The sequence below is a fragment of the Pedobacter sp. CFBP9032 genome (genome assembly GCF_034045265.1).
Taxonomy (GTDB): domain Bacteria; phylum Bacteroidota; class Bacteroidia; order Sphingobacteriales; family Sphingobacteriaceae; genus Pedobacter.
The window spans coordinates 173,015-288,357 of record NZ_JAXCWE010000006.1 but is presented as its reverse complement, the minus strand read 5'-3'; the positions used below and the strand labels follow the sequence as shown (position 1 = coordinate 288,357).

100 protein-coding genes, 4 tRNA genes, 3 pseudogenes and 1 riboswitch (2 of these 108 running past the window's edge) are annotated in these 115,343 nt (G+C 36.5%); of the genes and pseudogenes, 55 read left to right on the top strand and 52 right to left on the bottom strand.

Going from position 1 to position 115,343, the window contains the following annotated elements; all coding sequences use genetic code 11:
* Nucleotides 1–811 carry the 3' portion of an acyl-CoA dehydrogenase gene (locus tag SOM16_RS13790; RefSeq protein ID WP_320464580.1) on the top strand. The gene continues 329 nt to the left of window position 1, outside the view, so 811 of the gene's 1,140 nt are visible here — the last part of the coding sequence; the start codon falls outside the window, past its left edge; the stop codon is at nucleotides 809–811.
* A 130-nt stretch (nucleotides 812–941) separates the two neighbouring features.
* On the opposite strand, the gene SOM16_RS13785 is transcribed toward SOM16_RS13790, so the two are convergent.
* Nucleotides 942–1,286: a phage holin family protein gene (locus SOM16_RS13785; protein WP_320464579.1), complete on the bottom strand. Its 345-nt coding sequence runs from the start codon at nucleotides 1,284–1,286 to the stop codon at nucleotides 942–944.
* A gap of 17 nt (nucleotides 1,287–1,303) precedes the next feature.
* On the opposite strand from SOM16_RS13785, the gene SOM16_RS13780 reads away from it, so the two are divergent.
* The 4 genes from SOM16_RS13780 to infB all read left to right on the top strand — a co-directional run bounded on the left by SOM16_RS13780 (nucleotide 1,304) and on the right by infB (nucleotide 6,718).
* A complete protein-coding gene (locus tag SOM16_RS13780; protein ID WP_320464578.1) occupies nucleotides 1,304–1,732 on the top strand; it encodes a hypothetical protein in 429 nt (142 codons plus the stop codon).
* Between the two features lie 120 nt (nucleotides 1,733–1,852).
* Nucleotides 1,853–2,317, top strand: a complete 465-nt coding sequence (gene rimP, locus SOM16_RS13775) for a ribosome assembly cofactor RimP (RefSeq protein WP_320464577.1) — start codon at nucleotides 1,853–1,855, stop codon at nucleotides 2,315–2,317.
* A 3-nt stretch (nucleotides 2,318–2,320) separates the two neighbouring features.
* On the top strand, nucleotides 2,321–3,565 hold the full coding sequence (gene nusA / locus SOM16_RS13770; protein ID WP_320464576.1) for a transcription termination factor NusA: 1,245 nt from the start codon (nucleotides 2,321–2,323) through the stop codon (nucleotides 3,563–3,565).
* A 60-nt stretch (nucleotides 3,566–3,625) separates the two neighbouring features.
* Nucleotides 3,626–6,718, top strand: coding sequence for a translation initiation factor IF-2 (gene infB, locus SOM16_RS13765; protein ID WP_320464575.1), 3,093 nt, complete (start codon nucleotides 3,626–3,628; stop codon nucleotides 6,716–6,718).
* Between the two features lie 197 nt (nucleotides 6,719–6,915).
* On the opposite strand, the gene SOM16_RS13760 is transcribed toward infB, so the two are convergent.
* Nucleotides 6,916–7,116: a helix-turn-helix transcriptional regulator gene (locus tag SOM16_RS13760; RefSeq protein ID WP_320464574.1), complete on the bottom strand. Its 201-nt coding sequence runs from the start codon at nucleotides 7,114–7,116 to the stop codon at nucleotides 6,916–6,918.
* Between the two features lie 125 nt (nucleotides 7,117–7,241).
* Here SOM16_RS13760 and SOM16_RS13755 point away from each other — a divergent pair, with 125 nt between their 5' ends.
* The 4 genes from SOM16_RS13755 (at nucleotide 7,242) to SOM16_RS13745 (ending at nucleotide 11,227) form a co-directional block, all read left to right on the top strand.
* Nucleotides 7,242–7,523, top strand: coding sequence for a hypothetical protein (locus SOM16_RS13755; protein ID WP_320464573.1), 282 nt, complete (start codon nucleotides 7,242–7,244; stop codon nucleotides 7,521–7,523).
* A gap of 1 nt (nucleotide 7,524) precedes the next feature.
* Entirely contained in the window at nucleotides 7,525–8,820 is a 1,296-nt protein-coding gene (locus SOM16_RS13750) for a hypothetical protein (RefSeq protein WP_320464572.1), read from the top strand.
* Between the two features lie 53 nt (nucleotides 8,821–8,873).
* A complete protein-coding gene (locus SOM16_RS23245; RefSeq protein WP_414692260.1) occupies nucleotides 8,874–10,007 on the top strand; it encodes an acyltransferase family protein in 1,134 nt (377 codons plus the stop codon).
* A 275-nt stretch (nucleotides 10,008–10,282) separates the two neighbouring features.
* On the top strand, nucleotides 10,283–11,227 hold the full coding sequence (locus SOM16_RS13745; protein WP_320464571.1) for a nucleotide-diphospho-sugar transferase: 945 nt from the start codon (nucleotides 10,283–10,285) through the stop codon (nucleotides 11,225–11,227).
* A 10-nt stretch (nucleotides 11,228–11,237) separates the two neighbouring features.
* Here SOM16_RS13745 and SOM16_RS13740 read toward each other — a convergent pair whose 3' ends face one another.
* From SOM16_RS13740 to SOM16_RS13705, 8 genes are all read right to left on the bottom strand, one after another.
* Nucleotides 11,238–12,332 carry a glycosyltransferase family 1 protein gene (locus tag SOM16_RS13740; RefSeq protein WP_320464570.1) on the bottom strand — a complete coding sequence of 365 codons (1,095 nt, stop codon included), beginning with the start codon at nucleotides 12,330–12,332 and terminating at the stop codon, nucleotides 11,238–11,240.
* A gap of 1 nt (nucleotide 12,333) precedes the next feature.
* Nucleotides 12,334–13,155, bottom strand: a complete 822-nt coding sequence (locus SOM16_RS13735) for a glycosyltransferase family 2 protein (RefSeq protein ID WP_320464569.1) — start codon at nucleotides 13,153–13,155, stop codon at nucleotides 12,334–12,336.
* Nucleotides 13,156–13,176: 21 nt separating this feature from the next.
* On the bottom strand, nucleotides 13,177–15,333 hold the full coding sequence (locus tag SOM16_RS13730; RefSeq protein ID WP_320464568.1) for a glycosyltransferase: 2,157 nt from the start codon (nucleotides 15,331–15,333) through the stop codon (nucleotides 13,177–13,179).
* Nucleotides 15,334–15,398: 65 nt separating this feature from the next.
* Nucleotides 15,399–16,328, bottom strand: coding sequence for a hypothetical protein (locus SOM16_RS13725; protein ID WP_320464567.1), 930 nt, complete (start codon nucleotides 16,326–16,328; stop codon nucleotides 15,399–15,401).
* Nucleotides 16,329–16,376: 48 nt separating this feature from the next.
* Nucleotides 16,377–17,126 carry a glycosyltransferase family 2 protein gene (locus tag SOM16_RS13720; protein ID WP_320464566.1) on the bottom strand — a complete coding sequence of 250 codons (750 nt, stop codon included), beginning with the start codon at nucleotides 17,124–17,126 and terminating at the stop codon, nucleotides 16,377–16,379.
* A gap of 2 nt (nucleotides 17,127–17,128) precedes the next feature.
* Entirely contained in the window at nucleotides 17,129–18,946 is a 1,818-nt protein-coding gene (locus SOM16_RS13715) for an ABC transporter ATP-binding protein (protein WP_320464565.1), read from the bottom strand.
* Nucleotides 18,947–19,075: 129 nt separating this feature from the next.
* Nucleotides 19,076–20,062 carry a glycosyltransferase family 2 protein gene (locus SOM16_RS13710; RefSeq protein WP_320464564.1) on the bottom strand — a complete coding sequence of 329 codons (987 nt, stop codon included), beginning with the start codon at nucleotides 20,060–20,062 and terminating at the stop codon, nucleotides 19,076–19,078.
* Nucleotides 20,063–20,941, bottom strand: coding sequence for a glycosyltransferase family 2 protein (locus tag SOM16_RS13705; RefSeq protein ID WP_320464563.1), 879 nt, complete (start codon nucleotides 20,939–20,941; stop codon nucleotides 20,063–20,065). It abuts the gene before it with no gap.
* Nucleotides 20,942–21,008: 67 nt separating this feature from the next.
* On the opposite strand from SOM16_RS13705, the gene meaB reads away from it, so the two are divergent.
* Entirely contained in the window at nucleotides 21,009–21,908 is a 900-nt protein-coding gene (meaB, locus tag SOM16_RS13700; protein WP_320464562.1) for a methylmalonyl Co-A mutase-associated GTPase MeaB, read from the top strand.
* Nucleotides 21,909–22,203: 295 nt separating this feature from the next.
* The gene (locus tag SOM16_RS13695) at nucleotides 22,204–22,395 is read left to right on the top strand and encodes a cold-shock protein (protein WP_010599638.1); all 192 of its coding nucleotides are present in this window, start codon (nucleotides 22,204–22,206) and stop codon (nucleotides 22,393–22,395) included.
* A 79-nt stretch (nucleotides 22,396–22,474) separates the two neighbouring features.
* On the opposite strand, the gene SOM16_RS13690 is transcribed toward SOM16_RS13695, so the two are convergent.
* Nucleotides 22,475–22,879: a GxxExxY protein gene (locus SOM16_RS13690; RefSeq protein ID WP_320464561.1), complete on the bottom strand. Its 405-nt coding sequence runs from the start codon at nucleotides 22,877–22,879 to the stop codon at nucleotides 22,475–22,477.
* A gap of 1,127 nt (nucleotides 22,880–24,006) precedes the next feature.
* On the opposite strand from SOM16_RS13690, the gene SOM16_RS13685 reads away from it, so the two are divergent.
* From SOM16_RS13685 to SOM16_RS13675, 3 genes are all read left to right on the top strand, one after another.
* On the top strand, nucleotides 24,007–24,687 hold the full coding sequence (locus SOM16_RS13685) for a succinate dehydrogenase cytochrome b subunit (protein WP_320464560.1): 681 nt from the start codon (nucleotides 24,007–24,009) through the stop codon (nucleotides 24,685–24,687).
* Nucleotides 24,688–24,706: 19 nt separating this feature from the next.
* Nucleotides 24,707–26,686, top strand: a complete 1,980-nt coding sequence (locus SOM16_RS13680; RefSeq protein WP_320464559.1) for a fumarate reductase/succinate dehydrogenase flavoprotein subunit — start codon at nucleotides 24,707–24,709, stop codon at nucleotides 26,684–26,686.
* 85 nt (nucleotides 26,687–26,771) lie between these two features.
* Nucleotides 26,772–27,542, top strand: a complete 771-nt coding sequence (locus tag SOM16_RS13675; RefSeq protein WP_320464558.1) for a succinate dehydrogenase/fumarate reductase iron-sulfur subunit — start codon at nucleotides 26,772–26,774, stop codon at nucleotides 27,540–27,542.
* A 577-nt stretch (nucleotides 27,543–28,119) separates the two neighbouring features.
* Here the strand turns inward: SOM16_RS13675 and SOM16_RS13670 are convergent.
* From SOM16_RS13670 to SOM16_RS13635, 8 genes are all read right to left on the bottom strand, one after another.
* Complete coding sequence (locus SOM16_RS13670) at nucleotides 28,120–28,839, bottom strand: energy transducer TonB (protein WP_320464557.1); 720 nt, start codon at nucleotides 28,837–28,839, stop codon at nucleotides 28,120–28,122.
* A 31-nt stretch (nucleotides 28,840–28,870) separates the two neighbouring features.
* The gene (locus tag SOM16_RS13665; RefSeq protein ID WP_320464556.1) at nucleotides 28,871–29,482 is read right to left on the bottom strand and encodes a hypothetical protein; all 612 of its coding nucleotides are present in this window, start codon (nucleotides 29,480–29,482) and stop codon (nucleotides 28,871–28,873) included.
* 15 nt (nucleotides 29,483–29,497) lie between these two features.
* Nucleotides 29,498–31,486, bottom strand: a complete 1,989-nt coding sequence (locus SOM16_RS13660; RefSeq protein WP_320464555.1) for a TonB family protein — start codon at nucleotides 31,484–31,486, stop codon at nucleotides 29,498–29,500.
* A complete protein-coding gene (locus tag SOM16_RS13655) occupies nucleotides 31,483–31,860 on the bottom strand; it encodes a BlaI/MecI/CopY family transcriptional regulator (protein ID WP_320464554.1) in 378 nt (125 codons plus the stop codon). The genes SOM16_RS13660 and SOM16_RS13655 overlap by 4 nt, the downstream gene beginning before the upstream one ends.
* A gap of 111 nt (nucleotides 31,861–31,971) precedes the next feature.
* Nucleotides 31,972–32,613 carry a response regulator transcription factor gene (locus tag SOM16_RS13650; RefSeq protein WP_320464553.1) on the bottom strand — a complete coding sequence of 214 codons (642 nt, stop codon included), beginning with the start codon at nucleotides 32,611–32,613 and terminating at the stop codon, nucleotides 31,972–31,974.
* 3 nt (nucleotides 32,614–32,616) lie between these two features.
* The gene (locus tag SOM16_RS13645) at nucleotides 32,617–33,408 is read right to left on the bottom strand and encodes a sensor histidine kinase (protein ID WP_320464552.1); all 792 of its coding nucleotides are present in this window, start codon (nucleotides 33,406–33,408) and stop codon (nucleotides 32,617–32,619) included.
* The gene (locus tag SOM16_RS13640; protein WP_320464551.1) at nucleotides 33,375–34,034 is read right to left on the bottom strand and encodes a hypothetical protein; all 660 of its coding nucleotides are present in this window, start codon (nucleotides 34,032–34,034) and stop codon (nucleotides 33,375–33,377) included. The genes SOM16_RS13645 and SOM16_RS13640 overlap by 34 nt, the downstream gene beginning before the upstream one ends.
* A gap of 3 nt (nucleotides 34,035–34,037) precedes the next feature.
* Nucleotides 34,038–34,427 carry a hypothetical protein gene (locus SOM16_RS13635; RefSeq protein WP_320464550.1) on the bottom strand — a complete coding sequence of 130 codons (390 nt, stop codon included), beginning with the start codon at nucleotides 34,425–34,427 and terminating at the stop codon, nucleotides 34,038–34,040.
* Nucleotides 34,428–34,608: 181 nt separating this feature from the next.
* Here SOM16_RS13635 and SOM16_RS13630 point away from each other — a divergent pair, with 181 nt between their 5' ends.
* A complete protein-coding gene (locus tag SOM16_RS13630) occupies nucleotides 34,609–34,839 on the top strand; it encodes a response regulator transcription factor (RefSeq protein WP_320464549.1) in 231 nt (76 codons plus the stop codon).
* Between the two features lie 112 nt (nucleotides 34,840–34,951).
* Here the strand turns inward: SOM16_RS13630 and SOM16_RS13625 are convergent, their stop codons facing one another.
* The 4 genes from SOM16_RS13625 to SOM16_RS13610 all read right to left on the bottom strand — a co-directional run bounded on the left by SOM16_RS13625 (nucleotide 34,952) and on the right by SOM16_RS13610 (nucleotide 38,619).
* Complete coding sequence (locus SOM16_RS13625) at nucleotides 34,952–36,523, bottom strand: M28 family metallopeptidase (RefSeq protein ID WP_320464548.1); 1,572 nt, start codon at nucleotides 36,521–36,523, stop codon at nucleotides 34,952–34,954.
* 132 nt (nucleotides 36,524–36,655) lie between these two features.
* On the bottom strand, nucleotides 36,656–37,447 hold the full coding sequence (locus SOM16_RS13620; RefSeq protein ID WP_320464547.1) for an ABC transporter permease: 792 nt from the start codon (nucleotides 37,445–37,447) through the stop codon (nucleotides 36,656–36,658).
* A 1-nt stretch (nucleotide 37,448) separates the two neighbouring features.
* Nucleotides 37,449–38,357, bottom strand: a complete 909-nt coding sequence (locus SOM16_RS13615) for an ABC transporter ATP-binding protein (RefSeq protein WP_320464546.1) — start codon at nucleotides 38,355–38,357, stop codon at nucleotides 37,449–37,451.
* Between the two features lie 4 nt (nucleotides 38,358–38,361).
* A complete protein-coding gene (locus SOM16_RS13610) occupies nucleotides 38,362–38,619 on the bottom strand; it encodes a hypothetical protein (RefSeq protein WP_320464545.1) in 258 nt (85 codons plus the stop codon).
* Between the two features lie 243 nt (nucleotides 38,620–38,862).
* Between SOM16_RS13610 and SOM16_RS13605 the strand changes: the two genes are divergently transcribed.
* On the top strand, nucleotides 38,863–39,894 hold the full coding sequence (locus SOM16_RS13605) for a sensor histidine kinase (RefSeq protein ID WP_320464544.1): 1,032 nt from the start codon (nucleotides 38,863–38,865) through the stop codon (nucleotides 39,892–39,894).
* Nucleotides 39,895–39,954: 60 nt separating this feature from the next.
* On the top strand, nucleotides 39,955–40,704 hold the full coding sequence (locus SOM16_RS13600) for a LytTR family DNA-binding domain-containing protein (RefSeq protein WP_320464543.1): 750 nt from the start codon (nucleotides 39,955–39,957) through the stop codon (nucleotides 40,702–40,704).
* Nucleotides 40,705–40,894: 190 nt separating this feature from the next.
* On the opposite strand, the gene SOM16_RS13595 is transcribed toward SOM16_RS13600, so the two are convergent.
* From SOM16_RS13595 to SOM16_RS13585, 3 genes are all read right to left on the bottom strand, one after another.
* Nucleotides 40,895–41,629: a lysophospholipid acyltransferase family protein gene (locus SOM16_RS13595; protein WP_320464542.1), complete on the bottom strand. Its 735-nt coding sequence runs from the start codon at nucleotides 41,627–41,629 to the stop codon at nucleotides 40,895–40,897.
* 33 nt (nucleotides 41,630–41,662) lie between these two features.
* The gene (locus SOM16_RS13590; RefSeq protein ID WP_320464541.1) at nucleotides 41,663–42,217 is read right to left on the bottom strand and encodes an NUDIX hydrolase; all 555 of its coding nucleotides are present in this window, start codon (nucleotides 42,215–42,217) and stop codon (nucleotides 41,663–41,665) included.
* Between the two features lie 79 nt (nucleotides 42,218–42,296).
* Entirely contained in the window at nucleotides 42,297–44,786 is a 2,490-nt protein-coding gene (locus SOM16_RS13585) for a TonB-dependent receptor domain-containing protein (RefSeq protein WP_320464540.1), read from the bottom strand.
* A gap of 225 nt (nucleotides 44,787–45,011) precedes the next feature.
* Here SOM16_RS13585 and SOM16_RS13580 point away from each other — a divergent pair, with 225 nt between their 5' ends.
* The gene (locus tag SOM16_RS13580) at nucleotides 45,012–45,938 is read left to right on the top strand and encodes an NAD(P)-dependent oxidoreductase (RefSeq protein ID WP_320464539.1); all 927 of its coding nucleotides are present in this window, start codon (nucleotides 45,012–45,014) and stop codon (nucleotides 45,936–45,938) included.
* A 76-nt stretch (nucleotides 45,939–46,014) separates the two neighbouring features.
* On the opposite strand, the gene darG is transcribed toward SOM16_RS13580, so the two are convergent.
* Together darG and darT are read right to left on the bottom strand one after the other, a co-directional pair.
* Nucleotides 46,015–47,052 (bottom strand): type II toxin-antitoxin system antitoxin DNA ADP-ribosyl glycohydrolase DarG, encoded by a 1,038-nt coding sequence (gene darG, locus SOM16_RS13575; RefSeq protein ID WP_320464538.1) that lies wholly within the window; start codon nucleotides 47,050–47,052, stop codon nucleotides 46,015–46,017.
* Between the two features lies 1 nt (nucleotide 47,053).
* Nucleotides 47,054–47,677, bottom strand: coding sequence for a type II toxin-antitoxin system toxin DNA ADP-ribosyl transferase DarT (gene darT / locus SOM16_RS13570; RefSeq protein ID WP_320464537.1), 624 nt, complete (start codon nucleotides 47,675–47,677; stop codon nucleotides 47,054–47,056).
* Between the two features lie 203 nt (nucleotides 47,678–47,880).
* Between darT and SOM16_RS13565 the strand changes: the two genes are divergently transcribed.
* A complete protein-coding gene (locus SOM16_RS13565; RefSeq protein WP_320464536.1) occupies nucleotides 47,881–48,357 on the top strand; it encodes an OsmC family protein in 477 nt (158 codons plus the stop codon).
* Nucleotides 48,358–48,423: 66 nt separating this feature from the next.
* On the opposite strand, the gene SOM16_RS13560 is transcribed toward SOM16_RS13565, so the two are convergent.
* Entirely contained in the window at nucleotides 48,424–50,304 is a 1,881-nt protein-coding gene (locus SOM16_RS13560) for a M1 family metallopeptidase (protein WP_320464535.1), read from the bottom strand.
* Nucleotides 50,305–50,639: 335 nt separating this feature from the next.
* On the opposite strand from SOM16_RS13560, the gene greA reads away from it, so the two are divergent.
* Complete coding sequence (gene greA / locus SOM16_RS13555; RefSeq protein WP_132533900.1) at nucleotides 50,640–51,113, top strand: transcription elongation factor GreA; 474 nt, start codon at nucleotides 50,640–50,642, stop codon at nucleotides 51,111–51,113.
* Nucleotides 51,114–51,187: 74 nt separating this feature from the next.
* Nucleotides 51,188–51,586: an HIT family protein gene (locus SOM16_RS13550; RefSeq protein WP_320464534.1), complete on the top strand. Its 399-nt coding sequence runs from the start codon at nucleotides 51,188–51,190 to the stop codon at nucleotides 51,584–51,586.
* Nucleotides 51,587–51,904: 318 nt separating this feature from the next.
* On the opposite strand, the gene SOM16_RS13545 is transcribed toward SOM16_RS13550, so the two are convergent.
* Together SOM16_RS13545 and SOM16_RS13540 are read right to left on the bottom strand one after the other, a co-directional pair.
* Nucleotides 51,905–53,005 carry an NADH:flavin oxidoreductase gene (locus SOM16_RS13545; protein ID WP_320464533.1) on the bottom strand — a complete coding sequence of 367 codons (1,101 nt, stop codon included), beginning with the start codon at nucleotides 53,003–53,005 and terminating at the stop codon, nucleotides 51,905–51,907.
* A 13-nt stretch (nucleotides 53,006–53,018) separates the two neighbouring features.
* A complete protein-coding gene (locus SOM16_RS13540; RefSeq protein WP_320464532.1) occupies nucleotides 53,019–53,321 on the bottom strand; it encodes a helix-turn-helix transcriptional regulator in 303 nt (100 codons plus the stop codon).
* A gap of 310 nt (nucleotides 53,322–53,631) precedes the next feature.
* Here SOM16_RS13540 and SOM16_RS13535 point away from each other — a divergent pair, with 310 nt between their 5' ends.
* On the top strand, nucleotides 53,632–53,928 hold the full coding sequence (locus SOM16_RS13535; RefSeq protein WP_320464531.1) for a HigA family addiction module antitoxin: 297 nt from the start codon (nucleotides 53,632–53,634) through the stop codon (nucleotides 53,926–53,928).
* Nucleotides 53,929–54,272: 344 nt separating this feature from the next.
* On the opposite strand, the gene SOM16_RS13530 is transcribed toward SOM16_RS13535, so the two are convergent.
* From SOM16_RS13530 to SOM16_RS13505, 6 genes are all read right to left on the bottom strand, one after another.
* Nucleotides 54,273–54,860, bottom strand: a complete 588-nt coding sequence (locus SOM16_RS13530; protein WP_320464530.1) for a hypothetical protein — start codon at nucleotides 54,858–54,860, stop codon at nucleotides 54,273–54,275.
* A 207-nt stretch (nucleotides 54,861–55,067) separates the two neighbouring features.
* Nucleotides 55,068–55,289, bottom strand: coding sequence for a hypothetical protein (locus tag SOM16_RS13525; RefSeq protein WP_320464529.1), 222 nt, complete (start codon nucleotides 55,287–55,289; stop codon nucleotides 55,068–55,070).
* Between the two features lie 267 nt (nucleotides 55,290–55,556).
* On the bottom strand, nucleotides 55,557–56,648 hold the full coding sequence (locus tag SOM16_RS13520) for an alkaline phosphatase family protein (RefSeq protein WP_320464528.1): 1,092 nt from the start codon (nucleotides 56,646–56,648) through the stop codon (nucleotides 55,557–55,559).
* 52 nt (nucleotides 56,649–56,700) lie between these two features.
* The gene (locus SOM16_RS13515; protein ID WP_320464527.1) at nucleotides 56,701–58,299 is read right to left on the bottom strand and encodes a SusD/RagB family nutrient-binding outer membrane lipoprotein; all 1,599 of its coding nucleotides are present in this window, start codon (nucleotides 58,297–58,299) and stop codon (nucleotides 56,701–56,703) included.
* A gap of 20 nt (nucleotides 58,300–58,319) precedes the next feature.
* Nucleotides 58,320–61,601 (bottom strand): SusC/RagA family TonB-linked outer membrane protein, encoded by a 3,282-nt coding sequence (locus tag SOM16_RS13510; RefSeq protein WP_320464526.1) that lies wholly within the window; start codon nucleotides 61,599–61,601, stop codon nucleotides 58,320–58,322.
* 181 nt (nucleotides 61,602–61,782) lie between these two features.
* On the bottom strand, nucleotides 61,783–62,364 hold the full coding sequence (locus tag SOM16_RS13505) for an HDIG domain-containing metalloprotein (protein WP_320464525.1): 582 nt from the start codon (nucleotides 62,362–62,364) through the stop codon (nucleotides 61,783–61,785).
* 147 nt (nucleotides 62,365–62,511) lie between these two features.
* On the opposite strand from SOM16_RS13505, the gene SOM16_RS13500 reads away from it, so the two are divergent.
* The 4 genes from SOM16_RS13500 to SOM16_RS13485 all read left to right on the top strand — a co-directional run bounded on the left by SOM16_RS13500 (nucleotide 62,512) and on the right by SOM16_RS13485 (nucleotide 66,302).
* Nucleotides 62,512–63,090 (top strand): XRE family transcriptional regulator, encoded by a 579-nt coding sequence (locus SOM16_RS13500; RefSeq protein ID WP_320464524.1) that lies wholly within the window; start codon nucleotides 62,512–62,514, stop codon nucleotides 63,088–63,090.
* Nucleotides 63,091–63,168: 78 nt separating this feature from the next.
* A complete protein-coding gene (locus SOM16_RS13495; protein WP_320464523.1) occupies nucleotides 63,169–63,852 on the top strand; it encodes an HAD-IA family hydrolase in 684 nt (227 codons plus the stop codon).
* 9 nt (nucleotides 63,853–63,861) lie between these two features.
* Nucleotides 63,862–65,175 (top strand): DUF5690 family protein, encoded by a 1,314-nt coding sequence (locus SOM16_RS13490; RefSeq protein WP_320464522.1) that lies wholly within the window; start codon nucleotides 63,862–63,864, stop codon nucleotides 65,173–65,175.
* Nucleotides 65,172–66,302 carry a TIGR03364 family FAD-dependent oxidoreductase gene (locus SOM16_RS13485; RefSeq protein WP_320464521.1) on the top strand — a complete coding sequence of 377 codons (1,131 nt, stop codon included), beginning with the start codon at nucleotides 65,172–65,174 and terminating at the stop codon, nucleotides 66,300–66,302. The genes SOM16_RS13490 and SOM16_RS13485 overlap by 4 nt, the downstream gene beginning before the upstream one ends.
* A gap of 146 nt (nucleotides 66,303–66,448) precedes the next feature.
* Here SOM16_RS13485 and SOM16_RS13480 read toward each other — a convergent pair whose 3' ends face one another.
* Both SOM16_RS13480 and SOM16_RS13475 read right to left on the bottom strand, forming a co-directional pair.
* A complete protein-coding gene (locus tag SOM16_RS13480) occupies nucleotides 66,449–66,832 on the bottom strand; it encodes a DUF4260 domain-containing protein (RefSeq protein ID WP_320464520.1) in 384 nt (127 codons plus the stop codon).
* A gap of 57 nt (nucleotides 66,833–66,889) precedes the next feature.
* On the bottom strand, nucleotides 66,890–67,459 hold the full coding sequence (locus tag SOM16_RS13475; protein WP_320464519.1) for a Crp/Fnr family transcriptional regulator: 570 nt from the start codon (nucleotides 67,457–67,459) through the stop codon (nucleotides 66,890–66,892).
* Between the two features lie 183 nt (nucleotides 67,460–67,642).
* Here SOM16_RS13475 and SOM16_RS13470 point away from each other — a divergent pair, with 183 nt between their 5' ends.
* The 6 genes and pseudogenes from SOM16_RS13470 to SOM16_RS23240 all read left to right on the top strand — a co-directional run.
* Nucleotides 67,643–68,719, top strand: coding sequence for a c-type cytochrome (locus SOM16_RS13470; protein ID WP_320464518.1), 1,077 nt, complete (start codon nucleotides 67,643–67,645; stop codon nucleotides 68,717–68,719).
* A gap of 736 nt (nucleotides 68,720–69,455) precedes the next feature.
* On the top strand, nucleotides 69,456–70,283 hold the full coding sequence (locus SOM16_RS13465; RefSeq protein ID WP_320464517.1) for a hypothetical protein: 828 nt from the start codon (nucleotides 69,456–69,458) through the stop codon (nucleotides 70,281–70,283).
* Nucleotides 70,284–70,285: 2 nt separating this feature from the next.
* Nucleotides 70,286–71,527 carry a hypothetical protein gene (locus SOM16_RS13460; RefSeq protein ID WP_320464516.1) on the top strand — a complete coding sequence of 414 codons (1,242 nt, stop codon included), beginning with the start codon at nucleotides 70,286–70,288 and terminating at the stop codon, nucleotides 71,525–71,527.
* Nucleotide 71,528: 1 nt separating this feature from the next.
* Nucleotides 71,529–72,458 carry a glycosyltransferase family 2 protein gene (locus SOM16_RS13455; RefSeq protein ID WP_320464515.1) on the top strand — a complete coding sequence of 310 codons (930 nt, stop codon included), beginning with the start codon at nucleotides 71,529–71,531 and terminating at the stop codon, nucleotides 72,456–72,458.
* Nucleotides 72,455–73,621: a hypothetical protein gene (locus tag SOM16_RS13450; protein WP_320464514.1), complete on the top strand. Its 1,167-nt coding sequence runs from the start codon at nucleotides 72,455–72,457 to the stop codon at nucleotides 73,619–73,621. The genes SOM16_RS13455 and SOM16_RS13450 overlap by 4 nt, the downstream gene beginning before the upstream one ends.
* 57 nt (nucleotides 73,622–73,678) lie before the next feature.
* Nucleotides 73,679–74,246 (top strand): annotated as a pseudogene (locus SOM16_RS23240) (transposase); the annotation flags it as partial.
* A 626-nt stretch (nucleotides 74,247–74,872) separates the two neighbouring features.
* Here the strand turns inward: SOM16_RS23240 and SOM16_RS13445 are convergent.
* The 3 genes from SOM16_RS13445 to SOM16_RS13435 form a co-directional block, all read right to left on the bottom strand.
* The gene (locus SOM16_RS13445) at nucleotides 74,873–75,874 is read right to left on the bottom strand and encodes a hypothetical protein (protein WP_320464513.1); all 1,002 of its coding nucleotides are present in this window, start codon (nucleotides 75,872–75,874) and stop codon (nucleotides 74,873–74,875) included.
* A 340-nt stretch (nucleotides 75,875–76,214) separates the two neighbouring features.
* A tRNA-Glu gene (locus SOM16_RS13440) sits at nucleotides 76,215–76,286 on the bottom strand.
* A gap of 84 nt (nucleotides 76,287–76,370) precedes the next feature.
* Nucleotides 76,371–76,446, bottom strand: a tRNA-Met gene (locus SOM16_RS13435).
* 1,558 nt (nucleotides 76,447–78,004) lie between these two features.
* On the opposite strand from SOM16_RS13435, the gene SOM16_RS13430 reads away from it, so the two are divergent.
* From SOM16_RS13430 to SOM16_RS13400, 8 genes are all read left to right on the top strand, one after another.
* Nucleotides 78,005–78,322 (top strand): helix-turn-helix transcriptional regulator, encoded by a 318-nt coding sequence (locus tag SOM16_RS13430; RefSeq protein WP_320464512.1) that lies wholly within the window; start codon nucleotides 78,005–78,007, stop codon nucleotides 78,320–78,322.
* A gap of 1,079 nt (nucleotides 78,323–79,401) precedes the next feature.
* A complete protein-coding gene (locus SOM16_RS13425; RefSeq protein ID WP_320464511.1) occupies nucleotides 79,402–79,587 on the top strand; it encodes a hypothetical protein in 186 nt (61 codons plus the stop codon).
* 46 nt (nucleotides 79,588–79,633) lie between these two features.
* The gene (locus tag SOM16_RS13420; RefSeq protein ID WP_320464510.1) at nucleotides 79,634–80,671 is read left to right on the top strand and encodes a hypothetical protein; all 1,038 of its coding nucleotides are present in this window, start codon (nucleotides 79,634–79,636) and stop codon (nucleotides 80,669–80,671) included.
* Nucleotides 80,655–81,080, top strand: coding sequence for a MauE/DoxX family redox-associated membrane protein (locus tag SOM16_RS23235; RefSeq protein WP_414692259.1), 426 nt, complete (start codon nucleotides 80,655–80,657; stop codon nucleotides 81,078–81,080). The genes SOM16_RS13420 and SOM16_RS23235 overlap by 17 nt, the downstream gene beginning before the upstream one ends.
* A gap of 546 nt (nucleotides 81,081–81,626) precedes the next feature.
* Nucleotides 81,627–82,874: an O-antigen ligase family protein gene (locus tag SOM16_RS13415; RefSeq protein ID WP_320464509.1), complete on the top strand. Its 1,248-nt coding sequence runs from the start codon at nucleotides 81,627–81,629 to the stop codon at nucleotides 82,872–82,874.
* A gap of 54 nt (nucleotides 82,875–82,928) precedes the next feature.
* Complete coding sequence (locus SOM16_RS13410) at nucleotides 82,929–84,161, top strand: 6-bladed beta-propeller (protein WP_320464508.1); 1,233 nt, start codon at nucleotides 82,929–82,931, stop codon at nucleotides 84,159–84,161.
* Entirely contained in the window at nucleotides 84,162–86,990 is a 2,829-nt protein-coding gene (locus tag SOM16_RS13405) for a hypothetical protein (protein ID WP_320464507.1), read from the top strand.
* Nucleotides 86,991–87,140: 150 nt separating this feature from the next.
* Nucleotides 87,141–88,613, top strand: coding sequence for a hypothetical protein (locus SOM16_RS13400; RefSeq protein WP_320464506.1), 1,473 nt, complete (start codon nucleotides 87,141–87,143; stop codon nucleotides 88,611–88,613).
* A 249-nt stretch (nucleotides 88,614–88,862) separates the two neighbouring features.
* On the opposite strand, the pseudogene SOM16_RS23230 reads toward SOM16_RS13400, so the two are convergent.
* The 3 genes and pseudogenes from SOM16_RS23230 to SOM16_RS13390 form a co-directional block, all read right to left on the bottom strand.
* A pseudogene (locus SOM16_RS23230) lies at nucleotides 88,863–88,943 on the bottom strand (hypothetical protein); the annotation flags it as partial.
* A 299-nt stretch (nucleotides 88,944–89,242) separates the two neighbouring features.
* Nucleotides 89,243–89,314, bottom strand: a tRNA-Glu gene (locus SOM16_RS13395).
* Nucleotides 89,315–89,398: 84 nt separating this feature from the next.
* Nucleotides 89,399–89,474, bottom strand: a tRNA-Met gene (locus SOM16_RS13390).
* A gap of 113 nt (nucleotides 89,475–89,587) precedes the next feature.
* On the opposite strand from SOM16_RS13390, the gene era reads away from it, so the two are divergent.
* The 3 genes from era (at nucleotide 89,588) to SOM16_RS13375 (ending at nucleotide 92,567) form a co-directional block, all read left to right on the top strand.
* On the top strand, nucleotides 89,588–90,484 hold the full coding sequence (gene era / locus SOM16_RS13385) for a GTPase Era (protein ID WP_320464505.1): 897 nt from the start codon (nucleotides 89,588–89,590) through the stop codon (nucleotides 90,482–90,484).
* A 132-nt stretch (nucleotides 90,485–90,616) separates the two neighbouring features.
* Entirely contained in the window at nucleotides 90,617–91,918 is a 1,302-nt protein-coding gene (gene der, locus SOM16_RS13380) for a ribosome biogenesis GTPase Der (protein WP_320464504.1), read from the top strand.
* An 88-nt stretch (nucleotides 91,919–92,006) separates the two neighbouring features.
* Nucleotides 92,007–92,567 carry a GNAT family N-acetyltransferase gene (locus tag SOM16_RS13375; RefSeq protein ID WP_320464503.1) on the top strand — a complete coding sequence of 187 codons (561 nt, stop codon included), beginning with the start codon at nucleotides 92,007–92,009 and terminating at the stop codon, nucleotides 92,565–92,567.
* Nucleotides 92,568–92,633: 66 nt separating this feature from the next.
* Here the strand turns inward: SOM16_RS13375 and SOM16_RS13370 are convergent, their stop codons facing one another.
* Together SOM16_RS13370 and SOM16_RS13365 are read right to left on the bottom strand one after the other, a co-directional pair.
* Entirely contained in the window at nucleotides 92,634–93,176 is a 543-nt protein-coding gene (locus SOM16_RS13370) for a GNAT family N-acetyltransferase (RefSeq protein WP_320464502.1), read from the bottom strand.
* Nucleotides 93,177–93,250: 74 nt separating this feature from the next.
* The gene (locus tag SOM16_RS13365) at nucleotides 93,251–94,858 is read right to left on the bottom strand and encodes a S41 family peptidase (RefSeq protein ID WP_320464501.1); all 1,608 of its coding nucleotides are present in this window, start codon (nucleotides 94,856–94,858) and stop codon (nucleotides 93,251–93,253) included.
* 188 nt (nucleotides 94,859–95,046) lie between these two features.
* Between SOM16_RS13365 and murQ the strand changes: the two genes are divergently transcribed.
* From murQ to SOM16_RS13315, 10 genes and pseudogenes are all read left to right on the top strand, one after another.
* The gene (murQ, locus tag SOM16_RS13360) at nucleotides 95,047–95,850 is read left to right on the top strand and encodes an N-acetylmuramic acid 6-phosphate etherase (RefSeq protein WP_320464500.1); all 804 of its coding nucleotides are present in this window, start codon (nucleotides 95,047–95,049) and stop codon (nucleotides 95,848–95,850) included.
* 116 nt (nucleotides 95,851–95,966) lie between these two features.
* Nucleotides 95,967–96,533, top strand: a complete 567-nt coding sequence (locus tag SOM16_RS13355; protein WP_132533822.1) for a hypothetical protein — start codon at nucleotides 95,967–95,969, stop codon at nucleotides 96,531–96,533.
* 38 nt (nucleotides 96,534–96,571) lie between these two features.
* On the top strand, nucleotides 96,572–97,309 hold the full coding sequence (locus SOM16_RS13350) for a Bax inhibitor-1/YccA family protein (protein ID WP_320464499.1): 738 nt from the start codon (nucleotides 96,572–96,574) through the stop codon (nucleotides 97,307–97,309).
* Nucleotides 97,310–97,464: 155 nt separating this feature from the next.
* A riboswitch (SAM riboswitch) is annotated at nucleotides 97,465–97,568 on the top strand.
* Between the two features lie 168 nt (nucleotides 97,569–97,736).
* The gene (metH, locus tag SOM16_RS13345) at nucleotides 97,737–101,474 is read left to right on the top strand and encodes a methionine synthase (protein ID WP_320464498.1); all 3,738 of its coding nucleotides are present in this window, start codon (nucleotides 97,737–97,739) and stop codon (nucleotides 101,472–101,474) included.
* A 171-nt stretch (nucleotides 101,475–101,645) separates the two neighbouring features.
* Nucleotides 101,646–101,813 (top strand): annotated as a pseudogene (locus SOM16_RS13340) (four helix bundle protein); the annotation flags it as partial.
* 157 nt (nucleotides 101,814–101,970) lie between these two features.
* Nucleotides 101,971–102,924: a methylenetetrahydrofolate reductase gene (locus SOM16_RS13335; RefSeq protein WP_320464497.1), complete on the top strand. Its 954-nt coding sequence runs from the start codon at nucleotides 101,971–101,973 to the stop codon at nucleotides 102,922–102,924.
* Nucleotides 102,925–102,970: 46 nt separating this feature from the next.
* On the top strand, nucleotides 102,971–104,362 hold the full coding sequence (locus tag SOM16_RS13330) for a pyridoxal phosphate-dependent decarboxylase family protein (protein ID WP_320464496.1): 1,392 nt from the start codon (nucleotides 102,971–102,973) through the stop codon (nucleotides 104,360–104,362).
* A gap of 45 nt (nucleotides 104,363–104,407) precedes the next feature.
* Complete coding sequence (locus SOM16_RS13325; RefSeq protein WP_320464495.1) at nucleotides 104,408–104,710, top strand: hypothetical protein; 303 nt, start codon at nucleotides 104,408–104,410, stop codon at nucleotides 104,708–104,710.
* Nucleotides 104,711–104,790: 80 nt separating this feature from the next.
* Nucleotides 104,791–105,210: a tail fiber domain-containing protein gene (locus SOM16_RS13320; protein WP_320464494.1), complete on the top strand. Its 420-nt coding sequence runs from the start codon at nucleotides 104,791–104,793 to the stop codon at nucleotides 105,208–105,210.
* A gap of 331 nt (nucleotides 105,211–105,541) precedes the next feature.
* The gene (locus SOM16_RS13315; RefSeq protein ID WP_320464493.1) at nucleotides 105,542–106,960 is read left to right on the top strand and encodes a sugar MFS transporter; all 1,419 of its coding nucleotides are present in this window, start codon (nucleotides 105,542–105,544) and stop codon (nucleotides 106,958–106,960) included.
* A 50-nt stretch (nucleotides 106,961–107,010) separates the two neighbouring features.
* On the opposite strand, the gene SOM16_RS13310 is transcribed toward SOM16_RS13315, so the two are convergent.
* The 4 genes from SOM16_RS13310 to thrA all read right to left on the bottom strand — a co-directional run bounded on the left by SOM16_RS13310 (nucleotide 107,011) and on the right by thrA (nucleotide 113,147).
* A complete protein-coding gene (locus SOM16_RS13310; RefSeq protein ID WP_320464492.1) occupies nucleotides 107,011–107,556 on the bottom strand; it encodes an REP-associated tyrosine transposase in 546 nt (181 codons plus the stop codon).
* Nucleotides 107,557–107,958: 402 nt separating this feature from the next.
* Nucleotides 107,959–109,266 carry a threonine synthase gene (gene thrC / locus SOM16_RS13305; protein WP_320464491.1) on the bottom strand — a complete coding sequence of 436 codons (1,308 nt, stop codon included), beginning with the start codon at nucleotides 109,264–109,266 and terminating at the stop codon, nucleotides 107,959–107,961.
* A gap of 152 nt (nucleotides 109,267–109,418) precedes the next feature.
* On the bottom strand, nucleotides 109,419–110,423 hold the full coding sequence (locus SOM16_RS13300; protein ID WP_320464490.1) for a homoserine kinase: 1,005 nt from the start codon (nucleotides 110,421–110,423) through the stop codon (nucleotides 109,419–109,421).
* Between the two features lie 270 nt (nucleotides 110,424–110,693).
* Nucleotides 110,694–113,147, bottom strand: a complete 2,454-nt coding sequence (thrA, locus tag SOM16_RS13295; RefSeq protein WP_320464489.1) for a bifunctional aspartate kinase/homoserine dehydrogenase I — start codon at nucleotides 113,145–113,147, stop codon at nucleotides 110,694–110,696.
* Nucleotides 113,148–113,687: 540 nt separating this feature from the next.
* Between thrA and SOM16_RS13290 the strand changes: the two genes are divergently transcribed.
* Nucleotides 113,688–114,023 (top strand): hypothetical protein, encoded by a 336-nt coding sequence (locus SOM16_RS13290; RefSeq protein ID WP_320464488.1) that lies wholly within the window; start codon nucleotides 113,688–113,690, stop codon nucleotides 114,021–114,023.
* 1 nt (nucleotide 114,024) lies between these two features.
* On the opposite strand, the gene SOM16_RS13285 is transcribed toward SOM16_RS13290, so the two are convergent.
* Nucleotides 114,025–114,474 carry a GyrI-like domain-containing protein gene (locus SOM16_RS13285; RefSeq protein WP_320464487.1) on the bottom strand — a complete coding sequence of 150 codons (450 nt, stop codon included), beginning with the start codon at nucleotides 114,472–114,474 and terminating at the stop codon, nucleotides 114,025–114,027.
* A gap of 308 nt (nucleotides 114,475–114,782) precedes the next feature.
* Here SOM16_RS13285 and rsgA point away from each other — a divergent pair, with 308 nt between their 5' ends.
* Nucleotides 114,783–115,343 carry the 5' portion of a ribosome small subunit-dependent GTPase A gene (gene rsgA, locus SOM16_RS13280; protein WP_320464486.1) on the top strand. It continues 360 nt past the right edge of the window, so 561 of the gene's 921 nt are visible here — the first part of the coding sequence; the start codon lies at nucleotides 114,783–114,785; the stop codon falls past the right edge of the window.

Below are 115,343 nucleotides of genomic sequence, written 5' to 3'. Positions count from 1 at the left end.
TCTTAAACCATTGGCATCTGGCGAAAAGATTGGTGCATTTTGTTTATCGGAACCAGAAGCAGGATCAGATGCAACTTCACAACGTACTACTGCAGAGGATAAAGGTGATTACTATCTGTTAAACGGAACGAAAAACTGGATCACCAATGGAAATTCAGCTTCAACATATTTAGTTATTGCACAAACTCATCCGGAATTGAGGCATAAGGGAATTAATGCCTTTATTGTTGAAAAGGGGATGGAAGGTTTTACTATTGGGCCGAAAGAAAATAAGCTTGGCATCCGTGGATCTGATACGCATTCTTTGATGTTTAATGATGTTAAAGTGCCTAAAGAAAATAGAATTGGTGAAGATGGTTTCGGATTTAAGTTTGCGATGAAAACGCTTGAAGGCGGTCGGATCGGAATTGCTGCGCAAGCACTCGGAATAGCTCAGGGTGCCTTTGAACTGGCTACACAATATGCTAAAGAGCGTAAATCTTTTGGAAAACCAATCTCAGAACACCAGGCCATTGCCTTTAAACTGGCAGATATGGCCACACAAATTGAAGCAGCAAGATTATTAGTTTATAAGGCAGCGTGGCTGAAAGATCAAGGTTTACCTTATACACAGGCTGGTTCTATGGCGAAATTATTCGCCTCTAAAGTAGCCATGGATGTAACCATTGAGGCTGTTCAGGTACATGGCGGGTATGGCTTCGTAAAAGAATACCATGTAGAACGCCTGATGCGTGATGCAAAAATCACTCAGATTTATGAAGGAACTTCTGAGATCCAGAAAATGGTTATTTCGAGGGAAGTGATAAGGTAGGATCAAGTCTGAAGTCAACAGTCTGTAGTCTTGAGTCAGTTGGACTTAAGACTACAGACTGTTTTGTTTTATCGAAGAAGTCTCTCGACCAACAACTTTGGACTAATGACTCTCGACTAAAGACTCCAAACTATTCCTTCTCTCCTGCAACAGCACCAAAGATTGCTTTTATTAGCGCAACAATGATAGCTAAAAATGCAGCTGCAAAGAATCCGGTAGTGTTAAAAGATGTCATCATGCTATCTACCAAAAGAATCATCAGAACCGTGATAATGAATGATACCAGTCCTAATGTTAAAAAGTTGATTGGAAAAGTTAACAACCTCAAAATAAAACCAATAGTTGCGTTGGCTAAGGCAATTAACACGGCTGCGCCCAATGCACTCATAAATCCGGTTACTTCTACTCCGGGAACCAGTTTCGCCCCGATAAAAAAGGCAAGTCCCATCAAAAGAACTTCAATAATTAATCTCATAATGTTTAAATTTGTTAATGTTTAAAAGCTTGTGTAAATTTTTAATTGTTACAACAATAGGATTGTCAATTTCTTGTTCAGGTACAAACAAAAAACCAGTCATTAAGTTTTCAGCGGATAGCGCATCAATAGTAGTCAAAAATATTGATGAGGCGAGCCTACTCCAGGTTAAAAACCATTATGAAGGTAATGCTGATTCCGTAGCCTTAATTTCTGTTATTTTAAAGCCAGGAGGTCTGGATAGTTTGCAGGATGATATTGAAGTGCCTGGGAAAGTTAAGGTAGCAGGAGATTCTGTTGTTTTCGTGCCTGAACAACCATTTCAAAAAAATAAAAGTTACCTGGTAGAAAATTATATAGGAATTAAGTTCGCAGGTCTGAGTAACTTACTTAATGGTACTGCCAGGCACAATTTACAGCCGCAAAAGCAGGTACTTAAACGTTAATAATCAGCATAATAATAAGATAAGTATTTGATTTTTCGTGATAAAGTACTATATTTGCATTGTAATCGAAGAAAAGAGAAGGGGACAATGTCCCCTTTTTCTATGAAATCAGGTTAAAATATGCAGGTAGAAAAGAAAGTTGCAAGCCTCGTAGAGGAAAAAATTGCAGATCGGCCAGAGCTTTTTTTGGTTGAAGTGAAAATGTTGCCAAATCATAAATTAATTATTCATGTTGATGGCGACGAGGGTATTAGCATACAGGATTGTGTGGCCATTAGCAGGCATGTAGGTTTTCATCTGGAAGAGGAAAACGTAATTGAGCAGGCTTATAATTTAGAAGTTTCTTCTCCAGGTGTTGGGGAGCCATTAAAATTAAATCGCCAATACGTAAAAAACATTGGTCGTACGCTAAGTGTTAAATTTAAAGATGGACTCAAAAAGGAAGGAAAGCTTTTAACGGTTACAGATGATAATCTAGTTCTGGAAGAATCGGTTAAAGAAAAAGGGAAAAAAGCGGTAAATGTTGAAACAACGGTACTGTTTAATGATATATTAGAAACAAGTGTGTTAATTTCATTTAAGTAAAAAATGAGTACTACAACAATTAATTTAATCGACTCTTTCCAAGAGTTTAAAGATTTCAAAAATATAGATCGCCCTACGGTGATCAGTGTGCTGGAAGAGGTTTTTCGTAGCATGTTGCGTAAAAAATACGGGACAGACGAAAACTGTGACGTAATTGTGAACCCGGATAACGGGGATTTAGAGATCTGGAGAACCAGAAAAGTAATGGAAGACGGCTTCTCTGAAGATGACGATTTAGAAATTGAGCTTGCTGAGGTTTCTAAATTAGACAATACACTAGAGGTTGGAGATGATTATATTGAACAGATTACTTTAGAAAGTTTCGGTCGTAGGGCAATTTTAGCTGCACGTCAGACATTGGTTTCTAAAGTATTGGAATTAGAGAAAGACGAAATTTTCAAAAAATATAAAGATCGCGTAGGTGAAATCATCACTGGCGAGGTTTACCAGGTTTGGAAAAAGGAAACTTTAGTTTTGGATGATGAAGGTAATGAGCTTTTAATGCCTAAAACTGAACAAATTCCTGCAGATTATTTCAAAAAAGGTGATTCTGTGAGAGCAGTAATTTCTAAAGTAGAAATGATCAATGCGAATCCGAAAATTATTATTTCCAGAACAGCGCCTGAGTTTTTACAACGTTTGTTTGAATTAGAGGTTCCGGAAATTTTCGATGGTTTAATTACGGTTAAGAAAATTGTTCGTGAGCCAGGAGAACGTGCTAAAGTTGCGGTAGAATCTTACGATGACCGTATTGATCCGGTTGGCGCTTGTGTGGGCATGAAAGGATCTCGTATCCATGGTATTGTTCGCGAATTGAAAAACGAAAATATTGATGTGATTAATTTCACAAATAATATCTCATTATATATCACCCGTGCTTTGAGCCCGGCAAAAATCACTTCTATTAAATTGGATGATGAGACCAAACATGCATCGGTTTATTTAAAACCAGATCAGGTTTCATTAGCAATTGGACGTGGCGGACATAATATAAAACTAGCCGGTAAGTTAACTGGTTATGAAATTGATGTTTACCGTGAGGCTGGAGAAGAAAGTGACGAAGATGTGGATTTGGAAGAATTCTCAGATGAGATCGATAGCTGGATTATTGATGAATTAAAGGCTATCGGGTGCGATACTGCTAAGAGTGTTTTAGCACTTACAGTAGAAGATTTGGTAAAACGCACAGACTTAGAAGAAGAAACCATTAAAGAAGTGGTTCAGATTTTACAGTCAGAATTTGAATAAGTGGTGTAATTGCCAAATAAACACTACTTTTGTATTATATTAAAAAATAACAGGAGCTAAATGTCAGACGACAAACCAATCATTTTAATTAAAGCTATTAAGGAACTTAATATAGGCATGGGTACGGCCGTTGAGTTTTTAAACAAAAAGGGATTCTCTGCCGAGAAGAGCCCGATGTTTAAACTTACGGGAGACATGTATAGTGCCTTATTGAAAGAGTATCAGGGAGATAAGATCGTAAGAGAAGAAGCCAAGCAAATAGTGATTGGTAAAATACGTCGTGACGAGCCTGAGACTGAAAAGCCAGTAGAAGCGCCGAAGAAAAATACCGATTTCGAGAAAAATGAAGAGGTTCTGATTAAGAATACTCAAACATCTACTCCTCCGGTAGACAAACCGAAGGTTGTTGAAACTCCTAAGGTAGAAACTTCGGCCCCAACTCCTGCGGCAGCAGCGCCAGTTGCAGCAACTAAGACAGAAGATAAAGCGGAAGAAAGCGGATTACCAGGCGTGAAAATTGTTGGAAAGATCGATTTAAATGATCTTAACTCAAAAACACGCCCTGCTAAAAAAGAGGAAACTCCTGCTGCTCCGGCACCTGCGCCTGCGCCAGTTGCAAAAGCACCAGAGCCAGTAAAACCTGTAGAACAACCAAAAGCTGAAGAAAAACCAGTGGAAGTTAAAAAGGAGGAAGCTCCTGCTGCTCCGGCACCTACGCCTTCACCAGTTGCAAAAGCACCAGAGCCAGTGAAACCAGTAGAACAACCTAAGGCGGAAGAAAAACCGGTAGAGGCGAAACCTGCAGAAGTTAAGCCAGCAACTAACGAGCCTGAAGTAATCAAAGCTCGTACTGTTAAATTAACTGGTCCTAATATTATTGGTAAAATTGTTTTACCAACTACGCCAGACAGAAGAAACGGTCCTGTGGCATCATCTAGTGATAGTGAAGCTGCTAAACGTAAACGTAAACGTAAAAAAACTCCAGGAGCTCCGGGCCAGCCAGGTCAACATGGTGGTCAAGGCCAGCAAGGACAAAATCCTCCGGGCCCGGGTCAGCCAGGTGCATCAGGTACGCCTCGTACTCCTTACCAAGGTAACAGACCAGGTGGCGGTACGCCATACCAGGGTAACAGACCTGCCGGACAAGGTGGTACACCATACCAGGGAAATAGAAATAACAATAGACCAGGTGGTTTCCAAAATAGAAATGCTACACCAAGCGGACCTAAAGAAGAACCTACAGAGAAAGAAATTCAAGATCAGATCAAAGCAACACTTGCTCGTTTAAGTGGAGCAGGTAAATCTGGTAAATTCGCGCAACGTGCTAAATTACGTCGTCAGAAACGTGATGATGTAGCATTTAATGCAGAAGAAGCAGCAAATGAACTTGAATCTCAATCCAAAATATTAAAGGTAACTGAATTTGTTACGGCTAATGAACTGGCGAGCATGATGGATGTGCAGGTGACCAAAATTATTGGTACTTGTATGAGTCTTGGAATGTTCGTATCCATTAATCAGCGTTTAGATGCAGAAACTTTAACCATTGTTGCTGATGAATTTGGTTACGAAATTCAATTCGTTAAACCAGATGAAGACGAAGAAAATGTAATCGAAGAAATAGATAACGAAGCAGATCTAATCGAGAGAGCTCCGGTTGTTACGATTATGGGTCACGTCGATCACGGTAAAACCTCATTGCTGGATTATATCCGTAAAGCAAATGTGGTAGCTGGTGAGGCGGGTGGTATTACCCAGCACATTGGTGCTTATATGGTAACTACGCCTTCAGGTAAAAAAGTAACGTTCCTGGATACACCAGGTCACGAAGCCTTTACAGCGATGCGTGCACGTGGTGCTAAGGTTGCCGATATCGCGATTATCGTGGTAGCAGCGGATGATGCAGTGATGCCTCAAACAAAAGAAGCCATTAATCACGCACAGGCGGCAGGTGTACCATTGGTATTTGCTTTTACTAAAGTGGATAAACCAGGTGCAAATGCAGATAAAGTACGTGAGCAGTTATCTGTAATGAATATTTTGGTTGAAGATTGGGGTGGTAAATATCAATCGCAAGAAATTTCAAGTAAAAGCGGCCTAAATGTTGATTTACTTTTAGACAAAGTATTATTGGAAGCTGAGTTATTAGAACTTAAAGCGAATCCAAACAAGAGAGCAACAGGTTCTGTAATTGAATCTGCATTAGATAAAGGTCGTGGTATTGTAACTACGGTATTGGTTCAGGCTGGTACATTAAGAGTGGGAGATCCAATCTTAGCTGGTAGTTACAGCGGACGTGTTAAAGCATTAACCAACGAACGTGGACAAAAGGTTGAATCGGCTGGTCCGTCGCAACCGGTACAGGTTTTGGGTATGCAGGGTGCACCAACTGCGGGTGATCGTTTCAACGCACTTGAAAGCGAAACTGAAGCACGTGATATTGCAAACAAACGGATGCAATTACAACGTGAACAAGGTTTACGTACGCAAAAACACATTACACTTGATGAGATCGGTCGTCGTTTGGCTATCGGTAACTTTAAAGAACTTAACATCATTGTTAAGGGTGACGTGGATGGTTCAATTGAAGCATTAGCCGATTCATTATTGAAACTTTCGACTGAGCAAATTCAAATTAATATCATTAGTAAAGGTGTTGGTCAGATTTCAGAGTCTGATGTATTGTTAGCCTCAGCTTCTGATGCAATTATCATCGGTTTCCAGGTTCGTCCATCAACTGGTGCGCGTAAACTAGCTGAACAAGAGCAAATTGATATTCGTTTATATTCTATCATCTATGATGCAATCAATGAGATTAAATCAGCGATGGAAGGTATGTTGGATCCAGAGTTCGAAGAGAAAATTGTGGCTAACGTTGAAATTCGTGAGACTTTCAAAATTACTAAAGTGGGTACCATCGCAGGTTGTATGGTATTAGATGGTAAGATTACCCGTAACAGCAAGATCAGAATCGTTAGAGATGGTGTAGTTGTTTATACAGGTGAATTAGCATCACTAAAACGCTTTAAAGATGACGTAAAAGAAGTGTTAAAAGGCTACGAGTGTGGTTTAAACATTCAAAACTTTAATAACATCGAAGTTGGTGATATTGTAGAAGCTTACGAACAAGTAGAAGTAGCGAGAAAACTATAAGTTATCAAACCATTATAAAATTTAAGTGACCCCAAAAGGGTCATTTTTTTTGTGTTCATTATTTTTCAAACTTAGAATTATCGGATAATTTTAAGTTTGAATAAAGCTTTAGATTAGTGATGAATTAAATATTAACCTAGTCATTAATAATATTAATGCCCTTTCTATTGTATTGGAAGGATTTGATTTTTGCTGAATTATGAATGAAAGATGATTTGATGAATCGGTATTTCATATAACTCTGCAATTTTTTTGAGTTGAGAAAGTGCGAAATCAACTTCATTGTTTTCCCATTTTCTGTAAGCTACTCTGCTTATTCCTATGATGTTGGCTACATACTGTTGCGTATACTGGCGCTCGTCTCGATACCTTCTTAAGGTAGTTCCTACGTCTAACATTTTTGAGAACTGATAATTATTGTGTTTCTAAGGTTTACAAATGTATATATAATTAGTAAATAATGATAAGTAAAGGTTATCAAAATCAGTAATAATTATTGGCAATTTCGTGTAAAAATATAATCATGTTAAGGAAGTTAAGAGAAGCAAAAAAACTAGTGTTAGCGACAATAATATGTCTAACAATATTGGAAGGCTGTAAAAAAAGTGAAGCTCCAATCGCTACGATTAGGAAAAATGATGATATCAGCTTAAGTCAATTAAAAGCATTTTTAAGTACAACTATTGAAATTAATTTGAAAGAAATTAGATATGATGAAAGTACGGAGCAATTTTCTGTATTTGGTGTAGAACAAATAAATAAAACCGATTTGACAAAACTTTATTTACAATCTCATTCCAAATAATATGAAGAAAACAATTTTATTTATGGTGCTTATTTTTTCTGTATATTTTACCAAAGCTCAAGGAAATATAAGTGGATTTGAAATACTTTCAGAGTATTTATTAGATGGTAAAGTTTTAATTAATCCAAATTCTGCTACAACGGAAGTAAAGTATCAAATAACATATTCTAGGCCTGCTAATGGAGCATCAGTGAACTTCTATTATTCATTAGGAACAACAGGTGGGTCAAATGGTTTGCCAGTTTTTTTTGAAAACTCTCATAATGTGACTAATAGTACTTTTGGAACAAACATTTTTTTAAAATCAGAAACAATAACTGTATCAATTGAAAAAAGTAAATTAATACCCGGAAATAAAATATTTCTTTTTTATCAGTTTGATTCTCAAGAATCCGTAAATGCATTTAATTTTAAAAATTACGATTTCGTTACCACATTAGCACCAACTACGCCAACTACTCCTACGACTCCTCCGTCATATACACCACCTGTTGCTGGAGCTGTTCCGTTTTATGAATACTACAGAGCCTCTAATGGAACGCACTTCTATTCCACCAATTGGGTTGCGGAAAATTATTCTTCAATATTAGGGTATGTTTTTAAAACTCAAGAAGCTGGTACTTCGCCTTTATATGTCTACCATAGTAGTACTTATAATAAATATCAATATAGTTTTCAATTGTCCAATAATTTAGAGGGGGATTATGTATATAGAGGAGTTGCTTGTTATGTTTATACAAATCCTGTGACAAAATCACGACCGATTGTTAAACATTATAATTCTACTAGTAAGGATTATTATTTCTTTGATGGTCCTGGTACTTTTACGGGGTATAGTTTGCAGGGATCAGAATTTTATATTTTACAAAATCAACAAGTCACGACCTACCCACTACCTGAAGAAGATACTATGGAGCTTTATCAATACTACAGCAATGATGGTGATCATTTTTATACTACATCGAAGAAAGATAGATCAGGTTTTACTTACGAAAAAGTATTAGGCTATGTGCACACTATTCAGAAAACCGGAACTATTCCCCTTTACCGATATTATACTTCAGTTTCTATTGCTAAAGATCATTATTATACAACGGTTAAAGACAATTATAATAATTATTTATATGAGGGTATTGTTGGTTATGTATATCCTGGTGGAGGAGTTAATGGAACAACTCCAATATATAGTTACTATGCCTCGGTAAACGGTGATCATTATTATAATAATATTAATGCAAATTATGGAGGCTATGTAAATGAAGGAATTAAGTTTTGGATGCTGCAGTACAATCATTAAATTTGCTTTGTAAAATTTTCTATACAAAAATGTTAAAGAGTCTATAATTAATTATGGACTCTTTTTTTTACTTCATATTTGCTCAGTCGTCTACCCAAACATTTTTAATGGATATTGAATTACAAAAACCAACAGTCCCGGTAAAGAAGAATTTTGATTTTATAGATACCATTAGATGCATTGCAATGATCGGAATCGTAATGGAACATTGTACTTACAATGAAACTTATACTTCTACTAGTTTTACTCTAAAATACATCGTTTACATTGGATTAATCCAATTTTCAAAATTTGGTACGATTTCATTCTTTTTATTAGCTGGTTTTTTGCTTGGTAGTAAATTTACAACTTACTCATCATGGGAATATTTTAAACGAAGATTATCTACCGTATTTCTACCGTGGTTAATTTGGTCACTAATTTTTCTATGTGCCATCCTTATTCAAAAGTTTATTGCTCTAAATCATTCTGGTGATTTTCATTTGAAGAAGCTATTGATAGAGAAAATTGAAATGATTTATTTATTTACTAACTACTGGTTTATCATCAACTTTATGTTTTGCATCGCAATATTGCTATGTTTTAAGAAATATCTTTATAAGTGGTGGTTAGGAGGCTTACTGTTAATGCTAAGCTTAATATATAGTGCAAATGTCTATTTCGAATGGTTTATAACATCGCATACTGTAGCAATATTTGGATTTATATTCTATCTGTGGCTAGGAGCAATGTTAAATAAATACTGGAACAAAATTGAGATTTTGATTGAAAAGATACCAATGCATATTTTTGTTGCATTGTTCCTGATTACTTTCTGTTTAGCAGTTTTTGACATTATCTACCTAATGAAATTAAAAAGCGACGATCCTTATAATACTTTGAGATTAAGTAACATTATTTATTCGATAGCCACGATATTCTTTTTATTTAAAATAAGAGAATTCAACTTTGTTAAATATTTGAAGCCAAGAGAAACTACTTTCGGTGTGTATCTCATTCATTATATATTTGTTTCGCAATTATTGCCAGAGGTATACCGACCATTTCAATTTCCCTCTTTACAAGAGATGTCGTTTTTCTACATGCTTTTATTTATAGCAAGTAGATTTATTATAGTCTATGGCACTACGTTATTAACAATATACTTAATCAATAAAACACGGTTTAGGTGGGTAATTGGCAGGTAATATTTTCCATTTACTCGTGCTTCATTAATGATTTTTTATTTTTACGGATCAGTATCAAATAGTTTTAACAAAAAGTTATCAGAAAGAAGATTTATTATTACCAAATATAAAATAAGAGGGAAATTAAGATTCCAATATATCCTTTGGGATAAGGTTTTTGGATATGGTATTCGCCAAAAGCACAACAGATGGATTTTGAAGCTCTTGATATAGATGTTTCCAAATCTGAGGTTTATCTGGATCTCAAAATAAATACTATAACTTGAAGGCAAAAATTGAACAATAATTTTTCAAATTTAAAAAAGCTGATGTTGCAATACGACAATAATGATCCTATACTATTTTTGATTTTCAATAGATTAGATACGACTTCGAAGGTATTTGAAGAAATTAGAAAAGCAAAACCCAAAAAACTTTATATAGCTGCAGACGGTGCTCGTAATACAGAAGAGCTAATTAAATGTAATAAAGTAAGAAAGGTCGCTACTGATGTTGATTGGGATTGTGAAATAAAAACTTTATTCAGGGAAAAGAATTTAGGCTGCGGGAGAGCAGTAAGTGAGGGTATAAAATGGTTTTTTGAGCAGGAAGAAAAAGGAATTGTATTAGAAGATGATTGTCTTCCAGATATTAGCTTCTTTGGATTTTGCAGTGAACTGCTTAAGTTTTATGAGTATGACGAACGTATAGGACATATTTGCGGATCTAATTTCCAAAACGGGCAGATCAGGGGAGAAGCAAGTTATTATTTTTCAGGCCTTACACATGTATGGGGTTGGGCAAGTTGGCGTAGGGTTTGGAAAGATTATGATTTTAATCTAAAGACACTACCTAATTTTAACCCAAAGTTAGAAGCTTTTCCAGCACATCAGCCATTCGCAGCAACTTGGTTCCGAAATTTTAGTAACGTTGCCTTAGGGCATATTGATACTTGGGATTATCAATATGCTTATCTTAATCTAATAAAAGGTTATAAAGCTATCATGCCAAATATAAATTTAATCAGTAACATAGGTGTAGGTGCAGATGCAACGCATACTTTAGATGAACATCCTTTTGCAGCCTTAGGTTTAGGACACTTAAAGGAGATAAATCATCCTGAATTATTGATTCAAAACGTTGAGGCTGATATGTATACTCAAATCAAAGAATACTATATAGTGCCTCGTAAAAACTTTTTATCTCGACTATGGAAAAGTATAAAAACGAAAATTCGATAGGTCAAACCCCTTAAACTAGATTTTTATATAATTCAATAGTTTTATTTACGCATTTTTTCATTCCGAATTTTAAAAGTTGGGTATTCCCCTTACTAACTAAATTGCTTCTTACCAAGAAACTAGACTTAACAGCTTCTACACTTTTTAAGATATCAGAAGGATCGTTTGGATCAAAATATTGACAGGCATCACCTGCAATTTCTTTAAAACAGCTATTGTTACTTGCAATAATTGGACAGTTTTGACCGAATGCTTCTAATATTGGTAAGCCAAAGCCTTCGTAAAAAGAGGGATATACAAAGGCGATTGCATTTTTGTAAAGCATTGCCAATTGATAGTCGGATACACTTTTCTGAACTACTTGATTAGAAAGTCCCAGCGCGCTCAAAAACTCTATTTCTGCTAACTGAAAGCTACCTCCTCCTGCGCAAATTATTTTAAGGATAGGATCATTTTTCAAAAGGGGAACCAATGCACGTATAAATCCATAGAAGTTTTTATACGCTCGCCTGTCTCCGACATATAATAGATACTGCTCTGGTAGATCTAACAGGTCATTTTTTTCATAAGATGCAATAGGTTGATATCCATGATGAATGACAGAAATTTTTTCTTCCGGAATATTGAGATATTGCTGAATGTCATTTTTTGTTGATTCAGATATTGCAATAATGTGTGAAGCTTTTTCTATACATTGGCGCTTGTAATAGGAGGAGGGGTCTTCTGATGTAAAATATTCAGGATATTTTTCGTGTATCATATCATGAACTGTGATTACAAAAGGTTTTTTCAATTTTTTTAAAAAATAAGGATGATAGTATGTCGGATGAAAAATGTCAAAATCATTATTGCCAATAATTTGTCTGGAATATCTTTTGTTCCATTTATAACATTTATCTGGGTCAGAAAGAAGAAATTTTCCTAATGACTTATTCATGAAATTAGGTATATCTTTTATATAATAATTATTCGAGTAAAGTAAGCTAATAGATGCCTCAATACCTATTTGTTGCTGAATAGCATGATGTACATTAGCAAAATATCTAGAAATACCGCCATATTTTTGCAGAGAAAATGTTTGATGATCATATAGTACTTTAAGCATGCTAGTTTTTTTGTTTTGGTAAAAAAAGAAGAATCAAAGACATCAGACCCTTTAAAATTTCCCAGGCTACTTTGTGTATCTTGATATGCGCAAATTGCTTAAACCGTTTAGAATTCAATTCAATCAATTTTTCATAATCTTCAGCAAAGAGTGGAAAGTACCTGGCAATGGTTGCCGATCTTTCTTCGTGCATTAATTTGTGATTATTCAAATTTGAAGAAAGACCAGTTCCATCATAAATACATATTACAATATTCATATGGTGGTATGAGGCGTTTCTGTTGCAGATGGCATAGATGAAAAACTCCCAATCAGAAACAATTTTGAATTCTTCATTGTAGTAAAAAATATCATCGAATAAACTTCTTTTAATAAAACTTGCCTGATGTGATAAATTATGGAGATAGAAAAAATGAAAATCCAGTTTGTTAGGAAAAGTTCTGATTTCTCTTTTTGTTATTTCATCATAAACAATATCACCATAATAGATATCATAGTCACCATTTATCAATTCGTTGGATTTTTCTAAAGTGTTAGAATCCAATAGAATATCTCCACTATTTAAAAATAAAAGGTAATTGCCATTAGCTGCTTTTATGCCCTTATTCATGGCGTTATAAATGCCAGTATCGGGTTCGCTTAATGCATAAGAGATGGAATGTCGATACTCCTCCATGATATCTTTGCTTCCGTCATTACTATTACCATCTATTATGATAAATTCAAAGTCTTTCCAAGTTTGATTAACAACACTATCAATTGTTTTTTTCAGACCGTCTTTATTGTTATAATTTACGGTTATAATGGATATTTTTTTAATCATAATAGTCTATATAACCTAGCTTTAACTATTTAGGGCATTTAGCAATAATCGAAGCTTTTTAAGAACACTTTTTGGTTTATATTCTTCTATTGCCTGTATGGAGTTGATATGGATTTTATTCCACAACTCGGGAGTTTGGTATAATCTCAGAATATGTTCTGCGAATTCATTCGTGTTTTCAGCAACTAATACGTCTTTTTCATTTTCAAGATCCATTCCCTCAATGCCTATATATGTTGAAACAATAGGCAAGCCAAACTCTAAGCTTTGTCCGATTTTTCCTTTCATTCCCGCTCCAAATCTTAATGGAGCTACAAACACCCTGGCTTGTAAAAAGAAAGGAGATACGTCGTGTATAAAACCGGGCACTTCTATTCTATCAGACTTTAAAGCTATAACTTCCGTACTTGGATTGCTTCCTAACAAAATAAGTTTAATTGTTGGATCTGTCTTCCATACTTCAGGCATAATTTCGTTTGCAAGCCAAAGTGCAGCATCTATATTTGGCTCATGCTTATAGCTTCCAATAAAAATGATATTTTTACGCTGATCGAATTTTAAAGTTTTGCTATCTGAAATCTGATCTTCATGTATATTTGGAATGACTACTACCTTATCAATTCCTTTTTGCATTAAAACCTCCCGTTCTACTTCAGTAACTGTGATGGTATAATCAGCCAATTTAGCAAGTTTTAGTTCCAGCGTTCTTATGGGGTTAATCTTTTCTTCAATTTTAGATAAATCCATTCCTGCCAATTCAAGCTCACGTCGGATTCGAATAAAATGGAGATCAACAGTGTCATTAAGCCATGGAACACTTTTAATCGATTTTATTACAGGACCGTATATAGAGTTGATATCAAGCCTCGAAATCCAAACAAAGTCAATAAATGGTAAAATGATAGGTAGTTTTTTTACCATTTTTTCTTTTATGTGTTTTTGGCATATTACTCTTGCACCTATATTTACTAGGCTTGAATAATAAGGTTCTTCTCGAAGGCCTTTATGTGCCAGGAAATAGGTATTCAAATTCAGTGCTTGAAACAGTTTAACGATTTCAAAAATTCTTCTCGATCCTGAGTCTTGATCTGGTTTTGGAATTACGGCATCAATGATTAGAATAGATTCTTTTCTGTCTTGTACCTTTGGTTTCGCTAATGTATCTCTCCATATATCTACAAAAAAAGTTGGGTCTGCTACCTCTTTGTTTAATCTAAAATCAACATAACTACTTAAAGGTTGATAATATATTTTCTTATCTAGTTGCGATTTTAAGCGGTAACAGAAATCTGCGAATACATAATCTGCATTTTTAATATCAGGGTTGAATTTTCCTGTTCCAATAAAGTCCGCTTTTTTTACCAGTAATCCGGCAGAATTACAATAGTCTATTTCTTTTATAAAATTATATTCAAATTGATCAACCTCTTGAAATTCACCTATATTTGTTTGTTTACCTACCTCATTAATTACACTTCCAGCTGCTTTTAGTAGGCCATAAGGATAGATCAATTTTGGTGCAACAACTCCTGATTCTTGATCGTAATTAAATACTGCCAATAAATTTTCAAGCCATTTTTCATTAGGAATAACCTCACTGTCTAAGAAACACAAAAAATCTCCATTCGCGATTTCTGATGCAAGATTTTGAAGCTTGGTAACATTGTCTTCCTTCAAATCTGTAATTTGTGTCACTGCGTTATCGACAAACTTCTGATAACTAAAATCTGTATTGTTGTGATTCAATACAATTATTTCGTAAGCAACGGCTGTAGTGTTTTTTAATACTGACCGTAAACAATTATAAGTGTATAAGCCATTACCGGAAGTATTTATAACAATAGAGACTAAAGGTTTAGAGGACTTGGAAAAGTTCAGCACACTATACTTGTTGTCCAGTTTTGAGTTAACAGGTTGAGTTTTGTAAAAACCTAGTAAACGCATTAAAAATTCTTTTATTGATTTACTTTGAAAGTATTTTGAGAAGGTTTCTGCATTCGCAAAAGGTAGGTAAATCAATACATAAAATAATCTTTTAAGGTATAGTAAAAGAAAACCTATCGAAATCATACATGATTTTTTTTCGACTTCCGTTTCTGGGTAATACCTCTTAATTATTTTTAGGCCTGTGTTGTAGTTTTGTAGCCTAATCCAGTTGCCGATTTTTTTTAAACTCATAGGTACATTCGTATATCATCTATCTGTTTTGAGAAGCCAAACTAATTCTAAAACAATTGTTCAGATTACTTTTTCTTTTTAAACAATCTTTTTATAAATGTTTCTTTTTTTTGATAGGCCCACTTTATACTTAAATAAAAATCTACCCCAGCTTCAATCATTTTTTTCTGATAGGAATCATACAATAACTTTACATCTGGATTTGTTGCAAAAGTGTAGCGATAATTAGTCGAAATTTCATGGTTAGTATGTTTGTAAGAACTGAAATGATAAAATTTAAGGGTTGAGACATTATTTACCAAAAACTTTCCGCCTTCCTGGCTACTTAATGTCCTTTCATGTAGGTTCCATGGCCCCATATTGTAACCTGGATCAAAAAGTATTTTAGTAGATTCTGACCAAAATAAAGGGACATAGTTAATCCATAACTGGTCTACAAAGAACCCCTGTTTCGTTCTGTAATAACCTCTTGTTAAAGTTCTATCCTCCCACCAGTCCAATAATTTCATGTAATCTCCCTGATTGGTTAAGCCTATATAACCCAAGTTATATAAACCGTGGTTTAAGAAAAGATTTTCATTAGGTGAGCCGTCCTGCCAGGTAATCGGGCTAGTAATATGAGGTGTAAGGAGAATGGGTGCATCTTTAAAATGGGCATCTAAATGTTTAATCTCATCCAACAGTTCAATGTCGGGATCGAAGTAGTGTACCATTTGAGCACCTTTGTTAAATAAATATTTAAAGCATGTTCCCTTAATACACGTATTAAGTTCAATGATGTTATATTTTTCAACTAGGGCAAAAAAATCGATAGGAAGTGTTTTTGCCAGTACAAATTCAACTCCTTCAAATTTGTTGTACTCTATGTGTTCATCTAGTTCATCAACTAAAAAAAGGTAGAATTTGTAATCACCAGCAAATTTAATGAAAGATTGGGATAGTACTTTTGCTTGTGCAAGATAACTATTTGTACATATGGTAAAAGCTGCTTTCATTTAAAAGGAATTTAATCTAAAATACTTGGGTTATTAATTGGAATTATATTATTTACTTTTCTTCCTGAATAATTTTTGTAGCCATAAGAATGCTTTTCTAAGATGAAAAAATATATAAACATCCCATGGAAAGATTTCTTCTATGATTTTTGCTCTGTCTTCTTCAAATGCGAGATCTATTGTATGGATACCGGAAGTGCCCATGTCGTTAAATCTGGAAACAATAACATTCAAATACTTAAATGTATAGCTGCTTTTAAAATACAATTGGATATTTAAAAAGTAATCTGCCCAAATTCTATATTTGGTTTCATAACGGTATTTTTTGAATACACTTAAAGGATAAAATATTGTTTGATGATTAAAGTTATGTTTACTAAGTGAGTATCTTCCCATGTTGCCAAATCGAATTGTTTTTCTATTTAGGTAGTATGCATTTCCAAAAATTACCTCCTCTTTGTTTTGCTGTTCTTTAAATATTGCGGAAAGTACACCGGGGTCATATAGCTCATCATCTGCTCCTAAAAAATAGATCCAGTCTCCAGAGCATTTATCTATCGCCTTGTTCATGGCATCGTAGATACCATTATCTTTTTCTGTAGAAAAAAAAGCAATATCAGCGCGATATTTTTGGATGATTTCAATCGTTCCATCTGTTGAAGCACCGTCAAGTATTATAATTTCGAAATTAGAATAGTCTTGAACTAATACGCTTTTAATGGCTTGTTCTATTTTATCAGCCGCATTTCTAACTACAATTACAATACTAACTTTAGGTAGTTTATTGTTTAATGGCATACTTAATCATTAAAAGTCTGCATATTAATCAATCGCCTGTATAAGCCATTAGTTGCCATTAGCTCTGAATGGCTTCCTGTTTCAAGCACTTGGCCTTTATCTATCACCACAATTTTATCTGCGTGCTGTATGGTGCTTAAACGGTGGGCAATTACAATTGATGTTCGGTTCTTCATTAAATTATTTAACGCATCCTGTACCAGTTTTTCCGATTCAGTATCCAAAGCCGAAGTGGCTTCATCTAATAACATAATTGGAGGGTTTGCTAATACTGCCCTTGCAATGCACACACGCTGTCTTTGCCCGCCAGATAACTTGTTTCCTCTATCTCCCACAGATGATTGATAACCATTCTCTGTATTCAGGATAAATTCATGCGCATTGGCGATTTTTGCTGCGGCAATTACCTCTTCTTCAGTAGCACCTGGTTTTGCAAACGCAATGTTATTAAAAATAGTATCATTAAATAAGAAAGATTCCTGATTAACAATTCCCATTTGTGCACGGAGATCTTCAATTTTTAGGTCTAGATAATTTATGCCATCCATTTTAATCGCACCCGATTTTGGGTCATGGAAACGTGGAATTAAGTCCATTAACGTACTTTTCCCTCCACCAGATGGCCCAACTAAAGCAACGGTTTTTCCTTTTTCAATGTTGATGTTGATACTATTTAGAATTTGTTTTTCTCCATAATAGAAAGAGACGTTTTCTAGTGAAAGCGATTGCTCGAACAAGCTAATCGGTTTTGCATTAGGTTTATCAATTAACTCTGGCTTGGTATCAATTAGGTCTAATACACGTTCCCCTGCTGCAATACCAGAATGAATTCCACTAAATGAATCTGTAAGTGCCTTTACAGGTTGCATTACCTGCGAAAATGTTGCAATATAAACGAGGAATTTGGAAGGTGTTAAATCACCCTGTCCGGTCAAGATCATTGTTCCTCCATATAACACGATGAAAACAACTACGAGTACACCTAAAGTCTGTGATACTGGCGAAGCCAATTGCTGCCTCCTGACCATTTTTCTATTTAAAAAGGAATAAAACCTATTTTCAGCTTCAAACTTATCTTTCACTCTTTCTGTAGAATTAAATGCTTTAATAATCTTGATTCCGCTTAAGGATTCGTCCAGAAAGCCTATCATCCGGGCAAAAGATTCATGCGACTCTTTAGCCTGCTGTTTTAACCGCTTTACGATCTTACTAATAATAAAACCTGAAATCGGGATCACCAGCAGTGAAAATAGTGTTAGTTTTAACGAAATTGAAATCAATACACCTATATAAAAAAGTAACTGAACCGGCTCTTTAAAAACAACCTGAAGTGTATTAGTTACTGTAAACTGAACTACCTGAACATCTGATGCCACCTTAGAAATAATATCGCCTTTGCGTTCATTGTTAAAATAACCAATATGTAAATTCATCACATTATTAAAAACTGTTCTTCTCAAATTTAAGAGGGTATGAACCCGCAAATCTTCCATGTAACGCTGTGACAAGTAGCGGAAAAGGTTGGCTAAAACGACGGTGATAACAATCACTACACAAACAAATTTTAGTGTTTCAGTTTTTCCATATTGATCAATCCAAATATTAATTTGCTGACTAAATTTAGCCATAAAATCAAGTGAGGAACTGGCTTTACTTAATGTAGTTGGGGCATCCTTAACAAAGAGTGTTTCTAGTAAAGGCCCTAACAAAGTAAACAGAAATGTATTAAACGTGATCGCAAAAAGCGTAGCAATCACATAAGGAATAGCGAACTTCTCAATTGGTTTTGCAAAAGATAATAGGCGAAAGTAAATTTTCATTTTATGTAAAATGGAATATGTAAAATTTGATGTGCCTAAAAAGCAGATCAAGAAAAATCAAAATAAAACTTGGCAAATGTACGGTTTTCAAATAGACCATTATATTCTGAGTCTTTTAGACCTGTAAAATTACAATCGCTTTATGCTTTTACCTTTGATAGATTTATTGATAACTTCCATCACGTCAGAAATATTTATAAAAGAATTATATTTCAGTTTTAATCCTGAAAGTTTCTCGCGACTGATTTCAATAGATATAAATGATGCTAAATATTGTTTATAAGCCTCCCAAATCCAAAGTTTACCAGTTAAAAGTTTCGGGATAATCTCTGCAGATAGAAGATAGAATGGAAGCAGTAATAAACGCAATCCATTTAAGTGAATGTGTTGCAGTATGAATCTGTTTCGATAGTATTTTTTCTTGATAAAATCTGATTTAATCTGAGTTTTTGTGCTTCCGCTGACATGATGAAAACAAAAAGACTGGTGTTCATAATAGCATTTCCAGCCCAATTGCCAGGCTCTTAGGCTCAGGTCAAAATCTTCTGAAGAAAAAGGAGAAAAAATTTCATCAAATCCCCCCAATTCTTTCAGTTTTTGAGCATCAACTAGTGCATTGGCGCCAGAAAGATAGGCTGTGTAAATATTTTCATCTTCAACATTCTCGCTATAATAGAATTTATTCGCTTTTATCCGGCAGCCTGAATAGTAAAGTAAGCGGGCAGCATCTTCTATTCTGGCTTCATCAAAACTCATAATTCTGGCCATTACACCGAATGTATCCTTTCTGCTGAAGTATTTCCATTGATGCTTAAAGTAATTTGGATCAAGCTTTACATCTGAGTTTAGTAATAAAATTAATTCATATTTAGATTCTCTAATCCCATGGTTGCAGGTATAAGAAAAGCCTCTGTTTTTATCGTTAATAAGAAGTTTGATGTTTTTATAATTCTGTTTAATGAAAGGAATGCTATCATCCTTTGAGCCATCATCAATCACAATCACTTCAAATTCAGTCTCTGCATTTTCAGCAGCAATAAAAACAGATGGCAGATATTTTTCTAATAAATGTTTACCATTATAATTTGGAATAACGATAGAAACGCTTTTTTGCATTTACTTCACGATTTTATAATTTCTGTATTCAAATAAACGCAAGCCCGTTAAATCTTCAATTTTTTGCAACAGCCTTCTTCTGAAATTCATTTTAGGGGTTTCCCGGGTTAAATCCTTATCAAATTTCCAGTTTGCAGCAGAAATTCTTTCCGCCATAACTTTCGGATGCGTGCCTTTAAAGTGCACTAACCGATCAGCATTGTGCATATCAAACGTTTCCTGAACGGGAAAATTTTCTTCTATCCATTCTTCAGTTTGGTAATACTGATTAAAGTTCCGGACTTTTCCCTGTAAGCCTTTAGGAGGTTTCACCCAGCCGTAGTGATAAATGTAAGCATCAATCAGTTTAACTTTTAATTTTCGGTCATTTATTCTAAATCCCTGCGCATCGCGATAAGAATGAATGCCAGGTAAGTTTTTCAAAATTCTAACTTCCCGGCGATACCATCGACGAGATTCTGCCAGATAATCATATGAAGCATAAAAGTGCTTATATTTTAATAGGAGTGCTTCAATATTATTGTTGCTTGAAGCTAACTCCATTTCTTTTTTAATTAACGGAAGATAGTCTTCATGAATGGCTTCATCTCCCTGAATATAAATCATCCAATCGGTGTCCTTTGAAATGGCTGCTATGGCTTTATTGGTTTCATCAGCAAAAACCCGCCCGCCTTCGCGAATGGATTCATCCCAAATGGTATCAATAATCCTGATTTTTTTTTGGTCAATGCTTTTAACTAACGCTGCGGTAGTATCAGAAGAATTTCCAAGTGCTACCACAAACTCATCGCATAAAGGCAGAACAGATAGTATCGCCTCCTTTGCAGGATAATCGTTTACAATTACATTTCTTAAAAAGGTAAACCCGGTAACTTTCATGGAGTCTGAAACGTTTTGCGCTTAAAGGCGTAATATTTTGTTAATTTGTACAAAGATAGTTTTATTGATGAATACCCCTCTATCCATTTTAGACGAAGTTAAGCAAGGTAATTACAGGGTTTTGGCGAGGACACTAACGCTAGTTGAGAACGATATTTCGCCAGCAGATGCCATTCTGAAAAATTTGGATAGTCGCTCAGGTACGCCTGTCATTGGCATTACGGGGCCGCCTGGTGCCGGAAAAAGTACGTTGGTTAATGCCATCACTAATTTTTTTACACACCGAAATAAACGGATTGCCATTTTAGCAATTGATCCGACTTCGCCTTTTAATTTCGGTTCTTTACTGGGCGACCGCATCAGAATGGCCGGACAATTCAACAATCCTGATGTTTTTATTCGTTCTTTAGCAACAAGAGGCGCTTTAGGTGGTATCTCTGCCAAAACGATAGAAATGGTTGATGTATTGAAAGCATCTCACTTTGATTTAATTTTTATTGAAACGGTCGGCGTAGGGCAGTCTGAAGTGGAAATAGCGGGCCTAGCAGATAAAACAATTGTAGTTTTAGTTCCTGAATCTGGAGATGAAGTTCAAAATATAAAATCCGGATTAATGGAAATTGCGGATTGCTTTGTGGTGAATAAAGCAGATCGGGATGGAGCAGACTCTTTTGCTAATAACTTAAAAAAAATTGTACATCAAGGACTGAAATCAATTCCGATTTTAAAAACGGTAGCGGATAAAGATTTTGGAGTGGATGAACTATGTGCTTGGATTGCGGAACCGATTGTTAATAGCCATCAACGAAAAGAATTTCTTTTTGCTGAAAAGGCATGGAAGATTATTCAGAATCAAAAAATGCAGGCAATTGATAAGAATAAGTTGCGGTCGGGTATTCAGGAAGCCTTGATGCAGAAAGATTTTAATATCTATCGCTTTGCAGAAGAGTTTGTTTCTACTTTATGATGCTTAATCTGCGTGCAGAAATTAATTTTTTGAGGGATTTACAATTTCCGATTGGGTCTCATACATACTTTGGTGATGATTTTAAGCTGAGAAACGGGGCTAAAATGAAGCATTGATTCCCAAATAATGATCATATTTAAAGGAATTTAGAAAATTAATAATTTTATTTTTAATTAAAATGTAGCTTAACAGCCAGTAAAACAGCACGTTTAGCGGATGTTTAATTTATTTTAAATAAAAAATTGATTTATAGGTATTTAACCGTTATCTTTGGTCAAAATTAAAATACAATATAATGCAACAAGGAACAGTAAAATTTTTTAATGAAACTAAAGGTTTCGGATTTATCACTCCATCTAATGGCGATGCCGAAATTTTTGTTCATGCTTCAGGCTTAATTGACAACATTCGCGAGAATGATACCGTAAACTACGATGTAGAAGAAGGTAGAAAAGGCCTTAACGCGGTAAATGTAAAAGTAGCTTAAGAAAACTCGAACACATAAATCGTAAAAAGTCCCGATGCAAATCGGGACTTTTTTTGTGCCAAAATTTGAACACAAGAGATTAGTCTGGTAAAATTTTGTAATATTCATTAACAAAAGGTTTAAGGGATTTGGTAATATTATCCGTAAAGAAGTTTATTAGCAGACCTTGTGGAGCATTTAATAATTTCATATAAGTTAATATCTGCGCTTCATGAATCGGTAGTAACTGTTCTACCGTTTTAAGTTCTACAACTATACAGTCATCTACCAAAAGATCAACTCTAAGGTTGACGTCAATCAACAGATCATCATATTCAACGGGTACCATTACTTGTTTAGTTACCTGATGTCCATTTTTTTCTAATTCATAACTTAAGCATTTCTCATATACGCTTTCCAGTAAGCCAGGGCCTAAATGCTTATGTACGCGAATAGCATAGCCGATTATGTCATAAGACAATTGTTTCACTTCTTTTTTTGTCATCGTTTCTAAGGTTATAAAAATTAGTCATTAATACCATAGGGATGATTATTGTGATAATTTTTGTTCGTATTTTAATTACCACAGAATAAAGATCGCTAATTTTATGTTGCTGGTATAAAAAATCTGAATTTGGTTAACCGATATCTAATAGTATGTTTTTATAGTGGATATAGTCTGCGCCATTTTCTGTGACATTTAAATGGTTTGGATATAACAAATTTTTGGAACCATAAGCCATTAAGAGTTAATAAGGCTATATAAATACAGTAGATATTTGTAGTATGAAACTTAATGCCTAATGGTTTATTTATCGTTGAAATTTGAACAGTCGAAGGCTTTTGAACCATTAAGGCATTAAGAATTATTAAGGTGTATTAAATAAGTAAGTGTTTGTAGATGTGGAGCTTAATGCCTTGATGGATCATTTATCATTCAAATCTGACTTGTCGAAGGCTTTTGAACCATTAAGGCATTAAGAATTATTAAGGTGTATTAAATAAGTAAGTGTTTGTAGATGTGGAGCTTAATGCCTTGATGGATCATTTATCATTCAAATCTAACTTGTCAAAGGTTTTTGGAACCATAAGGCATTAAGAATTATTAAAGTGTATTAAATAAGTCGGTGTTTGTAGGTGTGTAGCTTAATGCCTTGATGGATCATTTATCATTCAAATCTGACTTGTCAAAAGTTTTTGGAACCATAAGCCATTAAATGTTAATAAGGCTGTATAAATACGGGAGGTGTTTGTAGTATGAAACTTAATGCCTTAATGGTTTATTTACCGTTCAAATTTGAACAGTCAATGGCTTTTTGAATCGTTAAGGCATAAGAATTATTATGGCGTATAAGACAGGTATTTAAATATCGAACTAATGCCTTAATATTATAGCAATGCTATATTGTAGTCAGGTCTCTTTAAATATTATAGCAATAAAAAAATCACATATCTGCCGTCTTTATTTTTCAACGGATACTTTTAAAATTCAGTAATTCTTTCAATTTCTTTCGTTTCTGGCTTTAGAATGTTTCTAAATAAATGTTTTATCGCTCATTTGTCATAATCGTTTATAAATTAAACTCATAATTAGATACTTTTGCAAGAAATTTAGATATAAATCTTAATCAAATGAGTGGTTTTGGAAATGCTCTTTCTTCATCAATAGGAAAGAAATTTATTATGGGTGTTACAGGTATATTCCTGATACTCTTTTTAATTGTACACTGCGGTATTAACGCATTAATTTTTATTAACGATGGCGGTTTAACTTTTAATGTTGGAGCTCATTTTATGGCGACCAACTGGATTATCAGAGCAGGTGAAATAGTGCTGTTTATCGGTTTATTGGCACATATTTTCCAGGCGTTAAGACTAACGTTAGAGAATCAAAAAGCCAGACCTCAAAAATATGCAGTTTATGATGGCAAGGCAAATAGTAAGTGGTATAGCCGTTCTATGGGTTTACTGGGTACGCTATTGCTGATCTTCTTAGTGGTTCACTTAAAAGACTTCTGGGTAGTTTCCCGTTTTACTGGAATCCCAACAGTTGATGCAAATGGACATGAAGATTTATACGCGGTGATGAAAGATAAATTTCAAGATCCTGTGCGTGTAGCCGTTTATATTTTAGCGATGTTTTCTCTGTGTTACCACTTATTACATGGTTTTGCTTCTGCTTTCCAAACAATGGGTTGGAATCACTCCAAATATAACGGTATCATTAAAGGCGCAAGTGTTTGGTATTCGATCATCATTTCGATTCTATTTGCCTTAATGCCAATTGCAGTTTATACCGGTTTAATTAATTAGTTTTTAGCACAAAAGAGATATGTCAGATATTAATTCAAATATACCAGAAGGCGAATTAACCAATAAATGGACAAAGTTTAAGTCTTCTGTGCCGTTGGTTAATCCATCGAACAAAAGAACTATTGAAATAATTATTGTGGGTTCAGGTTTAGCTGGTGCTTCGGCAGCAGCTACGTTAGCCGAAATGGGTTACAAAGTTAAATGTTTTTGTTTCCAGGATTCCCCACGTAGAGCGCATTCTATTGCTGCTCAAGGCGGAATCAATGCCGCAAAAAATTATCAGAACGATGGCGATAGTACTTATCGTTTATTTTACGATACGATAAAAGGTGGCGATTACCGTTCCCGCGAAGCCAATGTGCATCGTTTAGCTGAGGTAAGTGTTAACATTATCGATCAATGTGTGGCCCAAGGTGTTCCTTTAGCGCGTGAATATGGTGGCTTGTTAGATAACCGTTCATTCGGTGGTACACAAGTTCAACGTACATTCTATGCTGCAGGTCAAACTGGTCAGCAATTATTATTAGGTGCTTATTCTGCTCTAGAACGCCAGATTGGTATGGGTAAAGTAGAAATGTATACCCGTCATGAAATGCTTGAAGTTGTCAAAATCGATGGTAAAGCCCGTGGTATTATTGCACGTAACTTAATCACCGGTGAAATCGAACGTCATTTCGGTCATGCAGTTGTATTGGGAACAGGTGGTTACGGAAACGTGTTTTATCTTTCTACCAATGCAATGGGAAGTAACGTTACGGCTGCGTGGAAAGCACACAAACAAGGTGCTTACTTTGCAAACCCTTGCTACACACAAATTCACCCAACTTGTATTCCGGTTTCCGGCGATCATCAGTCGAAATTAACGTTGATGTCTGAGTCGTTACGTAACGATGGAAGAATCTGGGTACCTAAAAAGAAAGGTGATGACCGTAAGGCTTCCGAAATTCCGGAAGACGAAAGAGATTATTATTTAGAGCGTCGTTACCCTGCTTTTGGTAACCTGGTTCCGCGTGATGTTGCTTCCCGTGCAGCGAAAGAACGTTGTGATGCTGGTTATGGTGTAGGTAATTCTAAATTGGCTGTTTATCTTGATTTCAAGGCAAATACAGAACGTTATGGTAAAATAGAAGCTTCTAAATCTGGTAATAATAATCCGGATAAGGAAACTTGTATGCGCCTGGGTACTGAAGTTATCAAAGCGAAATATGGAAACCTTTTCGATATGTACGCGCAGATTACTGGAGAAAATCCTTATGAAACACCAATGCGTATCTATCCTGCGGTTCACTATACCATGGGCGGATTATGGGTAGACTATAACTTAATGACCAGCGTTGAAGGTTTGTATTGCACAGGTGAAGCTAACTTCTCCGATCATGGTGCTAACCGTTTAGGCGCATCTGCTTTAATGCAGGGCCTGGCAGATGGTTACTTCGTTTTACCTTATACAATTGGTGCTTATTTATCAAAAGAAATTTCTGTAAAAGCAATTTCTACCGATCACCCAGCGTTTGTTGAGGCTGAAGAAAGAGCAAAAGGCATTTTAAACACTTTGGTTAATATTAAAGGAACGAAGTCTGTAGATCATTTCCATAAACGTTTAGGCCACATTATGTGGGAGAAATGTGGTATGGCTCGTAGCGAGAAAGGCTTAAATGAAGCAATCGCCGAAATCAGAGCATTACGTGCTGAATTCTGGAGCGATGTTCGTGTGCCAGGATCTGCAGATGAGTTGAATACGGAGCTGGAAAAAGCTGGTCGTGTAGCAGATTTTATTGAACTAGGTGAACTGATGTGTATTGATGCATTAGACCGTAATGAAAGTTGTGGTGGTCACTTCCGTGAAGAGTATCAAACTGAAGAAGGAGAAGCTTTACGTGATGATGAAAATTATGCATACGTAGCTGCCTGGGAATTTAAAGAGGGTGTAAACTTTGAGCTTCACAAAGAAGAACTGAAGTTTGAAAATATTAAAGTAGCACAAAGAAGTTATAAATAGTAGCAAGACACTAGTGTCAAGTATCAAGACTTTAATCTAAACTTGATATTCGATTCTCACTACTTGATACTTAAATCTCAATATCATGAGTACAGGAAATATGAACTTAACGCTAAAAGTTTGGCGTCAAAAAAATAACAATACCAAAGGTGCTTTGGTAGATTATAAATTAGCTGGTATTTCTCCAGATATGTCTTTCTTGGAGATGTTCGATGTGTTAAACGAACAATTAATCAATAAAGGTGAAGAGCCGGTAGTATTTGATCACGATTGTCGCGAAGGTATTTGCGGGATGTGTTCAATGTTTATCAATGGTCGTCCACATGGTCCGAAAGACCTGGTTACTACTTGCCAGTTACATATGCGTTCTTTCAAAGATGGCGATACCATTGTTGTTGAGCCATGGAGAGCAGCAGCTTTTCCGGTAGTAAAGGATTTAACGGTAGATCGTTCAGCTTTTGATAGAGTTATTGCTGCAGGTGGTTTCATTTCGGTAAATACCGGTAATGCACAAGATGCAAATGCTTTGCCTATTCCAAAAATGCAGGCAGATGCAGCTTTCGAGGCCGCGGCTTGTATTGGATGTGGTGCTTGTGTGGCAACCTGTAAAAATGCTTCAGCTATGTTATTTGTATCGGCTAAGATTTCACAGCTGGCAAGATTGCCTCAAGGGCAGCCAGAGCGTTACCGCCGCGTACAAAGCATGGTAGCACAAATGGATGCAGAAGGTTTTGGTAACTGTACTAACACCGGAGCTTGTGAAGCAGAATGTCCTAAAGGCATTTCATTAGAAAACATTGCCCTGATGAATCGTGATTTTGCAAGTGCAAAGTTCATTTCAGAAGAAGCACTTTAAAATATACTGTGCATTCAGCTTAACGGCTGAATCTTGAGCCTCAGACCTAGTTTGGGGCTTTTTTTATTTCTTTGAAACCGCACTGCGCAGTTATTTTAGAACCACTCCAATAAGGTTTGTAATAAGGGGGTATTCGGAAGCGTTAATAATGTATACCTCATAATATAATGAAACCTATGCGGTATCAATCGAAACTTCTGAAATTAGAAAGTAAACAAAATATAAGTTGCTAATTTGGTAATATTCTTATGTTAGCATATCATTATTTTCGTAATTGAAAATTATATTCTGTAAAATTTGTATATACATTAAAATTTTTATAAATTTAGTCTTCCGAGACAGGAGAGAAAACACGAAACCCCGGCTATTTTTAGCAGGGGTTTCGTGCATTATAATTTTTCGAGTTTGTTAATTTGCCTAATGTTTTTAACTCAGATATAGTAATAGCCATTTAATATTTCGTTGAACTGGCTGACGGTCGGTTGGGCCTGGGTGCTATCTTGCTGAAGATTTAACTAATTGATTGATGTCTCATCAACAGCCTTATAAATAGGTGTCTTTTAATTTACGCTATATATTAACTCAACGTAAAGTTGATAGCCATTTGGTATTTTGTTTTAACTGGTTTGCCATTGTTTAAACCCGGATTCCATCTGGGGGAGGATTTAACCACACGTAAGGCTTCCTGATCTGTTTCTTTAGAAAGTCCTTCCATGATTTGAACATCCGTTAATGTGCCATCCTTTTGAACATTAAAGGAGAGATAAACTTTTCCTTGTATTCCATCTTTTTTTGCCTGAGCCGGATATTTTAAGTTCTTTGCCAGATAAGCATACATTTTGGTTTGTCCTCCTGGATATTCCGGGTACCTGTGCATTGGCTTGGTAAGACTTGCTTTTTTATCAGTACCTTTATTATTCAGGTTAAAATTTACATTAATGTTGTATCTCACCCGAACTGGTTGACCACTGTATATACCAGGCTCCCAATTTGGAGATTTCTCCAATACACGCTTCGCTTCAGCATCTGTTTCTTTACTTAAACCTCGTGTAATTTGCACATCAGTTAATTTACCATCTTTTTCTACTATAAAAGAAGCAAATACTTTTCCTTCAGTTTTGTTTTTTACCGCGATTTCAGGATATTTTATTTCACTACCTAAGTACTTATAAAAATTAGCAATGCCGCCCGGGTAAATGGGTTGTTTTTCTACTGATACAAAGTCATAAACTTTTTGTGCTTGTGCCGAAATACTAAGCAAGACCATACCCGTTAGGGCTAAAAATAGCTTTCTCATAATGTTGGTTTTAGAATATGTTAAAGATTAATTAATTCTTTTCTGGAGTTAGCGTAGTATCTTTTGTAGTGATAATAATTACGCCGTTTTTGCCTTTTTCTTTATAGATTGAAGTGGCACTGGCATCTTTTAAAATAGTAACGGATTTAATTGTATCAGAATCGATGGCCTTAATGTTTTCCGTTTCTTTTCCATTCAAAATATATAGTGGCCTGGCTTTTGGATCAGAATCTCTTTGGAATAAATCTCTGACGATTACGTTGTTTTCTTTGCTGGGCCGAAAATTGAAATTTTTAATTTCGCCATTAATCTCAAGATTGCCGGTGTCTATTTCTTTATTATATATCCCTGCTAAAGCGGTTTTGGTTTTAATTTCAATTACACCATTAATGCCATACTTTTTGATAGCAGCACTATCTTTCAAAATATTTAACGAAGCAATATCTTCTGGGGTAACTAATTTTGTAACGTCTACGCCTCTTAAATACTGCTTGTTTCCATCAATTACAATTAATGGGTTTGCTGCTTTTTCAGGAGTATTCCGTCCAATTGTTGATTCAGATATTTTAACGGTATCTGTTTTTTGCGCTTTACTTTGTAAGCTAAAGGCCAAAGTAATCGCCATTAATAATATTCTTTTCATAATCTTGAGGTTTAATTAGAACTTTTTTATCAAATGATCATATGTGGATTTTTTATCAATAGTTAATTCAGCATTTTCAGGATTTCTGAACAGGCCACTTTTGACCTTTTTGGTAATAATGAGCATTGCGCCATCTTTCGCCTGTAAACCATAAAGGCTTGTTGCGGCATTATCCTTCAATACACTTACAGATTCAATATCATTCGGATTTATTGTATTTAAAATCTTATGATCAGTTACCTTCACGCCATCGATAATTAAAAGGCCATTAAAACTGCTTAAATCTGTTGAGGATTTAGATGGTTTTAAGGTGATTTTTGTCTGGTGATCAATTTTTGACTTGTCTGCAGTATGCGCTAAAGTAAAGTTCACATTAATGTTATACTTTACCCTTACCGCCTTACCTTCTGAAAGTCCGGGATTCCATTTAGGTGAATCCTTAATTACCCTTATCGCTTCTTCATCTGTACCACTACCTAACCCCCTTGTAATCTGAATATCGGTTAGCTTTCCATCCCGTTCCACAATGAAACTTAGAAAAACCTTTCCGCTCACATTGTTATCAATTGCCATTTTAGGGTATTTGATGTTTTTACCGAGGTATTCATAGAATTTCGTGATTCCTCCTGGGTATTCAGGTTGCTTATCTATGGAAACAAAATCGTATACTTTTTCAGCTTCTTCATTATTTAAATAGGGTTTTGAATAGCCGCTTACCGTAATGTCTGAAAGTTGCTGATAACCTTTTAAAGCTAAAGTTTTGGCGATTTTAGTTCTGGACTCTCTATCTGAAAGTCTAAACCCTACTTTTAAAGTATACTTCCCATTCGGTAAATCTTTAAAACCTTTGTAGGATAATAGTGCTTTCATCACTTCCTCATCGCATCCATCGCCAAGATCTATAACGGAACTTAGGTTTTTTATCTTATTGCTTTGAAGGGTAAATTTTACTTGTGTAGTTCCTTGTACATTATTCTTTTTCGCATCGGAAGGGTATTTTATGGATCGCCCCATAAAGCGATAAAAGGCATTCCAATTGCCTTCAAGTTTATCTATAGAAGGGCTGATGATGCTTTTAGATGATTCTTGGGTAACCAAATCATTATTTGTTACCATTTCCTGCACCATTTCAATTGGTATTTCCAAAGGAATTTGATCGGAAATGGCCATTAATTTTTCGTTTTTCCGGATGGTTGCAGAAGAGAAAACGATTAAAATTGCAAGTAGTGGAATGAATATGCCATATTTAAAAATCGCTGTCTTTTTTGATTTTTCTTTATGCAACATGAAAATTCTTTTTTTGATTAGTGATTTATCAAAAAAGCCGTTTGTTAAACTATTCGGAGCAATTCTAAACGATTGACTCAAAATTAACATTGCATACTCTGCTTTATCGCCTTGATATTCTGCAGCAAGCTGATCTGCCAGAAATTCGTGTATATTTTTTATTGATTTTTTGTACAGATATATAATTGGATTAATCCAGGTCAAGATTCCCAGCACCTCGAAAAATAGGATATCAACAGTATGCCATTGCTTAATATGGGCATCTTCATGCACATCTATTACATTTGCTAATGGCAGGTCTTGATCTATAACCTTCTGACTAAAAAACGAAAATGCTGATCCGGATTTTGCCGAATTGATTAAACCTTTAACAGCAAATAAGTTGAACACCAACCTCCCCAGGAAGAATAAAACACCAGCAAAGTAGATAAAAACAAAAGCATTTACCCAGGTTAAAACAGATTTATCATCTGTAATGATTGTAGCCTGTTCTAAAACAGTGTCCCAATTTACCGAGGTGTAAACTTGTTTGGCAGCCTCCTGGGTGGTAATCCATTCTAGGCGGATAAATGGAATGCCTGCAGAAAGAATTCCGGCAGCAACTAAGTAGATTCGGTTCAGGATGAAATAGGTTTCTTTATCTAATAGTAATTTATAGAAAGTATAAAATACAATCAGATATAAGTTTACCTGGAGGAGGTAGTGGGCAAAACTCATTTTGGATTTCGTTTAATGTTATTGATCATTTTTAAAATCTCATCTACATCACTTAAATCTAATTTCTCCTCTTTAACAAAGAAAGAAAACATACTTTCAACTGAATTTTCAAAGTAATTGCCAAGCAGTTTTTCTGTAGCATGGCGTTTGTACTCTTCTCTGCTAATTAAGGGGTAGTACTTGTGTGCTTTTCCAAACGCTTCATGACCTATAAAGCCTTTGGTTTCGAGAATACGAATGATAGTAGAAACGGTATTGTAAGCAGGTTTCGGTATGGGTAACTCATCTATAACATCTTTAACAAATGCTTTTTCCAATTGCCACAGCACCTGCATAATCTGTTCTTCGGCTTTGGTTAAATCTTTAATATCCATAATGGTTCTAAAATTAATACAGATCAACACGGGTTGATGTAATTAAAGTTAGAACTAATTATTTAGTTATCCAAATGGATTTTGAAAATAAAATATTTATTTGAGGTTGAACTATATGGTAATCAGCTTGTTTTTGATCGCATACACTACTAAGCCAGTGCGAGATTTGATATTTAATTTAGCGAAAAGTGATTCACGATAGTTATCTACCGTACGCGGACTCACATTCATTAAGTCTGCAATTTCTCTGTAAGTGAGTTCACTGCTGCAATGTTGTAGAAATGTTTGCTCCCGTACACTAAAAGCCGGTTTCGTATCTCCATCTTTAAGTGCAACCAGCAAGCGGCCGGAAACTAAATCGTTAACGTAAAACCCTTTATCTACAATGGCTTTAATGGCGGTTAAAAGATCATTAGGTGTAGATTCCTTCAGCATGTATCCACCTGCACCTGCCTTTAACATGCTAATAATTGCTTTTTCATCTTCCAGCATACTTAGGGCCATTATATTAACATTCGGGTAATGTTCTTTTGTCCATTTTGTAGCGGCGAAGCCATCCATCACTGGCATACTGATATCCATTAAGATCAGTTGTACATCGGGTTGTTTTTTAATCTTTTGTTGTAAATCCAGGCCGTTATTTGCTTCAAATACAATTTCAATTTCGTCAAACTCATCTAACAAACTGGCTAAACCTGAACGGAAAAGTGTATGGTCATCAACGATGGCAATAGAGATAGACTGAGCGGGCATGATTTAAGGATAGGGAATTTCGATTAATATAATGGTACCGTTATTTGGTGACGAATTTAATATTAATTTTCCATTGATTATTTCTATTCTTTTATAGATAGAATTTAACCCCATTCCGGCTTTGGAAATGGTTGCCTGTTCGGGATTGAAACCGATGCCGTTCTCTTTAACGTTGAGATGGAGAACGTTTTCCAAATAGAATGCATCGAAGGTTATTGCCGTAGCATTTGCGTGTTTGATGATATTATTGATAATTTCTTGCAACAGGCGCAGAATAATGAGGTCCTTATCCGGGGATCTTTCTGCTACATTTATGAGGCCATTATTGTTCTCTATTTCATAAGCTCCTGTTTTGTTTAGCCAGTTGATTTCCTGATCAAGGGCATATCCAATTCCATTCTCTACCACTTGTTCTCCATGTAAAAGCTTTGCCAGTTCCCGAATCTCTTTAATCGATTTATTAATCAGTGTTAGCGAATTGCCAATTTTCTTTTCTGCTTTTTCGCTATCATTTAAATTAACAGAATTGAGGGTTAGGGTGGTTAAGCTGAGCAATTGGCCAATATTGTCGTGCAGTTCGGTGGCTATTGTTTGCATGGTTTGATCTTGCACTTCTATCCGGGCCTGCAAAATTTCTGATTCAAACCTTTGCTGCATGTGCTCTTTTTCTAAGCTATGATTTTTCTTATGCCTGGCGTACGACCTGATGTAAATGATCAGCGAAAGCGGCATCAATAAAAATATGAGTGTCGTTATTGCAATTAAGATTGCAATTTGCGTTGTTTGGCTCTGCATATATAGCTATAAATCCAATTACTGTAAAGAATTACATTGGTAATGTAATAGATAAACAAGCGAAGTGGAATATGGTCAAATACCTTGATCTTAAAAAGATCGTAAGTAAGATTAGTTGCTGTACTTCCGAAATAATAAAATAATACACCGTTTACCCACCAAAATTCCGGATGATACTTAAGGTCCAGGGTTTCCTCATCATTTAAAAGCTTATAATAATAGTAGAGACAATATAGTACAAATATAACTGACATCACATTTACCGCCTGGTCGTTAAAAATGTCATTATAATAATGGATTCCGTTTCTGAGGGTGAAAATAATAAAAGTAAGATAGCAGAATCCAAGGCCAGTAAAAACGATTGGCCTTGGATTTATATATTTTTTGAGGCAGTAATACATCCCATAAGAAATGAATGTAATTTCAAATAACAAGAAAGTATTATATATCCATAAATTATGTTTAAGCTGATGCGCCAGATAACCTCCTCCTGTTTCTGCCGACAAGGCAATAATTAAATAGATAATGTTAATTTTCCAGAAAGCAATGTTGTCTCTGAGTAGAAGAAATAATGCTACAATCAGACTAATGATTTCTGCTATAATAATAGGTTGAAAAAAATTCATAGGCTATAATTCAACGCCATCACACATTGAAGGACAAAGTGTACCTCTGTTTTCAATGTCACTAAGGTCATCTTCATGAGCTGCTGTTGTGGCGCCAAGGTGATTGGTTTTTCCTGCGACAAAGGTTGGAACCAGCAGAACGGTATTACGGCCTTTATGGCTTTCTGGTATATCAGTTAAACCATCAGCAACATACTTGGCAAAATAAATTCTTAAACCATCATGATTTCCCTCTTTGATCTTTTCGGCCATTTCTAAAATTTGCGCAGCCGGAAACCAAACTGCTTTGGTATAAGATTGTGCGTTTGCATTGGAAGCATCAACACCGTATGCTTCGACCATTTTACGCGCTATATTAGCATCAATAGGCTCGAATTCATTCACATTATTCATAAAAAATTATTAAGATGGTTTATTTCCCTAAAGTCGGGATTTAGATATTAACAGGCAATAGGGATTTGGATTTTCAATACCGTAAAAACACCTTTTTATTTAGGGTAATTTGCGCTACTCATAAATCGGTAGGTCATCATACATTTGAATTATAGAAATTAACCAAACAATAAAAGCCGATATGATCAATAATATTTCAGTTCAGGAAAATACAGGTTTAATAACTGATCGTGAAGTAGAAATTGTGCGTCTTTTATCCAATGGTTACAATAGCAAAGAAATTGGCGATATGCTCTTTATTAGTGAGCATACTGTAAATACACATAGAAGAAATATGGTAAGAAAGCTCGATTTACGCAATTCTTATCAGCTCATTGTATGGGCCTTCGAACAAAGAATTTTGTCCTTTTAATAAGGAATAACGCTCTCCCTTTTAACGCACCTCTCTCTCTAAACAACAAAGCCTGCTTTTGATAATAAGTTATCAAAAAAGCAGGCTTTTGTATTTAGGTATTATTTCTTCATTAAGGTCTTGCCGATTGCAGAACAGGTAATTCTTTTCTAGGGATTTGTGCATCGCGCTGTGAAGTTTGATAAACAAAAGAAGCAATAATAGTTGCCGATTGCTTCAAATCATCTTCTAATAAACGATCATAAGTATCCATATTGCTATGGTGAGTTCTCGTGTTGTAATCTGCCGGATCTTGTATAAACTGGAAACCTGGAATGCCTACGGCATCGAACGCCTGGTGGTCAGTGCCACCAGTGTTACTAACCGTTACAGTTGTAGCACCTAAATCATTAAAAGGCGTTAGCCAACTTTTAAAAATCGGGCCTGCTGCCTCATTTCCCTGCAAATAAATTCCGCGGATTTTACCCGTTCCATTATCCAAATTATAATAAGCAGAAATTTTCTTTTGATCTGGTGTTAATACCATCGTTTTAGGATCTCCATAATGTTTTGCAACATAACCTCTGGATCCGAATAAACCCTGCTCTTCTGAGCTCCAGAGTGCAATTCTAATGGTGCGTTTTGGTTTAAAATCTATCGCTTTTAAAATGCGCATGGCTTCCATCATTACGGCAGAGCCCGCTGCATTATCTGTAGCACCGGTAGCGGCATGCCACGAATCGAAGTGACCGCCAATCATTACCACTTCTTCTTTTAATTTTTTATCGGTTCCGGGAATCTCTGCAATTACATTATAACCCTGAGGATCCTGATCATAGAAAGAAGTTTTAATGTCGGTTTCTACTTCTACTGGTTTGCCTGCACGTAATAAGCGTAAAATATGCAGGTAATCTTCAGCAGCAACTTCCAGTTCAGGCGAAACGGGCTTTGCATCTAATGCGTAAGATGCGCCGTTGCTGGTAAAAAATGTTCCTTGTCCGCCACGGGCATAGGTTAAGATCAAGCCAACTTTTTCTTCTAAAAGTGCTGCACTGATAGCGGCCTGGGCCTGGCGTAATTTCATCATCTGCGCCATCCGATCTGCCATTGGTCCACCAGTCGGGCGTTGTCTTCCGGCGTTTGCAGTTGGAGTTGCCGCTGCCATCTGTGCCAGTGTACTATCTGCATATCTCGAAAAATCTGCTTTTGTTCCACTGGTTAAGGCGGTTCCACGATCCATCATCACAATTTTACCCGCTAATTTTCCTTTGTATTTTGCCAGATCCGTAACGCTATCGGCTTTAATTAAAATTACTTCAGATTTTATTGGGCCATTGGTGCCGGGGGTCCATGCTTTTGGAGAAGCAATAATGGCATGATAGAAAGGAAGAGTTGTGGCTGCATAATATTTATCTATCTGCCATCCTTTTCCGAAAGTGCCCCAGGCTTCCAGGTGTGCGTTTTTCAATCCCCAATCACTTAATTGTTTAATTGCCCAATCCTGTGCTTTTCTCAGACCTGGTGAGTTGGAGAGGCGAGGACCCGCTACATCTGTCAGATTAAACGCAATGTCCATTGCTTTAGAATTTTCCAGGCCTTCTTTTCTTATTTTTTGCACTATTGCTGCATCAGGGGTATCTTGAGCAAATCCCGAAAAGCAAAGCCCAACAGCGATTGCCGTCGTAGTTGTAAATCTTTTGATCATATTTTTAAGTTGGTTTGATTTAGCTTAAAAATACGTTTTATCGCTTTGCTTATTGATTTACCATGATATTTTTACACGTTTTCTTGCAGGTGGCTAGGTATTCAGAAATATTGGTTTAGAATAATATGATTACTATTTGATACTTTTCTTAATCACGATAAAATAGCCTAAGATAAAAAGTACGGCAGCATAAGTTAAACTGGTCGTTATTTCTTGTGTAAAGATGGCAAAAGTAGAAGGATCTGTAGCTGATTTACTGCTGTGTAAAACTAAAGTAGGATGACTATACGGGATGAGGTAGGCATATTTCCATCCCACATTTGAAGTAATGATTCCCATAATGGTGCCTATAAAGCCAATCCCCATTGGTTTTAGAAAATCTCCCCAAAGCAAACTTAATAGAAATTGAATAGATAAAATGCCCAGTGAGGATAGGAAAAGTTTAGTGTAAAATTTAATTAATATTACTGAAGGATCATACTGATTAAAACTGTACTCCGGCACTAAAAAGTGTAATAGATGCCCAAATGCAAAAGTAAGGCTGCCAAATAGTAGTAATGATAGGAAGATGAGCATAACCGCATAAATGTATTTGGCGGCATAAATAGAGAACTTGTTCAGTGGCTGTGCAAAAAGCGATTTCCAGGTGTCATTTTTATGTTCAATATTATTTACCGAAAAAGCCATAAAAATCACGTAAAAAGGCAAAATTAAAATGCCCATTACGTTGAGTGCCGCACTGCTATAGCGGAGCCAGAGAATCATAGGGGATTGATGCAGGTTTAAAATTTTTTCTGAACTGCTGTAAAAACCAAAGGTGATCAACCCACAAATAATAAGTGGTAAGAGGATAGATGCCCAGAACGCGAGTGTTTTTCTTGACTTATAAAATTCTGAATAGATGGAGATCGTTAAAGAGCGCATTTTAGTTTGTTTTGGTAATATCAAGAAAAAGGTTTTCGAGATCTTTTCGCTGTTGTGAAAGGCTGGTTACAGTAAAGCCATTTTGAATAAGGAAAGTATTAATCAGTCCGCTTTCCTTTGAGGAGACGAACGGAATACTAACTTTTGAATCCGTTTTAGTGAGGATTTCATATCCTTTTTCTTCGATCAATATTGAAGCTTCTGCTATATTGTTTACTTCAATTTCTAGCAAAGGTTTGTTCAGCAGCTGAAGTTCTTGTATGGTTCCCTGAAAAAGCAATTGGCCTTTGTTGATAATGCCAACATGCGTAGCAGTCCTTTCTATCTCGGCCAAAAGATGACTCGATACTAAAATTGTTTTATGGTATTTGGTGGTGAGTTCGATCATCAGGTTTCTAATCTCGATGATGCCATTTGGATCTAAACCATTGGTCGGTTCATCTAGAAGAAGCAACTCTGGGTCTGAAACTAAAGCCAGTGCAATCCCGAGGCGTTGTTTCATTCCAAGGGAATATTTGCTTGATTTTTTATCTGCAGCATCAGTTAAACCAACTAAGGCTAACATTTCATCCGCTTTGCTTTTTTTGATGCCTAATAGCAAACAACGGTTAATCAGGTTTTCCTTTCCACTCAAGTGGCCATAAATTGCAGGTTGCTCTACCAAGGAACCGATCCGCTTAAGAATGGCAATTCGGTTGCTGTTAATTTCTTTTCCAAAGATGAAGACCTGGTCTGCAGGAGCCTTTAGCAAGTTTAGCAGAATTTTTATAGTCGTGGTTTTTCCCGCTCCATTCGGACCAAGAAAACCATATATACTTCCTTTTGGAACTTGTAGAGAAAGATCTTTAACAATGGCTTGCTGACCAAAATTAAAATTCAATCCTACGGTTTCTATGGCGAAACTACTCATTATCCTACTTAAAAATAGCGGTAGCTTGTTTCACAATAGCATTAGAAGTTTTAGCTGGTTTTACCACAATCTCAGTATCATTTTGATTGGTATTAATGGTAAGCGTTAATATAATCATCATAAAAACTGGTAATAATAAAAGTAAGAATGGCGAGGTGTTAGCTAATTTTTTCATCACGTTTAATTTAAATTGAGCGGTTGTGAAAGCTTCATCAGTAATTACTGTTTGATTTGTGTAGTTGATTGCTGATGAATTTTTCATGGTTGTTTTGTTTTGATGATTCAAAGAAACTGAAGAAAAGCAAGCTGCTAAAATCTATTATACCAAGTGTTCAAGATTCTAGATCAACGGGTAATTTCGGCGTTGGTCGATAAATTTTGGCGTTTGGGCCGTTCGTAGAAAAAAAAAGCCAGTTGGTAGATTCTGTTGGGTTAAAAAGGAAAGTTTATTTACTTTGGATGCACAAATCGAAGGATAAATACGATTTGCGATAAGCGAAAAATAATGACGAAAAGCAAAGGCCCTATTATATTGCACGCATTGTACTGGGCAGTTATATTAATTATCATTTTCTTAAGCATCTTTTTTGATTCTGACACAAAAAATTTAAAGCACTTTCTATTGTCGCTGGTGTTATTTGGAATCATTAACGTTTCGCTTTTTTACATTAACTACCTGATTCTCATTCCACAGTTTATTAAAAAGAAGAAGAAATACTTTCTTTATATCTTCCTTTTCATTATCCTTCTCGGCGTAACGGCGTTTATCAAAACTGCAATTGCAGTGTTAAATCCAAAGGAAATGATGGAGTACCTGATGGAAGGCAAGCGAAAGCCAATTACTGCTGACCAATATTTCTTTGCACAATTATTTCTATGTGGTTTTTTCCTGGTTTCCAGTTGCCTGATCAAGATTGCAGCCGATTGGTTTGCCAATGAACGCATTCAGCGCAATCTGGAAAGCGAACGCCGGGAGATGGAACTTCAATTTTTAAAATCTCAGTTAAATCCGCACTTCCTTTTCAATTCCTTAAATAATATTTATTCACTGGCTTATCAAAAATCAGATAAAACTGCCGATGCCATTATGAAGCTATCAGAAATTATGCGCTATATGATTTACGAAAGCAATACGCCAACAGTGGCTTTGAGTAAGGAAGTTGATTATCTCACCAATTATATTGAGTTACAGAAAATCAGATTTAAGGATGGTGCCTTTATTGAACTTACTTTAAACGGCGAAATTGATGATCAGAAGATTGTTCCGTTAATGTTGATCTCTTTCGTGGAAAATGCTTTCAAACATGGTGTGGTTAATGATCCGGAGCATCCGGTTAAAATCAATATTATTGCTAACCAGAAAATACTCCACTTCAGTGTAATTAATAAGAAAAATAACCAAAATAAAGATGCGCAGGGTGGAGTGGGTTTAACCAATGTAGAAAGAAGATTACAATTGGTTTATCCAGACAGATATAAATTAAATGTTGTAAATTCGGCTACTCATTACACCAGCGAACTGATGATTGATATTTAATCCGGGAACCAAACACCAGCGGATTTTATTAAAATTATTGATTAAAACGATAAACCTATAATGAACTTAAACTGTATTGTTGTTGATGATGAGCCTTTAGCGCTCGATATTCTGCAAGATTATATTTCTAAAGTACCTTTTTTAAACTTTGTTAAAAGGTGCGAAAACCCAATAGAAGCTTTGCAAATTGTTCAGGCTGGGGGCATTGATCTGGTTTTTCTGGATATTCAAATGCCTGAGTTAACAGGGATTCAGTTTTTAAAAATCGCCGGTAATAAGTGCCATTATATCTTAACCACCGCTTACCCACAATATGCTTTAGAAAGTTACGACCTTAACGTTTCTGATTATCTTCTGAAGCCAATTGCTTTCGATCGTTTTTATAAAGCTGTAGAAAAAGTTCATAATCAGTTTAAACCGGTTGAAGTGCCTGCAAGTGTTGCCCAGCCTATCCTTACACCCGCACCATTTTCGGCTCCTGCAAATCCGGTACAGGATTATATTTTCGTGAAAACAGAGCACAAAATTCAAAAAATCTATTTACATGATATTCTTTTTATCGAAGGATTAAAAGATTATATTTCTATTTTCACAAAAACTGAGCGCGTAATTACCCTTCAAAGTATGAAGAAAATGGAAGAAGCTTTGCCCCAAAGTCAGTTTATCAGGGTGCACAAATCTTACATTGTAGCTGTAGATAAAATTGAAAGTATCGAACGCAGCAGAATTACCATTAATCAAAAAATTATTCCTGTTGGAGATACTTATCGCGATGAGTTTTTCAAAGTAATTGGAAATAAGAATATTTAGTCTGGAGTCATTAGTCCATAGTCGTGAGTATCAATTATCAAGTCCAAAGCCTGGAGTCAAAACAGGTCTTGATACCTGATATTCAGATTTTAATACTCAAGTCTTGATACTTGATACTTTAATCTTGATACCTGACTATTTAGATCTTACTACTCAAGTCTTTCTACCTGATACTTTAATCTTGATACTTCTATTGCCCCAGCACTTGCCTAATTTCCGTTTCTACTGTCAGGGTAATTTCGTTAGCGGTTTTATCGCCAGGCTCTATAGGTTTTAATACGGTCCATTTTAAGGCATGGCCAGTGGTGAGTGGGAACATGCCAAAACGAACAATTTTCCATGAATTTTCAATTGCTATAGGTACAATCAGTGCATTTGGCACGGCCTTCAATATTGTAGCAATTCCGCCGAATTGGAAGGTTTTAACCTTTCCATCTTTTGCCCTGGTACCCTCCGGAAAAATAACGGTACTCCAGTTGTTTTCTTTCATCCTGCGGCCAAGCTTAATGATTTCAGAAATCGCCTGTTTATTGTCTTTTCTATTGATGTTCGCGCCGCCGCCTAATCTCAGGTTTATGGAAATGGATGGAATGCCTTTAGTAAGCTCTATTTTCGAAATAAACTTCGCACTGTACTTTCTTAAGAACCAGATTAAAGAGGGGATATCATACATGCTCTGGTGATTCGCAGCGAAGATAATAGGTCGATCTGTAGGGAGATTAAATTCGTTTTTAAAAGTGACCGAATTGAACAGAAATACCTGGCAATAAGTGAGAAAGAAATTCAAGATATCAACCGAGACCTTATGTGCTTTGTAGCCGAAAAACTTATAGCAAACCCATTGAATAGGGTGGAAAATACACAAGGTTAAGGCAAAGAAAAAATAAAAAACAGGGCTTAAAATATATCCGAGAAGCTTGCTCATTTGATTAAAAAATTAATGCGGCAAAGGTAATCATTAGATTTCACCGTTTAAAATCATCAGTTTTACTTTCATAATGGCAGCCACACTTACTGAATCGGTAATCTCGCCACTTAGCACCATTTGGTAAACCACTTCAAAAGGAAGTTTTTTAACCAGGAGTTGTTCTGTTTCTTCGGGCATTGCGATACCTTGAATCAGGTCTGTTGCTAAATAAATAATATTTAATTCATCGCTCACCGAATTGGAAAGGTGCATGCGTTGAATTTCTTTCCAGTTTTTAGCGCTCAAGCCGGTTTCTTCTACCAGTTCTCTTCTGGCACTTTCAAGTGGATCTTCATGAAACGGTCCGCCGCCTTCCGGAATTTCCCAGCTATATGCTTTCAGCGGGAAACGATACTGTCCAACCAGCCAGGTGTTTTGTTCCTCATCCAATGGTAAAATGCCAATAGCAAAGTTTTTAAAATGAACTTCTCCATAAATCCCGGTACCGCCAGATGGATTAATGACTTGATGTTCGGTGACCCGAATCCAATTGTTATCGTATTTAACTTCGCTTGCTAACGTTGTCCAGGGGTTTTGATCTTCCATTGCGCAAGATAATAAATATCATTTTCACAAATGTAATTAAACAAAAAAGGCGTTTCGATATTCGAAACGCCTTGCTTTATTAGAATGATCCTTCATCAGGTCGATTTTCCTGCTGATCGTCTTTTTTCTGTTTCTTTACGTTGCTAAAAGTGGTTTTTCCGAAGCGGTAAGAGAATGTTAAATTACCCATGGTTCCCTGCATCTGGCGTTGAAAATCTACAATTGTAAAATCGTCTTCGGTGGTCATGCTCCATCTCCTGGTGTTAAATACATCCCTCACATTGAAACTTAATGAAGCTTTTTTGTTTGGGAAGTCGTATTTCGCGCCTCCATCAATTCCATACATCGCATTGCGTTTACCTTGCGCCATTACTTCTGAAGCCCGGTAATCGCCACGAACTTGAACCGATAAGTTTTTAACCACAGTTAAGTTTGCAGTTAAATTTGCGTTCCAGCTAAAACCACTGCTGTTTGGAATATTGAATCTTTCATCTCCATCAAACTTGGCCTGGTAAAGGTTAACGTTGGTGGTAAAGTTTAATGCCTTTACCAAATCAAAACGGCCAATTAACTCCAAACCGCTATTAATCTGGCGTGTTAAATTTTGAGGTGTTGTGGTGATGATTCCATTAACTGGTGAGCTTCTTACTCTTTGAATCACATCATTGGTTTGACGGAAATAAAGACTGGAAGTTAAGGTAACTTTTTTCCAGTATTTGCTATAACCCAATTCAAAGGAGTGTACATCCTCTGGCAATAAATTCGGATTACCACCTCTGTAGTTAAATGGATCTGATACATCCAGGAATGGATTGGTATCCCATGGACGCGGACGGTTTACACGTCGCGTATAACTTAGCTGAACCTGGTTATCACCTTTTAGCTTCTGTGTTAAAAACACACTTGGATATAATCTTTTGTAGTGGATATTTCCTTCGCTGGAAGTTAATACATTGTTGGTGTAGCCATCTAAATGCGTATCTAAACGCGCATCTTCCGCTCTTAAACCCAGCTGATAGCCGAAATCTTTAATTTGATTTTGATAGTTCAGGTAAAGCGCATGAACTTGGTCTTTACTGTTAAAATTATTAATCAACTTATTGTTTTCCACAACCACGTTGGTGCTTGTTAACACAGAATCTGCATATTGGTTGTTATCCCCTAAACGAATCTGGCTGCGATATCCGGCCTCTACTTTTCCTGCTTTACCAACCGGAAGGCTATAATCGGCCTGAATGTTATAATTTGAATTAGTACCTTGGTTAAACACACGTACAGTACTCAGGTTTTCGTTTATAGGGGTGTTGTTCCTATTGGTTGTAGTGGTACTGTAATTTTGATCATTATTATTGTCTCCATCCGAATAACCAAAATTGAAGGTTAATTCTTCTTTCGGTTTATTAAACTTCTGCACATAATCCAGGTTCAAATCATAACTACTTCCGTAACTATCGTTAGTATTTGTTCTGTTGCTCAATGAACGCGGCGTTTGCGCACGGTTCAATTGTCTGATATCTAGTAATTCATTTCGCTCATTTTCCCTTGAATTGAAACCACCCGATAAACTGATTATGCTTTTAGGAGACAAATAATAATCTAAACCAGCTTTAGCGTTATGCCCTTTCTCTAAAGAAGTTGAGCGGGTTGCCTGATTTGCAAAGGCAGTCCTTGCAGAGTCACCTTTATAGGTAATATTCTGAAAACCTCCACCAATCCGGTTTCCGTAACGGTAGCTATAATTTCCGTAAAGATTCACTTTACTGTTTTGAAAACTTAGATTAGTATTTGCATTGTAATTGTCGCGGTTACCAGCAGTTATTGCAGCTGATCCATTGAAGCCCAGTTTGGTATTTTTCTTTAATACAATATTGATAATTCCAGATTGGCCTTCCGCATCATATTTAGCGGATGGGTTGGTGATTACCTCTACACTTTCGATTGAACTTGCCGGGATAGAGGCTAAAATTTGCGCTACGTTTCCTCCTGCAATTAACGACGGTTTGCCATCAATTAAAACCCTTACCCCTGATGAACCACGTAAACTCACGTTACCATCCATATCAGTAGAAACAGAAGGTACATTTTGCAATAAATCTGTTGCGGAACCACCTTCACTAATCACACTTTGATCTACAGAAAATATTTTTTTATCAATCCCCATCTGCATGCCTTGCTTTTGGCCGGTCACGGTTACTTCGCTTAAAATATTTCCTTTAGCCGCATTCATTTTAATATCGCCAAAGTTTAGCGTTCCGGTTGCCGCGGTAATGGCAATGTTATCTCTTACCATGGTTTGGTAACCAACAAAACTAATTTTGAAGGTGAAGTTCCCTTTAGGTAAATCGGCCATCACAAACGCGCCGTTAAGATCTGTTTGTGCTATTTTTACATTCTTGGCAGTGGCTTTATCAATTAATACTGCGGTTGCAAATGGAATGGTTTCTTGTGTTTTAGCATCTTTTAGCGTGCCCGTTATTTTCGCTTTGTTACCTGTTTGGGCGAAAAGATTAAAGGTTAAACTTAAAAGTAGGAGGATTATGGGTATCGTTCGCGATTGTAAAAGTCTCATTAAAAATTAAAATTTGTGTGTGTTTTGTAAAGGGAGACAAAGTAACAGCAACTTAGTTTAATTAGAGAGGCGTAACTATTTTATTACAGCCGTTTTAGCGTAATATTTTTGTGAGCCTTTTTAATGCGGAAAGGTTTAAATAAATAAGGTCTTTTTTGAGGTTAGAAGCCTTATAGAAAATGTTACTTTTGTTTGAATTTAAAAGGTTCGAAAATAAATTTACAAATGAAAAAGATACTAATTGTTGACGATTTACATCCGGTTTTCAAGGAACGAGCTATTGAAATGGGTTATGTGGTTGATGATGAACCTCAGATTACCCGTCAGCAAACGCTTGAAAAAATTAAAGATTATGTTGGGATCGCTGTGCGGACAAAATTTAGAATTGATGCTGAAATTTTTGCTGCAGCTCCAAATTTGAAGTTTGTAGCCAGGGCGGGTGCTGGATTAGATAATATAGATGATAAAATTGCCTTTGAAAGAAACATCGAACTGATGAATGCACCTGAAGGGAATTGTGATGCCGTTGGAGAACATGCCACTGGATTATTATTATCTCTGATGAACAACTTTAGAAGGGCAGATCAGGAAATTAGAAATGGAGTTTGGGATCGTGAGGGAAACCGGGGTTATGAATTAAAAGGTAAAAAAGTAGGGATTATTGGCTACGGTTTTATGGGGCAAAGTTTTGCTAAAAAACTTGCAGGCTTTGAGGTTGATGTAATGGCTTATGATAAATATAAAACAGGTTTCAGTGATGCTTTTGCGCGCGAAGTAAGCATGGAAGAAATTGTAAAACATAGTGATGTGTTGAGTTTGCACATTCCTTTAACTGCAGAAACAAAATTGATGGTAGATGATGAATATTTCTTTCACTTTAAAAAGCCAATTTTCTTTATCAATACCGCAAGAGGGGAGATTGTATGTATTCAAGCGGTTTTGAATGCCATTAAATCCGGTAAAATATTAGGTGCTGGTTTAGATGTTCTGCAAACCGAAAAATTTCCGGCTTTAGCCGAACAAGCCTGGTACAATGATTTAAAGAATAATGATCAGGTCATCCTTACCCCTCATGTTGGCGGCTGGACGTTCGATTCTTACCGAAAGATTTCTGAAGTGTTGGCGGAGAAGTTGGCGGGAGTTATAATTTAGAGCTAAGAGGTAATAAAAAAACCTACCGTCAAATAACTAATCAATAGTAGTTTTCAAATGCAGTTTTTGAAAGCTATTATTGATTAAGATGAGACTTAATGTTTTCAATAGCAATTTGAACAAATTTCGGATTGGTAAACATGGTTTTTTTTCTATCGCTCCATTTATTTAACTCATCGATAACTTTTTCATTTGTATCCGCTTGTTTCTCATTAATAATAAAATCAATAGTCGAAAGTAATTCCAATCCAAACGGTGAATAAAATCCTGTTAAAAAGTTTTTAACTTTTTCAACTACTGTTTTAAATATTATATTTTCTGGTTGATTTAGAAATTTTTCTACCTCAAATTCTGCATCTGAAATCAGGGCTAATTCTTCAAATGGTTTTTTGTCCTTCGCACTATATCCCATGATATAACTGCCATTTAGATAATAAAGTACATGCTTCACCTTTCCAGAGTAGGGACCATAAAAATTTGGCTTAAATTCAAGATTAAATGCGTTTATTCCTCCAAAACGTTGAAGAAAGTAAGCTATTTTTTCTGAAGAAAACTCTGTTACAAATTCTCCGTTTCTTACCATTTCATATAAAACGGCTAAAAGCATTGCTCTAGCTGGCGTTAATTTAACCCTTTCTTTTTTGAGTATCTCTTGTATAGCAGAACTTGGTTCATAAATATGAATGTCACAATCTATATTACTCAGATGTTTTTCTAATTGTTGTTTAACTTTATTCCAATCCAAGCCTCCATTTCCAGCGCCTAAGGGCGGTATCGCGATAGACTTTATATCTTTGTTTTTTATGATTTTAACTAGATCTATTAAGCCCTCTTCAATATATTCATATTCAGATGGAAGACGCCAGGTGGTCTTAGTCGGGAAATTGATTATTATTTTTTTTCCTGTCAGTAGCGACTCTTCATCAGTAACTAAAAGTTGGCCGGTCTTTAAATTCTTATTCTTGCATGCCTCACGATATATTTTAAAATTGTTGGGGAAGATATTTTTAAATTGCAAAGCAATTCCTTTACCCATAACACCCACGGTATTAACGGTATTAACTAAAGCTTCTGCTTTGCTATCTAATAAATTGCCAGTTTTATATTGTATCATTTTAAAAATAAAAATCTGTTCTAATATGAACACTTCTTTCATCCACACCAAAATCTAATAATTTGATCTTCGCATTTTCATTGTATACTAAGAAGCCCAAAATCGCACTAACAGCTATATCACCCAAAACTAAGAATTCGGCTTCTTTTCTTCTCTTTACATCGAGATCATTTTCATCTTTCCAATATTTAGCATTGATGGCAGACTTGTCTATAATTTGATCAATATTTTCAATGTCTTTTATTGAAAATTGAGCACTAAATTTGTCCATAGCATGGCCGTCGGTGAAAACAAAATCCAAATTTAGTTCAATAATTTTGCTTAAAGAAGTAACACAGTAAACAATATTCTCAGCTGGAGTAGGCTCAACCATATTAAATCCATGCTGTATCACATATAGCATTGGCGTTCTGATGCTAAAATAGAAAGGAATGTACTGGCCTAATCTCTTACCATTATTTAGTAGAAAAGATCCTCGCGTAGAAATGAGGCTTGAATCGCCAATTGGTTTATAGTTAGGGTGTGCTTTAGCTGATGTATGATGAGTAATGCCATTCTGAAGAATATGGGGAAGATTCTCAATGTGAATCATTCTAAACAAATATGTTTTCTCCAGATCAGGCATTAATCAAATGTACACTATTTCTTTTTCTCCTGTAATTGGCCTTTATGAAAATTATTGAGTCTTGTTATTAATATACTAAACTAAATAGATATAAATGTGCGATCTGGCTATAAACCTTTTAAATGAGTAGATACCTCTTGAAAAGTCTTTCAATTCAATCTTATTTTCCTAAATTGGATTACGAAATCTAACTAAATTATATCATGCCGAAAGATCATTTATATTCAACAACAATAACCTGGACGGGCAATAAGGGCTCGGGAACAATGGATTATCGCTCTTACGATCGCGATTATGTAATTGCGGTAGATGGAAAAGCCGATATTTTAGGTTCATCAGATTCTGCCTTCTTGGGTGATAAATCTAAATATAATCCAGAGGATTTGCTTTTGTCTTCCATTTCGAGTTGCCACATGCTTTGGTACCTGCATTTGTGTTCTAAAAATGAAATTATAGTTATTGAGTATAAAGATGAGGCTGAAGGTACGATGGAAGAATTAGCCGATGGCAGTGGGAAATTTAAAGAGGTTACGTTGCATCCTCAGATTCTTATCGCCGATAAAGCACACGTCGAACTGGCAGAATCATTACATATAGAAGCGAATAAAATGTGCTTCATTGCCAATTCACTCAATTTTCCAATTAAACACGAACCAGTTTTTAAAGCAGAGAACGGTTAGCAGTTTTCAGTTTAACAGTTTTCAGTTGGCAATTCGTAAACTACCAACTGAAAACCACCAACTGCACTATTTTACTTCGTAAAAATTATCTTTTGGAGTTGCATCTACATAAATGCCATTATCTAAGGTAATTGATTTTATTTTTCTTGTTGAATTAATCGCTACCGCTATTTCTTTTGGATTCGATTTCCAAACGGCTGGAGTTTGATGAATGGTTTCGGTTTTGCCATCAGCATAAGTCACCACAACATCAAAAGGAATGGCGAAACCACCGATATTTTTAATCGTAATAGTCGATTTACCTTTTGCTGAGGAAACTTTTCCTAGCGCTAAATCCAGGTAATAATTGGTGAAAAACCAGTTCTGAAAAAACCAGTTTAGGTTTTGTCCGGAGCCTGCATTCATTGAATTAAAATAATCCCACGGTATAGGATGTTTACCATTCCAGGTGTTCATGTAATGATGCAATGCTTTTTTAAAAGTCGCATCGCCCAGCATATCTTTCAATGCCAGGTAAGATAGAGATGCTTTTCCGTAAGAATTATTTCCATAACCTGAGCCAGAAACCTGATCAGACATCGAAATCACCGGTTGATCTTCTTCTGCAGATTTATCGTTGATGTATTTGTTTACCCTAAACTCTTTATAGAAGTCATCTGCCGCTTTTTTGCCATTTTCGGCAATGCCGATTAAATATTCAAATGTAGTTGCCCAGCCTTCATCCATGTAAGCATAACGCGTTTCATTAATGCCCATGTAAAAAGGAAAGTAGGTGTGCGCCACCTCATGATCCTGAACCAGTTGAGCAAAAACAGGATCCCCAAAGTTGGAATCATTCACCATCATCGGATATTCCATATCTGCAAAGCCCTGGAAAGCTATTGTTTTTAGATAAGGGTAGGGAATGCCAGGCCAATTATTTGAAAACCAGGATAGCGCATTGATATTATATTTAACAGAGTTAAGAAAATCTTTTCCGGTTGAAGGATTATAAGCCGCCTGTGCACTTGCCCTACGGCCAGTTTTTGTATCAACGATTACGCTTCCACCATCCCAAACGTAATGATTACTCAAGGCAAAAGTAACATCTGTAATGTGATCTACTTTAAATTTCCAGGTATTCCAATCTTTCTGTGCGGTTACTTTTCCACTTTTTAGTTCTTCTCCTGTAGCGATATGAATAATTTCATCCGTGTTGTATGATTTTGCTAAGCGTGCAGCAATTTCTGGCTGAAGCACTTCATCAGGATTTAAAAAATCACCTGTGGCATATACCACATAGTTTTTAGGTGCCTTTACGGAAAAAACATAATCATTAAAGTCGTTGTAAAACTCGGCTCTATCGGTATGGGGAATCCGATCCCAGCCGTTATAATCATCGTAAACAGAAATGCGGGGATAACTATAGGCCACGAAGAATGAATTGGGATCAATCTGTCCTTCGCGCCCGCTTTCTTTCGATAAAGGATAATCCCAGGCGATTTTAACTGTGATTTTTGATTTAGGATTTAAAGGTTTGTTCAATTTTACATTTCCAACTGTTCCCCAGTTTTTCGAATCAACTTTATAAGTTTCGCCATCTACAGCAAAGGAAGAAATATGAAGTCCGCTAGACAAAAAATCTTCGCTCACCGAACCGCCACGTGGTGAAGTTGGTTTATGTAAGTTGTTTACAAAACGAATGGCAAGTGTTTTTAATGTATCGTTACTATTGTTGCTGTACAAGATTTCTTCCTGTCCGCTTACTATTTTAGTTTCAGCATCTACCTTAATATCCATGTTGTACTTACCATGGTTTTGCCAATAATTTGCACCGGGCTGGCCATTCATAGCCCGCGTTCCTTTTGTATAAGCTGCTTTTATATTTCGGGGCATATAAAGTTCCTGCGCCAAGAGCGTATAACTGCCCAAGCCAATAAGCAGGGCAATAGAAAATAGTTTTTTCATTTTTTAGATTAGTTTAGCCAAAAGTAAAAATAGTGAATGAATTATTTCGTCAAACGTTTGATATGTTACCCTGGACGAGTGATCAGTGATAAAATCTAATACTTTCTGCATCTATAAAAAAAGATAACATCCAGCCATGTTGATGAGGCTTATCGTTTTAAGGTCAACGTCATAACAGAATCCTGTCTGTTCTAAATCATAAAAATCCTGCTTATTTATTTGCTTTTGTAATTTCCAGATTTTATCTTCGTTAAAATTGAAGCAAGACTATGTAGAAACCAACTATGTAGTCTTGTTTGTTTTTTATAGCGTTTGAAAAAAAAATTAATAGAGCAATGACAGAGGTAACGTACTATACACAAGAGGGATTAGATAAATTAAGAGAGGAAGTTCATTATCTAACAACCACAGGGCGTCAGCTAATATCTAAAGCAATTGCTGAAGCCAGAGATAAAGGTGATTTATCAGAGAATGCAGAATATGATGCCGCGAAAGAGGCACAGGGCTTGCACGAGGCAAAAATTTCCAAATTAAAGAACACATTAGCGAATGCGCGGTTAATTGATGAATCAAAATTGGATTTAACAAAAGTGCTGGCATTATCTATCGTGAAGATAAAAAACGTTAAAAACGGCGCGACGATGACTTACCAGTTAGTAGCCGAAACGGAGGCAGATTTAAAAACAGGAAAAATCTCTGTAAAATCGCCGATAGCACAAGGTTTATTGGGTAAATCTGTTGGCGAATTTGCCGAAATTGAAGTGCCTGCAGGTAAAATGCAGTTCGAAGTTTTAGAAATCTCAAGATAAAAATGTTACAAGTTATAGGTTGCAGGTTGTAAGACCAGACCTGTAACTTGTAACTCACAACCTACAACTTACTTATGACTATATTTTCAAAAATTGTTGCCGGCGAAATCAGCGCGCATGTTGTGGCCGAAACAGTAGAATACCTGGCTTTCTTAGATGTTCAGCCTTTAACTGCTGGTCATGTTTTAGTGATTCCAAAAATTGAAGTCGATTATATTTTCGATATGGAGGAAGATTTGTTTGTGGGGCTTTGGATGTTCGCTAAAATTGTAGCTCAAGGGGTTAAAACAGCTTTCCCATGTAAAAAAGTGGGTGTGGCTGTAATTGGTTTAGAAGTGCCACATGCGCACATTCACTTAATACCGATGAATACAGTTAACGACATGAACTTTAGTAAAGAGAAACTGAGTCCAACTCAGGAAGAACTGGCAGAAGCAGCTGAAAAAATCAGGCAGGCTTTGTTGGAAGAATAACCTTTGATCATTCTACAAGTCCTGACCAATGGCTCATCTAATAGATAATTGAATTGATGGTGTGTGATGAAGATCGTTGGTTGGTGTAGCACCAATCAAGGTGATAATTATAGGTTAAAATCCAGATGAATAAGTAAAGCTGTATAAATGATCTTGATGGTAAAGATCCTAAATATTAGGTTTTTGATGCTTTTATAGATTTATATTGAAAGATAGATATTAATTGTAGACAAAGAAAAGTCTATTTTATTGTTAATTGACTGATACTAAAAAGCACCCCATTTCTGAGGTGCTTTCTGTTTATAAAAGAGAAAAATTTTATATCAGTTCTGCTAAAGCTTCCTTACTGAAACCTTTCAATTCATCTGTGCGGTTATTTTTAATTTTTTCTACCCAGTTGGCATCGGATAGTAATGGACGACCAACTGCAATTAAATCAAAATCACCACGATCCATTCTTCTAACCAATTCATCTAAAGAACTAGGTTGAGAGCTCTGTCCGGCAAATGCGCCAAAGAAATCGCCATCTAAGCCAACAGACCCAACAGAGATAGTAGCTTTACCTGTAATTTTCTTCGCCCAGCCTGCGAAATTTAAATCTGATCCTTCAAATTCTGGTTCCCAGAAACGACGTTGTGAACAGTGCAAAATGTCAATTCCTGCATCTACCAGTGGCGTTAACCATTGCTCCATTTCAGTTTCATTCTTCGCTAATTTAAAATCATAAGCAGCAGGTTTGAATTGTGATAAACGAATAATTAAGGCGAAATCTTCACCTACGCGTTTACGAACTTCCTTAATTACTTCTACTGCAAAACGAGTACGCTCAGCCAGGGTTTTGCCGCCATAAATATCTGTACGGGTATTGGTTGCGTCCCAAAAGAATTGATCAATTAAGTATTGGTGCGCACCATGAATTTCCACGGTATCGTAACCTAATGCTTTTGCATCTGCTGCGGCCTGACCAAAAGCGGCGATAGTATCTGCAATAGCAGCATCCGTCATCGGTACACCGTTTTCAAAACCTGGTCTTTGTAAAGCAGATGGACCTTCGAAAGGCGCGCGTGGCAACCAACCCGAAGCGTCATTTTCCATAACGCCCTGGTGCCAGATCTGTGGGCCCATTTGTGCTCCGGCTGCATGAACATCGTTGATTACTTTCTGCCATCCGGCCAATGCCTGCTCACCGTAAAAATGTGGGATGTTTGGATCTGCAGAGGAAGATGGACGATTAATCACCGTTCCTTCAGATAAAATTAATCCCACTTCGCCAGTAGCTCTTTTTGCGTAATATTCAGCAACAGCATCTGTAGGGACACCACCAGGAGAGAAAGATCTCGTCATAGGTGCCATTACAATTCTATTTTTTGTATTCAATGTTTTTAAGCTAAAAGGCTTAAATAAACTATCTGTATTCATCTGTTTTCTATTTTTATAATTCTGTACTAATAATTTGATTTAACATTTTGATTCCTTCTTCATTGCGTTTATAATAAGTCCACTGGCCTACGCGGGTAGCACAAACCAGATTGGAACGCTGTAAAATAGAAAGGTATTCGGAAATGGTACTTTGAGAAAGACCTGCCTTCATTTGAATCTGACCAACGCATACGCCCACATTTTCAAAATCAGGATTAAGTTGATCCGGAAAGTTTTTAGCAGGTTCCTTAAGCCAGTTTAAAATCTGCAAACGGGTTTTGTTCGATAAGGCTTTAAAGATTTCTACTTGATCCATGATGCAAATGTATATCGACTTTTCCCGATATGCCAATTATGGCGATGAAGTTTACAATCCTGTGTAAATACTTGATTTTTGAGGTTACAAAATTTACATTTAAATACTTCAATAATAAACCCAACTATTAATTAATGATCATAAATAGATCATTATCAAAAAATGGTAAGTATTCAATTAGAATAACTATAGCGTACAGGCTTATATTTATGATAACAAAGGATGAACGCCTTGAAATAATGGAAGTTGAGGAAATCAGTAACCATTACAGTTAGTACTATCCATTTAACAGATTAATAAATTAAGATATATGAACAATCAGGTCTTTAATTCTAAAGGTGCTGAAATTGAGATTGAAGCTTTTCATCCTGGAGAGTTTTTATTAGAAGAAATTGAAGCTAGAAAAATTCTAAAGAAAGATTTTGCAAAAGCTTTAGAAATTCTTCCTAATAACTTAAGCCAGATTTTTGTTGGCAAAAGAAACATTTCTGCACAACTCGCCATAAAAATTGGTAAAATTTTAGAAACCAGTGCAGAATACTGGTATGGTATGCAAACTGCTTTTGATTTACAAAAGGCAAAATTGGAAGAAAAGGAATATGTATAAGAAGGATGGTTTAATAATACTTTATCTCTAGCCCATAACCTTCTTACTGAAGAAAAATAAATGCTTTAAATCTAGATTAGTTGTTAGAGAATCTATCACTGGAAGCCTTATTTTCGGTAACGGCTTTTAAACTGACGAAGTTTCCACTTTGCTTAGGCCAGCTAAACTTCGTTGGTTGATTGCGCTTGTAAATAGCGCCTGGTAAAATAAAAAAGACCCAAAAAAAATCTTTTAAAAAAGAACGGGGATAAATCATACCGACCTATCCCCGTCATCTAAATTAACGCTCTCATATACATAAACAGCCAAAAGGATGATTTATTATATGAAGGTGAAAATATTTTTTATTTTTTTGCAGCAGGTTTCTTTGCAGCAGCTTTAGGCTTTGCAATTTCTGCTGAATCTTCTACAGTTTCCGTTTTCTTTTTTGCAGGTGCCTTAGTTTTTTTTGCCTCGGCAACTGGCTCCTCTGTCGCTTCAACTTTCTTCTTAGCAGGTGTTTTGGTTTTCTTCACATCTGCAGTTGGTGTTTCTTCAGCTTCAATCTTCTTTTTAGCTGGTGCTTTTACTTTCTTAGGTTCAGCAATTTCTTCTTTTGCCTCAACTTCCTTTTTTACTGCTGCTTTTGGCTTTTCTACTTTCGTTTCAGGCGTTTTTATAACTTCTTCCTTCACTTCTGCTGCTTTAGGCGCATCTGCATTTTGAAGGTAGTTGGCTAAAACTTGTTTTAAATAGATCTCTGGTTTAGGCATGTTGATGATAGAACCTGGTTCTTTATCCTGAGATTGTTTGATGTAAGCTGATTTAATCTTTCCCCAATCTTTAGAGTAAAGTCTGATAAACATTTCGACAAATTGTTCATCTGTATATTTTTTAGGCAACCTACCCAGCACTGCCTGAATTTTTTCTTCTTTTTTATGTAATACCGCCATCGAATTTATTTTGTGTAAAGATAGCCTAAAATTATGATTTTCTGTTTTGGTGATTTATTAAGTGAAATAGGTTGGATATAACCCAAAAATGCGCTCGATTATTGGCGCTTCTGTATCGCAAAGTTCGTAACTCTGGAACGAGCATAAAAGATGCTGAAGAGGAGCAGGCCGTTAAGAGTAAACAATTATGATAACGGCCTGTTAAAACTATTTTTTCTTCCAGCCTTCTTTCATCTTTTTATAAGCTTTCTTACTTACTTTCGATTTCTTTTTTGAGCGGGATTTCCCTTTCTTTTTACGGGCATTGATGTTATTTACTAGCGAATTCTTTACACCAAGTTTGTTCTTTTTCGAACTTCCTTTTTTCTTTTTGTCTTTCTTCTTGCCACCTTTTTTCTTAGTGGTTTTTTTCTTTTTCTCTTTTGCCATGATCTGTATAAGGTTAGTACATTTTCATAACCATGAATCAGAAGAAATGTTCGGAAGCAAGTTGAGGGTGTTTATCCTAACAAGTTTTATTCAAGACCAAAAACCGACAAAATTTACCGAGTTTATTCAATATCAATTCAATTTTTAATTATTTGGTTCTTTATTATCAAGCATAAAAGTGGGAGCCATTCCGCGGTTAGCTGATAGAAGGCAATGGGAAAAACAGCTCCCAGCACATACTTATTGGATGAGTACTTATGAAATCGCTTATCTAAAGACTGTTTTAATCGGTTCACCTACTTCATGCCCGGCCGCGGCATTAAAATTAAAGCCTAGCAGCATAGATATGGTTTGCGCCAGTTGTTTGTGGTAGATTGTTGTTGCTGTTTTTAACGCTCCAGCTGCAGGCGTGTCTGGTCCTACAATAGCAAACCAAGTATTTTCAGAGCCATCAACATCTGCCCCGTGATCCCGCCATTTATCCATCGGTACCTCGCCACGGCCATGATCGCAAGTGATGAGCATTGTGGTATTGTTTTTATAAAAAGGATCTGCCTGGATCATTTCCCATAAAGTTTTAATGTAACTATCTTCCTGTTTGGCCCGATCGAGATAAAATTTATAATTTCCGGCATGTGCCATATCATCGGTTTCATCAAAAGCCATATAAATTACCCGGGGTTTATACTGTTTAATGTATTCCTTACTAAATTCATAGGTAAGGAAATCAAGCCTGGTAGAGTCGCCAAGATAATGAGGTACGTTATGCTGAAGTTCGTTCAGGTATTTTAACCTTGCATTTGCATCATTGTTTTTTAAATCTGCATAACCGGAATATACAGGAAGGCCAGAGCGGCTGGCGTTTAAAATTTGCGGAAAACGCTCCCATGAAGAAAACGTAATCACTTTACCTTCAAAGCCTTTTTGCTTATTCAAAAATTCAAGCACATTCATATTGGGATTAAGAATGGCATCATTGGTATTCATTCTCACATCGGCAAATCCCGTAAAGATTTCACTGTAACCCGGATATGAAAAATGATAGGGATTTGATAACTGCTCTTTATTGCCCAGGTCTCTGTTCCCATAAATTTGTCCTTGTTTGGCCAGGGTGTTCCATAAAAATGGGAAAAGCAATTGCCTCCTGTCCTCCAAAGATGCAGACCAGTATTTTTTTCTTATTTCCTCCTTGTCTTCTGTATATTTAGAATTGATCATCGCAGAATCTGCTCCCCTGAACACTTCCTGCCAGCGCATCCCATCAAGGGTAACGATGATCAGGTTTTTTGTTTTTTTGGCTTGGGCAAAACAACATGTTGCTCCAATGGTTAAGGCAAAAATTAATATCAGCTTTTTCATAATAGATAGTTTAAAAAAGGCAGGGCCTTAGTTAGCCCTGCCTGAATAGACCTTATTTTAAAATCCACATCGTACCATTGATGTCATCATTGCCATTAAACTGGCTGGCAATTGCCGTTTGGTAGTTTTTAGCATTGGCAGTACGCTCTGCTGAAGGATATTTAAAACGTTGTGCGATACGATTCCCATTTCCTGTTCCAGGCCCCGTTGTAAAGGCAGGAACCCCGGTGCGGCGGTACGTAAAGTAAGATTCTAAACCAGAGTGCCTGAATAAGGCCAGGTATTTCTGTTGTAAAATCTGTGTGATGCCGTTAGCACCAGCAGTATATTTTACAGCAGCCTGGTTGTAATAGGTATTAAAATCGATCGGAACAATAAAGGTATCGTAATTAGCAGCATTGGTTACATCCTGAGACCCCGGACGGTAAAAATAGGCAGTATAATTTCCACTTTCAGGAATTCCATAAGAACTCATTGAAGCCTTAATGCCGGCAATGTAATAGGTTTCCGCATTTCCAGCTGCCCAGCCCCTGTTAATGCCTTCGGCAATATTGAGCATGAGTTCTGCATAACCAATTTGGATACTTGGCTCACCAGTATAAGTGGAGTAAAAACGTTTACGGTTGATGAACGAATATTTTTGTAAACCCGCATTGTTGTACATTACACCTAAATCTAATCCTGCATCAGCGCCTACAAAAGAAGCGAAATCTGTAGCGCTTTGCCTGGCATTGTCTACTAAGTCTCTTGATGGCTCGGCAGTGGCGTAAACCCTGGGATCTCTAAGGCGGGTAAGCAAACTGATGTAAGTTGCAGACGAATTTTTTCTTGATCCGCTTTGCCCGAAATTATTTGGATTTTGAGGGTAAAAATTATTCGGAGCCACAAAGGTATATTGCAAATTATCGGCTCCACTTGTCATTAATGGGTACTTAGCCGGATTGCTAATAATACTTGCAAACTGAGTAGCTACGTTTAAGTCTGTATCTGCTGTTTTTTTGCTTAATTGGAGTAATAATCTGATTCGCAAAGCATTTACCGTTTTTTGCCACTTACTTAAATCGTTATTGAAATAGATATCGTTGCTTAGCGTTGCACCTACACCAGTACCAAAGTTAGCCGGGTTTTTGATTAATTGATCCAGGTCGCTGTTGGCACTTTCCAGCCAGGCCAGAGATTGCTGCATCACAGTTTTTTGTGAATCGTATACGGGCTCCAGCACATCCAGCCCGTTCAAAGCTTGCGTCATTGGGATGTCGCCCATTTCCAGGCTCATTTTACTAAAGAAATATGCTTTGAAGAATTTACCTAATGCCTCGTATGGATTGATACTTGCACCGCCGGTAGCGGCAGCGCGTTTTTCCATTTCAACTACGTTTTTAAGCGTAGTGTAATAGTCATCACCTCCACCTAAATCATATCGGTTATTACCGTAATAATCATAATTGTTCAGGTAATATTGGCTATAGGTTTCCTTAGCGCCATCCGGCAGGTCTGGTAAATTGTTTACTACACCATTGAAAAGGAGGGATGCAGAAACAGCATTTGGCTTATTGGTGTTTTCAGTAAGGTCTTCAAAACTTTTTTTACAACCCGTTGCCAGGATGATCAGCATGAGGGGCAGCAGGTATATATTGACTATTTTTTTCATGATCTTTTATGTTATCAAGGTTAGAAGGAAACGTTAAGGTTAACGCCAAAGCTGCGTACCGTTGGTGATTGTAAACCGGTTGATGCCGTTGCATAGTTGTACTGATCAAGATCTACATCCTTAAAGCGTTTATCTTTATAGAAATACAGTAAGTTTCTGCCGTAAAGGGAGAAGGATGCTTTTCTGATAAAGGTTTTCTCCAGAAGTTCTTTAGAAAACTCGTATCCAAGGGTAACCTCACGCAGTTTGGTGAATGTTTTGCTCATCAGATTTGCCTCATCAACATTGTAATATTTACTCACATAATCCTGTACGAAGGCAACTTGTGTATTTGGTGCGTATTGTAGAGCCGAATAATTAAGCACTGCGCCGGTGTTAGAGTCGTAATTGATGGAAGTGCCGTTGGATACGACCACACCTTCTCCAACATAACTGCCGTTATAACCCGCCTTCCCAAAGTTTGACCAGTCCTGGTATCTTGCTGCGCCCAGAGCACCTTCAGCAGTTTCTGCATTGGCGCCACCACGCATGGTTTTATTGTGCATGTAATCTACAATTACCCCACCTACATTACCATCAAACTGTACCCCAAGGCTCAAGTTTTTATATTGGAATTTATTGTAAATGCTCCAGTTGAATTTACCAATTTCATTTCCCAGAAACTGTGCCGTTGGGTTAACCAATGGCTTGCCTGCTGCATCGTTTATAATTTTTCCTTCCGGTGTTCTTACAAATGCAGTTCCATATAATTTATCTGTACGATCTCCTGCTTTGAAGAATGTAGCATAAATGCTTTGTCCCTGAGGCAGTTCCTTGTAAACTTCTTTATAAGTAGAAATATTAGTTAAAATGTTCCAGCTAAAGCCATCTGTTTTCTTAAAAACATCACCACTTAACGAGCCTTCATAACCTGTTTTTTTGGTCTTAAGTGCATTCAGGTATTCGATTGTATAGCCTGTTGCTGTCGAAATGGCATTCGGTAAAATTCTTGGTCCATCAATGTACTGGAAAGCCGTTCCGCTAAAGGTTAACCTGTTTTTCAGGAACCTGATGTCAAAGCCCTCTTCATAGTTTACCCGGGTGGATGTTTTGATGCCGTTCTGGTATAAATAATCAGATGCGTAACCTGCCGTTTGACTGTTATATGGTTTACTGGTTGCGTAAGAAGTATTTAATGAATAATCAGGGCCATTGTATGGCGAACTATATGTAGTACCGTAACCCAATGGATTGTTAAATAATGAAGGACCAGTGCTTCCACCAAAAGCAGTAATGGAACTAAATGGGGCAGGGCCTATGGTAGTTGAAGTGGCATCAGAGCGGATATTTGAATAGGATGCCCTTACTTTTAAGAAGCTAATAAATTCAGGCATTTTAATGTAATCTGAAACAACGGAGGCTGCAGATAAACTCGGATAAAAATAAGTGGTAGGTACCTGAAAGGCAGAAGATTTATCTAAACGGCCGGTACTGGAAAGGGTAGCGTATTTACCCAGGCTTAAATCCAAGGAGTAATACGCGCTTAATACGCGCATGCCGGAATTGAAACTGGTCGCCTGAATTGGATTTTTGGAGTTGCTAAAAGCATAAACTTCAGGAACATTTAAATAATCTGTCGAGGTCCAGCTGGAATTGTAAGACATATTGCGCATGTTTCCGCCAATCAAACCGGAGATGTTGAAAAACTTTTTAATGGTATAGTCGTAATTCAACATCAACTCCGTATTGTTATCAAACAGGTCGCGGCGATCTTCACGATAATCGCCTTCATTGCCTTCGCGTCCGTAAGGGTGAGCAGAAAAAGGCATTTTTTCCGTGCGTAAGATGTTGTAAGTATCAATCTGAGAACGGATGGTGGCATTCAGGTTGGTATTGATTTTGTAATTGGCTAAAAGGTATCCGGTGGTATTCGTTTTACGATGACCGCGAGTCCATTCTTTTACCATAAACCATGGATTATGGTAACGGGTATATTCCGCAAATTGCTGCTGGATACCTTCTTTACCAGGTTGCCAGATGGCTTTGATGTCTGGAGCATTCACATCCCAATCTGCACCAGTCCAGATGGCGAGGTTATAAATTAAGCTGTTCGGTCCATATTGTACATCTGGAAAATTATCAGTGGTTTGACGGTTAAAATTAATATTACCTTCAAATTTCCAGCGTGGGCTTGGATTAAATGAAGCATATAGGTTTGCATTGGCAATGTCCAGGTATTGTTCCGGGATGTAGCTGTCCTGATGTTGTTGCGAAGCAGAAAAACGGATGGTGTGATTTTCGCCATTCGAGGTTAATGCAATATTATTATTGGTTTGAACGCCCGTACGTAAAAAGTTATTCAAGTTGTTTGCACCACGCGCAGTATAAGGCGTAGGCTGGCGTACGCCATTCACAATCGGACTATCGTACTGGGCAATCAACTGCCCGTTAAAGAAGGGTCCCCAGATGTCATAATCAGCATCTACCCCGCCCGGTGCACCGCCTTTACCATCAACAAACTGATAAAAAGTATTTTCGCCTGCACCATAAGCGCGCTGTACTCTTGGGAAAGCTAAAAACCCCTTGTTAATTACGGTACTGCTGTTTACATCAATGGTTAAGCCTTTTTTATTTTTATTGCCTTTTTTTGTGGTAATAAGAATCGCACCATAAGATGCCCTGTTGCCATAAAGTGCCGCAGCTGCAGGGCCTTTTAGTACGGTGTAGGTTTCAATATCATCAGGACTAATGTTATAAGTATCGGTATTGATTGGAAAACCATCCACTACGTATAAGGAAATGGTATTTCCACGGATGGCTACGTTGGGTGAGCCAAGCAATTCGGCCGAGGGACCAACAGACAATCCGGCCACTTTACCAATTAAACCCGTTACCGGATTTGGGTCGCGGGCAAGGGTAAGGTCTTCTCCTTGTACCGTAGAAACTGCGTAACCGATTTTACGGTTATCCTTTTTTACGCCTAAAGCGGTCACCACTACCTCATTAAGCGTTTCGTTGTTTCCTTTTAAGGTAATGCTAAGAGGGGTGTTAGTGTTTTCGAGAACAATTTCCTGAGCAGAGAAGCCTACAAATTGAAATTGAAGTATTTGCCCGTTGTTAGCGGTTAGGATAAAACGCCCGTAATTGTCTGTAGTTGTTCCGGTTTTAGAACCTTTGATCATTACACTTACACCGGGAAGCGGCTGGTTAGCCTCATCTTTCACGGTGCCGGAGATTTTAGTTTGCGCCAGTATTATCAGCGGAGAAAGGAAGCACATCACCAGGAGTACAAGCCTTTTTAAATTGGGGTATAAAGCATCCATAATTGCCAAATAATTTGTGTTAAAGATTATTTGGCAATACTAAACTTTGTTTATTATTTGTAAACTGATTTCAGGTTAAGGATCTTTTAAAGATTTGTTTGCTTATCGTTAACAAACTTTGTTTTTGGTAACCAAATCAATACAATTCAGTTAAAATGAGTTAACATTAGCGCAACAGTATTCAGTCTTGATCAATCAGGTGCTGAATGGCCAGATTTTTAAGGTCTTGTAAATTATTTACCGGAATCGCTGTCAATTTGGCTTCATCATCCCAGAAACGCATGCGGATCATGATTTCCAGATCTGGATCTGCTTCAAACAACGTAGCTTCCTGAGCAGTCATCGGCCCGCCCTGAAAGCCTAAAGTAATACGACTAGCCGGGGAGAGTTTATCGTAATATTCGGGATATTTATAAGTGAGATAGCGTTTGGCGGTTACATGGGCATTTACCAGTTTGGCCAAACGGGAAGAGAAACCACGGGCCAGCAAATAATTTGCGCCGATCTGCTCATGGTTTACATTACCCATGCCATCCATACTTTCTGCTTCAGAACTGGCTGCGCATAAATGTCCGATATCATGAAAAAATGCGGCAAGTACCACTTCATCGTCATAGCCTTCTAACTGAGCCAGATTTGCAGCCTGCGACATGTGTTCGAGCTGGGAAACAGGTTCTCCGATATAATCATCATTTCCGTGCGCTTCATATAAAGCAAACACTTCGCTAGCTACAACCTCCGGACTTAAGGGTTTTTCCATCATGCAATATTAAAAATGCAAATAAAAATAATTCATGTTAGGTAAGAATTAAGTTTTTGTCATCTCCTCGCTCATCCTTAAAATATCTTAAAAGCCTTGCCATGCTAGAATTTATTCTCTAATTTTCCGCCATTACCAAAAATCAGATCAATGGAAGATGATGTGCTGATCCAGATCAGTAACCGTATTAAAGACAGGCGCCGCGAAAAGAATATTACCGTTCAGGAACTGGCCATCAGGGCGAATGTAAGTAAAGGGCTAATTTCACAGATTGAAAATAGCCGTACCGTACCTTCGTTAATTGTTCTAATTGATATTATTAAATCTCTGGAGATAGATTTAAACGTATTCTTTAAGGATATAAAATACAACGGCAGAAATTTTCCGCTGCTTATCCGAAGAAAGGAAGATTACGAGCATTTTGAAAAAGAGGATGCTGCGGGTTTCAGTTACCAGCGCATATTTACACAATCTATTAAAAAATCTACTGTAGACGTGGTCATTCTGGAGTTGGAGCCCAATGCGCAAAGGCCACAGATCCAAACAGAGGCTTTTGAATATAAATATGTAATTAGCGGGACTATTGATTATCATTTTGGGGAGGATGTATACCGTTTAAAACAGGGCGATTCAATGCTTTTTGATGGCCGGATGCCACACACCCCAAAAAATTCAGGTAGGGGGAAAGCCAGTATGCTGGTAATTTATTTCTTCGAAGAAAACAGTTAAATTTAAATATATCTTAACATTAAGGTAGTTTTGTAATAATAAACTAAGTTTAATTTTGCTAAACAAATTGTTTTAGCAATGTCCATTAAACTCGTAGTGTTCGATATGGCCGGTACCACGGTCAAAGATGAAAATAAAGTTACGGAAACTTTTAAAAGCGCCCTACAAGCGCATGGTTATATTATTCCTGATCACATTATCAATCCTTTAATGGGTTATAAAAAGATAGTGGCGATTACCAAAATGCTTCACTTGTATGAAACTGATCCCTCCAGGATTACAACTGATCTTATTCATCAGATTCATGAAACCTTTGTAGGCCTGATGATTGAATACTATGAACAAGCTGATTTCCTGGAAGCCTTACCAAATGCAGAATCGACCTTGTTATCCTTAAAAAAAGCAGGTATTCAGGTTGGAATCAATACCGGTTTTTCGCGAGACATTGCAGCGGTCATTATCAACAGATTGAAATGGCGGGAGAAAGGTGTGTTCGATTATTTAGTTTGCTCGGATGAAGTTGCTGAAGGACGCCCTAATCCTGAAATGATTAACCGATTAAGGCAACTTGCCGGTATTTCTGAAGCGGAAGAAGTGGCTAAGGTTGGTGACACCGAAGTAGATATTCGTGAAGGACAGAACGCAGGTTGCAAATATGTAATTGCAGTAACCACCGGAGCATTTTCCCGGGCCGGGCTGGAGCCTTATCAGCCCACGCATATTATTGATGACATTGCTGAGGTGCTTCACATCGTTTTATAAACAATGGCTATGGGCTTAGCAAAAAATTTAAAGGCAAAAATAGCCAGGTGGCCTTATGCACTTACGGCATTTATAGCCGCTTTCGCTGCTTTTGGTGCGTATTCATCCATGTATGCCTTTCGCAAGGCGTTTGCTGCCGGAACCTATTCCGAACATCAATATCTTCATGTAGATTATAAAGTCTGGCTGGTTATTTTTCAAATAGTGGGCTATACGCTAAGCAAATTCTATGGCATCCGTTTTATTGCCGAACTAAAAGACAAAAATCGGGGCGTGACTATACTTTTACTGGTCGGGATCTCCTGGTTGGCATTGCTTGGGTTTGCGCTTGTTCCGGCTCCATACAATATGATTTTTTTATTGGTGAATGGCTTCCCATTGGGTTTAATATGGGGCCTGGTATTTGGCTACCTGGAAGGGCGTCGTTCTACCGAATTTATGGCCGCTGTATTATCCATTAGCCTGATTTTTGCTTCAGGATTTGTAAAAACCATTGGCCAAACGCTTCTTCATACTTACCATGTAAATGAATACATGATGCCGTTTTTAACCGGCGCAATGTTTGTAATCCCCATCCTGTTTTTTGTGCTCGTGCTCGAACTGATGCCGTTACCAACTGAGCAGGATAAACTGATGCGTACAGCACGTAAACCCATGTCTGCTTTGGAAAGGAAACAATTTATCAGCCGGTTTCTTCCCGGAATTATTCTGACTTTAGTAATCTATGTATTGCTCACCGTGATGCGTGACATCCGTGATAATTTTGAAGTGGAGATCTGGAATAGCCTGGGCATTACCGATAAGAATATTTATGCAAAAATAGATAGCCGCATTTCTATCATCGTACTTGTGGCCATGAGCTTACTTTTTCTGATTAAAAGAAATTTAAGGGCTTTCAGTATTATCCACCTGTTAATTATCGGCGGATGCATTTTAATTGGAGCATCTACCATCTTGTTCAGTTTGCATATGATTAGCCCTGTGGCCTGGATGACTATGGCTGGTTTGGGTCTTTATCTCGGTTACGTGCCTTATAATGCCATCTTTTTTGAACGCATGATTGCCACTTTTCACTATAAGAGTAATGTGGGCTTTGTGATGTACCTGGCTGATTCTCTTGGTTACCTGGCTAGTATCAGTGTATTAATCGTTAAAGAATTTGGGAAACCAGCTATTAGTTGGGGCATTTTTTTTAAAGAGGGCGTTATATTGGTTGCTGTGATTGGAAGTATTTGCGGCGCCTTATCTTTAATCTATTTTTTCCTGTCTGCTCGTAAAACCAGTATACGGGAGAAAACTCAATTAAAATTTTCTACCATATGAATAAACCATCTGCCATCGTAATTGGTGCCGGCATTGTGGGGCTTGCCACAGCCCTGGCGCTAGCAAAAAGAGGATTTAAGGTAACCGTGTTTGAGCGTAATGAACGTGCCGTTGGTGCATCTATCCGCAACTTTGGGATGGTTTGGCCAATAGGACAAGCTACAGGCCCGCTCTTTGAGCGTGCCATGTTATCGCGAAGTATCTGGAAGCAAATTTGCCTGGAGGCTGATATCTGGCACGATGAGGTGGGTTCGTTGCACATTGCCAATAGTGAAGATGAACTGGCCGTAATGACGGAGTATGTTGAAATGAATCAGGCTTATCGCGAATGCCTGTTGCTTACACCCAAGCAAACTTTAGCAAAATCAGATGGTGTAAATCCTTCTGATTTGAAAGGTGCCTTATGGAGTGGAACTGAAATGATCGTAGAAGCCCGGGTAGCCATTGGTAAAATAGCCAGTTACCTGGAGGAAAAATATGCAGTAGATTTTCATTGGAATACTGCCATCAGCCAGGTAGAAAGTTCAAAAGTAAAGTCAGGGGCAAGAATCTGGCAGGCAGACGAAATTTTCATTTGTAGTGGTGCCGAATTTGAAACCCTTTATCCCGAAATTTTTATCCGGCAGGATATTACCAAATGTAAATTGCAAATGCTGCGGATCATTAGTCAGCCTGATGGTTGGAGAATTGGGCCTGCACTTTGTGGTAGTTTAAGTATGATTCATTATCCGGGATTTCATGCTACACCATCGCTTTCCAGCCTGCGCAAACGTTACGAAGAAGAATATGCAGAATACCTTAAATGGGGAATTCATGTAATGGCGGCCCAAAATCATACCGGAGAAATTACCATAGGCGATTCACATGAATATGGCTTGGTTCACGATCCTTTCGACAAAGATTTCATCAATCAGATGATTATCAAATACCTTAAAACCTTCACTAATTTTAAAGACAATAGCATTGTCCAAACCTGGAATGGTATCTACCCGAAAATGAAGAACGGAGAAACCGAACTGATCCTCCAGCCAGCAGCAGGGATAACCATCATTAATGGCCTGGGCGGTAATGGCATGACCTTATCTTTTGGCTTGTGTGAACAGGTTGTGGGAGATAAGTTTGATTGACGTTTTTACCCCGGTTAAATTTGGTAAGGTTTTAATGTGCGATGGTCTTTTGCTAACGTGAAGTTCCCTTTAAGAGAAGTGTTTTTTTTAAGCAGCTATTTTATTAGAAGTCCATTTTGATCTAAGACAAAGGGCTGTTACTGTGCTTATTTACCTTTCCCTATCCAGCCCAGGTTGGTATGGCTGAAATCATCCGGATACTTAAGTCCATATCCCATCATACGATCGAATGATGAATGTGCCATCATTAAGATTCCTATGGTAATGAGAATCTCCATATGACCAAGGAAACCGACAGCGAATAGGACAAGGGCAATGCCTCTATGATGAAACAAATTATAAGTAAATGCACCAAAGCGACTATTTATGAGATATCCGAGCATAGAAATATCAGGGCTGAAAAACAATAATACCAATGCCCATATCGGTAAATCAAAGTTATATTTTGATAATAGGTAGATGGAAATTGCTGTAATGGCAGCTTCTTCTGTTTTAATGGAGATATCCATTATTCTTTCTTGTTTCATCATACAGGATCTTATTAACACAAAGATGGAGTGTAAATAAAGTTTTACGCTTGATAAAAATCAAGAAACCATTTTCTTCCTGATTCGGCTGAAAGTTTCAGGTGTCATTCCCAGCATAGAAGCCAAGAATTGTAGTGGCACCTGATTAAAAAGTGCAGGGTTCTGATCAAACAGCTTTCTGTACCGTTCTTCGGAAGACATTGAGATTAGATCAAAAACACGGGTTTCCAGCATTACGAAACATTTAGCCATAAACATTTTTTCAAATTCGTGCCACTTAGGTATTAGCTTGCCCATTGCAAGATAACTATCATAATCAATTGAAAATAAATGCGTGTCTGTTAGTGCCTGTATATTGAACCTCGACGGACTTCGGTACATGAAAGCGTTTAGGTCTGTCATGAAGTATCCGGGCGTACCAATCCACTGGGTAATTTCCTTATCAGGAAGATCAACGTATACCCTTAAAATGCCTTCCTGAATAAAACTTAGCTTATTGCAATGTTTTCCTGATCGTAACCAATAACTGCCCTTAGTAATAGTTTCCGCTTTGAATAATCCGCTTACTTTCTGACATTCATCCAAAGCGATGCTGAAATGATGATGAATATAACTTTCAAGCTCGGTCATTGTGATTGGATTGAGTTAATGGAGAAAAATTACTATATGCAAATTTATAAAATCTTAAGATTAGGTTACTTTATCAAATTTAAGTTTCATATAAAATACGATAAGTTACATGCAGCCGTTTCTTAGTTGTAAATCATGAAATAGATTTAACTGCCTTAAAATTAATATTCTAATACAGCTAAAATGAGTTCTGAAAAGAGTAATGAGACAGAAAAATTTGTTATTTCCATTGCTAAGACAACCGCGAAGGTTTCTATTCTTGCTGCCTTTAGCGGATTAATCTTTGTTTTCGTATTTATATGGAAAGGAAGTTTATTCCCAATAAGTGATGTGCCTGTTATTCAAAAAAAAGTTGTTAAAATTTCGGTTGGTGGCAAAACGGACAAAACGGATAAATATTGGTCTGCACCAACGGATGAATTAATTCCTGCGGGAAAATATGGTAATATGATCCGTTATGGACGGGAACTTGTTTCTCATACGGCCCGCTATTACGGTCCTCATGGTTCACTTGCAAAAATTAGTAATGGGATGAATTGTCAGAACTGCCACTTGCAAGGTGGCACGAAGATTTTCGCTAATAATTTTTCAGTATTCTTTGCCAGCTATCCAAAGATGGGCGCCCGATCTGGGAAAAAGGAAGTGGTATTCAATCGTATATTTGATTGTTTTAACCGAAGCTTAAACGGAAAGGCACCTGCTGCTAAAACTAAAGAAATACAATCGATGCTAGCCTATATGAAATGGCTAGGGGCAGGAGTAAAGAAGGGAATGAAAGTTTTCGGCACTGCAAGTGAAAAGCTAAAATATATGGATAAGCCGGCTGATCCTGTTAAAGGAAGATTGGTCTATTTAGCTAGATGCGCTAGTTGTCACAAAAGCGATGGCGGTGGCACATTATCAGCTGATAAAAAAGAGTATACCTATCCGCCATTGTGGGGCGCTAATAGTTATAACGATGGAGCAGGACTTTTTCGATTAAGCAACTTTGCTGGCTTCGTTAAAAACAATATGCCATTTGGTACTAGTTATCCTAATGCTCAGCTTAGTGATGCTGAAGCTTGGGATGTAGCTGCATTTGTCAATAGTCAGGCTCGACCTCATAAAGATCCATCGAAAGATTATCCGGATTTGAAAAAGAAGCCTATAGATGCGCCTTTCGGACCTTATGCAGATAAATTTACAGCAAATCAGCATAAATTTGGTCCGTATGCACCAATAGCGGCATTTTACAAGAACTTGAACAAGTTAAAAACTTAAAAGGAGTGACTGTAATTTTGAGGGGCTTTAAAGGTTAGCAATATCTACCTCCTCATTATAGTTGCTTACTCACATTATGAAAATGCGTGCGCTTTTTGACTTGTGCGTAAAACCAAAAAGGCTGCAAATCTATGATTTGCAGCCTTTTGAATGTTTTGATGATAAAATGTGTAGCCCGTAGGGAAATAAAACCTTATCTGTAATACGTTAGCCTTCAATATCTTATATACGTGTCTGTACGCTGCGCACCGAATTACTCACCACTATCTTGATGCAGATTAACTCTGGATCTTAAAATTCAAAGGTACAATTTGAGATAAAATTAAACTCGCATATCAATGTTTTTATAAAACTACCAATACATTAATGATTAATTCAATTTACATTTTTTGTAAGTATTCTTTTATTTATAATAAAATCCGTATATATGTATAACAAATCTGTTTGTAACTTAATTTAACGCTCCACCCAATGCAACACACTCTCGCCTCATCAACTTCCGTAGTATTTACACTTCACTTTTACATCAACGCAACTTAAATTGCTATTTTCTTAGTTATTTAAGTTTTGATTTCAGCTATTGATCATGGCCGTTTAATCATGACGAGCAATAGCTTCATACTTCAATAATAAGCTGCTTTTCGTTTTTTAGATTTATTGCCTTTTAGATAAAATAAGATCCTCTAATTATATAGTTATCTATTCTTTTTTAATTTCTAATTTAACTCAATCAATTGTGAAAAATTTACTATCAATTATCCTTCCGGTGCTCGAAGGAATGGAAGAATCGCCATTAAAGCACCAACTTTTAACGTACTTTCCGCAACAGGCAGAACACTTTGCTACAGTAGAAAAAAGTTTTACCAAGCTAACCGCAATCCCTCATGACAGAGATCAGCTTAAGCCTTTTTTTCATAGCTGGAGCCAAACCAACAATAGTGCAGTTACTGTTGCCGGGTTAAGTAATCGCATGACGATGCTGATCCATAAAAATACATTTGTGCCGGATGAAGCACAATTGTTCAGATCGGTAGCAAACCTGAACAGAATCGTTGATGAAGATTTGGCTGTTGTGGGGAGAGTATTGCATTCTGATCTTTTTTATACCATGGCCACCAATACTTGTGGCGATGATGGTTGGTTGTTAAGACAATACCTTGATCCAAGCGCCCGGGCTTTTAAATATTGGAAAGACCAAAATTCATTGCGCAACAAAGATCTGTTAATTGGTCTTTTAACCACATTGGTGCATGAAATTTATACACATGGCGAAGTGGAGTTTATCCTGCCTAAGTTTACACGCTGGCTGGAAGATGACTATGGTTTTGATAAAGATACCTTGAAACATACTTTGGCATGGATCACAGTACATTGCGGTCCAACAGAAAAAAACCATTTCTTTTATGCCGTTAATGCCATTAATCACTATGTAAAGGCCATGAATGTTAATTTGGCTGATTATGATCTTGGCGAAATTGTTGCCGATTATTTAAGTAAAAAAGCATCGGTAATGGAAATTATTAGTGCTGGTTTAGATCCGGTTATGGCTGAAGAATTCCAATAATAATGACTGGTGAACTGATAGAAGAGCATCCCATCTGTAGTAAGGATGCGCTGAATGAATTGCTGATGAAATATCTGGGCGAAATCCCCTGCAACGGCGCAGATTCTTTTTCGCCGGTACCTGTTGTGGTGGAGCGGAAGGAAATAGCCAGAATGGAAAAGTTATGCAGGGTATTAAACAAAGCATTAACCAGTGTTGTAAATGCCTATTTCGCAGATGAAAGAATCCGTTCCATTTATAACTTCGATGAAGATTTAAACCGCATATTAGGCATGGCACAAGCACAACCTTATGAGGTGGGCATGTATCGACCTGATTTTTTGCAGTCGGAAGATGGCGGAATCAAAATTTGTGAAATAGGGGCCAGGTACCCCATCAACGGATGGATGATCAGCTATTACCTGAATGTGATTACTAAGGAGAATGAAACAATAGGTTTACCATCACTGGAAGCTGTTCCTGCTCAACAAGATTTTATTGAAACTATTTTCAATCGCTTTAATAGTAGGGAGCCCATTGTGCTGGTACATGAAAAAGAAAAAGGCACCGAGGTATTTTACTTATTAAATGAATTTGGTAAGCGTGGTCTGGATTATGTTTCTGCAAGTCCGGCTCAATTCACTCATCAGAATGGTGAAGTCATGTTAAATGGTAAGCCTGTGAGCCAGTTTATTCTGGAAATGGATCGGGAAGAACTGCGTAAATTTGATCCTGAAGTATTGAAACTGATCATCAGCCGGGGTAATTATTTTAATGATATTCGTACCCTGATTCTGGTTCATGACAAACGCATACTGGCTGTTTTGTACAATGAGGAAATCATGAGGAATTATCTTTCTGAAGAGGAATACCTTTTTTTACGATCTTTTCTGATTCCTACTTATGCCTTAAATACTTTAGAAAAACGAGCAGAGGTAAGTTACTCGCCATTAAACTGGGTGTTAAAACGCAATAGTGGTGGCCGCGGGATTGATATGTATGTAAAAAGTGATTGCGAAGCTTCTCTGTGGACTGATATTATTGCCAAACAATGGCCGGAATATATGGTACAGGAATATGTACCGCAACGCTGGTTTAAGCATGGCAATGGTTCTGAGGATTCGCTAATCAACCTGGTAGGCATGTTATTGTGTTATAATGATCAATCTTTTGGCCCAGGCTTGTTCCGGGGCTCGGCAGAGCATGTGGTTAATGTTCACCAGGGTAGGGGAGTAATCTTCCCGGCCGTGATGGCTGATTCGTAACATGACGCATACCGTTATCATCCCATTATTTAATAAAGCAAGTTATATTGCTCAAACGCTTCATTCACTCCTTCGTCAGCACAAAATGCCGGAGGAGTTGATTATTGTTGATGATGCCAGTACGGATCACAGCCTTTTCATTACTCATGAATTTTTGCGTAATCATGCAGCTGAATTTGGACATTGCAGGATACAAGTGATTGAACTGAGTGAAAATAAAGGCCCGGGCAATGCACGTAATATTGGTTTCGCTGCCAGCAGTTGTGAGCTGATTAGCTTTCTTGATGCAGATGATGAATATCACCCGAGCTTGCTTGAAATTGCTGCAGAAGCATTCAACAAGCATCAACTTGATTTTATGGTGCTTGATGTCACTTTTATGCCCTGCAGAGAAATATACCCAAATCTGGAATCCTTAAGAAAATACCTGGAACCGATTGCTACTGATCTTTACCGGATTAAAGATCCTTTAAGGGCTGTAAGCTCGCCACACTTCATTATGGGCGTGGGGAGTAATGTGATCACGAAAAGAAAATGGATTGCTGCCCACCAGTACATCGCTGAAGCACAGCTAAACGAAGGAATTGATTTCTGGTACCGGGTACTAAAAGGGATCCTGAACAGTGGGCCAGGCAAGATCGCATTGCAAAAGGGTGGTTACCTGTATGTGAATGAAGTGCCAGGCAGCTTATCTAGAAAACACTATTCCCATTTTATGCAGATTGAGCTGCCACCCGTTATTTCAAGGTATATCAATAGTACAGATAAGCATGATCGTTTATTGATGGGGATGATTGGTGAACGCTGGTACAAACATGCTTTACAAAATTTGACTTCTAACCATCAGAAAATACACTTCATGTGGCATCATCGCCGTTTTTTGACACTATACCTTGGCTATCTGCTCCTTAAAATGAATGTTAGATCATGATTGATAACTTTCTTCAACAGTATTATCAGATTGTCCGGCAGTCGGAACTTTTCAAATCCTACTACCAGGATCATGACGATTATCAAAATGCCCCGCTGATGGGTAAAAAAGAATTAATCAGTCAGTTAAATGATCACTTTGATTTGCATCGGGAGAGAAGTGGTGTTTATTTAGTGCGTTCTGGCGGATCTACCCAAAAGCCACTGGTTTTTCCTGTTGATATTGCCGAAAACCTGGAGCAACGAGCCGTATTGGCTGCCGCGTTAAAACAGGCTGGAGTATTTACACCGAAAACCATTGCGCTGAACATGTTTGGGTACATGGATATGTATCGCACCGCTGCAATTATGGATGACCTCCTGGAAAGATGTAGTGCAACCACTTTGGTGGCCAGCGCCAGCTTACCTTATGAAGATGCCTATCATATGGCTCAAAATTTTAAACCTAATTTATTATTGGGTACGCCTTCCAAGTTATTTCTCTTTGCATTATATCTTAAGAAAAATCAACTTAGTTTATCTATAGAAAACCTTTTGTTTGGAGGTGAGTTTTTGCCAGCATCGCATATTGATGTTTTTGAGAAGATTTTCGGAACCCGGCAAATCAATTCGCTGTATGGATCGGCAGAAACAGGAATCTGGGCCTGGTGCGACTATAGCCGATCTCCTTCTTTATTCAGGGTGATTGATGGTTTGGTGGTTGAAGTACATATGCCAGATACGGACGGCTATGGGAGCCTGCTGGTGAGTAATTTGTTCCGAAAGCGCTTTCCTATTTTCAGGTATAATACGGGTGATATTGGTAAATGGGTTGAAATTGATGGAATACCTTACCTTGAATTAAAGGGAAGGGAAAGCCGCTCGTTTATGTTTAATGAGTGCAATTATGAGCTGGATGATTTTAACATCGTTTTAGCAGATGTGGAAAGGTTTCAAATCCAAATTATGCCACATGAAGGGCATACCATATTAAAGTTTTTGTTGATTACTGATTTATCGAATATGGTCAAAGCACAATACATTGAACTGAAGCTTAAACAACTCTATGAAATATTTGGTTACGAAGTAAAAAATTTAGCGGTTTTAGCTGGAAGTGATGTACAGCTTTATACGAACGAAACTACTGGTAAGACACCGATGATTGTTGATTATCGTCTACGATGATTATTAGTTGATGGTTTATAACCTGAGGAGTTCGATAATTATTGATAAAAACACTATAACTTCATTCCAGGGAAGCCTTCTCGACGTCGACCTACGATGTTCAATAGAGAAGTGATTTGCATTTTGCTTTTGTTTCCGATCAGCGGTTTTAAATGTTTTAAGCATTACTATATTTTCTACGTACAGCAGCATATGCCAGATGATTTTCCCGAAACTATATCCTATAACGGAAATATTTACGATAGAAAAGCCTTGAAAAGAGAAGGGTTCTTAAAAAAAATCTGTAAGCTGTTTGGAGACAAAGGATATATATCCAAAAAGCTGTTTGAGATACTTCACTGATGGCGTAAATTTGGTAACGGGCATATGTAACAAAATGAAAAACAGCTTAATCAGTATGAATGAGAAGGTTGCGCTTAGAAAAAGGTCTGTCATAGAAACCGTAAACGATGAACTTAAAAACATATGTCAGATTAAACATTCAAGACATCGCCCATTCATTAGTTTTTTATTTAATATTTTGGCTGGATTGGCAGTATACAGTTTCTTCTCTAAAAAACAATCAATCAAATCGAATTGTAAAAACTTAATCAATTGTAGGCATTTTAATCATCGAGCAGGTTAGAATGCTTTGGTAGAAGATCCAAAAATGGAAATTTTTCTTTGGTTTTTCCGTTATGGGCGGAACCAATGATAAGAGATGGTTTGATCAGGATGTGCCCAAAATAAATTGGAAGGTTCTTCGTGGTTACCTTATCACTTGATAGAAGATATCGGGCAGTTATCGTTTAGATCTACAGGCAGATTTAAGTGATGTATAAGGTAAGTATAGCGAGATGATGGACTTGACACGGACTAGAGGTGGACTGGAGGCAGAGTAAAGAAATCAATTTTTGACAAAGCGATTTAATACTACCTTAAATATAGGGAGAATAATTAAATTAATTCTATAACCTGAGCGTTCGATTAATGATATGCCTTAACCATATTATTTGAACAGGTTATCGCTATTAGTTAATCTCTATCTGCGGCTATCGGCACCTTTCCGTTGTAAAGGGAAAGGGCGTAAAAAAGGTAGCAGACAGGGGTGTTAAAATCAATTATTATCGAATTTAGGTTTATCGTTTCATTATTTAAGCTTAGTTCTATTAAGCAGAAAGCGAAATTTTATTTTTTAGGAACGAATGTTATTACCATAGTCATTTTAGTTTTTAACATTAGCGCAAACCACCATCCGCTAAATTAAAGGTTCTAAGGTATCTCTACTTTAGCATCATGATCCTTTACCACAATATTGGTAAATGGGGCAGTTTGCCTGAAGGCTACCGTATCTGCAGGCGTATTGGCCACAAAAACAGCTAATTTTCCATTGGTAAAACTGTCATTATGGATGGTAGATGGCTTAATGGCTAGTGCCGATCCATCTGAAGGGATCCTAAAAGTAGTAAATCTAATTTGGGGATTACTCTTATCTGTAGCTTCTACCTTACGCCCCAGTGTAACCTTTGCTTCACAAAAAACCTTTCCATTTGTGGTTGGTTTTGGTAGAAAAATATGTGGGAAAGGATGGTGTTCAACAAACATACCACCGCCACCAATAGGCGATAGGGCATAGTTGCGGATGTAGTCAGGTAAAGAAGTGTTGTATTCCATGCCGAACAAAGTATCTTCAAAGCCCAGGTAAAAAGGTTCTTCCGGTTTGAGCAATTTTGCCCCATAAAATGCAAGTGTTTCCTCATAATCGGGATGGGTAATATCAAGCACAGGGAAAATGACAGCATTTTCATTCACGTATAAGGAACCAGTAGCACCAAATACATTTGATGAGGGATCAAGATTAGGCAGCTTTCCGCCATTTTCACTGCTTACCCAATTGGAATGGACCAAAACGGCATTACCTTCCTTGATGTATTTGTGATTTTCAGCCAAGGCTTCCAATTGCTCAATCAAAGTTATTTCGGGCAAATCTGTCATGATGATCTTTACGCCAGTGCCTTCATTTGGCGTTAATATCACTTTATCTCCTCTCTTAATTGGGCCATAAATTCCTGTGGTTGTCATTAGAGGAACACCTTCGCGGCTCTCTCTTAAAACAACAGCATCATTTAAAAAACGGATGTTATTTATGAGATCTTCGTGGGAGATTCTAATATCAACGGTTTGCCATTTTCGTTGTGCAAGGATTTCTTTTAATTTATCTTCAGTTACGGGTATTAGATCCGGTGCATAGGATGTTCTGAATACGGAGCTCATGAGTTTGCGTTTTAGATGGAGCGTTTGGTAATTATTTAGTTAATGAGATTAGCAGGATAGGGCTAGTCTGTTTTTCTAGATAAAATTAAACTTAAAAATGTAATTATTTGCCACTATAAGAAAATAATTATTAAGTCTATTTCGGGCCGGGAGAGGCTCAGCCACTCGTCGAAACTGAAAGTGCTCAAGGCAGAATGTGCACATGGTATCATGCGTTTAGAGGCAAAGATGACTGCCATTAATATTATGAAAATCCGTGCGCTTTTTGACTTGTGCGTAAATTCAAAAGGCTGCAAATCATAGATTTGCAGCCTTTTGAATGTTTTGATGGTGATAAGTGTAGCCCGTAGGGGAATCGAACCCCTGTTTCCAGAATGAAAATCTGGCGTCCTCACCCCTAGACGAACGGGCCATTAAAATAAGTCCTGAGTCTTTAGTTCTAAGTCTGGAGTCAATTAGACTTTAGACTTGGTACTGACGACTTCAGACTACCTTTTGGTAGCGGGGACACGACTCGAACGTGCGACCTTCGGGTTATGAGCCCGACGAGCTACCAACTGCTCCACCCCGCACTCTATACCTTCAAATTTTCTTCGTTTGAAGGAGTGCAAAAGTAGAAATTGTTTTCGTATTTGCAAAGCTTATTGAGAAAAAAAATAAAATATTTTTGAGCATCGTTTATTAAACGTCAGTTTACCTTTTTTTAAAGGATGATAGTACTTTGTTTTATGATTGATAATGAGATGATTGGATATTAGCTACGAACTTTTTACAATTTTTAACTTAAAATATTTGGAATAACAACCTTCTCGTTGTTTCTTTGTTTGTGATTAGTCTAAATAAAAATAGTGATTAACTGTCTTTTTTCCGTTTTTAATACTTCACAGTTCGATATAATTTTTGGTTAGTTATGTTGATTATAAGCCCTGTTTACCCGCATCCCAAATTAGAGGTGTGGGTAAATCAGGCACTAAACCAGGTCTTCCGAAGTATCATAAATATACTGCTCAGGATAGTTAGTATAAAACAAATGGTCCTTCCTATATTGGATACTTTTCTGTGCCTTAAATTGGGGATACAAGGTGAAATTTTACTGAAGATTTAAATACCACGTTTATTTAGTTTTTTCAGGTGTTTTTAGATGAAATAGTTACAAGATCTAATAATAGCTTATTCATCCCTCCACATTATTATTAGTCTTAGCTTATTTAATTTCGAGTACGCAGTTTTGTCATCGTAGATGCATTCATTCTGAATATTGCTAAAGTCATCAATATCACATTCAAATTAAGTCAGTATAATTGACTGTAGATCGATATCTTATATATTAGGCTCTTTATCAGTGTAAAAAATTATTTTAAACCACTGATAATTATCATCCCAATCACAACAAATACCCCTAACATTTTTGCTTAAAGTTCCTATTAAGGCTCTTTGCAATGATAGCCTTATTTTAATTGTCATTTCCATCTTATTAAGATTTTGGTAGCTAAGTACTACAGGTATTTTTCCAGCGGTATTGATATGAACAACTCCATTTGGATTTGTGCCTAAATTTTACCCGAATAAATTAAGTATTTCCAATATTTGATTGAATTTAAATATATTAATGCCTCTATGATTGAAAACTAAAAATTGTTGCACTCTCCTCATTTAATTGGTTTGCTAAATCTTTCGGGTCAATGTTAAATAATTTTTACCTGCAGTGTAATCTGCATCATAGTGATTTTGCCTTTTATAATAAATATCAATTTATAATAAAATAATAATTGTTTTTCAAAATACCTTCAATAATAGATAAAGTTATTACAGGGCTTTAAGACTTTGCCTAAGTAGGGCTACTTATTAGCAAAATTAATTTTTTTTCAGCATACAATGCCTGCTACTTTATTGTTTTTACTAAAAATCTCGAATGTTGAATAGATAATCTAAATATTTCGGTAATTGTAAAAATATTGCTACTATTGCATCATTATATTTATTAGTTGTCACAGGGTATAATAAAAGAGTCAATTTTCGTAGATAACTTAGTATGTTGTAATAAAATGTAAAGACTTCTCTCATCATTTATGGTGGAAAGTAAATGAAAGAAGGTTGCGCTCGTAAAAAAATCTAACTTAAGCACTCGCAATGAATATAGGGCATAAACTACGAACAGTACGTATTGCAAAAAAAATGGAGCCGTTAGATATGGCTCTTAAACTTAGCATATCTGAAACTACATATCGCAGGTATGAACGTGATGAAAGTACACCTACAATAGCTGTTTTTCATAAAATTGCAACTATTTTTGGAGTAAAAACCTCTTATTTTCTAGAGGAGGATATAAATTTAATTTTACCAAATCTAAGATGCTCAACGGAGAGAACTATTAAGGAATATGAGCAGCATATTGAAACGCTAAAGCAAAGAATTATTGAATTAAAAACTAATCAAGGAAGGTACTAGGAATCTCCTATTCTAGAGAAATTTCCCCTATTAAACACTTTACAATTTAGGGATAATAAACTTATCTTATTCCTGATTAAAATAGGAAATTGACTAATAAATTATCGGTCACTTAGTTAATAGCCAGCTCTAAAATAATTGGAGAAACGTTCAAAACAGGACAGCTAGACAGCTAAAAGAGCAAGATCGACGAACCATTGAAGAAAATGCTTGCAAGAAGCCAAAATGACCTCTAAAGGTCTTTACTTGTATGAAGGTACTTCTCAGTCTTGAAGATAACATATTTTAATTTGGTATAAGCCATATATGATTGGTTTAGTGCAACTTTATGCTCATATCTTAACACAGCGCAAAAAGCTATTCACATTCTTTAATGAAAGCTTTAAATCCCCACATTAGCTTTATAATACTATTGAGAACTGGGAAAATTCTAAAATATTGAGCATTCATACTCGACATGGTCAATAATTCTTACGGAAATTAAGTAAATAATTAATAACAAAATCTTTAGAGATTTCATAAAAGTAGTCGTGATCAGATTTAACACCATAATAGAAGTTATAACTTATATAATTGTTTGTCTCGTCACGTACGCTTGGAAAAAGTAGGCTGACGTGTCAAATTTGACAAATAATATGCCGGATTTGATTTCGTAAAATATACTTAAATAGAGACCTTAGGAGAGTGTGATATTACACTAAACATAAATAATCTTAAGTACAATTATGAAAAGAACAATTCAACTACTAGCTTCCCTATTTTTAATCCTTGGGGCCTTTGGAGTAAAAGCTGACACTGAAACTGGAGGTCCGGGTTATAGGAGATGCCAAGATCATGCTACCAATATTTGCTACCAAGTAAAAAATATCAAAGGAGAAGTGATAGAAAAAAAAACTGGGATGCCATATACAACGAATTTGTAAGAGGTGCAAAATTGGGAACCAAATTATCCCATTATCACTATTGATTGAAGCAATACCTCGTTAAAAATTTAATCTTTTTGGATCTGAAATCGCATAACGAATTTTCTAGGTATAAAACACTTTTAAATTAAATATTAATCTTATCAACAAATTATTATGAAAAAGAAACTAGGACTATTAGCCGCTTTTGTTCTGACTTTAACATTTACTGCTGTGAAGGTTGATACTGAGGCTGGGGGCAGCGGCCCCTGTAAAGCACCTTGGCAAAATGTATGTCTAATGTATTACTATTTAGATAAACATATTCCAGTTATGGGAACATATACGTATGTCCAACTTTAAAATAAGCCCTGAGGATTCTCGGGGCTTCCATTTATAAATATTAAAAATGAAAAAATCTACAATTGCCTTTCTAGCTGCTACAATCTGCTCACTATTATTGTTAGTTTATCTTTACCACAATTTTTCTTCTAATAATGCAAGAGGTGCTTTCCTAAAAAATGGAGGATTTAAACGAAATAACCTATCAGTAAATTTTAAAATCAAGAATGAATACGATCTGAGTGAGGGTAACTACAATGTAGTTGGAATGTTGGATGATAAAATAATCATTAAAGAATTTGAAACAGGAAGTCTGATTTTACTTACTGAAGATAATTTACAGAGTGAGGTAAGCCTGCCAGGATTTATTAAACAAAGAGGTATCAATAATCTATCAATCAATCCTTTTGAAAAGAATGTTGTAGATATTAAATGCAACGGTACCGTTTTTGAGTTTGATGTTACAAAAAGAAAAATAGGCAAATCTTATAATTTCAAAAACTTCTACTATAAGGCTCTTAGAGCATCAAAGAACTCATTTTATGCTATTTCTCAAATTGACACTACAAGCAAAGCAGGTTTAATTTTGGCTCAATTTGATGCCAATGGTGAATTAGTCAACGCTAGGAATAGTGGTCTAGTGATCGATCCAATGAGGCAGGATGGAAATTTAATAATTGCAAACTCTGACCTAATATATATCAACTATTATAACAACAATATTTCAAAAATAGATTCAAGTTTTAAAACCTTAAGTACTTATAAAACGATTGATACAATTACGGTATTACCAAGAACCGTAAATATTAAAAATAACACAATTACTAAATTTGTTAACCAGCCAAGGCCAGTGAACCAACTTGTTAGAGCCACAAGCACTTATTTATTTATTAATTCTTATGTGAAGGCTGATAATGATGCGGAAAGCAATTCTTTAAATAGCGAAACTATTGATGTTTACGATATTAAAAACAGTTATAAGTACAAGGGGACGATCTATGTGAAAAAAAGTAACAATAATCGCGTTCAAGACTTTTTTGTTCGAGATAATAAATTAATACTGCAATACCCTAATAAAACTTTGAGCTATGAGTTCTCATTATAAAAATTTTAGAAGATTAATTAATATCCTTCATTTCGCTGTTTTCATACTATTCCTTTACTCTGCGATTACAAAATCGTTAGATTTCGATTTGTTTGTGAATACGTTGGACAAATCACCTTTTTTTTTAAATATTAATACAAAAGCTATTGCAATAGCCGTGATTGTTTTGGAGATAATAATCCCTATATTTCTATTCTTTGAACTGACAAGTAAAATAGGTTATTTTCTCTCTTTCTTTTCTCTGTTCTTATTTACAGGTTATATCTTAATGATGATGAAATTTAGCCCGTATTTGCCATGTAGTTGTGGTGGCTTAATTGAATTATTATCATGGACACAACATATATATTTCAATATAGTATTCATGATTATATCCGCATTACTATTTTTTAAAAGCTCTAAAATATAAATTTGAAAGTAAATTCACGTGGCAGATAATTACCAACATTTTAATAAAGCTATAATCCTGAATTTTGCCAAAGAATGTATAGTAACAATATCATTTTTATCTATATTCGGTTATTCATTGATCAAATCTCCCTTCGCTTTCAATTTTGAAATTTATGAACACGGTTATTATTTTATTTCATTAATTACAATTACTAGTGTTTTTCTTAATTCGTTGTTGGCTATTTTAGATAGAGAGTACAAGTTGAATTATTATGATCTAATTCTATTAATCATCTTATTATTTCAGATATATCTGCTAAGGAATGGTAATGAATATGCTAGTGTAATAGTTTCGGTTACTATTCAGTTTTTTCTTCTAAAAAGCATTAGGCTAGAAATATTGAAGTTGATAATGTATATTGTTTTTGCCTCATATGTTACGGAATTTCTATTTGTTTGCTACAGTTACCTAATCAACAATTCATTCAAATTAGTTGGAAGTTTGCATAATACGGGCGTATTTTCAATTTATATAAGTTTGTTTATTCCACTGACATATTATGTGATGAAAAGGAAACTTAGTAATATATATTTTAGAACGTTGTTTTTTCTATTTGTACTCATTGCCTTAACTATTATTATTAATCTTAAATCGAGAACTTCTATTATTACACTTGTTGTTGTGTTTTGTGTGCCTTACTTATTTAATTATCTTAAAAAAGAACACATTTACGTTAGAACTTTCTTTATTACTATTTTATGCTTAGGCTCAGCTTATTTATTTAAATATTTATTTTTTCTTAAGAGTGCATCATCCACTGGAAGATTATTAATGTTAGAAGTATCTATTTCACACTTGCCTGAAAATTTTTGGCTGGGTGTCGGTCTAGGAAAGTTTACTCAAAATTACCCCAACTGGCAGGCTGATTTCTTTAAGAATTCCGTTAATAGTGATGTCGGATACTTTTTGAACGCGGGTGATAGTTATGTTATTTTCAATGAATTTCTACAACTATTCTTGACAATAGGTTTTATCGGATTCTTTATTTTAGTGTTATGTTTATTTCATTTTTTTAGCAGAAAGCCACTTATCGAAAGTGCATTATGCGAAATGATTAAATATACACTTATGATTATATTGTTCTCCTCTCTTACTTATTACACAATTCATATTAATGTCGTATTACTATTAATATCATTATTTATGGCTATCTGGTTGAAAATTACCAAACCGCCTAATATCATTATTATAAAAGGTGCACAAACTAAAGTAATAAAATTGCTTATTTGCTTATCTTCATTCGCCACCTTCGCTTATAATTATGAAAAGTATGATGCGATAAATAAATGGTGGGAAATTAAAAATGGCCTAAATTCGTCGGAAGATAAATTCAATCCAGATAATAATAAAATATATGCAATCCTAAACAATGATGGGAAGTTTTTAGCTGAATACGGAAACTACCTTTATGAAAATGGATACCCTCTTACTACAGCAATCAGTTGTCTGGAGAAGTCAAAAGGCACTTTTATCTCGAATCAGACTATTGAACACCTAGCTTACTTATATTTGGAGCAAAAAAAATTTAATAACGCTATCAAAAACTTTGAGTGGCTTGTCAATTATACGCCTTCCAGATTTAGTTATAGGCTTGAATTAATAAAGCTGTATATTAAAATATCGGCTGCCAACAAAGCAAAAAAACTGGCAGAATTTACATTAGAAATGCCAATTAAAATACCATCCAGTGAGGTTGTGGCGATTAAGAAAGAAATTTCTTTTTTACATCAGCAATTGCTCACTGATAATTAATACAAAAACCTTTTTGATTAATAGTTTTTTCCAATCTTATCAACCAAATCGAACATGAAACGTATCTTATCACTGAACTTAATCTTATTAATTTTCAGCTTTACAATTTTAAATGCACAGGAAAATAATCATGCTAGGACCATTAGAATTGATCCGAATCTAGGAAATGGTGGAGCTATGTCTCAGGTTTTCTCCGAAATAAACTTTATTCCCTTGGAAACTACAAATGAGAGTTTGTTTGGGGACATTACTAAACTAGAAGTTACCGAAAACAATTACATTATTTTTGACCGAGATACAAAATCTATATTAATTTTTGATAAACAGGGAAAATTCAAATCAAAAATAAGTGGCTCAAAAATAAATGAGAATAAAAACAACGATGCTAATACTGAATTTTATGGGTTTAATTTAATTAAAAACATTAATGGTCATATTATACAGATAAAGATAAAGGATAATTTGTATAATTACGATTTGAGTGGTAAGCTGATAGAAATTATCAAGCCAACTGATAACAAACTAAGTTACGACGAGTCATATGATTTTAATGATTCAGTTAAAGTGGTGACTTATTTAAAAAATAAAGGATTAAATAACAATTTAAGTTATAAGTATTCTTTAATGAATAATGAAAAAGTGATCTCTAGTTATTTTGAGCAAGATACAAGCAAATATAATAGGACGGGTTATTTTGCTGTGGGAGGGCCGGATTTTATCCGTACGGATAATCCATGTGTATTACATGCTGTAAAATTTTACGATTACAATGTATATCAAATTACCAGTAAGGGTATTTCAACTGCATATAGCATTGTTTTTCCTAGTACTAACGCCATACCTCTTGATTTCAATATAAACCCTATTTATCTTGGAAAAAAAATGGATTATTTCTTTTTAAATGTTGATAAGATTTTCGGCATTGGCCATACTTATCAAGTTGGAGATTTCCTATATTTTAAGTGTGGATCGCTTGGTGCTCAAGTTAGGAAAAATGGTTCTTTTGTATATGATCTCAAAAAAGATTACTTAATTTCCCTGAATAGGTTAGATCCTGATTCTTTATCTTATCACCTACCGATAATAGGGCGATGGGAGAATGATTTTAAAAAATATGATGGAAAGTATTTGTATGCTTCATTATCTGCACTTGAGATGTTCAATTTCTATGAGCAAGAGAAAGGTAAGAAAAATAAATACCCTTTATTGATGGATCTCTTTTTCTCGAAAGGAAGCAAAAAAGATAACCCAGTTATCATTCAATTGAAGCCTAAGAAAGCCAGCTAAATGAAGTTATTTATAATTTTAGCTATTTTGTTCTTGTACTTCAGTTCTCATACCTGTGCCCAAGAGAAAAATTTTGATAAAACAGGTAGCATTAAGGGAATTGTTCGTGATAGTCTATACAATCGGACACTCAATTCAGCCACTATATCAATTTATAAAGGATCTAATGATAAATTACTTACTTATCAGGTAAGTAATAATTTAGGTGAATTTGCTGTTAAAAACCTACCGCTTTCTGAAGATTTAAAAATGATAATAAGTAATATAGGATATAATCAAATCGCCAGAAAATTTAAAATAAATACTTCCACAAAACTGATTGACTTCAAAATCATTTATGCCAGCTTGGCAACAACACAACTAGAAGATGTGAATGTTACAATACCTCCGATGCAAATGAATGGTGATACATTGGAATTCAACTCGGCAGCTTTTAAATTAGATACGAACGCAGTAGTTCAGGACTTGATGAAAAAAATCCCCAATATTACGATGTGGGGTGATGGAAAAATTACTCTTAATGGTCGTGAAATTAAAAGTTTGCTAGTAAATGGCAAGCAGTTTATGGGAGGTGGCGCTAAAATTGCAATTGAAAATATACCGAAAAATGCACTTGATAAAATCCAAATATATAATACTGTTAAAGATCCCCGGAATTTATTGGATACAATTCTGAACATGAACTTGAAATTAAAAAAAGGAAAAGATTTTGGTTATTTCGGCAAAATAGGTGGTGGATATGGCACGAGAAATAGTTATGAAACTGATTTAAATCTAAATATTTTTTCACCTAAATTACAGCTATCTCTTGTTGGCGCTAGCAATAATATAAATAAAATTGCAAACGACATAAATACGCTACAGCGGAATAGTACTTTCAAAGGAGTAGGCGTTCAGGTGGATTATATGCCTGATTTTAGAACTGCTGGGCAAAATCAACCAAATTCTGCTGGTTATGCATTTCGCTACGATTTTAGTGATAAGGTGGCCCAAAGGGATAATACCAGTATGCTTTTTAGTGAATTTTTTCTTAACAATAATAGAATCAAACAAGAGAGTGATAAGCAAACTACGACAGCAATATCAGGTAGTGGGAATATTGTCGAACAAAATATAAACTCGGGTGATCAAATCTATACAAACCAACATTATAATTCGGGATTCAATTTTTCCAAGGATAGATTTGCATTCAATATCTCCCAAAATATGGACATCATGAATAATAAATCCAATAATAATAGTCAAAGTATTTCTTCAGATGAGAATCAGCAGGTTGTTAGTCAGAGTTACAATCTGAATAGGAACGAGAGCATAAATAAATCTTACGGACTTAAACTTGACTTAAGTTACGGTCCAAGATCTATAATTGGAAAAAGCAGATTTTCCGGGCTGAGTGTTTCTTACTTTTTTAAGCTAGATAATGATAATAGTAATGATGAAAATTTAACAAATTTTGAGTCTAACGTTGATCCAAAAAAAAATCAAATATATAACCGTTTATACTATACTACTTCAAAAAAAAACAATCAAAAAATTAATTTCAACTTGTCAAATATTACCACATTAATTTTTGGGGTGAACAACTTTAATTTTTTTGACGTAGACGTTATCAACGATTTGGAAATAAATACTAAAAATAGTGATACTAAGGTTTTCGATCAAGGTAAGACCATAAATCAATTAATACCTAATACGTATTTGACCAATAAGACAGAATATAACTCCGTTATTTATGAACCTATCTTTAAGTTTCAGAAAAATATTTTCAGAAATTTGAGTAACAGGTTTGATAAAAATTGGTCACTATATTTTAATCTGAGATCACAGTTTTATTATCAGAATAATAGATCAGAGAAAACCTTTCAAAGTATTAATAGGATTTACAATAATTTTTTACCGGCCGCTGGGATCAGTTTTTCAAATAGTCAATACGGAGAATATAAAAGTAACATAACGATAGGCTATGAAACAAGCACAGTGATTCCAAGCATTGAACAGTTGGCACCACTTACCGATAGTGCAAATGTATATTTTCTGCCCACTATAAATTTAAATTTAAGGGAAGAAAAAATCCAAGCCTTAGCTTTAGGTTTTAACCGTAGTAATGAGAAGAAGAACAATTTTGATTATAATTTTATCATAAAGTTCAGTAAAACTAGAAACAATATAATTGACAGTATATTACTGGATAAACAAAATGTGCGTACAGTTTACAAAATCAATAAAAACAACAATAGTCTCTTGACATTAACAGGCGCATTAAATAAAGCAATAAAATTTAAAAATAGCGAGGTTCAATTAAGTTACAATACTAATTACACATATAGCCAGGTGCCCAACATTGTTAATAATATTGTCCAGGACTTGGCCACTAACTACTTTAAAAATACGATAAGGTTTAATTTCACTTATCAATCAAACCTAGCAATTGAAGCTGAGGAGAACATTATTAATATATTTGTAAAGCAATCCTCCGAGCTAAATGATCATTTCAAAAATAGCATTCTATCTAGTTCCTTTAGCGCGAGCTATAACATAACAAAGAAGCTAGCTTTTAATAGTAATATCTCGTTATCAACAAGTATGTCGACTGGATTAAAGGCAATTAATTATAACATTTGGAATGCAAGTACCACATATAGGCTATTAAGGGGGAATAATCTAGAAATGAAGTTTTCCGCTTTGGATATATTGCACCAAAACACTTCAGTAATTAATATGAATAGTGGAGGAACAATTACTTTAGGTAGGCAAAACGTGTTACAACAGTATTTTCTATTTGGAATTTCATATTATCCTAGAAAGTTTGGAAAAGATGAAATAAACTGATATAGTTATTGAAATTGTTCGCTATAATTTATTGATCAACAAAGTTTTCAACATTTATTCATATTTTCTTAATTCAGAGAGGTCGTCCTGTTGGATGGTTATTATATAATTAAAATTTAAGTATAATGAGGAATTTCTAATCTAACTTATATGAAGAAATACATGTTATGTGGTTTGCTTTTTATAGTTATATTTTCTTTTTGGAAGAGTTACAATACAAAAGCGTTTAAAGGGGATTTAGTAAGCCCTCCTTCAAGCTATAAGGAGGATTCTCTAAAACTCAACTCTTACCGATTTTTAATCTCCAATATGCAAGGGCTAGAGCATTCATCGCAAACCGGAGAGAATGTTGATGACGCTACCTCAATAGACAAAGATTATTTTATTAATAATATCAATCATGCAGTTAGATTTTCCAGACCTCTAATAAATAAGAAAATAATAACAATCCAAGATTTTAACGAATATGTCTTACCTTATCGTATCAATTCTTCCAAAATTGAGAATTGGAGAGCAGCATCTATAGCAAAATACGATAAGAAATATCAAGTTGGACTTATCAAGGATGAACAATCATTAATAAATACTTGCAACGATATTAATAAAGAATTAATGACTTGGTTTAAGTTTGGTTCAACAAATTTCGATGATGAAAAACTGAGTTATTATGATCTATGTTCCAATAAAAAATCAAGTTGTATCGGGATGGCTTATCTGGCTGCTTATTCCTTAAGAGGAATTGGACTGCCTGTAGCTATTGATTATGCTCCAGTTTGGGGTAATATCAATGGAGGCCATACGTGGAATTCACTAGTCACAAAAAGCAAAAAAGTAAATCCCTTTTTAGGAGCAGAGAGTATTATTGGCTCTTATAGTCCTCTGAATTTAGTTTCTAATCAATCAACCCGGATTTCAACTTATAAAAAGCCAGGAAAAGTTTATAGATATACATTTTCGGTTCAAAAAAAGTCGCTAGCATATGAATATGGTTCGAGCACTTTACCTCCTGAACTAAGGGAAAGTCGCATTATTGATATAACTAAAAACTATGTTCCTGTTAAAGATATTATCGTTCGTACGCATAGCCCTTATCCTAAACTTTTATTAATATCTAATTATAATAGTGGGGGTTGGGTGCCGATAATGGCTACTAAGATTAAAAATAATCAATATGTATTTAAGGATATGGGTAGAGATCTATTATATAGTACCTTTTCCTATAATAAAGGGGAACAGAATTCAATGGGTGATCCTATATACCTGGATGTCTCTGGGCGATCTACTGTCTTGCGACCTAATGATAAAAAGTTAATGAAGCTAACTATTAATAGAACTCAATCTATTGAGAACGACCAGTTGCAAGAGGTGAATAAAGGCTGGGATTATGATAAACTAACTAAAATAGCTAATGGGAAGAGCTGTTCTTTGCCAAAAAATGGCGCAAAATACACGTTATATTATTGGAAAAATAGCTGGCAGGCACTTGGTTCTATCATGGCTGCCAATAATTGTCTGATCTTCAGGTCAATTCCTTCTAATGGATTGTATCTTCTATCTTCCAAAGAATCAATTTCTGATGAAAGGCCTTTTATGATAATTAATAACTCCATAAAATGGCTATAAGGACTTCCTGAAATTTTAATCGCAGATCCAGATAGCTGTAGATAATTTTGGTATTTATTATTAATGTTTACCTCTACAAGTTACATTAAAATAGTTGCAAAAAATGGCAAGCATCTCTTGACCTGTGTCGAGTAAAGCCTGATGAGCCATTCTCATCTTGCTTTGCAGGATATCCAGAAAGCTGTTGAGCGTTCTGGCATCTTCCTTTGTGCCAATGGCTCGTCCAACTGAACTATTCCATTTATCGGGTCAACATTTGCGGCCTATAGATATGTCAGAGCGTTTACCACCTACAGTAATGCGCAGATAAATGGCCCTTGGGCCTCCTTTGTAGACTTTGCTTTCTTAGATAAAAAAGCAGATGGAAATTACCTTTCATAGTTACTTACTTAGAGTGAAACAAAAGTAAGGCAGCAGCTTTTTCATATCAAGATGTTTAATTACTGAACATGCTGGTGTTCAGTTTGTTATTGAGAATGCGTTGGGTAGTGTTTTCCATTTCAGATACGTACCAAATTACACACTTTTTTATTGTGATTTGATACATATTTTAGGTTGTTGAAATCAATAAAAAAACCCTGCAAATGTTTCATTTGCAGGGTTTTGACATCATTTGATATTGATTCTTGTAGCCCGTAGGGGAATCGAACCCCTGTTTCCAGAATGAAAATCTGGCGTCCTCACCCCTAGACGAACGGGCCATTAAAATAAGTCCTGAGTCTTTAGTGCTAAGTCTGGAGTCAATTAGACTTTAGACTCGGTACTGACGACTTCAGACTACCTTTTGGTAGCGGGGACACGACTCGAACGTGCGACCTTCGGGTTATGAGCCCGACGAGCTACCAACTGCTCCACCCCGCACTCTATACAACTCGTTTTTTGTTTGAATTAAATCCTTAACTCTGTTTCCGAATTGGAATGCAAAGATATAATTCGTTTCTTTGTGCTGCAAATTTTTTTTAAAAAATATTTTAATGGCGCATAAAGCAGGTTTTGTAAGTATAATAGGTAAACCAAATGTAGGTAAATCCACCCTCATGAATGTGCTTGTAGGCGAGCGACTTAGCATTATTACTCCTAAAGCGCAAACCACAAGGCACCGCATTTTAGGAATCGTGAATGAGGAAGAATATCAGATTGTTTTTTCTGATACCCCAGGTATAATCAAGCCAAAATACAGTTTGCAGGAGAGTATGATGAGCTTCGTTAATGGATCTTTAACTGATGCTGATGTACTTTTATTTGTAACTGATATCAATGAAACGCATGATGAAGACGATGTTTTGGATAAAATCTTTAACAGAGATATTCCAACAATTGTACTGATCAACAAAATAGATAAAGCCTCGCAAGATCAGGTTGATGAGAAAATAGCCTACTGGCAAGAGAAATTGAATCCAGTCTCCATTTATGCCATCTCGGCTTTACATAAGCACAATGTTGATGGATTGTTGGATCGTGTTTTGGAAATGTTGCCTGAGCATCCACCGTATTATGATAAAGAAGATTTAACGGATCGTTCAGAGCGTTTCTTCGTTTCTGAGATTGTTCGCGAAAAAATCTTCCTGAATTATCAGAAGGAAATTCCATATAGTACAGAGGTGATTGTAAAAAGCTTCAAACACGAAGAACTTAAAAATGGCAAGGGCCAGATGGTTAGAATCAGTGCTGAAATTGTGGTAGAACGCGATTCGCAAAAAAACATTTTGATTGGTACTGGTGGTAGCATGCTTAAAAAAGTAGGTACTGAAGCACGGATCGAAATTGAGAAATTTTTAGATACCAAAGTGTTTCTGGAACTGTTTGTAAAAGTAATTCCAGATTGGCGAAGTAAAAAGAACTACTTAAAAAGCTTTGGTTACGATAATTAACTGTACCTTTGCAGCCCGAAATAAATCGGTTAGTAGTTGATAGTCAATGGCTGATAGGCCTAATCGTTTAAGCAGCTTGCTTAGGCACCACGACCATTAACTATAAGCCATTAACTATCAATTAGAATACCCATGAGTAATATTATCGCCATCGTAGGCAGGCCAAACGTAGGCAAAAGTACCCTTTTTAATAGATTAACTGAAAGTCGTAAAGCAATTGTAGATGATGTAAGTGGCGTTACCCGCGACAGGCATTATGGTGTAGGAGAATGGACAGATCGCCAATTTACCGTAATTGATACCGGTGGTTACGTAGCCAACTCTGAAGATGTTTATGAAGCTGCTATCCGCGAGCAAGTAATGATTGCCATTGAAGAAGCCAGTGTTTTGGTTTTTATGGTGGATGTAACAACAGGTATCACCGATTTGGATGATGACATTGCACAAGTACTTCGCCGCAGTAATAAACCGGTTTTTGTTTGTGCTAACAAAGTAGATAACACGGCTTTATATAGTGAAATCAGTACCTTTTATGGCTTTGGTTTAGGCGAGATTTTCCCGCTTTCTTCCATGACTGGTTCTGGTACAGGTGAGTTATTGGATGAAGTGGTAAAACATTTCGAAGATATTCCGGAGGAAGAAAACGAATTGCCGAAAATTACCATTGCTGGTCGCCCGAATGTGGGTAAATCATCTTTGGTAAATGCATTGATTGGTAAAGAAAGAAATATTGTAACGGCTAACGCCGGAACGACACGCGATTCTATTAAAATTCATTACAACCAGTTTGGTCATGAATTTATGTTGATCGATACTGCAGGGTTACGTAAAAAAACCAAGGTTAAAGAAAATCTTGAATTTTATTCGGTAATGCGTACCATTAAAGCTTTAGAAGAGGCAGATGTGGTCGTCTTAATGATTGATGCTCAGGAAGGTATCGAAAGTCAGGATATTAATATTTTCCACTTAGCGGAGAAAAACAAAAAAGGTATTGTAATCCTGGTGAATAAATGGGATTTGATTGAGAAAAATACACAAACAATGAAAGCGTTCGAAGAGCACATTCATGAGCGGATTCGCCCTTTCACTGATGTGCCTATCGTATTTACATCTGTATTAAATAAACAACGTATTTTCAAGGCCATTGAAGTGGCGCTTGAAGTTGCAAAAAATCGTGGTAAGAAAATTCCTACATCAAAATTAAATGATATAATGTTGCCATTGATTGAGAAATTCCCACCACCGGCTTTAAAAGGTAAACACATTAAAATTAAGTACATTACACAAATCAATGGAACATCACCAATGTTTGCATTCTTCTGTAACTTACCTCAATATATCAAAGATCCATACAAACGTTTCATTGAGAATAAATTGAGAGAGAATTTTGATTTTTCTGGTTCGCCGATTCAAATTTTCTTCAGACAGAAATAGGGTTAAGGTGTAGGGTAGAAGGCTGAAGGTATAAAGTCGAAATCCATACGGAATAGTCATCGGATAAAAGGGTACCAATATTTATCCGATGACTAAAATAATCCTTGCATTTGAAGATTCTACTTACTTTTGCAGCATGCAGTTACAAGTAATAAATAGTCAACCAGTAGATTTTGATACCATTTTCAAATTCTACGATATGGCTATCGCCCATCAGAAAAAAGTTTTCAATAAACATTGGCAAGGTTTCAGTAAAGAATTGGTGGAAACTGAAATAGCAGAAAATCGCCAGTACAAAATTCTGGTTGATGGCGAAGTGGCCTGTGTTTTCGCCGTAACTTTAAACGATTTCCTCATTTGGGGCGATCGCGATCATGATGCTATTTATATTCATCGCATTGTAACTCATCCCCATTTTAGAGGCCGCTCATTTGTGAAGCAAATTATTACCTGGGCTAAAAGTTATGCAGTAGAAAACCAGCTAAAATACATCCGTATGGATACCTGGGCTGATAATGAAAAACTATTGGACTATTATACCAGTTGCGGTTTTGAATATGTGGGCATAGCCAGCATGGAAAAAACGGAAGGTTTACCCAAGCATTATGAAGGCATCAGTTTAAGTTTATTTGAAATTGAACTGGCGTAATATCATGATCCGCAAGTAAAGTATAGTGATCGAATTAACAGAGGCTAAAAGTCGAATATATTCAGCTTACTTCAATTGAAGTTTCCAGCTAAGCATATCATCTACATCTCCTATATGTACAAAATTATTCTTTTCTAAAATAGTATAGGAAGCAATATTTTCTTTCGCAGTAGTGGCAAAAATGGCTTGTACATTTGCTTGTTCTTTTGCCCAGTTTATTATTCTGCCAATCGCTTCCATCATAAAACCTCTGCCCCGAAAAGCTTCATAAGTGCCGTATCCAATTTCAATTTCTCCTTGCTGATCGGGTTCGCCAACAAAAGATATATCACCCACAATTTTGTTATCAGCTTTAGAAATGATGATCCATAAAGTTTTATAGCAATAGTTCCTGTCCTGATCTGAAACGCAAGGTAATGTGCTTTCCAACAATGCTTTCTGCAGTCCGGGGGCTATACTTTTTTTGGTTGGCAAAAGTCCAAATTCTTCTTCGAGGGAGTGATCATCATGAATGTATTTTAAAAGCTGATTATGATGAAGTGGTTTTAAAATTAAGCGGTCTGTTTCAATCATCTGATAAATATTGAACTGATAAAGATTTAAACTCAATATTAAATATGAAGGTTTTGAATGAAGTAAATTTTTTTGGATAGAAGAACTTAGCTCAAGGAAATTGATGCTACCTATTGCAAATTTACCAACGCTTGTTTAATCGCGTTATCATTTTGATTTACAGAGCGGTAGTAACCAACATCACCAAGGTAATAACGACATAATAATGCTTTCAAATCATTTAAAATTACTGTTTTTGAGCTATAAAGTTGTAGTCGGTCTATCGTAACATTTTTACGCTGAATATAACCGATGAAATCTTTGAAGTCATTATCTCCTAAATTGAAATAATTAATATTCTGTTCCACAAAGCTGGCGCTGTAGCGGCTGGTTAAAACATTAAAAACATAATCTGACAATACCTTTTTACTTACCAGGCCGGCGTAAAATTTATTATATCCGGTAGTATCTAACTTTACAAATACATCAGGTTGGATACCTCCGGTAGTTTTCGCACGTTTATGTTGCTGAAGATTTACGCCTTCATTTTTTTCTATCGAATCTTGAAAAGAACTCCGGTCGCCGGTTAATTCTCCATCACTCATGCGTTCATCCAACTCATGTTTATAAGCATCATAACCTTTCTTGTATGATTTCTGAATGCTTCTTCCAGATGGCGTATAATACCTGGCAATAGTTAAGTTGAGTGCAGAACCATCGCCAAACGCAAATTGCTCTTGTACCAGGCCTTTACCAAAGGAGCGGCGGCCTACAATAATACCACGACCTAAATCCTGAATCGCTCCGGCTACGATCTCACTTGCAGAAGCTGTATTTTCATTAATTAATATGGCTAGCTTTCCATTTTGAAAGGCACCTGTTCCGGTAGAGAAATAATCTGTTCTAGGTTCATGTTTCCCTTGTGTATAAACAATTAATTTGTTCTCAGGTAAAAACTGATCGGCCAGACCTGTGGCCGCAGAAAAATAGCCGCCACCATTATCGCGCAAGTCTAAAATCAGTTTTTTCATACCCCTCGCTTTTAAATTAGCAGCTGCCGCACCGAAATCAATATCGGTATTGGCACCGAATTTACTAATCCGGACATAACCGGTTTCGGCATTAATCATGTATGAAGCATCGATGCTGCTAATGTTCACTTTACCGCGGGTAACCATTAACCGGCTTTGTACCTGCGTACCGCTGCGTAGCAAAGTTACCCCAACTCCACTGCCAGCTTTTCCTCTAAATCTTCCTGTTAATTTTTCCTTGGGTAAATTTCTGCCACTTACCATGGTGGTATCAATGGTTAAAATTTTATCACCCAGTTTAATACCTGCCTGGTAAGCTGGCCCGTCTTTTACTACACCCGTTACCATCATGGTATCATTAAGCATATAATATTCTATACCAACCCCCTCAAAGTTTCCTTCCAGATTATCGGTCATATCTTGTGCATCTGCAGGAGGCAAATAAACACTATGGGGATCTAATTGATGTAAAACACTGTCAATTGGCAAATTTTGAAATGAATCAGTGTTAATTTCATCAACATAGTTTTTGTTAATGATGTGTAGAATTTCTTCAAGCTTTTCGTTGTTATTACTTGCCAGCTCAGGCCTTCTGGTTACGCCAAATCCTTGACTTTTAATAAACCTAATACCCAAATACATGCCTACTATCAGGATCACAGAATAGCTTATGGCAATTAGTATGTTTTTTTGGGTATTCTTTTTCATTGGCGTTATGCAAATTTATGAAAATAAGCGGGTTGATATATTTTTAACTGCAATTTCTTGTCTTTTGTTTATAATATTTCACATAAATTAACAGTTAAAAGCAGGCCTCCTGATATGATGATCTATATTTTTAAATTTTTAGGATAGATTTTAGAAAAGATTTACCGAATTTTATCAAAAATAAATATATGAATAGAGTTACCGAGCAGGAATCAAACTATAGCCACATTGATGAAATGTCGGTAATGGAAGTTTTGCAGAGGATCAATAATGAAGATAAAACTGTTGCCTTTGCTGTTGAAAAATCTTTGCCTCAGATAGAAAAACTAACTTCGGCAGTAGCCGAAAGGATGAAAAAAGGTGGTCGCCTTTTTTACATTGGTGCAGGTACCAGCGGCCGTTTAGGTGTAGTTGATGCATCTGAATGTCCACCAACCTATGGCGTTCCGTTCGATTGGGTAGTTGGAATTATTGCCGGTGGCGATACCGCAATTAGAAAAGCTGTAGAATTTGCTGAAGATGATGCTGTACAGGCCTGGAAAGATTTGCAGGAATTTAATATCAACGAAAAAGATTGCCTGGTGGGTTTGGCTGCTTCGGGCACTACGCCTTATGTAATTGGTGGCTTAAATACTGCACGTAAACATGGTATTTTAACAGGTTGTATTGTTTGTAATGCCGGGGGACCAATTGCCGCCGAATCTGATTTTCCGGTAGAAGTAGTGGTAGGTCCGGAATTTGTTACCGGTTCTACCAGAATGAAATCCGGAACGGCACAAAAGTTAGTTTTAAATATGCTGAGTACCACGGTTATGGTTCAATTGGGACGTGTGGTAGGAAACAAAATGGTAGATATGCAGTTAACTAATCATAAACTTGTTGATCGCGGTACGCAAATGGTAGCTGATGAGTTAAATGTTAGCTATGATATTGCTGCAGATTTATTGAGCAAACATGGCAGCGTGCGTAAAGCGGTAGAAGCAGGACACTGAGAAATGTTAGAATGAGAGAATGTTAGAATGAGAGAATGATGGAATGATTGAATTTGAAAGTAATTTTAGCATTCAATCATTCAAAATCCAATCACTCAATAATTATAAAAAAGAGCATGCACGAGATAGAGCCGTATTACCAGTGGAGAGATGATTATATTTCTGCAGAAGATGAGCGTTCGCCATTTTATAATACCGAATATTCTGAGTTATACTTTGATAAGCAGATCTATAATTTTTTGCTTCACCCACAATGGGATGAGTTTGGTTCGAATACTTTATATATGAAAGTATTATATGCCGATTATGACCACAGTTATGCCATTATAGAATTTATTGGCGAGTGGAACGACGCCATTAATAATGATATTATGTTGCTTAAGCGCGATATTCTGGAGTTGATGATGGATGAAGGAATTAACAAGTTCATTTTAATTGGTGAAAATGTGCTGAATTTTCATTCCTCAGATGACAGTTATTATGAAGAGTGGTTTCAGGAAGTAGAAGATGGCTGGATTGTTGGGGTAAACTTTCAGGAACATGTAATCAGGGAATTTAAAGATAACAACATCGATTATTACATCAACTTTGGTGGTGCTTTCGATAACCTGCCCTGGCGTACCTTAAAACCACTACAGTTCTTTAAGAAAGTTGAAGAAATGCTGACAAAAAGACTGAATTAAAGTATTATTTTTAAAATCATTTAAATACACAAATAAAAATGGAACAACAAAATTATCAATATCAGGGCAATAGTGTTTTCGTACAGGAAAACTCAGTGTCTAAAAAATTCTTTGCCAGCGTATTCTTATGGATGTTCGTTGCGTTAATCGTTTCAAGCGTTTCTGCATTTGTATTAGCAAATTCTCCGGGAATCTTATCTTACTTAGTAGCTGAAAAAGGATTTACCATATTTGGATACATCGCCATTTTCGCGCCACTGGGTTTAGTAATGATCATGGGCGCCGCAATGCAAAGGTTATCATTTCCTGCATTAGTGGGCATATTTCTGTTATACTCTTTGCTTACTGGCGTTATGCTAGGCTTTATTCTCCTAATTTATACCTCGGCATCTATCGCCATATGCTTCGTTGCAGCTGCGATAATTTTTGCTGTTATGGCCATAATGGGATATACAACAGATGTGGATTTGAGTAAATTCGGACCGATTCTGATGGCTGGTGTAATTGGATTAGTGGTGGTAAGTTTGATTAACTTCTTTATCGGTAGCGATACTTTAAACTATATTTTAGGCTTTGTTGGCGTGGCTATTTTTACAGCGCTTACTGCTTACAAGGTTCAGGAAATTAAAAGAATTGGCGAAGGTTTGGATGAAAGCGGAAATGAAATTGCATTGGCCGACAGCAAAAAATTAGCAATAATGGGTGCTTTGTCGCTTTATATTACATTTATTAATTTATTTGTTTCGCTATTGCGTCTTTTTGGTAGCAGAAGATAATTTACTAAAAACCCTTAACCATTGCTTTTGTATGGTTTCAGGTTAATTGCAGAACATTATTTTAAAGGCTGTGCATATTTGCATGGCCTTTGTAATTTTATTTGGCAGCGAAGCGATAAATTTTGGAAATGATGTTGCTTTGTTGCATTTTTGTATGCTTATTAAGAAAGACGGAGGGATTAGACCCAACGAAGTCTTAGCAACCTGTGCCAACAAGGTGCTACATTCTAATCTCGGTTAGCCGGGAGAAAGATAAGTTAAGGAAGTACTATCCATGTGCCAACTTTTTTGAATAAGCTTTTTAAATATCAGGTATAAAGTGTCAAGTATCAGAAAGATAATTCATACTTTTTGCTTATATCTGAGGTTAGGTCGTTCATCAAGCATATCTTGATAGGTGATACTAACTAATTGCTACTAAACAACAATGAGCATAAGAGCAGAATTAGAAAAACGGATTTTAGTAATCGACGGTGCAATGGGCACTATGATTCAACGTTATACACTTACCGAAGAGGATTTTAGAGGAGAACGGTTCAAAGATCACCCATGTGACGTAAAAGGCAACAATGATTTGCTTAACATTACTCGTCCGGATATTATTAAAGCCATTCATCTCGAGTACCTGGCCGCTGGCGCAGATATCATTGAGACCAATACCTTTAGCACGCAAAGAATTTCTATGGCTGATTACCAGATGGAAGATCTTTCTTATGAACTCAGTTACGAAGGTGCGAAGGTAGCAAAAGAAGCTGCTGATGAATTTATGGCGGCTAATCCAGATCGTAAATGTTTCGTTGCCGGTGCGATTGGTCCAACGAATAGAACTCTTTCCATGTCTCCTAATGTAAATGATCCAGGTTACCGGGCGGTTTACTTTGATGAATTGGAAACTGCTTACTATGAACAGGTACGCGGTTTGGTAGATGGTGGATCTGACGTATTGCTGATTGAAACTATTTTTGATACCCTGAATGCAAAAGTGGCCATTGTTGCCATTAAAAAATATGAAGAAGTAATTGGGCGTAAACTGGAAATCATGATTTCCGGAACCATTACCGATGCTTCGGGTAGAACTTTATCAGGACAAACGGCAGAGGCTTTTTTAAACTCGGTAATGCATGCGAAGCCATTAAGTATTGGTTTTAATTGTGCGTTGGGTGCGAAAGAAATGCGTCCGCATATTGAGGAACTGGCTGCAAAAGCAGGATGTTATGTTTCGGCTTATCCAAATGCAGGTTTGCCAAATGAATTTGGAGCATATGATGAGCAGCCGCATGAAACCGCTCATTTGGTTGATGATTTTATTGCTTCTGGTTTCGTAAATATTGTAGGCGGTTGTTGTGGTACCACACCCGATCATATTGGCTGTATAGCCGCAAATGCGCGAAAAGCATCGCCAAGAAAAATTCCGGAAATACAACCGTTTATGCGTTTAAGTGGTCTTGAACCTGTAACCATTACACCAGAAAGCATTTTTGTAAACATTGGAGAGCGGACCAACATTACTGGTTCGCCTAAATTTTCAAAACTGATTTTGGGGGGTGATTATGAAGCTGCGCTTGCCGTAGCCTTGCAACAGGTGGAAGGTGGCGCACAGGTGATTGACGTGAACATGGATGAGGGAATGCTTGATTCTGAAGCCGCCATGACTAAGTTTCTAAACCTCATCGCTTCTGAACCAGACATTGCAAAGTTGCCCATCATGGTCGATTCCTCAAAATGGTCGGTTATTGAAAATGGCTTGAAATGTTTGCAGGGAAAAGGAATTGTGAATTCGATTTCCTTAAAAGAAGGAGAAGATAAATTTCGGGAAAGCGCCAGAAAGATTATGCAATATGGTGCTGCAGTAGTAGTGATGGCCTTTGATGAACAAGGTCAGGCTGATAACTACGAGCGGAGAAAAGAAATCTGTAAAAGAAGTTATGATATTTTGGTGCACGAAATTGGATTTCCGGCAGAGGATATCATTTTTGACCCTAATATTTTAACGGTAGCCACCGGATTGGAAGAGCATAATAATTATGCGGTTGATTTTATTAATGCCACCCGGTGGATTAAGGAAAACCTGCCACATGCAAAAGTAAGTGGCGGCGTTTCCAACATCTCTTTCTCATTTAGAGGGAACAATACTGTTCGGGAAGCGATGCACTCTGCCTTTCTTTACCATGCTATTCAGGCTGGTTTGGATATGGGGATTGTAAATGCCGGGATGCTGGAGGTTTATCAGGAAATTCCACCAGAACTTTTAGAAAGGGTAGAAGATGTACTTTTGAATAGACGGGATGATGCTACTGAGCGTTTAGTAGAGTATGCTGATACCGTAAAATCTAAGGGTAAAGAAATTGTAAAGGATGAAGAATGGAGAAAGGGATCTGTTGAGGAACGTTTATCTCACTCTTTAGTTAAAGGAATTGTAGAATATCTGGACGATGACGTGGAAGAAGCCCGTCAAAAATATGCCCGCCCAATCCAGGTAATTGAAGGACCTTTAATGGATGGGATGAATATTGTGGGTGATTTATTTGGCGCTGGGAAAATGTTCCTGCCCCAGGTGGTGAAATCGGCCAGAGTAATGAAAAAGGCTGTAGCTTACTTATTGCCATTTATAGAACAGGAGAAATTAGATAATCCCGATCAGAATCAGAGTTCATCAGCAGGAAGAGTGCTGATGGCTACCGTAAAAGGAGATGTACATGACATCGGTAAAAATATTGTAGGCGTAGTTTTAGCGTGTAATAACTTCGAAATTGTAGATATGGGCGTGATGGTTCCGGCGCAGGAAATCATTAAAAAAGCCAAAGAAATCAATGCAGATATTATTGGCTTAAGTGGATTAATCACACCGTCTCTTGATGAAATGGTTCACTTTGCCAAAGAAATGGAACGCGAGAATTTTACCATTCCATTAATTATAGGCGGCGCTACAACCTCAAGGATTCATGCGGCTGTTAAGGTGGCACCAAACTATTCTGGTCCTGCCATCCATGTATTAGATGCCTCCAGAAGCGTAACGGTTTGCAGCACTTTAATGAATCCGGAAACGAAGGATGAATATGTGGCTGGTATCAGAGCAGAATATGATAAAGCCCGTGAGGCACATTTAAATAAGCGTTCTGATAAGCGTTTTAAAACAATTGAACAGGCACGCGAAAATAAATTTAAGATTGATTTTAAACCAGATCTTCCTGTACCGGAATTTACGGGAACGCGGGTGTTTGATAATTATCCACTGGAAGAACTGGTGCCTTACATTGATTGGACACCTTTTTTCCACACCTGGGAATTGCGTGGAAGCTATCCAAAAATCTTTGATGATAAAAACGTTGGTGGTGAGGCTAAAAAACTCTTTGACGATGCACAAGCGTTATTAAAACGGATTCTTGATGAAAAATTACTGACCGCTAGGGGCGTGATTGGTTTCTGGCCAGCAAATGCAGTTGGTGATGATATTGAACTGGAAGTCCGGAGTCTGGAGTCAGAAGGCGGAAGTCAGAACAGCGACACCAGACTAGCGACTAACGACTCAAGACTAGCGACTCAAGACTCAGCACTAGTTACTATACACACGCTTCGCCAACAGGCAGAAAAAGTGGATGGGCAACCTTATTATGCCTTGTCGGATTTTATTGCACCGAAGGAAACGGGAATTCAGGATTATTTTGGTGGTTTTGCGGTTACAACAGGTATTGGAATCGACGCTTTAGTAGAAGAATTTGAATCAAACCATGACGATTACAACAGCATTATGGCAAAAGCCCTCGCCGATCGTTTGGCTGAGGCATTTGCCGAACGTATGCATGAGCGGGTCCGTAAAGAATATTGGGGATACGCCAAAGATGAAAATCTTTCAAATACCGAATTAATTAAAGAAGAATACGCAGGGATTCGTCCTGCACCTGGTTACCCAGCTTGCCCGGAGCACACTGAAAAAGGTACTTTATTTGAATTGCTGGATGCTGAAAATCAAATTGGCTTGCGTTTAACCGAAAGTTATGCCATGTATCCAACAGCAGCAGTGAGCGGATTTTACTTTGCACATCCCGAATCCAGGTATTTCGGTCTGGGAAAAATTACAAAAGATCAGATAGAGGATTATGCGGTACGTAAAGGGATGTCGATTGAAGAAGTGGAAAGGTGGCTGAGTCCGAATTTGGCGTATTAAAAGAGGTGTTTAGTATCAGGTAGTTAGTATAAAGTAGTTAGACAGGATGCATAATTTCAGAGAGATAAAGTTTGGAAAATGGGAATTGAGATCTCTAAATTGGTTTTTTAACTTACCAGATCCTTTCCTGCTGAAGAAAGATATTCGCTAACCTCCCAATTAACACGTTGTGCTATATCTGTACCATCAAATATTGCCGAAGGGTGTGGTAGAAAATCTCATAAAGAATTTAATCAATCTTTAAGTATTGGTTTAGGCTCTGCTTTTGAATTGGAAACACAAATAATATTAGCCTATGAATTTGGATATATAAAAAACCTATATACGAAGATACAATAATCAAAATCAATGAACTTCAGAAAATGAGCAGTGATCTACAACGAAGTTTAGGTATTTAGTCAGGATTTTCTGAACTAAGTATTGAAATAATTATTTGTTCACATTGAAGTCTATGCATTTGATCTTGATACTAGATACTATATACTGAGTACTAAAAATGAAAATAACCAATCATATAAAAAACGCCAAGGGTAAAACCTTATTCTCTTTTGAACTGCTACCGCCAATTAAAGGGCAGAGTATTCAGTGGATTTACGATGCCATTGATCCTTTGCTGGAATTTGAGCCACCCTTTATTGATGTGACTTCCTTACGTGAAGATTATATCTATAAAGAGCAGGAAAACGGTTTATTGCAAAAGGTTTCTTACCGTAAACGCCCAGGTACCATTGCCATTTGTGCGGCCATTATACACAAATATAAAATTGATGCAGTGCCACATTTAATTTGTGGTGGTTTTACCAAAGAGGAAACCGAAAATGCATTAATCGATTTGCAGTTTTTAGGCATTGATAATGTATTGGCCTTAAGAGGTGATGCACGTTCAGCAGACCAGTCTTTCATCCCTACAAAAGGCGGACATTGTTATGCTACTGATTTGATCCAGCATATTAAAAATCATAATGAAGGCAAATTTTTGCATGAAGATATTGAAACCTTCAAAAGCGATTTTTGCATCGGTGTAGCCGGATATCCTGAAAAGCATTTTGAAGCACCGAACTTAAACGCCGACTTTAAATATTTAAAGAGAAAGGTAGATATGGGGGCAGAATTTATTGTTACTCAAATGTTTTTTGATAATCAGAAGTATTTTGATTTTGTAAGAAAATGTAGAGAGAATGATATCAATGTGCCGATTATTCCAGGGTTAAAACCGATTAGCACCTTAACGCAGTTAAACGTATTGCCTAAAATTTTCCATATAGATTTACCAGATGAATTGAGCGAGGCTTTATCTCATGCGAAAAGCAATGCCGAGGCAAAAGAAATTGGAACAGCGGCGATGATTAAACAGTGTAAAGAACTAATGGATTTTGGTGCACCTGTATTGCATTTTTATACCATGGGCAGGCCAGAACAAACAAAGCAAATTGCAAAAGCTATTTTCTAGAGTTGCTATAAATTAAACTTTTTTAGGTTGCTAAGATAAATTGAAAATGAATCACTTAGATAAGGATTTAGTGCGGCTTGATGAAATTCTTAACCAGGTGCAAAAGCAAAGTTCAGGTTATTTAAGTCAACTCCATAACAGACCAACTACGGGAAAAATAAACCCTGATCTTACAGTTACCTTTAGTGATGAAGGTTTGGGTACATTGGGTGCACTTCAATATTTTAATGAGCATTTTGAGCCTGCAATAGTTGCCTCATCAGGACCAAGATATTGGGGCTTTGTAACAGGCGGGACCACACCAGCTGCCATTGCTGGCGATTGGCTGGCTTCGGTTTATGATCAGAATACACAATCGGCAAATGGGAATGGAGATATCTCTGCGACAATAGAATTTGAAACGATTAAACTTTTATTATCACTCTTCAATTTACCTGAAGGTTTTTTTGGTGGTTTTGTAACCGGCGCCACTGTCTCCAACTTTACCTGTTTAGGTACTGCCAGACAATGGATTGGTAAACAATCAGGAAGAGACTTTGCAAAAGATGGTGTGAGTGGTTTAATCAAAGTTTTAGCCGCTACGCCACATTCATCTGCTATAAAATCACTCGCTATGCTCGGCATCGGTAGTAATAATATAGTTAAAATTAATGTGATGACCGGTAACCGGGAGGCATTGGATATAGTCGATCTGGAAAGTAAAATTATTGCACTCAATGGCGAACCTTTTATTCTAATTTCCAGCGCAGGAACGGTTAATACCGTTGACTTTGATGATTTTTTAGCGATTCAAAAACTGCGTGAAAGATATAATTTCTGGTGGCATATTGATGCAGCCTTCGGTGGTTTTGCCGCTTGTTCTCCAAAGTATCAACATTTGGTAGCGGGTTGGGAGCAAGCCGACAGCATCACAATTGATTGTCATAAATGGTTAAATGTGCCTTACGAAAGTGCAGTGTTCTTTTTGAAGGAAAAGCATAAGCGCTTACAGATGGAAACCTTTCAAAATGCTAATGCAGCTTACCTGGGAGATCCGCTCGAGAACTTTAACTACCTCAACTTCCTGCCTGAAAACTCCCGTCGTTTAAAAGCATTACCAGCTTGGTTTAGTTTGATGAGTTATGGAAAATCGGGCTATCGGCAAATCGTAGAAAGCAATGTGGATCATGCCTTATTGTTTGCTGAGTTTATAGAAAGTAACGAGGCATTCGAAATGCTTGCTCCTGTGCGATTAAATACTGTTTGCTTTTCATTAAAGGATAAAAATAACCTCGACGAATTTCTTCATCGATTGAATGCTACTGGTAAAGTTTTCCTAACGGCGACTATGTATAATGGTGTGAAAGGTATTCGTGCAGCCTTCGTAAACTGGAGAACTTCTGCGGCTGACATTCAAATCGCTACTGTTGAAATGAATAAAATTCTGACAGAACTTTAACGCAATTAGATTGTTAGATAATTTGTACAACCTATATTTGTAGCAATGAAGTTTACGGGTTTGAAATATATATTGATCATTTGCATTGCGGCCACTTTTTTTATAAAAGCGAGCAATGCCTTGTCGTATATTAAATACTCACCAACTGAAATAGAATATGCATCTACCAATGATGATGCAACAGAGAAAGAGGAAAAGAAGGTGGAAACAGAATATTTTACCAATCAATTCTCATCTGTTATAAATGTAAGCACATCATTTATTACTGAGAAAAAAGTGGTTATCCCTGACCATTTTTTTTACCCTGCTTATTTTCCAGAGGTACTTACTCCACCACCATCAGCGTAAACCATTTATATCAATAGTTTATAAGCATCGCGTCAACGTGATTGCATTTCCATTTTTAACTTATTCAAATATATCAGGATATGAAACGAGCAATTTCATTCACATTTGCCGCATTTTTAGTTGCGGCATCTCTACAGATTAGTGCACAGGAAGTAGCACAAAATAATGTAAAACCAGTTACCAATTCATTGGAAACAGTTTCTAAATTACAACCTGTTAGTTTTAATTATGATAAGGCCTGGGCAGAAAAATTGAAAATTTCTCCTAAACAACAATACGGTTTTATCGGAACGGAAGCTAAATCGACGGTACCAGAAATCGTAACGGTACAGGCTAAAGATTACGCAGCAGGAAAAAATGCTTATCGATCAGCAACACTTACAAAGGTTGATTACGAAAATTTAATCCCTTTATTAGTTGGAAGTATTAAAGAACAGCAACAGCAGATTGATGCCTTGCGACAAGAGATTCAATCGTTAAAATCTCAAAACGCTAAATAAAAGTTTACACGAAGGCTGGGTCTAGATCCGGCCTTTTTCTATACTGTGTTTCTCTGTACGGTAATCTATCTTATACTTAATGAAATATGAAAGTCATATTTTAAATTCAGCTTTATTACCAGCAAAGTTCTATTTGTAAATCGTTTTACCTTAATGTATTGATATATAGTTTGTTTGTGCTTTATGTTAGGTAATACACGTCTTAATGACTGTTATAACTTTTATATTATACACCACTCTTAAAACTGAAAAAACCGTTTCTTTGGTTAGTTAAAATAGGGATACTACAGTTTAGGTCTGTATTTTAAGTTTTTAAATTCTTACACACACAATGGAAACCAAATTTTCAGAAACAAAATCTAATTACACCGTTCCACTCATTACCATTACTCTTTTATTTTTTATGTGGGGTTTTATCACCTGCATGAATGATATCCTGATTCCTTATTTAAAGAAGCTTTTCAGCCTTACTTTTTTTGAGTCAATGCTGGTTCAATTTAGTTTTTTTGGGGCCTATTTTGTAGGGTCATTAATCTACTTTTTAATTTCATACACTAAAGGTGATCCCATTAATAAAGTGGGTTATAAAAAAGGAATTCTTTTTGGTATTGTACTCGCTGCAATTGGTTGTGTACTTTTCTTTCCGGCGGCTACATATTCAATCTATCCATTGTTTTTAGGTGCATTATTTGTTTTAGGATTGGGTTTTACCGTGCTGCAGATTACTGCAAATGCCTACGTTTCCTTATTAGGGCCTGAAGATAGCGCTTCCAGTAGACTAAATTTAACGCAGGCATTTAATGCTTTCGGTACTACAATCGCGCCTATTTTGGGCGGCCACCTTATCTTCGAATTCTTCTCTGAAGCCGATGGAAGTTTCAGTGCATCGGCTACCCGGATACCTTACCTGATTTTTGGAGCAATCTTACTTTTGGTTGGTTTACTGATTTTTTATGTCAAACTTCCATCTTTCAAACCTGAAGAAGAAGAACAGGCAAAAGGCTTAGGCGTACTTAAATTCCCTCATTTAACAAGAGGTATTGTGGCACTTTTTTGCTATGTAGGTGCAGAGGTAGCTGTTGGTAGTTTTATTATCAGTTTCCTACACCTTCCGGAGATTAGTGGATTGGAAGAGGCCGTTAGTAAAAACTACCTTTCATTATATTGGGGTGGTGCAATGATTGGCCGTTTTGTTGGCTCTATCTCATTAAATCATTCATTGAGTCAGGGGAAAAAGATCATTTATATGCTAGGAACTGCGATCTTAGTGTTCGCCCTTATTTATGGAATTGTAGATTTAACATTTGCACAAATCAGTTTCTTCCTTGTGTTTATTGCATTAAACTTTATAGGCTTCCTGGTAGGGAAATCGGCTCCTGCCAGAACTTTGGCAATCTTCTCTACCATCAATGTGTTGTTATTAATTTCAGTGATGGTGAATAAAGGTGATTTAGCTATGTATAGCGTTCTTGGAATCGGGATTTTTAACTCGATAATGTTCTCTAATATTTATACGCTTTCTATCGCCAAATTGGGGGTTTATACCAGTCAGGGGTCTTCCTTGCTGGTAATGGCTATTTTAGGTGGCGCGATTCTTCCATTAGTGCAGGGTGCAGTTGCAGATCAGATTGGTGTACATCATTCGTTTATTTTACCACTGGTATGTTATCTGTTTATTTTGTATTTCGGTATTTATTGCGCAAGACATTTAAAAGGAATAGAGCAAACCAGCGTAAAAGGTGGGCATTAAATTTTGGGGCTGAATTTATTAAAATAGAGGTAAGTCAAATGATTTGAAATTCAATCTAAATAAACCACTTCTATCAGGCCTATGCCATCGCTATAATTAATGGCAGAGCTGTACGCATAATGTTCAGGTTCATAAACAATCCCAGCTTCCACTGGATTTTGATGGATATAGTTAAGTTTTTGGTCTTTAAATAAATTAGTTTCTACAGAGATAGGATGATAGCCGTCTTGCCAAAACTTAAACTCATCACTTTTAGCATGGATTTTGGCAGCAAAAGAAAATTTGTTTAATAACCAGTCTCTGCTTTCATTAATGTCTTTGATACTTGAGGTGATTTTTTTGGAAGTAAATTTCTTAAAATCACGTATGATGTCGGGGAGCTTCTTTCCTTTATCAGCACTTACCATCATATGTAAATGACTCGGCATTAAGCACCACGCATAAATAATTAAACCTTTTTCTTTCTGGCAGTATTTAAGACTTTCAATAACTACTTCTGCAAGTTCTTTTCTGGTGAAAACATCAATCCAATTGACAACCGTAGTTGTAATGAAATAAATGCCGCTATCGTCGGCTACCTTATATTTGAAACCCATTAATAAATATAGAATATTCTTTTAAGGAATAAAAATTCTTGAGAAAGCTGGTCGGGATTATAGATTTGACATATCTATGTTAGTTTGGAAATTTTTCCAAATTTATTTATGAACTATTGAATATATAAATATACCGTTACGAGGATTAAAAATCCTCAGGAAGATAGATCGGGATTAAAAATCCCGACCAACGGAAGCCTAAGTTAGTCTGGAAATTTTTTCTGGACTAATTTTTCTGTGAATTTTTAATCCACCATAGCTATCCAAGATGAACACTTTACAATCCACTCTATTAAAAATCCCAACTAACGTAAGTTTAAGTTAGTCCGGAAATTTTTTCCGGACTCACATATCTATGGATTTTTAATCCATAGTTAGTTACGCATTAAATTTTAACAATGATTAATTATTCAATAAATATCTCTTAAATCCATCAAAATCTGCTTCTAACTGATCTGCGTGTTTAGGAAGGCTTTCAAGGGCTGTAACCTGCGACGGAATATCAATTTTAGCAGCAATATCTGCCGGGAAAATATCTGGAAATTTACAGGCATGTGCTGTCGATAAGAATACAGCCGCGCTGTTATCAGCAAGATTTTCTTTCCTGTATTTTTCTACCGCCAGATAGGCAATCGCAGTATGTGGACAAGCAACATAGTTTAGTTTTTGATCTAAATCTATAATGCCTTCCAGTGTTTCATCATCAGTAAATCGATACGACGTTACCACGTTTTTTAATTGATCTACATCCTGATCGAATAAATCCATAATGCGAATCCAGTTACTCGGCGCACCCACATCCATGGCATTCGAATAAGTTTGCGAGGATGGTCGGGTCTGATAAATTCCGCTTTCTAAAAACCGGGGAACGGTATCATTAATATTTGTAGCAGCAATAAATTGTTTAACAGGCAAGCCCAGTTTGTAGGCTAGTAAGCCTGCACCAATGTTACCGAAATTTCCACTGGGAACAGCAAAAACCAATTCATTTAAACCTTGTCTTTTTAACTGTGCATAGGTGTTGAAATAGTAAAAGGTCTGAGGGATTAATCTCGAAATATTAATGGAGTTTGCAGAAGTCAATCGGAACTTAGCATTTAATTCCTCATCAGCAAAAGCTTGTTTCACCAAAGTCTGGCAATCATCAAAAGTACCTTTTACTTCAATAGCTCTGATGTTGCTTCCATTAGTAGTGAGCTGTAACTCTTGTATCGGACTTACCTTTCCTTCCGGATAGAGAATAGTTACTCTGGTATTTGGTACGCCTAAAAAGCCTAAGGCCACGGCACCACCAGTATCGCCAGAGGTAGCTACTAATACATCCAGCAGCTGTTCGCCGTCTTTCAGAAAATAAGCCATTACCCGGCTCATAAAACGAGCGCCAAAATCTTTAAAAGCTAGTGATGGACCGTGGAAAAGTTCGAGTACGAAAGTTTTATTATCAAGTTTAACTGCAGGTGCCTCAAAATTGATCGCATCATTAATTAACGCCTGTAAATCAGCAGCAGGAATTTCATCTTTAAGCAAGGTAGATGCCACTTGGTAAGCAATTTCCGGTAAAGAATACTGCTCAATGTTTTGAATAAAATCTGCATCCAGTTGCGGAATCTCTAATGGCATATACAAGCCTTTATCCTGTGGCATACTATTAAAAACAGCTTCTTTGAAAGAAACGCGTAAATCTTTATTATTGGTTGAATATAAAATCATGGTTGAAAGGTTGAGGGTTGGAAGGCTGAAGGTTAAGGAACTTAATTCCAATGTTCATACCTTTTTATCCTTAGTTAATTTCTTTTTTTAGCAATTCTCAAAGATGGATTGAAAGTAAGAAGGTTCAAGTAATTGTCCTTCTATCATCTACCTCACATTACTCTTGGTCCTTCGGCATTAACCGAGGAAACATATGCTTTACTATTAATATTGATTTTATGCAAATGTTGTTGCTGTGCTTTAGTAATTTTCTTTGCGGTTTCTTCATCTTTAGTTAATGCAAACACCGATGGACCTGAACCTGAAATACCAAACCCAATGGCGCCGTTTTCCATTGCAATTGCTCTCATTTCTTCGAAACCTGGAATTAAGATGGAACGGGTAGGTTCTACTAAAACATCTTTCATGCTTCTGCCAATCAGATCAAAATCATTCATAAATAACCCACTCACCAGACCTGCCACATTTCCCCATTGGGTAACAGCATCTTTAAGTAATACCTTGCTTCTAATCATCTGACGAGCATCTTTTGTGGGAACATCAACTTCCGGATAAACAATTGCAGCGTACATTCCGGCAGGTGTTGGAAGCGAAATTACATCGAGTGGATCGTAACTTCTCACCAAAACAAATCCACCTAAAATGGCGGGCGCAACATTGTCTGCATGACCATAGCCGCAAGCCAGTTCTTCTCCTTTCATGGCGAAAGGAACCAATTCTGTTGGGGTAAGTAGATCACCCATCAGTTTGTTAATGGCAAACAGACCAGCCACTGTGCTTGCCGAACTTGATCCTAAGCCGCTTCCAATGGGCATTTTTTTGTGTAAATCGATTTCAACACCAACATCTAATCTGTTTACGTGTTGTAAATAATGTTGAACACTGGCGCTTACCGTGTTTTTCTCGGCATCTAATGGTAAACGACCATCATCGCCGGTAATCGTTTTAATCACTACACCTGGCGTAGTTGTTAAGCGCATTTCAACTTCGTCACCAGGTTCATTTACAGCAAAACCCAGGACATCGAAACCGCATACCACATTGGCAACGGTTGCAGGAGCAAACACGCGGATCACACCCAAATCTGCTGACGGAGTCTTTTCTTGCTCGCTGCTGATGCTAAGGGCCTCGGCAGGGTTTAAATTGTTATTTGACATTTTGTTTATCTTTTATATTTCCCGTTTGCCCCAAGTATTAACTACGAGCTCTTGGTTTATTCCTAGGGTTAAAACCCTAGGTTATGAATAGTTTTTCATCGCCCCGGGTTTCAACCCGGGGTATTCTTAGGGTTAAAACCCTAGGTTATGAATGGTTCTCTATCGCCCCGGGTTTCAACCCGGGGTATTCTTAGGGTTAAAACCCCAGGTTATGAATAGTTCCTCATCACCCCGGGTTTCACCCCGGGGTTTTAATTCCCTTCAGATGGATTAAGGTGTTAGCGTTCCAACGTTGATGATATCTGCAAAAACTCCTGCTGCGGTAACTTCAGCGCCAGCTCCCGGTCCTTTTACCACCAATGGGCGAGATTTATACCGATCTGTAGTGAATGAGATGATATTGTCACTTCCAGAGAGCATATAGAATGGATGGCTATCATCTACCATTTGAAGGCTGATCTCTACATTGCCATCTTCTAGTTTCCCGATATAACGCAATACTTTGCCATCATTAGCTGCTTTGTTTTTTAAATCTTCAAAGTAAGCGGCGTTTGCCTTTAATTCGCTATAAAAATCTTCTACAGAAGTAGCATTTAAACAAGCCTCAGGTAAAATATTATCGATTTTTACATCAGCTGCTTCTAAAGGATAACCTGCATCACGGGCTAAGATTAACATTTTCCGCATGAAATCTTTTCCATTCAAATCATCGCGTGGATCTGGTTCTGTATAACCAAGTTCCTGTGCTTCTTTTACTGTTTCGTAAAATCCGGCTTCACCTTTAAAATTATTGAAAATGTAGGAGATTGTTCCAGATAAAATAGCTTCGATACGGGCAACCTTATCGCCACTCATCATCAATTCTTTAAGGGTACGGATGATGGGTAGACCTGCGCCAACGTTTGTTTCGTAATAAAAATCGACGCCAAACTTACGGGCAGTATCTTTAAATGATTTGTATTGAGCGTAATCTGCAGAGTTACCTTTTTTGTTGCAGGTAACCACAGAGATGCTGCTTTCAAAAACACCCTGATAAAATTCGATAGGGGTTTCAGCTGCAGTATTATCTACAAAAACGCAGTTTGGCAGATTCATGGCTTTCATCTTGGTTACGAAACCTGCTAAGTCTGCCTGTTCGCCATTTTCATTCAAGTCATTCTCCCAATGCTCTAACGATAAACCATCAGCATTAAAAACCATTTTGCGGGTATTGCAAATGCCAGTCACCTTTACCTGTAAATCATTATTTTCTGCAAGGAAAGGCATTTGTTCTTTTAATTGATTGAACAATGTTTTGCCAATATTTCCGGTTCCAAGACAGAAGATATTTAGTGTTCTCTTCAAATCCGTAAAGAAGGCATCATGTACAGCATTTACTGCTTTAGATAAATCATCCTTGCTAATAATTACGGAGATGTTATATTCTGAAGATCCCTGTGCAATTGCCCTTACATTGATTCCGTTACGGCCAAGCGCACCAAACAATCTGCCGCTCATGCCTGGCGTGCGTTTCATGTTTTCGCCAACAATAGCCAGTACGGCCAGGTTATTTTCAACTTCTGGCAAGGCGAGTTTATTCGCATCGAGCTCCAGTTCAAATTCCTTTTTTATTAAGGCAATGGCCTGACCCGCATCAGTTGGTTTAACGGCGAAGGTAATGCTATGTTCTGATGAAGATTGGGTGATGAGCACCACATTAATTTGCTCACGGGATAGCAATGAAAACAATCGTCCACTAAAACCAGCTTTTCCAACCATGCCACTTCCGGTAAGGTTGATAATGCTGATGTGATCAATAGACGAAATGCCTTTAATTGGCAAGCTTGATATTTTTACATCGCTTTTAATGTAGGTTCCGCTGAAATCAGGCTGGAAAGTATTTTTGATTACAATTGGAATTTTCTTCATGAAAGCGGGGATCATCGTTGGTGGATAGATCACTTTCGCGCCGAAATAACTTAATTCCATTGCTTCGGTATAACTCAATTCTGGTAACGAGAATGCTTTTTTCACAATCCTTGGATCAGCAGTCATCATTCCGTTTACATCCGTCCAGATTTCGATTTCTTCGGTATTGAGTGCAGAACCCCAAACGGCCGCAGTATAGTCAGAACCACCACGACCTAATGTAGTAACCCTTCCGGCGGCATTGCTGGCGATGAATCCGGTAACAAAAAGTACTTTAGCTGCATTTGCCTGATAGAAATCGTTGATCAGGATCTCTGTTAGTTCAATATCAACTTTGGCCTGGCCGAAATTGCTGTCGGTTTTAATTAATTCAGATCCATTTACGTATAATGCTTCCGCAAACTGTTGCGAAGCGATATGTGCGATCATGAAAGAAGAGCAACGTTCACCATAGCTCAAAATCTGATCTTTGGTTTGTAGGCTTAATTCGCGAAGATTGGTTACGGCCTGTAGTAAGTCTTCTAATTCATTAAAGAAAATTTTTAATCGCGTAAATACCGGATTTTGTGCTGCTGCGGGCAGTAACGAACGGATTACCGCGAAGTGTTTCGCTTCAATTTCTTTTAAAGAGGCGTTATAATCCTCTCCTCGCTCGGCCCTTTCGGCCATATCGGTAAGGAGGTTGGTTACGCCACTCATTGCCGATAATACAACTACCGGATTGCTTTGTAATTTTTCTTTGGCTACTATGTTTAGTAGTGTTTTAATGTTCTCGGCCGAACCTACGGATGTGCCACCGAATTTGAGTACTTTCATTAGTTCTGGTTTTAGCGAAAACTGCACCTTTGCTTGTTAATTATTTTGGTTTGATACAGTTCTCAGTGGTTTGGGTTTAAAAAAAAAGCGCCCCGATTGTTGTCGGGACGCTTTCTGTATTTTGTATGTTAATTCAATTTACAACAAATTAGCCCCGCTGGTTTATCCCGGTGGTAATAATAATCGTTGTAATAATTGATGATGTAAAATTCATGCTTCTTTGTGTACTTTGTACACCGTAAAGTAGAAGATTATTTTTTTAAAATGCAAATGTTTTTCAAATTTTCTTTCTGAATTTTTAATAAAACGTTTAAGTGAATAAAATAAAGGCATTTTCTGAACTGAAAACTATATTGGGTTTTAAACTTGAATTTCATGCTTGCTAACCATTATGATGATCAATTACTTTACCATTCACGTTGTGCGTGTTTATATCATCTCTGGGACTTTATAGATTACAAATATAGATTTAACAACTAATGCTATAAACTACTTATGGAATCCTGGGGTGATTTGGAATCTTAATAAAAAACGAATCCCATGAAAATATTTTTTGTTACTTTAATTTTGATTGCCATTAATGCTACCGCCTATTCTCAAAAAAAAGTTGACATAAGATTGGATTGTGGGGTAACTCCAAAGGGTCCGCCACCACTTTGGCTACTGGTATTTAAAAATAAAACTTTTATGCTAAAAAATGAATATACAAAGGCAATCAATCCAAATACAATTGAAAAAATAAAGGTAACTAAGGATGCAACTGCCACCGCAATTTATGGTGCCAGGGGCACCAATGGTATTGTTACCATCACCATAAAAAATGAATTTTCAAGAAAGGAGTTTAAAAGGCTGAAACCATACCTCGAGAGAATATAGTTTACGACCTTACCCCGATATAAATCTCCACTTCCGAGTCTTTACCTTGTTGAGATTTTTCTCCATAAACTTCAAAATCGGCGTTATAGGTTCTGTACAATGCGATGTTGTTGGCCCAGATTTCTTGCCAGGTTGCTACTACCGCTTCTGGCATTTCACCTTTAGCGATATATCTTAAAAGCTTTTCGTTCACAATTTCTTTACCGACCAATCCTTCCGGGATATTAGCTAGCGAAGTAACCCGATGCCCAATAATAGTGGTATACCCGCCAGTATAATCACTTTCATAATCAGTGTAGATGGCATAAACATCTTCACTTTCTTTATTTTGGATTATGCTGGATATTTGTTCGTTGTAAAATTTTCCCCAGAGCTGACCTAAATCTGTAGCGGCCTGGTTATTTTGGTTACTCGTTTCTACTGAGATGCCGATAATTTTGAAGTTTTCCATGAGATAGATTTTCGACGAAGATACTTTATTGTTTGTAAAGTTAAATGAAATTACCAGTTCAATCACCAGCTATAAATATCGTTAACACTGGCTTTGGAAAGATTTGACTTTCTTACAAAAACCTTTGTCTTTAAACCTGATGGTAATGGGCACGCTTTCCGCTTTCTTATATCTGGAGGCGTAAATTGAACAGCAGGATTAACATTCAGATGAAATGCAGGCTTAGCCTTCCAAATTGTTCAATTACAAAACAATCATTGCAATCGTCTTAAATCAGTGGAATCATATTCTTACCTTTGTACTGATATATGCAAGGTTTAGTTATAAAATCTACTGGGAGTTGGTACAGTGTGTTGGCCGATGGCGGCGAGCGTTACGACTGCCGGATTGTAGGCAAATTTAGGATGAAGGGGATTAAAACAACTAACCCCATCGCAGTTGGCGACCGGGTGAAGTTTGATCTCGAACCCGGCAGCAAACAGGGAATTATTAATGAACTGCTACCCCGGAAAAACTACATCATCCGTAAATCTATTAACCTTAGTAAGCAGGCTCAGATTCTGGCAGCGAACTTAGATATGGCAATTTTGGTGGTTACACTTGCTTCGCCAAGAACATCGCTTGGTTTCATAGATCGATTTTTAGTTACTGCAGAGGCTTATGATGTGCCAGCTGTACTTGTGTTTAATAAGCTGGATTTGTTTAGTAAAGAAGGACTCGAAATTTTACAGGAATTCAAAGATATTTACGAAAAAATTGGCTACGCTACTTATGAAGTTTCTGCTTTGAAAGGAATTAATATTCCAGTTATTCAGAAGCTCATTACAGACAAAATTACCTTAATCTCTGGCCATTCGGGAGTAGGAAAA

Coding starts and splice junctions, on each gene's coding strand:
- SOM16_RS13785 (WP_320464579.1), bottom strand. CDS start 1,286: ATGAGATTAATTATTGAAGTTCTTTTGATGGGACTTGCCTTTTTTATC.
- SOM16_RS13780 (WP_320464578.1), top strand. CDS start 1,304: ATGTTTAAAAGCTTGTGTAAATTTTTAATTGTTACAACAATAGGATTG.
- rimP (WP_320464577.1), top strand. CDS start 1,853: ATGCAGGTAGAAAAGAAAGTTGCAAGCCTCGTAGAGGAAAAAATTGCA.
- nusA (WP_320464576.1), top strand. CDS start 2,321: ATGAGTACTACAACAATTAATTTAATCGACTCTTTCCAAGAGTTTAAA.
- infB (WP_320464575.1), top strand. CDS start 3,626: ATGTCAGACGACAAACCAATCATTTTAATTAAAGCTATTAAGGAACTT.
- SOM16_RS13760 (WP_320464574.1), bottom strand. CDS start 7,116: ATGTTAGACGTAGGAACTACCTTAAGAAGGTATCGAGACGAGCGCCAG.
- SOM16_RS13755 (WP_320464573.1), top strand. CDS start 7,242: ATGTTAAGGAAGTTAAGAGAAGCAAAAAAACTAGTGTTAGCGACAATA.
- SOM16_RS13750 (WP_320464572.1), top strand. CDS start 7,525: ATGAAGAAAACAATTTTATTTATGGTGCTTATTTTTTCTGTATATTTT.
- SOM16_RS23245 (WP_414692260.1), top strand. CDS start 8,874: ATGGACTCTTTTTTTTACTTCATATTTGCTCAGTCGTCTACCCAAACA.
- SOM16_RS13740 (WP_320464570.1), bottom strand. CDS start 12,332: ATGCTTAAAGTACTATATGATCATCAAACATTTTCTCTGCAAAAATAT.
- SOM16_RS13735 (WP_320464569.1), bottom strand. CDS start 13,155: ATGATTAAAAAAATATCCATTATAACCGTAAATTATAACAATAAAGAC.
- SOM16_RS13730 (WP_320464568.1), bottom strand. CDS start 15,333: ATGAGTTTAAAAAAAATCGGCAACTGGATTAGGCTACAAAACTACAAC.
- SOM16_RS13725 (WP_320464567.1), bottom strand. CDS start 16,328: ATGAAAGCAGCTTTTACCATATGTACAAATAGTTATCTTGCACAAGCA.
- SOM16_RS13720 (WP_320464566.1), bottom strand. CDS start 17,126: ATGCCATTAAACAATAAACTACCTAAAGTTAGTATTGTAATTGTAGTT.
- SOM16_RS13715 (WP_320464565.1), bottom strand. CDS start 18,946: ATGAAAATTTACTTTCGCCTATTATCTTTTGCAAAACCAATTGAGAAG.
- SOM16_RS13710 (WP_320464564.1), bottom strand. CDS start 20,062: ATGCAAAAAAGCGTTTCTATCGTTATTCCAAATTATAATGGTAAACAT.
- SOM16_RS13705 (WP_320464563.1), bottom strand. CDS start 20,941: ATGAAAGTTACCGGGTTTACCTTTTTAAGAAATGTAATTGTAAACGAT.
- meaB (WP_320464562.1), top strand. CDS start 21,009: ATGAATACCCCTCTATCCATTTTAGACGAAGTTAAGCAAGGTAATTAC.
- SOM16_RS13695 (WP_010599638.1), top strand. CDS start 22,204: ATGCAACAAGGAACAGTAAAATTTTTTAATGAAACTAAAGGTTTCGGA.
- SOM16_RS13690 (WP_320464561.1), bottom strand. CDS start 22,879: ATGACAAAAAAAGAAGTGAAACAATTGTCTTATGACATAATCGGCTAT.
- SOM16_RS13685 (WP_320464560.1), top strand. CDS start 24,007: ATGAGTGGTTTTGGAAATGCTCTTTCTTCATCAATAGGAAAGAAATTT.
- SOM16_RS13680 (WP_320464559.1), top strand. CDS start 24,707: ATGTCAGATATTAATTCAAATATACCAGAAGGCGAATTAACCAATAAA.
- SOM16_RS13675 (WP_320464558.1), top strand. CDS start 26,772: ATGAGTACAGGAAATATGAACTTAACGCTAAAAGTTTGGCGTCAAAAA.
- SOM16_RS13670 (WP_320464557.1), bottom strand. CDS start 28,839: ATGAGAAAGCTATTTTTAGCCCTAACGGGTATGGTCTTGCTTAGTATT.
- SOM16_RS13665 (WP_320464556.1), bottom strand. CDS start 29,482: ATGAAAAGAATATTATTAATGGCGATTACTTTGGCCTTTAGCTTACAA.
- SOM16_RS13660 (WP_320464555.1), bottom strand. CDS start 31,486: ATGAGTTTTGCCCACTACCTCCTCCAGGTAAACTTATATCTGATTGTA.
- SOM16_RS13655 (WP_320464554.1), bottom strand. CDS start 31,860: ATGGATATTAAAGATTTAACCAAAGCCGAAGAACAGATTATGCAGGTG.
- SOM16_RS13650 (WP_320464553.1), bottom strand. CDS start 32,613: ATGCCCGCTCAGTCTATCTCTATTGCCATCGTTGATGACCATACACTT.
- SOM16_RS13645 (WP_320464552.1), bottom strand. CDS start 33,408: ATGCAGAGCCAAACAACGCAAATTGCAATCTTAATTGCAATAACGACA.
- SOM16_RS13640 (WP_320464551.1), bottom strand. CDS start 34,034: ATGAATTTTTTTCAACCTATTATTATAGCAGAAATCATTAGTCTGATT.
- SOM16_RS13635 (WP_320464550.1), bottom strand. CDS start 34,427: ATGAATAATGTGAATGAATTCGAGCCTATTGATGCTAATATAGCGCGT.
- SOM16_RS13630 (WP_320464549.1), top strand. CDS start 34,609: ATGATCAATAATATTTCAGTTCAGGAAAATACAGGTTTAATAACTGAT.
- SOM16_RS13625 (WP_320464548.1), bottom strand. CDS start 36,523: ATGATCAAAAGATTTACAACTACGACGGCAATCGCTGTTGGGCTTTGC.
- SOM16_RS13620 (WP_320464547.1), bottom strand. CDS start 37,447: ATGCGCTCTTTAACGATCTCCATCTATTCAGAATTTTATAAGTCAAGA.
- SOM16_RS13615 (WP_320464546.1), bottom strand. CDS start 38,357: ATGAGTAGTTTCGCCATAGAAACCGTAGGATTGAATTTTAATTTTGGT.
- SOM16_RS13610 (WP_320464545.1), bottom strand. CDS start 38,619: ATGAAAAATTCATCAGCAATCAACTACACAAATCAAACAGTAATTACT.
- SOM16_RS13605 (WP_320464544.1), top strand. CDS start 38,863: ATGACGAAAAGCAAAGGCCCTATTATATTGCACGCATTGTACTGGGCA.
- SOM16_RS13600 (WP_320464543.1), top strand. CDS start 39,955: ATGAACTTAAACTGTATTGTTGTTGATGATGAGCCTTTAGCGCTCGAT.
- SOM16_RS13595 (WP_320464542.1), bottom strand. CDS start 41,629: ATGAGCAAGCTTCTCGGATATATTTTAAGCCCTGTTTTTTATTTTTTC.
- SOM16_RS13590 (WP_320464541.1), bottom strand. CDS start 42,217: ATGGAAGATCAAAACCCCTGGACAACGTTAGCAAGCGAAGTTAAATAC.
- SOM16_RS13585 (WP_320464540.1), bottom strand. CDS start 44,786: ATGAGACTTTTACAATCGCGAACGATACCCATAATCCTCCTACTTTTA.
- SOM16_RS13580 (WP_320464539.1), top strand. CDS start 45,012: ATGAAAAAGATACTAATTGTTGACGATTTACATCCGGTTTTCAAGGAA.
- darG (WP_320464538.1), bottom strand. CDS start 47,052: ATGATACAATATAAAACTGGCAATTTATTAGATAGCAAAGCAGAAGCT.
- darT (WP_320464537.1), bottom strand. CDS start 47,677: ATGCCTGATCTGGAGAAAACATATTTGTTTAGAATGATTCACATTGAG.
- SOM16_RS13565 (WP_320464536.1), top strand. CDS start 47,881: ATGCCGAAAGATCATTTATATTCAACAACAATAACCTGGACGGGCAAT.
- SOM16_RS13560 (WP_320464535.1), bottom strand. CDS start 50,304: ATGAAAAAACTATTTTCTATTGCCCTGCTTATTGGCTTGGGCAGTTAT.
- greA (WP_132533900.1), top strand. CDS start 50,640: ATGACAGAGGTAACGTACTATACACAAGAGGGATTAGATAAATTAAGA.
- SOM16_RS13550 (WP_320464534.1), top strand. CDS start 51,188: ATGACTATATTTTCAAAAATTGTTGCCGGCGAAATCAGCGCGCATGTT.
- SOM16_RS13545 (WP_320464533.1), bottom strand. CDS start 53,005: ATGAATACAGATAGTTTATTTAAGCCTTTTAGCTTAAAAACATTGAAT.
- SOM16_RS13540 (WP_320464532.1), bottom strand. CDS start 53,321: ATGGATCAAGTAGAAATCTTTAAAGCCTTATCGAACAAAACCCGTTTG.
- SOM16_RS13535 (WP_320464531.1), top strand. CDS start 53,632: ATGAACAATCAGGTCTTTAATTCTAAAGGTGCTGAAATTGAGATTGAA.
- SOM16_RS13530 (WP_320464530.1), bottom strand. CDS start 54,860: ATGGCGGTATTACATAAAAAAGAAGAAAAAATTCAGGCAGTGCTGGGT.
- SOM16_RS13525 (WP_320464529.1), bottom strand. CDS start 55,289: ATGGCAAAAGAGAAAAAGAAAAAAACCACTAAGAAAAAAGGTGGCAAG.
- SOM16_RS13520 (WP_320464528.1), bottom strand. CDS start 56,648: ATGAAAAAGCTGATATTAATTTTTGCCTTAACCATTGGAGCAACATGT.
- SOM16_RS13515 (WP_320464527.1), bottom strand. CDS start 58,299: ATGAAAAAAATAGTCAATATATACCTGCTGCCCCTCATGCTGATCATC.
- SOM16_RS13510 (WP_320464526.1), bottom strand. CDS start 61,601: ATGGATGCTTTATACCCCAATTTAAAAAGGCTTGTACTCCTGGTGATG.
- SOM16_RS13505 (WP_320464525.1), bottom strand. CDS start 62,364: ATGATGGAAAAACCCTTAAGTCCGGAGGTTGTAGCTAGCGAAGTGTTT.
- SOM16_RS13500 (WP_320464524.1), top strand. CDS start 62,512: ATGGAAGATGATGTGCTGATCCAGATCAGTAACCGTATTAAAGACAGG.
- SOM16_RS13495 (WP_320464523.1), top strand. CDS start 63,169: ATGTCCATTAAACTCGTAGTGTTCGATATGGCCGGTACCACGGTCAAA.
- SOM16_RS13490 (WP_320464522.1), top strand. CDS start 63,862: ATGGGCTTAGCAAAAAATTTAAAGGCAAAAATAGCCAGGTGGCCTTAT.
- SOM16_RS13485 (WP_320464521.1), top strand. CDS start 65,172: ATGAATAAACCATCTGCCATCGTAATTGGTGCCGGCATTGTGGGGCTT.
- SOM16_RS13480 (WP_320464520.1), bottom strand. CDS start 66,832: ATGATGAAACAAGAAAGAATAATGGATATCTCCATTAAAACAGAAGAA.
- SOM16_RS13475 (WP_320464519.1), bottom strand. CDS start 67,459: ATGACCGAGCTTGAAAGTTATATTCATCATCATTTCAGCATCGCTTTG.
- SOM16_RS13470 (WP_320464518.1), top strand. CDS start 67,643: ATGAGTTCTGAAAAGAGTAATGAGACAGAAAAATTTGTTATTTCCATT.
- SOM16_RS13460 (WP_320464516.1), top strand. CDS start 70,286: ATGACTGGTGAACTGATAGAAGAGCATCCCATCTGTAGTAAGGATGCG.
- SOM16_RS13455 (WP_320464515.1), top strand. CDS start 71,529: ATGACGCATACCGTTATCATCCCATTATTTAATAAAGCAAGTTATATT.
- SOM16_RS13450 (WP_320464514.1), top strand. CDS start 72,455: ATGATTGATAACTTTCTTCAACAGTATTATCAGATTGTCCGGCAGTCG.
- SOM16_RS13445 (WP_320464513.1), bottom strand. CDS start 75,874: ATGAGCTCCGTATTCAGAACATCCTATGCACCGGATCTAATACCCGTA.
- SOM16_RS13430 (WP_320464512.1), top strand. CDS start 78,005: ATGAATATAGGGCATAAACTACGAACAGTACGTATTGCAAAAAAAATG.
- SOM16_RS13425 (WP_320464511.1), top strand. CDS start 79,402: ATGAAAAAGAAACTAGGACTATTAGCCGCTTTTGTTCTGACTTTAACA.
- SOM16_RS13420 (WP_320464510.1), top strand. CDS start 79,634: ATGAAAAAATCTACAATTGCCTTTCTAGCTGCTACAATCTGCTCACTA.
- SOM16_RS23235 (WP_414692259.1), top strand. CDS start 80,655: ATGAGTTCTCATTATAAAAATTTTAGAAGATTAATTAATATCCTTCAT.
- SOM16_RS13415 (WP_320464509.1), top strand. CDS start 81,627: ATGAAAAGGAAACTTAGTAATATATATTTTAGAACGTTGTTTTTTCTA.
- SOM16_RS13410 (WP_320464508.1), top strand. CDS start 82,929: ATGAAACGTATCTTATCACTGAACTTAATCTTATTAATTTTCAGCTTT.
- SOM16_RS13405 (WP_320464507.1), top strand. CDS start 84,162: ATGAAGTTATTTATAATTTTAGCTATTTTGTTCTTGTACTTCAGTTCT.
- SOM16_RS13400 (WP_320464506.1), top strand. CDS start 87,141: ATGAAGAAATACATGTTATGTGGTTTGCTTTTTATAGTTATATTTTCT.
- era (WP_320464505.1), top strand. CDS start 89,588: ATGGCGCATAAAGCAGGTTTTGTAAGTATAATAGGTAAACCAAATGTA.
- der (WP_320464504.1), top strand. CDS start 90,617: ATGAGTAATATTATCGCCATCGTAGGCAGGCCAAACGTAGGCAAAAGT.
- SOM16_RS13375 (WP_320464503.1), top strand. CDS start 92,007: ATGACTAAAATAATCCTTGCATTTGAAGATTCTACTTACTTTTGCAGC.
- SOM16_RS13365 (WP_320464501.1), bottom strand. CDS start 94,858: ATGAAAAAGAATACCCAAAAAAACATACTAATTGCCATAAGCTATTCT.
- murQ (WP_320464500.1), top strand. CDS start 95,047: ATGAATAGAGTTACCGAGCAGGAATCAAACTATAGCCACATTGATGAA.
- SOM16_RS13355 (WP_132533822.1), top strand. CDS start 95,967: ATGCACGAGATAGAGCCGTATTACCAGTGGAGAGATGATTATATTTCT.
- SOM16_RS13350 (WP_320464499.1), top strand. CDS start 96,572: ATGGAACAACAAAATTATCAATATCAGGGCAATAGTGTTTTCGTACAG.
- metH (WP_320464498.1), top strand. CDS start 97,737: ATGAGCATAAGAGCAGAATTAGAAAAACGGATTTTAGTAATCGACGGT.
- SOM16_RS13335 (WP_320464497.1), top strand. CDS start 101,971: ATGAAAATAACCAATCATATAAAAAACGCCAAGGGTAAAACCTTATTC.
- SOM16_RS13330 (WP_320464496.1), top strand. CDS start 102,971: ATGAATCACTTAGATAAGGATTTAGTGCGGCTTGATGAAATTCTTAAC.
- SOM16_RS13325 (WP_320464495.1), top strand. CDS start 104,408: ATGAAGTTTACGGGTTTGAAATATATATTGATCATTTGCATTGCGGCC.
- SOM16_RS13320 (WP_320464494.1), top strand. CDS start 104,791: ATGAAACGAGCAATTTCATTCACATTTGCCGCATTTTTAGTTGCGGCA.
- SOM16_RS13315 (WP_320464493.1), top strand. CDS start 105,542: ATGGAAACCAAATTTTCAGAAACAAAATCTAATTACACCGTTCCACTC.
- SOM16_RS13310 (WP_320464492.1), bottom strand. CDS start 107,556: ATGGGTTTCAAATATAAGGTAGCCGACGATAGCGGCATTTATTTCATT.
- thrC (WP_320464491.1), bottom strand. CDS start 109,266: ATGATTTTATATTCAACCAATAATAAAGATTTACGCGTTTCTTTCAAA.
- SOM16_RS13300 (WP_320464490.1), bottom strand. CDS start 110,423: ATGTCAAATAACAATTTAAACCCTGCCGAGGCCCTTAGCATCAGCAGC.
- thrA (WP_320464489.1), bottom strand. CDS start 113,147: ATGAAAGTACTCAAATTCGGTGGCACATCCGTAGGTTCGGCCGAGAAC.
- SOM16_RS13290 (WP_320464488.1), top strand. CDS start 113,688: ATGAAAATATTTTTTGTTACTTTAATTTTGATTGCCATTAATGCTACC.
- SOM16_RS13285 (WP_320464487.1), bottom strand. CDS start 114,474: ATGGAAAACTTCAAAATTATCGGCATCTCAGTAGAAACGAGTAACCAA.